This window comes from Pseudoxanthomonas sp. 68-E7 (genome assembly GCF_057773145.1).
Window position 1 is genome coordinate 757,415 of sequence record NZ_JBYMTI010000001.1, and the last position, 112,610, is coordinate 870,024.

At 65.7% G+C, this 112,610-nt stretch carries 103 protein-coding genes and 4 tRNA genes (1 of these 107 cut by a window edge); 66 read left to right on the forward strand and 41 right to left on the reverse strand.

Features of this window, described 5'->3' with window-relative positions:
• Together nadC and AC3DE2_RS03560 are read right to left on the reverse strand one after the other, a co-directional pair.
• Window positions 1-814: the 5' portion of a carboxylating nicotinate-nucleotide diphosphorylase gene (gene nadC, locus AC3DE2_RS03555; protein ID WP_488425085.1), read on the reverse strand. Its footprint begins 47 nt before the window's first position; the window shows 814 of its 861 coding nt (coding positions 1-814); the start codon lies at window positions 812-814; the stop codon falls past the left edge of the window.
• Window positions 811-1,080, reverse strand: coding sequence for a Trm112 family protein (locus AC3DE2_RS03560; protein WP_295378725.1), 270 nt, complete (start codon window positions 1,078-1,080; stop codon window positions 811-813). The genes nadC and AC3DE2_RS03560 overlap by 4 nt, the downstream gene beginning before the upstream one ends.
• 57 nt (window positions 1,081-1,137) lie before the next feature.
• Between AC3DE2_RS03560 and purE the strand changes: the two genes are divergently transcribed.
• Window positions 1,138-1,647 carry a 5-(carboxyamino)imidazole ribonucleotide mutase gene (gene purE, locus AC3DE2_RS03565; protein ID WP_295378727.1) on the forward strand — a complete coding sequence of 170 codons (510 nt, stop codon included), beginning with the start codon at window positions 1,138-1,140 and terminating at the stop codon, window positions 1,645-1,647.
• On the forward strand, window positions 1,644-2,786 hold the full coding sequence (locus AC3DE2_RS03570) for a 5-(carboxyamino)imidazole ribonucleotide synthase (protein WP_488425086.1): 1,143 nt from the start codon (window positions 1,644-1,646) through the stop codon (window positions 2,784-2,786). Before purE ends, AC3DE2_RS03570 begins: the two co-directional genes overlap by 4 nt.
• Before the next feature lie 77 nt (window positions 2,787-2,863).
• Here the strand turns inward: AC3DE2_RS03570 and AC3DE2_RS03575 are convergent, their stop codons facing one another.
• Entirely contained in the window at window positions 2,864-3,442 is a 579-nt protein-coding gene (locus AC3DE2_RS03575) for a superoxide dismutase (protein WP_295378732.1), read from the reverse strand.
• A 153-nt stretch (window positions 3,443-3,595) separates the two neighbouring features.
• Here AC3DE2_RS03575 and grxD point away from each other — a divergent pair, with 153 nt between their 5' ends.
• The 5 genes from grxD to ppnN all read left to right on the forward strand — a co-directional run bounded on the left by grxD (window position 3,596) and on the right by ppnN (window position 10,263).
• Window positions 3,596-3,916, forward strand: coding sequence for a Grx4 family monothiol glutaredoxin (gene grxD / locus AC3DE2_RS03580; RefSeq protein ID WP_295378735.1), 321 nt, complete (start codon window positions 3,596-3,598; stop codon window positions 3,914-3,916).
• Window positions 3,917-3,926: 10 nt separating this feature from the next.
• Window positions 3,927-4,673, forward strand: coding sequence for an SDR family NAD(P)-dependent oxidoreductase (locus AC3DE2_RS03585; protein WP_295378736.1), 747 nt, complete (start codon window positions 3,927-3,929; stop codon window positions 4,671-4,673).
• A complete protein-coding gene (locus AC3DE2_RS03590) occupies window positions 4,670-5,269 on the forward strand; it encodes a YhgN family NAAT transporter (protein ID WP_295378739.1) in 600 nt (199 codons plus the stop codon). Before AC3DE2_RS03585 ends, AC3DE2_RS03590 begins: the two co-directional genes overlap by 4 nt.
• 223 nt (window positions 5,270-5,492) lie before the next feature.
• On the forward strand, window positions 5,493-8,753 hold the full coding sequence (locus tag AC3DE2_RS03595) for a TonB-dependent receptor (protein WP_488425087.1): 3,261 nt from the start codon (window positions 5,493-5,495) through the stop codon (window positions 8,751-8,753).
• Window positions 8,754-8,880: 127 nt separating this feature from the next.
• Window positions 8,881-10,263 (forward strand): nucleotide 5'-monophosphate nucleosidase PpnN, encoded by a 1,383-nt coding sequence (gene ppnN / locus AC3DE2_RS03600; RefSeq protein ID WP_295382679.1) that lies wholly within the window; start codon window positions 8,881-8,883, stop codon window positions 10,261-10,263.
• Window positions 10,264-10,302: 39 nt separating this feature from the next.
• Here the strand turns inward: ppnN and AC3DE2_RS03605 are convergent, their stop codons facing one another.
• Window positions 10,303-11,334, reverse strand: a complete 1,032-nt coding sequence (locus AC3DE2_RS03605) for a sensor histidine kinase (protein WP_488425088.1) — start codon at window positions 11,332-11,334, stop codon at window positions 10,303-10,305.
• Between the two features lie 128 nt (window positions 11,335-11,462).
• On the opposite strand from AC3DE2_RS03605, the gene AC3DE2_RS03610 reads away from it, so the two are divergent.
• Genes AC3DE2_RS03610 through AC3DE2_RS03635 form a run of 6 tightly spaced genes read left to right on the forward strand, consistent with a single transcriptional unit; the run spans window position 11,463 to window position 18,344 of the window.
• Window positions 11,463-12,050: a GspH/FimT family pseudopilin gene (locus tag AC3DE2_RS03610; protein WP_488425089.1), complete on the forward strand. Its 588-nt coding sequence runs from the start codon at window positions 11,463-11,465 to the stop codon at window positions 12,048-12,050.
• Window positions 12,051-12,066: 16 nt separating this feature from the next.
• Window positions 12,067-12,516, forward strand: coding sequence for a type IV pilus modification protein PilV (pilV, locus tag AC3DE2_RS03615; RefSeq protein WP_295382676.1), 450 nt, complete (start codon window positions 12,067-12,069; stop codon window positions 12,514-12,516).
• A gap of 23 nt (window positions 12,517-12,539) precedes the next feature.
• The gene (locus tag AC3DE2_RS03620; protein ID WP_488425090.1) at window positions 12,540-13,634 is read left to right on the forward strand and encodes a prepilin-type N-terminal cleavage/methylation domain-containing protein; all 1,095 of its coding nucleotides are present in this window, start codon (window positions 12,540-12,542) and stop codon (window positions 13,632-13,634) included.
• The gene (locus tag AC3DE2_RS03625; RefSeq protein WP_488425091.1) at window positions 13,631-14,176 is read left to right on the forward strand and encodes a pilus assembly PilX family protein; all 546 of its coding nucleotides are present in this window, start codon (window positions 13,631-13,633) and stop codon (window positions 14,174-14,176) included. The genes AC3DE2_RS03620 and AC3DE2_RS03625 overlap by 4 nt, the downstream gene beginning before the upstream one ends.
• A 44-nt stretch (window positions 14,177-14,220) precedes the next feature.
• Window positions 14,221-17,922, forward strand: a complete 3,702-nt coding sequence (locus AC3DE2_RS03630) for a pilus assembly protein (RefSeq protein WP_488425092.1) — start codon at window positions 14,221-14,223, stop codon at window positions 17,920-17,922.
• A gap of 5 nt (window positions 17,923-17,927) precedes the next feature.
• On the forward strand, window positions 17,928-18,344 hold the full coding sequence (locus tag AC3DE2_RS03635; protein WP_488425093.1) for a type IV pilin protein: 417 nt from the start codon (window positions 17,928-17,930) through the stop codon (window positions 18,342-18,344).
• 69 nt (window positions 18,345-18,413) lie between these two features.
• Here the strand turns inward: AC3DE2_RS03635 and AC3DE2_RS03640 are convergent.
• Window positions 18,414-18,490 (reverse strand) — tRNA-Asn (locus tag AC3DE2_RS03640).
• Between the two features lie 52 nt (window positions 18,491-18,542).
• On the reverse strand, window positions 18,543-19,115 hold the full coding sequence (locus tag AC3DE2_RS03645; RefSeq protein ID WP_488425094.1) for a GspH/FimT family pseudopilin: 573 nt from the start codon (window positions 19,113-19,115) through the stop codon (window positions 18,543-18,545).
• Between the two features lie 153 nt (window positions 19,116-19,268).
• On the opposite strand from AC3DE2_RS03645, the gene uvrB reads away from it, so the two are divergent.
• From uvrB to infC, 6 genes are all read left to right on the forward strand, one after another.
• Window positions 19,269-21,284 carry an excinuclease ABC subunit UvrB gene (uvrB, locus tag AC3DE2_RS03650; RefSeq protein ID WP_488425095.1) on the forward strand — a complete coding sequence of 672 codons (2,016 nt, stop codon included), beginning with the start codon at window positions 19,269-19,271 and terminating at the stop codon, window positions 21,282-21,284.
• 187 nt (window positions 21,285-21,471) lie between these two features.
• Window positions 21,472-21,546: transfer RNA gene (locus tag AC3DE2_RS03655), tRNA-Val, on the forward strand.
• Window positions 21,547-22,175: 629 nt separating this feature from the next.
• Complete coding sequence (locus AC3DE2_RS03660) at window positions 22,176-22,361, forward strand: hypothetical protein (RefSeq protein WP_488425096.1); 186 nt, start codon at window positions 22,176-22,178, stop codon at window positions 22,359-22,361.
• Between the two features lie 62 nt (window positions 22,362-22,423).
• Window positions 22,424-22,912 carry a hypothetical protein gene (locus AC3DE2_RS03665; RefSeq protein WP_488425098.1) on the forward strand — a complete coding sequence of 163 codons (489 nt, stop codon included), beginning with the start codon at window positions 22,424-22,426 and terminating at the stop codon, window positions 22,910-22,912.
• Between the two features lie 740 nt (window positions 22,913-23,652).
• A complete protein-coding gene (gene thrS / locus AC3DE2_RS03670; protein ID WP_295382794.1) occupies window positions 23,653-25,551 on the forward strand; it encodes a threonine--tRNA ligase in 1,899 nt (632 codons plus the stop codon).
• A gap of 50 nt (window positions 25,552-25,601) precedes the next feature.
• Window positions 25,602-26,126, forward strand: a complete 525-nt coding sequence (gene infC, locus AC3DE2_RS03675) for a translation initiation factor IF-3 (protein ID WP_295382802.1) — start codon at window positions 25,602-25,604, stop codon at window positions 26,124-26,126.
• 132 nt (window positions 26,127-26,258) lie between these two features.
• Here the strand turns inward: infC and lepB are convergent, their stop codons facing one another.
• The gene (lepB, locus tag AC3DE2_RS03680; RefSeq protein WP_488425250.1) at window positions 26,259-26,879 is read right to left on the reverse strand and encodes a signal peptidase I; all 621 of its coding nucleotides are present in this window, start codon (window positions 26,877-26,879) and stop codon (window positions 26,259-26,261) included.
• Window positions 26,880-27,199: 320 nt separating this feature from the next.
• Between lepB and rpmI the strand changes: the two genes are divergently transcribed.
• From rpmI to AC3DE2_RS03725, 9 genes are all read left to right on the forward strand, one after another.
• Entirely contained in the window at window positions 27,200-27,397 is a 198-nt protein-coding gene (gene rpmI, locus AC3DE2_RS03685) for a 50S ribosomal protein L35 (RefSeq protein ID WP_141453658.1), read from the forward strand.
• A gap of 10 nt (window positions 27,398-27,407) precedes the next feature.
• Entirely contained in the window at window positions 27,408-27,767 is a 360-nt protein-coding gene (gene rplT, locus AC3DE2_RS03690; RefSeq protein ID WP_295382793.1) for a 50S ribosomal protein L20, read from the forward strand.
• A gap of 140 nt (window positions 27,768-27,907) precedes the next feature.
• A complete protein-coding gene (gene pheS / locus AC3DE2_RS03695; protein ID WP_295382792.1) occupies window positions 27,908-28,918 on the forward strand; it encodes a phenylalanine--tRNA ligase subunit alpha in 1,011 nt (336 codons plus the stop codon).
• A gap of 109 nt (window positions 28,919-29,027) precedes the next feature.
• Entirely contained in the window at window positions 29,028-31,424 is a 2,397-nt protein-coding gene (gene pheT, locus AC3DE2_RS03700; protein ID WP_488425099.1) for a phenylalanine--tRNA ligase subunit beta, read from the forward strand.
• 52 nt (window positions 31,425-31,476) lie between these two features.
• Entirely contained in the window at window positions 31,477-31,776 is a 300-nt protein-coding gene (locus AC3DE2_RS03705) for an integration host factor subunit alpha (protein ID WP_097121753.1), read from the forward strand.
• Complete coding sequence (locus AC3DE2_RS03710; protein ID WP_079723142.1) at window positions 31,757-32,113, forward strand: MerR family transcriptional regulator; 357 nt, start codon at window positions 31,757-31,759, stop codon at window positions 32,111-32,113. Before AC3DE2_RS03705 ends, AC3DE2_RS03710 begins: the two co-directional genes overlap by 20 nt.
• Window positions 32,114-32,197: 84 nt before the next feature.
• Window positions 32,198-32,274, forward strand: a tRNA-Pro gene (locus tag AC3DE2_RS03715).
• 102 nt (window positions 32,275-32,376) lie between these two features.
• Window positions 32,377-32,847 carry a cupin domain-containing protein gene (locus AC3DE2_RS03720; RefSeq protein ID WP_295382790.1) on the forward strand — a complete coding sequence of 157 codons (471 nt, stop codon included), beginning with the start codon at window positions 32,377-32,379 and terminating at the stop codon, window positions 32,845-32,847.
• A gap of 79 nt (window positions 32,848-32,926) precedes the next feature.
• Entirely contained in the window at window positions 32,927-33,952 is a 1,026-nt protein-coding gene (locus AC3DE2_RS03725) for a TraB/GumN family protein (protein WP_488425100.1), read from the forward strand.
• Between the two features lie 51 nt (window positions 33,953-34,003).
• Here the strand turns inward: AC3DE2_RS03725 and dxs are convergent, their stop codons facing one another.
• From dxs to AC3DE2_RS03745, 4 genes are all read right to left on the reverse strand, one after another.
• Window positions 34,004-35,908 carry a 1-deoxy-D-xylulose-5-phosphate synthase gene (gene dxs / locus AC3DE2_RS03730; protein ID WP_295382788.1) on the reverse strand — a complete coding sequence of 635 codons (1,905 nt, stop codon included), beginning with the start codon at window positions 35,906-35,908 and terminating at the stop codon, window positions 34,004-34,006.
• A gap of 171 nt (window positions 35,909-36,079) precedes the next feature.
• A complete protein-coding gene (locus AC3DE2_RS03735) occupies window positions 36,080-36,730 on the reverse strand; it encodes an HNH endonuclease (protein ID WP_295382787.1) in 651 nt (216 codons plus the stop codon).
• Window positions 36,731-36,868: 138 nt separating this feature from the next.
• Window positions 36,869-38,659 (reverse strand): acyl-CoA dehydrogenase C-terminal domain-containing protein, encoded by a 1,791-nt coding sequence (locus AC3DE2_RS03740; protein ID WP_488425101.1) that lies wholly within the window; start codon window positions 38,657-38,659, stop codon window positions 36,869-36,871.
• Between the two features lie 149 nt (window positions 38,660-38,808).
• Window positions 38,809-39,285 (reverse strand): LEA type 2 family protein, encoded by a 477-nt coding sequence (locus AC3DE2_RS03745; protein ID WP_488425102.1) that lies wholly within the window; start codon window positions 39,283-39,285, stop codon window positions 38,809-38,811.
• A 205-nt stretch (window positions 39,286-39,490) separates the two neighbouring features.
• Between AC3DE2_RS03745 and AC3DE2_RS03750 the strand changes: the two genes are divergently transcribed.
• From AC3DE2_RS03750 to AC3DE2_RS03775, 6 genes are all read left to right on the forward strand, one after another.
• Window positions 39,491-41,278 carry a diguanylate cyclase domain-containing protein gene (locus AC3DE2_RS03750; RefSeq protein ID WP_295382784.1) on the forward strand — a complete coding sequence of 596 codons (1,788 nt, stop codon included), beginning with the start codon at window positions 39,491-39,493 and terminating at the stop codon, window positions 41,276-41,278.
• A 299-nt stretch (window positions 41,279-41,577) separates the two neighbouring features.
• Window positions 41,578-44,532 (forward strand): bifunctional diguanylate cyclase/phosphodiesterase, encoded by a 2,955-nt coding sequence (locus AC3DE2_RS03755; RefSeq protein WP_488425104.1) that lies wholly within the window; start codon window positions 41,578-41,580, stop codon window positions 44,530-44,532.
• A gap of 604 nt (window positions 44,533-45,136) precedes the next feature.
• Window positions 45,137-45,676: a hypothetical protein gene (locus AC3DE2_RS03760; RefSeq protein ID WP_488425105.1), complete on the forward strand. Its 540-nt coding sequence runs from the start codon at window positions 45,137-45,139 to the stop codon at window positions 45,674-45,676.
• Between the two features lie 153 nt (window positions 45,677-45,829).
• A complete protein-coding gene (locus AC3DE2_RS03765; protein ID WP_488425106.1) occupies window positions 45,830-46,012 on the forward strand; it encodes a type II toxin-antitoxin system HicA family toxin in 183 nt (60 codons plus the stop codon).
• A gap of 8 nt (window positions 46,013-46,020) precedes the next feature.
• Window positions 46,021-46,407: a type II toxin-antitoxin system HicB family antitoxin gene (locus AC3DE2_RS03770; protein WP_488425108.1), complete on the forward strand. Its 387-nt coding sequence runs from the start codon at window positions 46,021-46,023 to the stop codon at window positions 46,405-46,407.
• Between the two features lie 167 nt (window positions 46,408-46,574).
• Window positions 46,575-47,039 carry a DUF4236 domain-containing protein gene (locus AC3DE2_RS03775; RefSeq protein WP_488425110.1) on the forward strand — a complete coding sequence of 155 codons (465 nt, stop codon included), beginning with the start codon at window positions 46,575-46,577 and terminating at the stop codon, window positions 47,037-47,039.
• Between the two features lie 893 nt (window positions 47,040-47,932).
• Here AC3DE2_RS03775 and AC3DE2_RS03780 read toward each other — a convergent pair.
• The 3 genes from AC3DE2_RS03780 to AC3DE2_RS03790 form a co-directional block, all read right to left on the reverse strand.
• Window positions 47,933-48,085 (reverse strand): hypothetical protein, encoded by a 153-nt coding sequence (locus AC3DE2_RS03780; RefSeq protein ID WP_318288766.1) that lies wholly within the window; start codon window positions 48,083-48,085, stop codon window positions 47,933-47,935.
• 73 nt (window positions 48,086-48,158) lie between these two features.
• A complete protein-coding gene (locus AC3DE2_RS03785; protein WP_295382775.1) occupies window positions 48,159-48,308 on the reverse strand; it encodes a hypothetical protein in 150 nt (49 codons plus the stop codon).
• A 341-nt stretch (window positions 48,309-48,649) separates the two neighbouring features.
• Entirely contained in the window at window positions 48,650-49,102 is a 453-nt protein-coding gene (locus AC3DE2_RS03790; RefSeq protein WP_488425111.1) for a fasciclin domain-containing protein, read from the reverse strand.
• Window positions 49,103-49,745: 643 nt separating this feature from the next.
• On the opposite strand from AC3DE2_RS03790, the gene AC3DE2_RS03795 reads away from it, so the two are divergent.
• Window positions 49,746-50,069, forward strand: coding sequence for a hypothetical protein (locus tag AC3DE2_RS03795; protein ID WP_295382772.1), 324 nt, complete (start codon window positions 49,746-49,748; stop codon window positions 50,067-50,069).
• A 786-nt stretch (window positions 50,070-50,855) separates the two neighbouring features.
• Window positions 50,856-51,323: a hypothetical protein gene (locus AC3DE2_RS03800; RefSeq protein ID WP_488425112.1), complete on the forward strand. Its 468-nt coding sequence runs from the start codon at window positions 50,856-50,858 to the stop codon at window positions 51,321-51,323.
• A 460-nt stretch (window positions 51,324-51,783) separates the two neighbouring features.
• On the opposite strand, the gene AC3DE2_RS03805 is transcribed toward AC3DE2_RS03800, so the two are convergent.
• The 6 genes from AC3DE2_RS03805 to AC3DE2_RS03830 form a co-directional block, all read right to left on the reverse strand.
• Complete coding sequence (locus AC3DE2_RS03805; protein WP_488425113.1) at window positions 51,784-51,990, reverse strand: hypothetical protein; 207 nt, start codon at window positions 51,988-51,990, stop codon at window positions 51,784-51,786.
• 51 nt (window positions 51,991-52,041) lie between these two features.
• Window positions 52,042-52,275: a hypothetical protein gene (locus AC3DE2_RS03810; RefSeq protein ID WP_488425114.1), complete on the reverse strand. Its 234-nt coding sequence runs from the start codon at window positions 52,273-52,275 to the stop codon at window positions 52,042-52,044.
• Window positions 52,276-52,284: 9 nt separating this feature from the next.
• Window positions 52,285-52,626: a YkgJ family cysteine cluster protein gene (locus AC3DE2_RS03815; protein WP_488425115.1), complete on the reverse strand. Its 342-nt coding sequence runs from the start codon at window positions 52,624-52,626 to the stop codon at window positions 52,285-52,287.
• 337 nt (window positions 52,627-52,963) lie between these two features.
• Window positions 52,964-53,167 carry a helix-turn-helix transcriptional regulator gene (locus tag AC3DE2_RS03820; protein ID WP_488425116.1) on the reverse strand — a complete coding sequence of 68 codons (204 nt, stop codon included), beginning with the start codon at window positions 53,165-53,167 and terminating at the stop codon, window positions 52,964-52,966.
• Window positions 53,168-53,360: 193 nt separating this feature from the next.
• On the reverse strand, window positions 53,361-54,548 hold the full coding sequence (locus tag AC3DE2_RS03825) for a serine hydrolase domain-containing protein (RefSeq protein WP_488425117.1): 1,188 nt from the start codon (window positions 54,546-54,548) through the stop codon (window positions 53,361-53,363).
• A gap of 501 nt (window positions 54,549-55,049) precedes the next feature.
• Window positions 55,050-55,125, reverse strand: a tRNA-Phe gene (locus AC3DE2_RS03830).
• A 183-nt stretch (window positions 55,126-55,308) separates the two neighbouring features.
• Here AC3DE2_RS03830 and AC3DE2_RS03835 point away from each other — a divergent pair.
• Complete coding sequence (locus AC3DE2_RS03835; protein WP_295382766.1) at window positions 55,309-55,758, forward strand: DUF6491 family protein; 450 nt, start codon at window positions 55,309-55,311, stop codon at window positions 55,756-55,758.
• Window positions 55,759-55,812: 54 nt separating this feature from the next.
• On the opposite strand, the gene AC3DE2_RS03840 is transcribed toward AC3DE2_RS03835, so the two are convergent.
• The 4 genes from AC3DE2_RS03840 to ftsY form a co-directional block, all read right to left on the reverse strand.
• A complete protein-coding gene (locus AC3DE2_RS03840) occupies window positions 55,813-56,082 on the reverse strand; it encodes an oxidative damage protection protein (RefSeq protein ID WP_295382765.1) in 270 nt (89 codons plus the stop codon).
• 72 nt (window positions 56,083-56,154) lie between these two features.
• Window positions 56,155-57,204 carry an A/G-specific adenine glycosylase gene (gene mutY, locus AC3DE2_RS03845; protein ID WP_488425119.1) on the reverse strand — a complete coding sequence of 350 codons (1,050 nt, stop codon included), beginning with the start codon at window positions 57,202-57,204 and terminating at the stop codon, window positions 56,155-56,157.
• The gene (locus tag AC3DE2_RS03850; protein ID WP_488425120.1) at window positions 57,201-58,454 is read right to left on the reverse strand and encodes a hypothetical protein; all 1,254 of its coding nucleotides are present in this window, start codon (window positions 58,452-58,454) and stop codon (window positions 57,201-57,203) included. The genes mutY and AC3DE2_RS03850 overlap by 4 nt, the downstream gene beginning before the upstream one ends.
• Entirely contained in the window at window positions 58,451-59,710 is a 1,260-nt protein-coding gene (ftsY, locus tag AC3DE2_RS03855; RefSeq protein WP_488425122.1) for a signal recognition particle-docking protein FtsY, read from the reverse strand. The genes AC3DE2_RS03850 and ftsY overlap by 4 nt, the downstream gene beginning before the upstream one ends.
• On the opposite strand from ftsY, the gene rsmD reads away from it, so the two are divergent.
• The 7 genes from rsmD to AC3DE2_RS03890 all read left to right on the forward strand — a co-directional run bounded on the left by rsmD (window position 59,640) and on the right by AC3DE2_RS03890 (window position 65,445).
• On the forward strand, window positions 59,640-60,290 hold the full coding sequence (gene rsmD, locus AC3DE2_RS03860) for a 16S rRNA (guanine(966)-N(2))-methyltransferase RsmD (protein WP_488425123.1): 651 nt from the start codon (window positions 59,640-59,642) through the stop codon (window positions 60,288-60,290). The genes ftsY and rsmD overlap by 71 nt on opposite strands.
• Window positions 60,287-60,784: a pantetheine-phosphate adenylyltransferase gene (gene coaD, locus AC3DE2_RS03865; RefSeq protein ID WP_295382762.1), complete on the forward strand. Its 498-nt coding sequence runs from the start codon at window positions 60,287-60,289 to the stop codon at window positions 60,782-60,784. Before rsmD ends, coaD begins: the two co-directional genes overlap by 4 nt.
• A gap of 57 nt (window positions 60,785-60,841) precedes the next feature.
• Complete coding sequence (locus AC3DE2_RS03870; protein ID WP_295382761.1) at window positions 60,842-61,336, forward strand: hypothetical protein; 495 nt, start codon at window positions 60,842-60,844, stop codon at window positions 61,334-61,336.
• A gap of 95 nt (window positions 61,337-61,431) precedes the next feature.
• On the forward strand, window positions 61,432-61,680 hold the full coding sequence (locus AC3DE2_RS03875) for a YfhL family 4Fe-4S dicluster ferredoxin (RefSeq protein WP_295382760.1): 249 nt from the start codon (window positions 61,432-61,434) through the stop codon (window positions 61,678-61,680).
• 40 nt (window positions 61,681-61,720) lie between these two features.
• Window positions 61,721-63,478, forward strand: a complete 1,758-nt coding sequence (ggt, locus tag AC3DE2_RS03880; RefSeq protein WP_488425124.1) for a gamma-glutamyltransferase — start codon at window positions 61,721-61,723, stop codon at window positions 63,476-63,478.
• A 135-nt stretch (window positions 63,479-63,613) separates the two neighbouring features.
• Complete coding sequence (locus AC3DE2_RS03885) at window positions 63,614-64,504, forward strand: MBL fold metallo-hydrolase (RefSeq protein WP_295382759.1); 891 nt, start codon at window positions 63,614-63,616, stop codon at window positions 64,502-64,504.
• A 95-nt stretch (window positions 64,505-64,599) separates the two neighbouring features.
• Window positions 64,600-65,445, forward strand: a complete 846-nt coding sequence (locus AC3DE2_RS03890; protein ID WP_295382758.1) for an alpha/beta hydrolase family protein — start codon at window positions 64,600-64,602, stop codon at window positions 65,443-65,445.
• Window positions 65,446-65,448: 3 nt separating this feature from the next.
• Here AC3DE2_RS03890 and upp read toward each other — a convergent pair whose 3' ends face one another.
• Window positions 65,449-66,081, reverse strand: coding sequence for a uracil phosphoribosyltransferase (upp, locus tag AC3DE2_RS03895; RefSeq protein WP_295382757.1), 633 nt, complete (start codon window positions 66,079-66,081; stop codon window positions 65,449-65,451).
• Window positions 66,082-66,191: 110 nt separating this feature from the next.
• Window positions 66,192-68,531, reverse strand: a complete 2,340-nt coding sequence (locus AC3DE2_RS03900; RefSeq protein WP_295382756.1) for a TonB-dependent receptor plug domain-containing protein — start codon at window positions 68,529-68,531, stop codon at window positions 66,192-66,194.
• Between the two features lie 172 nt (window positions 68,532-68,703).
• On the opposite strand from AC3DE2_RS03900, the gene AC3DE2_RS03905 reads away from it, so the two are divergent.
• Window positions 68,704-69,828 (forward strand): phytase, encoded by a 1,125-nt coding sequence (locus AC3DE2_RS03905; protein ID WP_488425125.1) that lies wholly within the window; start codon window positions 68,704-68,706, stop codon window positions 69,826-69,828.
• Window positions 69,825-70,448, forward strand: coding sequence for an inorganic diphosphatase (locus AC3DE2_RS03910; protein ID WP_488425126.1), 624 nt, complete (start codon window positions 69,825-69,827; stop codon window positions 70,446-70,448). Before AC3DE2_RS03905 ends, AC3DE2_RS03910 begins: the two co-directional genes overlap by 4 nt.
• 125 nt (window positions 70,449-70,573) lie before the next feature.
• Here AC3DE2_RS03910 and AC3DE2_RS03915 read toward each other — a convergent pair whose 3' ends face one another.
• Entirely contained in the window at window positions 70,574-72,070 is a 1,497-nt protein-coding gene (locus tag AC3DE2_RS03915) for an aminotransferase class III-fold pyridoxal phosphate-dependent enzyme (protein WP_488425127.1), read from the reverse strand.
• Between the two features lie 117 nt (window positions 72,071-72,187).
• On the opposite strand from AC3DE2_RS03915, the gene AC3DE2_RS03920 reads away from it, so the two are divergent.
• The 6 genes from AC3DE2_RS03920 to secF all read left to right on the forward strand — a co-directional run bounded on the left by AC3DE2_RS03920 (window position 72,188) and on the right by secF (window position 78,444).
• Window positions 72,188-72,619 (forward strand): Lrp/AsnC family transcriptional regulator, encoded by a 432-nt coding sequence (locus AC3DE2_RS03920; RefSeq protein ID WP_295382752.1) that lies wholly within the window; start codon window positions 72,188-72,190, stop codon window positions 72,617-72,619.
• 56 nt (window positions 72,620-72,675) lie between these two features.
• A complete protein-coding gene (gene queA, locus AC3DE2_RS03925) occupies window positions 72,676-73,734 on the forward strand; it encodes a tRNA preQ1(34) S-adenosylmethionine ribosyltransferase-isomerase QueA (protein ID WP_488425129.1) in 1,059 nt (352 codons plus the stop codon).
• A 121-nt stretch (window positions 73,735-73,855) separates the two neighbouring features.
• The gene (gene tgt, locus AC3DE2_RS03930) at window positions 73,856-74,980 is read left to right on the forward strand and encodes a tRNA guanosine(34) transglycosylase Tgt (RefSeq protein WP_295382750.1); all 1,125 of its coding nucleotides are present in this window, start codon (window positions 73,856-73,858) and stop codon (window positions 74,978-74,980) included.
• Window positions 74,981-75,156: 176 nt separating this feature from the next.
• Window positions 75,157-75,498 (forward strand): preprotein translocase subunit YajC, encoded by a 342-nt coding sequence (yajC, locus tag AC3DE2_RS03935; RefSeq protein WP_295382749.1) that lies wholly within the window; start codon window positions 75,157-75,159, stop codon window positions 75,496-75,498.
• A gap of 59 nt (window positions 75,499-75,557) precedes the next feature.
• A complete protein-coding gene (gene secD, locus AC3DE2_RS03940; RefSeq protein WP_488425130.1) occupies window positions 75,558-77,462 on the forward strand; it encodes a protein translocase subunit SecD in 1,905 nt (634 codons plus the stop codon).
• A gap of 16 nt (window positions 77,463-77,478) precedes the next feature.
• Window positions 77,479-78,444, forward strand: coding sequence for a protein translocase subunit SecF (secF, locus tag AC3DE2_RS03945; protein WP_295382747.1), 966 nt, complete (start codon window positions 77,479-77,481; stop codon window positions 78,442-78,444).
• 116 nt (window positions 78,445-78,560) lie between these two features.
• On the opposite strand, the gene AC3DE2_RS03950 is transcribed toward secF, so the two are convergent.
• Window positions 78,561-79,391 (reverse strand): inositol monophosphatase family protein, encoded by an 831-nt coding sequence (locus tag AC3DE2_RS03950; protein WP_488425131.1) that lies wholly within the window; start codon window positions 79,389-79,391, stop codon window positions 78,561-78,563.
• Window positions 79,392-79,487: 96 nt separating this feature from the next.
• Here AC3DE2_RS03950 and AC3DE2_RS03955 point away from each other — a divergent pair, with 96 nt between their 5' ends.
• From AC3DE2_RS03955 to AC3DE2_RS03965, 3 genes are all read left to right on the forward strand, one after another.
• Window positions 79,488-80,261 (forward strand): RNA methyltransferase, encoded by a 774-nt coding sequence (locus tag AC3DE2_RS03955; protein WP_488425132.1) that lies wholly within the window; start codon window positions 79,488-79,490, stop codon window positions 80,259-80,261.
• A gap of 89 nt (window positions 80,262-80,350) precedes the next feature.
• Window positions 80,351-81,256: a phosphate/phosphite/phosphonate ABC transporter substrate-binding protein gene (locus tag AC3DE2_RS03960; protein WP_488425251.1), complete on the forward strand. Its 906-nt coding sequence runs from the start codon at window positions 80,351-80,353 to the stop codon at window positions 81,254-81,256.
• A complete protein-coding gene (locus tag AC3DE2_RS03965; RefSeq protein WP_295382743.1) occupies window positions 81,253-83,373 on the forward strand; it encodes a putative bifunctional diguanylate cyclase/phosphodiesterase in 2,121 nt (706 codons plus the stop codon). Before AC3DE2_RS03960 ends, AC3DE2_RS03965 begins: the two co-directional genes overlap by 4 nt.
• A gap of 136 nt (window positions 83,374-83,509) precedes the next feature.
• On the opposite strand, the gene AC3DE2_RS03970 is transcribed toward AC3DE2_RS03965, so the two are convergent.
• Both AC3DE2_RS03970 and AC3DE2_RS03975 read right to left on the reverse strand, forming a co-directional pair.
• Window positions 83,510-84,139, reverse strand: coding sequence for an exopolysaccharide biosynthesis protein (locus AC3DE2_RS03970; RefSeq protein ID WP_295382742.1), 630 nt, complete (start codon window positions 84,137-84,139; stop codon window positions 83,510-83,512).
• A 5-nt stretch (window positions 84,140-84,144) separates the two neighbouring features.
• Window positions 84,145-85,452, reverse strand: coding sequence for a hemolysin family protein (locus AC3DE2_RS03975; protein ID WP_295382741.1), 1,308 nt, complete (start codon window positions 85,450-85,452; stop codon window positions 84,145-84,147).
• A gap of 254 nt (window positions 85,453-85,706) precedes the next feature.
• Between AC3DE2_RS03975 and AC3DE2_RS03980 the strand changes: the two genes are divergently transcribed.
• Window positions 85,707-86,333, forward strand: a complete 627-nt coding sequence (locus AC3DE2_RS03980) for a DUF47 domain-containing protein (protein WP_183643321.1) — start codon at window positions 85,707-85,709, stop codon at window positions 86,331-86,333.
• A 10-nt stretch (window positions 86,334-86,343) separates the two neighbouring features.
• Window positions 86,344-87,465, forward strand: coding sequence for an inorganic phosphate transporter (locus AC3DE2_RS03985; protein WP_488425133.1), 1,122 nt, complete (start codon window positions 86,344-86,346; stop codon window positions 87,463-87,465).
• Window positions 87,466-87,635: 170 nt separating this feature from the next.
• Here the strand turns inward: AC3DE2_RS03985 and AC3DE2_RS03990 are convergent, their stop codons facing one another.
• Window positions 87,636-88,046, reverse strand: coding sequence for a hypothetical protein (locus AC3DE2_RS03990; RefSeq protein WP_295382739.1), 411 nt, complete (start codon window positions 88,044-88,046; stop codon window positions 87,636-87,638).
• Between the two features lie 119 nt (window positions 88,047-88,165).
• Here AC3DE2_RS03990 and AC3DE2_RS03995 point away from each other — a divergent pair, with 119 nt between their 5' ends.
• Together AC3DE2_RS03995 and AC3DE2_RS04000 are read left to right on the forward strand one after the other, a co-directional pair.
• Window positions 88,166-88,504, forward strand: a complete 339-nt coding sequence (locus AC3DE2_RS03995; protein WP_488425134.1) for an MGMT family protein — start codon at window positions 88,166-88,168, stop codon at window positions 88,502-88,504.
• A 43-nt stretch (window positions 88,505-88,547) separates the two neighbouring features.
• Window positions 88,548-89,216: a rhomboid family intramembrane serine protease gene (locus tag AC3DE2_RS04000; protein WP_295382737.1), complete on the forward strand. Its 669-nt coding sequence runs from the start codon at window positions 88,548-88,550 to the stop codon at window positions 89,214-89,216.
• 86 nt (window positions 89,217-89,302) lie between these two features.
• Here AC3DE2_RS04000 and AC3DE2_RS04005 read toward each other — a convergent pair whose 3' ends face one another.
• Complete coding sequence (locus tag AC3DE2_RS04005) at window positions 89,303-91,309, reverse strand: M13 family metallopeptidase (protein ID WP_295382736.1); 2,007 nt, start codon at window positions 91,307-91,309, stop codon at window positions 89,303-89,305.
• 148 nt (window positions 91,310-91,457) lie between these two features.
• Window positions 91,458-93,545, reverse strand: coding sequence for a M13 family metallopeptidase (locus tag AC3DE2_RS04010; protein ID WP_488425135.1), 2,088 nt, complete (start codon window positions 93,543-93,545; stop codon window positions 91,458-91,460).
• A 205-nt stretch (window positions 93,546-93,750) separates the two neighbouring features.
• Here AC3DE2_RS04010 and AC3DE2_RS04015 point away from each other — a divergent pair, with 205 nt between their 5' ends.
• Complete coding sequence (locus AC3DE2_RS04015) at window positions 93,751-95,124, forward strand: MBL fold metallo-hydrolase RNA specificity domain-containing protein (protein WP_488425136.1); 1,374 nt, start codon at window positions 93,751-93,753, stop codon at window positions 95,122-95,124.
• A gap of 20 nt (window positions 95,125-95,144) precedes the next feature.
• Here AC3DE2_RS04015 and AC3DE2_RS04020 read toward each other — a convergent pair whose 3' ends face one another.
• Together AC3DE2_RS04020 and AC3DE2_RS04025 are read right to left on the reverse strand one after the other, a co-directional pair.
• Window positions 95,145-96,815 carry a CHASE2 domain-containing protein gene (locus tag AC3DE2_RS04020; RefSeq protein WP_488425137.1) on the reverse strand — a complete coding sequence of 557 codons (1,671 nt, stop codon included), beginning with the start codon at window positions 96,813-96,815 and terminating at the stop codon, window positions 95,145-95,147.
• A complete protein-coding gene (locus tag AC3DE2_RS04025; RefSeq protein ID WP_295382732.1) occupies window positions 96,812-98,458 on the reverse strand; it encodes a FecR domain-containing protein in 1,647 nt (548 codons plus the stop codon). The genes AC3DE2_RS04020 and AC3DE2_RS04025 overlap by 4 nt, the downstream gene beginning before the upstream one ends.
• Before the next feature lie 126 nt (window positions 98,459-98,584).
• Between AC3DE2_RS04025 and AC3DE2_RS04030 the strand changes: the two genes are divergently transcribed.
• Entirely contained in the window at window positions 98,585-100,180 is a 1,596-nt protein-coding gene (locus AC3DE2_RS04030) for a phytoene desaturase family protein (protein ID WP_295382731.1), read from the forward strand.
• 4 nt (window positions 100,181-100,184) lie between these two features.
• Here the strand turns inward: AC3DE2_RS04030 and AC3DE2_RS04035 are convergent, their stop codons facing one another.
• The 3 genes from AC3DE2_RS04035 to AC3DE2_RS04045 form a co-directional block, all read right to left on the reverse strand.
• The gene (locus tag AC3DE2_RS04035) at window positions 100,185-101,279 is read right to left on the reverse strand and encodes a serine hydrolase domain-containing protein (protein WP_295382730.1); all 1,095 of its coding nucleotides are present in this window, start codon (window positions 101,277-101,279) and stop codon (window positions 100,185-100,187) included.
• A 137-nt stretch (window positions 101,280-101,416) separates the two neighbouring features.
• Complete coding sequence (locus AC3DE2_RS04040) at window positions 101,417-102,199, reverse strand: queuosine precursor transporter (protein ID WP_488425139.1); 783 nt, start codon at window positions 102,197-102,199, stop codon at window positions 101,417-101,419.
• Between the two features lie 3 nt (window positions 102,200-102,202).
• Window positions 102,203-102,871 carry a DUF502 domain-containing protein gene (locus tag AC3DE2_RS04045; protein ID WP_295382728.1) on the reverse strand — a complete coding sequence of 223 codons (669 nt, stop codon included), beginning with the start codon at window positions 102,869-102,871 and terminating at the stop codon, window positions 102,203-102,205.
• 78 nt (window positions 102,872-102,949) lie between these two features.
• Between AC3DE2_RS04045 and AC3DE2_RS04050 the strand changes: the two genes are divergently transcribed.
• Window positions 102,950-104,305 carry a hypothetical protein gene (locus tag AC3DE2_RS04050; protein WP_295382727.1) on the forward strand — a complete coding sequence of 452 codons (1,356 nt, stop codon included), beginning with the start codon at window positions 102,950-102,952 and terminating at the stop codon, window positions 104,303-104,305.
• A 15-nt stretch (window positions 104,306-104,320) separates the two neighbouring features.
• On the opposite strand, the gene AC3DE2_RS04055 is transcribed toward AC3DE2_RS04050, so the two are convergent.
• Together AC3DE2_RS04055 and AC3DE2_RS04060 are read right to left on the reverse strand one after the other, a co-directional pair.
• Window positions 104,321-104,791 carry a DUF4442 domain-containing protein gene (locus AC3DE2_RS04055; protein WP_488425142.1) on the reverse strand — a complete coding sequence of 157 codons (471 nt, stop codon included), beginning with the start codon at window positions 104,789-104,791 and terminating at the stop codon, window positions 104,321-104,323.
• 76 nt (window positions 104,792-104,867) lie between these two features.
• Window positions 104,868-105,302: a hypothetical protein gene (locus AC3DE2_RS04060; RefSeq protein ID WP_295376000.1), complete on the reverse strand. Its 435-nt coding sequence runs from the start codon at window positions 105,300-105,302 to the stop codon at window positions 104,868-104,870.
• Window positions 105,303-105,520: 218 nt separating this feature from the next.
• On the opposite strand from AC3DE2_RS04060, the gene AC3DE2_RS04065 reads away from it, so the two are divergent.
• The 3 genes from AC3DE2_RS04065 to AC3DE2_RS04075 all read left to right on the forward strand — a co-directional run bounded on the left by AC3DE2_RS04065 (window position 105,521) and on the right by AC3DE2_RS04075 (window position 110,943).
• On the forward strand, window positions 105,521-106,339 hold the full coding sequence (locus AC3DE2_RS04065; RefSeq protein ID WP_488425144.1) for an AraC family transcriptional regulator: 819 nt from the start codon (window positions 105,521-105,523) through the stop codon (window positions 106,337-106,339).
• A gap of 385 nt (window positions 106,340-106,724) precedes the next feature.
• Window positions 106,725-109,814: a TonB-dependent receptor gene (locus AC3DE2_RS04070; RefSeq protein ID WP_295375996.1), complete on the forward strand. Its 3,090-nt coding sequence runs from the start codon at window positions 106,725-106,727 to the stop codon at window positions 109,812-109,814.
• 169 nt (window positions 109,815-109,983) lie between these two features.
• Entirely contained in the window at window positions 109,984-110,943 is a 960-nt protein-coding gene (locus AC3DE2_RS04075) for a helix-turn-helix transcriptional regulator (protein WP_488425145.1), read from the forward strand.
• Window positions 110,944-110,976: 33 nt separating this feature from the next.
• Here AC3DE2_RS04075 and trxA read toward each other — a convergent pair whose 3' ends face one another.
• Entirely contained in the window at window positions 110,977-111,837 is an 861-nt protein-coding gene (gene trxA, locus AC3DE2_RS04080; RefSeq protein WP_295382119.1) for a thioredoxin, read from the reverse strand.
• Between the two features lie 120 nt (window positions 111,838-111,957).
• Between trxA and AC3DE2_RS04085 the strand changes: the two genes are divergently transcribed.
• The gene (locus AC3DE2_RS04085; protein WP_295382120.1) at window positions 111,958-112,545 is read left to right on the forward strand and encodes a hypothetical protein; all 588 of its coding nucleotides are present in this window, start codon (window positions 111,958-111,960) and stop codon (window positions 112,543-112,545) included.
• The last annotated feature ends 65 nt before the right edge of the window (window positions 112,546-112,610 follow it).

A 112,610-nucleotide genomic window follows, 5' to 3' on the forward strand; every position in this document is an offset into this window, starting at 1 on the left:
TGGCATGCACGTGCTTGGTCAGGCCGCCAATGGAAATGCAGTCCACGCCGTCCTCGGCGATGCCGCGGAGCGTGGTCATGTCCACGCTGCCGGAGACTTCCAGCGGTATGCGGCCGGCGGCGATGCGCACCGCCTCGCGCCGTGCAGGGGCATCGAAATCGTCGATGAGGATGCGATCACAGCCTTCGCGCAGGGCTTCCTCCAACTGCGCCAGGGTCTCCACCTCCACGATCAGCGGCAGCGTCGGTTGCGCGTCGCGGGCCGCGCGGATGGCTCCGGCCAGCGAGCCGGCCGCGCGGATGTGGTTCTCCTTCAGCATCACCGCGTCGTACAGGCCAATCCGGTGGTTGTGCCCACCGCCGCAGCGCACCGCGTACTTCTGCGCCAGGCGCAGGCCGGGCAGGGTCTTGCGGGTATCGAGGATCTGCGCGCGGGTTCCGGCGACCGCCTCGACATGGCGCGCGGTCGCGGTGGCCGTACCGGACAGGGTCTGCAGGAAATTCAGCGAAGTGCGCTCGGCGGTGACCAGCGCGCGCGAATGGCCCTGCAAGGTGGCCAGCACCGTACCGGCGCGGACGCGATCGCCTTCGCCGACCCTCCAGTCGATCCGCACCTGCGGATCCAGCAGCCGGTGGGTGGCATCGAACCAGGGGCGCCCGGCGATGATGCCGTCCTCCTTGCACAGCAGATAGGCGCTGTCGGGGCTGTTGGGCAGCAGCGCGGCGGTGACGTCGCCGCTGCCGACATCCTCGGCGAGCGCGCGCCGGACATCGGCTTCGACGACTTCGGAAGGCGGCGGCTGGAGGTCGCTCATCGCGCGGGGAAGTCGGCCAACTGCGAGGTGGCGATGGCTTCCTCGGCCAGCAGCACCGGAATGCCGTCGTCGACCCGGTACAGCGTCCGGCGATCCTGGGTGACCAATGCTTCGCGCAGCGCCTCGGCCTGTGCCGAGCCGTCCGCGCGGGTCACGCCGCCGGTGGCAATCGCGCGGTTGGCAGCGTCCAGGCCGCGACCGTCGAGCAGCGACAGCGATTGGCGGGTGGTCGGGCAGCAGAGGATGTCCAGCAGTTTGCGGTCCATGGGTCCAACGTCGTTCGGCAAGGAGGGTAGAATACGTCTTTGCGACAGAGGACGGCCATGACCGCCACCGTTGACAGCCCCGTCGTGGGCATCGTGATGGGTTCCCGTTCGGATTGGGAAACCATGCAGCATGCCGCCCAGAAGCTCGATGCGCTGGGGGTTCCCTACGAAGTGAAGGTGGTGTCCGCGCACCGGACCCCGGATGTGCTGTTCTCCTATGCCGAGACCGCGGGTCCGCGCGGCCTGCGCGCGATCATCGCCGGTGCCGGTGGCGCCGCCCACCTGCCGGGCATGCTGGCGTCCAAGACCGCAGTGCCGGTGCTGGGCGTGCCGGTGCAGTCCAAGGCACTGAACGGCATGGATTCGCTGCTGTCGATCGTGCAGATGCCGGCCGGCATTCCGGTGGCGACCTTCGCGATCGGCAACGCCGGCGCCGCCAATGCGGCCCTGTTCGCCGCGGCGCTGCTGTCGCCCGAGTATTCCGAGATCGGCGCTGCGCTGGCTACTTTCCGCGCGCGCCAGACCGATGACGTGATGGCGCACGACGATCCGCGCCTGCCCGCATGACCACCGTCGGCATCCTCGGCGGCGGGCAGTTGGCCCGCATGCTCGCCCTTTCCGGCGCACCGCTAGGTTTGCGCTTCCTGGTGATGGACACCGAAGCCGATGCCTGCGCGGGCCAGTTCGCCCCGCTGCTGGTCGGCGATTACCGTGACGAGGCCGCGCTGGCGGAATTCGCCGGCAAGGTCGATGTCGCCACCTTCGATTTCGAGAACGTGCCGGCCGAAAGCGCCGAATGGCTGGCCGCGCGGGTGCCCGTGTTCCCCAATCCGCGCGCGCTTGCCACGGCCCAGGACCGCCTGGCCGAGAAGACCCTGTTCCGCGAACTGCAGATCCCGGTGCCGGATTTCGCGCCGGTGGCCACCCGCGAGGAACTGGACGCCGCACTGGCCCAGGTTGGGGCGCCCTGCATTCTCAAGACCCGCCGGCTGGGCTATGACGGCAAGGGCCAGTTCCGCATCCGCACGCTGGCCGACGCCGATGCGGCATGGGAAGCGCTCGGGGCACAGGCGGCCAAGGTCGGTCTGATCGTCGAGGCTTTCGTGCCGTTCGAGCGTGAACTGTCGGTGGTCGCGGTGCGCGGTCGTGACGGTGAATTCCGGACCTGGCCGCTGACCGAGAACTGGCACGTCGACGGCGTGCTGTCGGCCAGCCTTGCGCCGGCGCGGACCGATGACGGGATCCTGCGGACCGCGGTCGACTATGCCCGCCGCCTGGCCGAGCGCACCGACTACGTGGGCGTGTTCGCGCTGGAGCTGTTCTATCGCGACGGCCAACTGCTGGCCAACGAGATGGCCCCGCGCGTGCACAACTCCGGGCACTGGACCATCGAAGGGGCGGAAACGTCGCAGTTCCAGAACCACCTGCGCGCGGTGCTGGGACTGCCCTTGGGCGATACCCACATGCTCGGCCATGCCTGCATGCTCAACTGGATCGGGCAGATGCCGGACGCGCTGCCGCTGCTGCGGGAGCCCGGCGGCCATTGGCACGATTACGGCAAGCTGCCGCGTGCCGGCCGCAAGGTCGGACACGCCACCGTGCGTGCGGATGGCGCGGAGGAACTGGCGCAGGCGCTGGAGCGCGCCGGCCGCGCGCTGGGGCGCGAGGCGCAGGTGGCGCCGGTGGTCGCGCGCCTGCGCGGCTGAGCGCGGTCACGATGCCGCAAAAGCAGAAGGCCGGGGCATGCCCGGCCTTCCTTGTTTCCAGTGGTTGAATCCCGGGCTCAGCGCAGGTTGCCGGCCACGAAGTCCCAGTTCACCAGCGCCCAGAACGATTCCACGTACTTCGGACGCGCGTTGCGATAGTCGATGTAGTAGGCGTGTTCCCACACGTCGATGGTCAGCAGCGGCTTGTCCTCGCCGGTCAGCGGGGTGGCGGCGTTGGAGGTGCTGGCCAGCGCGAGCGAACCGTCCGGACGCTGCACCAGCCAGCCCCAGCCGGAACCGAAGGTGCCGATGGCGGTCTTGGTGAACTCTTCCTTGAACTTGGCGAAATCGCCGAAGGCCTTGTTGATCAGCTCGGCCAGCTTGCCGGTCGGCTCGCCGCCGCCATTGGGCTTCAGGCAGTTCCAGTAGAAGGTGTGGTTCCAGATCTGGGCCGCGTTGTTGAACATGCCGCCCTGGGACTTGCGCACGATCTCTTCCAGCGAAAGATCGGCGAATTCGGTGCCTTCGATCAGCTTGTTGAGGTTGTCCACGTAGGTCTTGTGATGCTTGCCGTAGTGGAAGTCGATGGTTTCGCCGGAAATATGCGGCTCGAGCGCGGTACGGTCGTAGGGCAGGGGGGGCAGTTCGATGGCCATGGCTGGGATCCTTGCGCTAGGCGGTGGAAGGGGGGCGTCGGCAGGGCGGCGCACGGGGGCTTACAATGGCGTTCCCGGTGGACAGGTCCGTCGGGACGAGGCGGAAGTGTACCCGACCGTGGTTGGGTTACCGTAAAAGCAGGAGAAAACAGCATGCCGGTGATGGAACGCATCCAGGCCGAAGTCGAAAGCCATCCGATCGTCCTCTTCATGAAGGGCACGCCGGAATTCCCCATGTGCGGCTTCTCCAGCCGCGCGGTGCAGGCGCTGCGCGATGCGGGCGCCGAACACCTGTACACCATCAACGTGCTGGAGGAGCCGGAAATCCGCGCCAACCTGCCGCGCTTCTCCAACTGGCCGACCTTCCCGCAACTGTTCATCCATGGCGAACTGATCGGCGGCTGCGACATCACCCTGGAACTGCACGAGTCCGGTGAACTCCGGCGCATCGTCGCCGAAGCCGTGTCGCAGTGAGCGTGCCTGCGTGAGTCTCATCGATCTTCCCACCCGTCAGGGACGCGCGCTCACCGATCGCGTGATCCTGATCAGTGGCGCGCATGGCGGCCTCGGCGCCGCCGCCGCGCTGGCCTGCGCCGAGGCGGGCGCGACCTTGGTGCTGCTCGGGCGCAAGGTGCCCAAGTTGAACCGCGTCTACGACGCGGTCGCCCAGGCTGGCAGCGAGCCCCTGTTGTACCCGCTGGATCTCGAAGGCGCGGCACCGGACGACTACGCCGAACTGGCGGATCGCCTCTATGCCGAACTCGGCCGGTTGGATGGGGTACTGCATTGCGCCGCCGAATTCCGCGGCCTGACGCCGCTGGAGCACACCGACCCGGCCGCGTTCGCACGTGCACTCCATGTCAATCTGACCGCGCCCTGGTGGCTCTCGCAGGCCTGTCTGCCGCTGCTCAAGCAGTCGGATGATGCCGCGCTGGTGTTTGCCATGGACGATCTGGCCAGGGTGGGGCAGCCTTACTGGGGCGGCTATGGCGTGGCCCAGCACGGACTGGCGGGACTGGTGGGCATGCTGGCGGCCGAACTGGCCGGCGGTCCGGTCCGGGTTTCCGGCCTGCAGCCGGGTCCCATGAGCACTGGCCTGCGCTCGCGCGCCTATGCCGACGACAGTGACGGACAGGCCTGCGATCCTGCCCGCTATGGGGCCGCCTGTGTCACATTGCTGTCATCCGCGGGCGCCGAACACCGGGGCCGCGTCTGGACCGTCCGGGCATGACCATCCTTTCGGCCGCGCTGCTGCTGTTCCTGATCCTGGATCCGCTGGGCAATATTCCGGTGTTCCTGAGCGTGCTCAAGCCGCTGCCGCCGAAGCGCCAGCGCGTCGTGCTGGCGCGCGAGCTGCTGATTGCCCTGGTCGTCCTGATGATGTTCCTCTGGGGCGGCAAGTACGCCCTGGAACTGATGCACCTGCGGCAGGAATCGGTGGCCATCGCCGGCGGCATCGTCCTGTTCCTGATCGGCATCCGCATGATCTTCCCCCGGCCGGAAGGCCTGATGGGGGAAATCCCCGGCGGCGAACCCTTCATCGTGCCCCTGGCCATCCCCCTGGTCGCCGGTCCCTCGGGCATGGCCGCGGTCATGCTGATGGGCAGCAACGAACCCGCCCGCCTGGCCGACTGGAGCCTGGCGCTGATCCTCGCCTGGGGCGCCACCGCGGCCATCCTGTTCTCCGCCACGCTGCTCTACAAATGGCTGGGCCGGAGCGTCCTGACCGCGGTCGAACGCCTGATGGGCATGCTGCTGGTGGCCATTTCCGTGCAGATGTTCCTGGACGGCATCGGGACCTATCTGAAGCTGCCGGTCAACATCTGAGCCGGGTCACGTAAAAAAGTGCTGCACCGCGGAAATTTTGTCACGCGGCGGTCACAAAATGGTCCTATCGTGTTAACCTGTTATTAACCAACGCGGTCGTTCCGCGTAGGCTCAGGGAACCCCAGAAATGCCCCCCACGACCCGCCGCGAGGCGGGCCGCCCGCGCGTCCGCACCAGCCAGCCAGTTTCCGCAACGCCAATTCCCGTACCGAGGCTCACACCCATGAACCAATCCCGTTGTCTCCGGATGTCCAAGCTCACCCTTGGCCTCGTCGCAGCGCTCGCCGCCGCGCCGGTCTTCGCCCAGAGCACCTCCGCCGGTGTCGGCGGCGTGGTGACCGGCGCTGACGGCCAGCCCGTCACCGGCGCCGAAGTGGTCATCACCCACGTCGAATCGGGCACGACCAGCCGCGTCACCACCGACGCCAGCGGCCGCTACAGCGCCCGCGGCCTGCGCGTGGGCGGCCCGTACCAGATCACCGTGACCAAGTCCGGTTCCGGTACCAAGACCGAAGACAACGTCTACCTGAACCTCAACCAGGTCAACACGGTCAATGCCGCGCTGACCGGCGACGCCACCACCACCCTCGAGACCGTGACCGCGGTCGGCGTGGCCGGCGGCTCGGAAGTGTTCAGCGCCACCAAGATGGGCACCGGTTCCAACATCAATCGCGACAGCATCGAAGCGCTGCCGTCGGCCAATCGCAACATCCAGGACTACATCCGCCTGGATCCGCGCATCTCGCAGGTCAGCAAGGCGGACGGCGCGATTTCCGCCGGCGGCCAGAACACCCGCTACAACGCCATCCGCATCGACGGCGTCAGCGTCGCCGACCCGTTCGGCCTGGAATCCAACAACCTGCCGACCGAGCGCCAGCCGGTCTCGATGGACGCCATCGAGGAAATCAACATCGATCTGGCCAACTACGACGTGACCATCGTCGGCGGCACCGGCGCGGTGATCAACGCGGTCACCAAGTCGGGCACCAACGAATTCCACGGCACCGTCTACGGCACCTACCGCGACAAGAGCTGGGTGCGCAAGGAACTGGAAGGCGTCAAGTTCAACGGCTTCGACGACGAAATGACCTACGGCGCCACCTTCGGCGGCCCGATCGTCAAGGACAAGCTGTTCTTCTTCGCCAACTACGAGAAGTACGAGCGCAGCGCGCCGGGCACCAGCCTGACCAACACCCCGTACGGCAGCGGCAACATCACCGACGCCGACATCGCTGATATCGTGTCAGCGGCCAATGGCCATGGCATCAATGCCGGGGGCTTCTCGCTGCCGGGCACCAACAAGACCGAGATTGAAGAGTACGCGCTGAAGCTGGACTGGAACATCAACGAAAGCCACCGCGCCGCCCTGCGTTACAGCAAGCTGGAGCAGAGCGTCCTGCGTTTCCCGGAAATCGACAACAACAGCGTCTCGCTGAGCAGCTTCTGGTACGCGCTGCCGAAGACCTTCGAAAGCTACGTCGGTGAACTGTTCAGCGACTGGAACGAGAACTTCTCCACCGAGTTCAAGGTCGGCTACAAGGACTACTCGGCGGTGCGCAGCACCTTCTCGAACCTGCCGCAGATCGAAGTCCGCGGCTTCGGTTCCAACGGCCAGTCGTCGGTGTTCCTGGGCACCGAAATCAACAGCCACGTCAACATCATCGAGACCAAGGAATGGACCGCTTTCGGTGCGGCCAACTGGTACATCGGTGATCACACCGTCAAGTTCGGCTTCGACTACTCGAAGAACGACATCCTGAACTTCTACGGCCGCGCGGTGAACGGCGTGTATTCGTTCGATGACGTCGACGCGTTCCGCGCCGGTACCCCGAGCAGCTACCAGATCCGCGCCCCGCGTCCGGGCGGCAGCATCAACGACATCCCGGCCGAGTACACCCTGAAGAACGTTGGCCTGTTCGCGCAGGACACCTGGGCGGTCAACTACAACCTGACCCTGACCTTCGGCCTGCGCGTCGACATCCCGGACTTCAGCGACCAGCGCCTGTACAACCCGCTGATCGAGCAGACCTACGGCTACGACAACACCCAGACCGTCGACGACAAACTGGTGCAGCCGCGTTTCGGCTTCAACTACACCTTCGACAGCGATCGTCCGACCCAGCTGCGTGGTGGCGTGGGCCTGTTCGGCGGCGCCGCCCCGAACGTGTGGCTGGCCGGCACCTACCAGAACACCGGCCTGAACTACGTCGAGTACAGCTGTTCCGGCGCCCAGGCCCCGGTGTTCTCGCCGAGCCCGGCGCCGAACATCCCGGCCAACTGCCAGGCCGGCAACGCGCGCGCCAACGTCGACATCGTCGAGCCCGGCCTGAAACTGCCGTCGGTGTGGAAGGCGAACATCGCCCTGGATCACGAACTGCCGTGGTACGGCATCGTCGCGTCGGCCGAGTTGCTGTTCACCAAGGTCAACGACGGCATCGTGGTGGACCGCCTGGACATGTACAACGCCGCCGGCCAGGGCCCGACCGCCTACGGCCAGGACGGTCGTCCGATCTTCTGGAATGCGGCTGGCCTCAACCCGGCCAATGCCAATCCGACCCGGGGCATTGTCTACACGCCCAATGGCCCGTCTCCCAAGGCCAATCGTCCGGCCGGCATCGGCGACGTGATGCTTCTGCGCAACACCGACGAGGGCAAGAGCCGTCAGTACACCTTCGGCCTGAACAAGCCGATGCTCAACGACTGGTCCTGGTCGCTGGCGTACACCTACACCAAGGCCACCGAAGTCAGCCCGCTGACCAGTTCGCAGAACACCTCGAACTGGGGCAGCACCCTGATCGGCGCGGTCAACGGCGATATCGCGTGGGATTCGCGCTATGCCATCCGCGACCGCATCACCGGCACGGTGGAGTGGAAGCACCAGTTCTTCGGTGACTACGACACCCGTATCGGCCTGTTCTACGAAGGTCGCACCGGTCGTCCGTACAGCTACATCTACTACAACGATCTGAACGGCGACAGCAACCCGACCACCAGCACCAGCAACGCAGGCCTGTTCAACGACCTGTTCTACGTGCCGGCGGCCCCGGGCGACGTGCTGTTCACCGGCGGCGCGCAGATGGAGCAGGCGTTCTTCGATTGGCTGGGCAAGAATCCGGAACTGCAGAAGTACCGTGGCCAGATCGCACCGGGCAACGCGTTCCGTGCCAAGTGGGTCAACAGCTTCGACGTGCGCTTCAGCCAGGAACTGCCGGGCTTCATGAAGGGCCACAAGACCGAGCTGTCGCTGGACATCATGAACATCGGCAACCTGCTGAACAAGAAGTGGGGCCTGATCGACGATTACGGCTTCAACTCGACCCGTCGCGTGGCCAGTTACGCCGGTATCGATCCGGCCACCGGCAAGTACGTCTATCACTTCAGCGGCAGCACCGATAGCTCGCAGATCCAGGAAAACAACAACGACAAGGGCAACACCGGTGTGTCGCGCTGGTCGGTCATGCTGGGCCTGAAGTACAAGTTCTAAGCCGCAAGGCCTGGAAACACCAGAAACGGCCGGGGCAACCCGGCCGTTTTTTTATGGGAATGCCTTGGGCGCGGGAACGCGCTAAAGTCATCGGTCATGGCACGAAAGAACGACAGGAAACAAGCATATGAGTGAAGCGCCAACCAGGGCGTTGCCGGTACAGAACGCGCAGATTCACCCCCGCGGGGCGCTGGATGTGCTGTCCCGGGCCGAGGTGGCCCGCCTGCGCGACGCCTCGGCCGGGGGCATGCACGACCTGCTGCGCCGCTGCGCGCTGGCGGTCCTGACCAGCGGCAGCGCCTCGGACGATCCGCGCGCCGCCCGCGATCTGTACCCGGATTTCGACATCCAGGTGCTGCAGCAGGACCGGGGCGTCCGTATCGACCTGGTCAATGCCCCGGCGATGGCCTTCGTCGATGGGGAGATCATCCGCGGCGTCGCCGAGTTGCTGTTCGCGGTGGTTCGCGACCTGGCCTATACCGCCATCGAACTGGGACCGGACTGCAAGGACGACCTGGACACCTCGTCGGGCGTCACCAACGCGGTGTTCGGCCTGCTGCGCAACGCGCGCATCCTGCGTCCGGCCGATCCCAACCTGGTGGTGTGCTGGGGTGGCCATTCGATCTCGCGCGACGAGTACCTGTACACCAAGCAGGTCGGCTACGAGCTGGGCCTGCGCGGCCTGGACATCTGCACCGGTTGCGGACCGGGCGCGATGAAGGGGCCGATGAAGGGCGCCACCATCGCCCATGCCAAGCAGCGCCGCCGCACCACGCGCTACATCGGCATCACCGAGCCGGGCATCATCGCTGCCGAGTCGCCGAACCCGATCGTCAACCACCTGGTGATCATGCCGGACATCGAAAAGCGCCTGGAGGCGTTCGTCCGCATCGGTCACGGCATCATCGTGTTCCCCGGTGGCGTGGGTACCGCCGAGGAAATCCTCTACCTGCTGGGCATCCTGCTGCGGGAGGAGAACGCCGAGCTGCCGTTCCCGCTGATCCTGACCGGTCCCACCATCGCCGCGCCGTATTTCGAGCAGATCGACCAGTTCATCCGGCTGACCCTGGGCGAGGAGGCGACCAAACGCTACGAGATCATCATCGGCGATCCGGTGGCGGTGGCGAAGCGGATGGGTGCCGGAATCCGCAAGGTGCGCGAGTACCGCATCCATCAGAAGGACTCGTTCTTCTTCAACTGGTCGGTCGACATCCCGGGCGATTTCCAGCAGCCGTTCGTCCCCAGCCACGAGGCCATGGCCGCGCTGGACCTGCACCACGGGCGACCGGCGCACGCGCTGGCGGCGGATCTGCGGCGCGCGTTCTCCGGCATCGTCGCCGGCAACGTCAAGGAAGACGGCATGCGCCGGATCGAGGAGTTCGGCCCGTTCGAGATCCACGGCGACGCCGACATGATGCAGGCACTGGACGGCCTGCTGCGGGCGTTCGTCGAACAGCGCCGGATGAAGATCGCAGGCGAATACAAGCCCTGCTATCGGGTGCTGACCTGACCGCGCCGGGCCGGCTTCGGAAGAAGCCGGTCCGGTCCTTCATTCCGCGGTGGCGGGTAGGCGGATGACCGCGCTGTACTGACCGTTCTCCACCTGGATATCCAGGCTGCCGCGGCCATGCGTGAATGCCTGGATGCGCGCCCTGACCGCGTTCTGGCCCACCTGATGGCCAGGCGTAAGGGCGGGACGCGTCGCCACGCTGTTGTGGACCCCGATGGACAGCCAGCGGTCGGATTCCTGCACCTGGATCCGGATAGTGCCGCCCTCGGGGTCTGGCTCCACGCCATGCCGGATCGCGTTCTCTACCAGCGGCTGGATCGAAAGCGTGGGTACCTTCATCACCGGCACCTTGTCCGGAACGTCCCAGGTCACCCGCAGCCTTTGTTCGAAGCGAAGGCTTTCGATATCCAGATAACGCCGAACGAGGGCAAGTTCGTCCACCAGCGGAATCTCCTGCGGTCCAGCCAGCGTCGCCCGGAACAGATCGGCCAGGTCCAGCAGGACGCGTTCGGCATCTTGCGGGCGCTGATGTACCAGCGCAGCGCCGGTATTGAGTGTGTTGAACAGGAAGTGGGGGCGGATGCGTGCCTGCAGCGCTTCCAGCTCGTATTGTTTGGCATGAAGGGCGTGTATCTGTCCTTGCCAGTGGTTGTGGAAGGCCGCCAGACCCAGCAGGCCCACCGTCAGGGTAACGCCCAGTGCTTTGAGGATCAGGGCGTTCCAGTCAAGGTACAGACGTGCGCCGCTGCTCTCGACAAGCGCCCTCGCGACCAGTGCGAGTAGGACGCAGTACAGCAGTGAGAACAGCAGGGCCAGGCTCGCCACCCCGGGTGGGGATACCCCGCGCAGGAAGCCACGGAGCAGGTAGAGGCTGCCCAGCGTCAGCAGGGCCACCCACTGGATCCAGAACGAGGCGAGCCCGAAGTAGATCAGCCAGCGATCGCGGTCGAGACCAGGTGCAAGCGAGAGGGCAATCGCCAGGCCTTCGCCACCCACCAGCACCCACAGGATGACCTCGGAGCGCCAGAGTGCATCAAGCGGCGACGTTTTGGCTGGGGGGGATGATGGCATGGCGTCATGGGGAACCGCTGCCGGGCCGCCCAGGGGATGGTTCCGGCCGTCCGTCGGTTCTTGATGGATTGAGTAGGGCAGGGACCGTTAATTTGAACTGGATGTCATCCGAGGGGAAGAGGACAGGCATGCGCGACGACAAGAATCGGACCGGTAATACCGGGGTCGGCGGGTTCACCCTGATCGAACTGTTGGTCACGCTGGCGATCCTGGCCCTGGCCCTGGTCCTGGCCGTGCCGAGTTTCCAGGGCATCATCGCCCGCAATCGTCTGACCGCTGCCGCCAACGAACTGGTGGCCACTCTCCAGATTGCCCGGACCGAGGCCATCCGGCGCAACAAGCGGGTCGTCATTTGCCCGAGTACGGATGGCAGTTCCTGCCAGGGAACGGATTGGAGGCGGGCTGTCGTGTTCGTGGATGCCAACGCCGACGGCAATCCGGGAGGAGCGGGCGACACGGTCGTGCGCGACGTCACCGCTTCGGCCGCCGGCGTGGTCATCCAGGGCAGCCCCAATGTCTCCAGCAACAACCGCATCTGGTTTGCTGCCGATGGACTCGTACGCGCCGGAAACCCCGCAGTCCGCACCGGCAGGCTCTCCGTTTGCTCGACCCGCTTGCCAGCAGCCGAGAACAGCCGCGAAGTCCAGTTCGCGGTCAGCCGCATCAGCGTGGCAACTGCCAGCGGGACCGCAGCCTGCAGTGCCCCCAGCGACTGAGCCGAGGAATAGAAGAATGCGCACCCTCCATCGTCCCGCGGGAACCACGTTGCTCGAGGTCCTGATTGCCGTATTCGTGCTTGCCATCGGCATGCTGGGGATTGCCGCGCTGCAGGCGGTCACGTTGAAGAATTCGGGTGGTGCCGCAGAACGTACCAATGCGGTCATCCAGAGTTACGCCATGCTGGACATCATGCGTGCCAACCGGAACGCCGCACGTGCCGGACAGTACGACCAGGGCTGGTTGTGCCAGGCAGCCGATATTCCCGATGGCGCCGCCAATGCGAACGCACGTGCCGACGTGAATCGATGGGTCGCCCAGATGCATCAGCAGGTGGGACCCTCGGCCTGTGGTCGCATCGACTGCGATGCAGATGAATGCGAAGTCGAAGTTCGTTGGGACCAGAGCCGCCTCACGGGGGGCGGCGAAGATCCCATCACCATGCTAACCACCAGCAGGCTGTGACGATGAGCCGGAGAGATCCCCGCATGATCCGAAACGCTTACGCGCAGCAAGGCTTGACGCTGATCGAACTGATGCTTGCGTTGCTGCTGGGCACGATCGTGGTGGTCGCCGCCAGTGCGGTATTCCTGTCCAACAAGCAGGTTTACGGAACGAGCGAAACGGTCGGACGTTTGCAGGAGAACGAGCGTGTCTCATTCGAGCTGATGTCGCGCGACCTGCGAGAGGCCGGCGGGAACCCCTGCTCGACCTCGGCCAATCTGGTCAGCCAGCTCAAGAGCGGGGACAACACCTGGTGGACCAATTGGGGGGGCGGACTGCACGGCTACGGTGGCAACGATACCCTGCCGGGCACGGTCAACGGTTCCGGTGCCGGGCAGCGCGTCGCCGGCACCGATGCGGTGGATATCCATCTGGCCAACGACGGCAACATCAATGTGGTCCAGCACGACAATCCCAGCGCCAATCTGGTGGTCAACAATGTTGATGGCATTGCCACAGGTGACATCCTGCTGGTCTGCAACATGGACTATGCATTCACCTTCGAGGTGACCCAGTTGAATTCGGCGGGTGGCATCACCGGCATCCAGCACAATGGCGGCAGCGGCAGTGGCACCACCGGCAATTGCGCTAACGAGTTCCAGCACATCCGCGATTGCGCGACCGGTGCGAGCGGTGCGAATGGTTACTGCTTCATGGTGCCCGATCTCACCAATGTCAATCCGAACTGCGACAAGTTCAGCAATTCGCCCGCGTCGATCTCCCGGGTGACCAGTTCGCGCTGGTACATCGGCAACAATGGACGCGGCGGGCGCTCGCTGTACCGCGCAACGGTGAGGAACACCTCCGGAACCAACGTCCCCAACCTGCTGGCGGTCGAAGAGATTGCCGAGGGTGTCACGGGAATGACGCTCCAGTACTTGAGCGCGGGCAACAACAATTATCAGGCTGCCTCGGCCGTCGCCGACTGGTCGCGGGTGATCGCAGCGCGCGTCAACCTGACCTTCGAGGGAACCGAGGGTGCGCTCTCTGGATCCTACATCCAGGGCACCGATGGAGCCGCGCTCAATCGGCAGGTGAGCAACGTGGTTGCGCTGCGCAACCGGGAGGGGTTGCAATGACGTCACCCAACTTCGCTTCGCGCACGGCACAAAACGGCGTCGCGCTGGTCGTGGTCCTGTTGCTGCTTTTGCTGGTCACCCTGCTGGGCCTGGCGGCAATGCGCGGCACCTGGTTGCAGGAGCGCATGAGCGGCAACCTGCGCGCGCGCAGCATGGCGTTCCAGTCGGCGGAAGCAATCCTGCGTGAGGCGGAAGCCTATGCCGCCAATCAGCGCCCGGTCATGCCGGCCGCGGGAGGCGGGTGCAGTGCCGGTCTGTGTGGCATGCCGGTCAATGGAGCGGCATCGGCGTGGGAGTCGGCCGGATTCTGGGACAGTGCTTCGAACTATCGCGTGTCCAACATACAGGAAGAAGGTCAGACCATGGGCTACGTGATCGAGGACATGGGCAAGGGCGAGGATGTTTCAGATGACTGCACGACATCCATCGACATGTCGGCATCCGCATGCTCCACCACGGTCCAACGCTACCGCATAACCGCGTTCGCCCGCTTGGCGAACGGATCGGAAGTAACCCTGCAATCGCGGTTCCAGGTGCAGTGATGGGGACTCCAGCCATGACATCCCGACTCGTTCCGAGCAAGCGCATGCGCGGCGTCCTGCCCGTGCTGGGCGCATTCCTGTCCACGCTCCTGGCCCTGCCATCGGCGGTGGCGGCGAGCTTTCCGCAGTATCCGCTGCAGACGGGCGCCAGCAATGTCGCGCCCAACATCCTGTTCATTCTGGACGATTCCGGATCCATGACGGACAGCGTCATGACCAATCCTGATCTCGGGACAGTGTGCCGGCGGCAAAGCAATGGCAATTGCGCCAGCGGCACGACTATCAGTGACGACACCTATACGAGCAATACGCTCAAGTACAACCCGGCCACCGCATACAAGAGCTGGATTACTCACAACGGTACCCGCATCAGTGGCGGCCAGACGTTTCCGGATGCCTTCAGCAGCAACAATCTCGCTTCCGGGAACACCACCAATCTTTCGAACAGTGTGCAGACGTTCTACGTGCCCAAGGACACGACCCGAACCGATGCCGCGTATCTCGGCAACAGCCTCAACTACTATCGCTACCAGATCCGCACGATGGGGGGAGTGAGCCGGGTCATCCGCAGCGAACTTGTGTTGGGCGGTGGTCTGGGAACCGCGACCAGTTCCACGACCCGCACATGGAACATCACGGTCAACGGCAGTACCGATTGGCGCGAGAACCTGACGCTGGAGACCAACCAGACCCTGGACGTCCAGATGACCGGTACGGGCAATGCCGCCCTTCGCCTCTATACGGTGGACTGGTGGGGAAACAACACGGTGGTTTGCGAGCCGTTGAGAAACAACAGCAACGAACAATGCACCGCCAACGCCGCAGGCAACTACCTGGTCCGGGTAACCAGGCAGGTAAACAACACCAGCAGCAACGGTGCGGTGACGGTCACGGCGACTCTGAGCGATGCCAACAATGGCTGCCAGACTGCGTCGTCCAATAGCTACGCCTGGGGCAACTGTTCTTTCACCCTGCCGGCTTCCGCGACCGCTGCCGGACGTGATGAGGCGGCCGAACTGAACAACTACACGACCTGGTATTCCTACCACCGCACCCGCATGAAGCTGGCCAAGGCGGGCGCGAGCGAGGCCTTCGCCTTGCTGGGAGACAATGTCCGCGTCGGCTACCGGACCATTTGGAACAACAGCAACTACGACATCCCGGTCGGCGTCTACGAGGACAACCGCGAAGGCGTTTTCAAGGGAACCGCACGGGAGACCTGGTTCAACAGCCTGTTCGGCGCCACGGGCAACAACGGCACTCCACTGCGTGGCGCGCTGGATTCGGCGGGGCAGTATTTCTCCGGCAGCGGTGCCAGCGGCCCGTACGGTCCGCAGTCGGGCAATTCCCAGCTGCAATGCCGGCAGAACTTCGCCATCCTGACCACCGATGGCTACTGGAACAGCAATTTCGGCAGTATCAGCGCTGGCGACCAGGAGGGTTCCAACGGCGAGCGGATCATTGATCACTCGCTCAGGGACACGGATCCGAACTACGACGTCGTCCGTTACGAGGCGGCCCATCCCTACCGGGATGGCAACAACCTCAACCGGGAAAACACCCTGGCCGACGTGGCGATGAAGTACTGGAAGAGCGATCTGCGCACGGACATGGACAATATCGTGCCGCGCAGCAGCACCAACCCGGCTTTCTGGCAGCATATGGTGACCTTCGGTATTTCGATCGGCCTGAAGGGGTCGCTGGACCAGTCCAGCGTGGCCCAGATACGCCGTGACGGCCGCCCTCGGTTGAATGGCGTGGAAGTCAGCTGGCCGGATCCGCAGATGACCAACCAGAGCGGCACGGCCGAAATTCCGGCGCGCGTGGACGACCTTCTGCACGCGGCGGTCAACGCCCATGGCGAGTTCATCGCGGCCACCAGCGCCAATGGATTCCGGGATGCACTGAACAGCGTGCTCGGCCAGATCCAGGCCCGCCTGGCGTCGGGCTCGAACGTGGCAACCAACAGTACGTCATTCCAGTCCAACACCAGCATGTACCAGGCGACCTACATGTCGGGGGTATGGACTGGCGACCTCATCGCTCGCGACGTGACCGAACTGGGGGGGATTTCATCTGAAATCGATTGGCAGGTATCCCAGCGGATCGCCGCATCGCTTACCGATGGCGACAATCGCAATGACTTCGACGACCGCACGGTGCTGACCTGGACCGGCACGGCGGGTGCCGCCTTCCCCACCGATGGCCAGAGCACGCTGCTCGCGCGTTCCACAGGCGCGGCGATCGTGACGGGACCGGACAATGCCAGCTACATCAAGGGAAGCCAGGCGCAGGAGCAATCCAACCGGGGTCTCCTGCGCAACCGTTCGATTCTGCTTGGCGACATCGTCAATTCGTCGCCGTTCTACGTGAAGGATACCGAGACCATCTATGTCGGTGCGAACGACGGCATGCTGCATGCGGTGAATGCATTGACCGGCGACGTGGTGTTCTCCTATGTACCTGCCGGTCTGGACTTCACCAAGCTCGCTTCGCTCAGTGATCCCGACTATGTGCACAACTTCTTTGTAGATGGTCCGGTTACGGTTAGCAGCCAGAACGTGGAGGCGGGGACGAACTATCTTGTCGGTACGCTGGGGCGCGGCGGCAAGGGCGCATTCGCCATTGACGTGAGCGATCCCAGCCGACTCGCCGCAAGGGACGTGCTGTGGGATCACACCGTGACCACGGATACGGACATGGGATATGTGCTGGGCGCCCCGGTCATCGCACGCGGCAACAACGATGAAGTCCTGGCGATTGTCCCGAATGGTATCGACAGCGCCAATGGGGACGCCGTGCTTTATGTCTACGATGTGGCCACGGGTACGCAGCGGGCAAAGATCGCGGTGGGTCAGACCGGTGACAACGGGCTGTCCGCCCCGCGCGCCGCGGACGTCAACGGCGACGGCAAGGTCGACTATGTCTACGCGGGCGATTTGCATGGCAACGTCTGGAAGTTCGATTTAACCGCCACGTCGGCGGGCAGTTGGAGCGTGGCGCTGGGCGGCGCGCCCTTGTTCACCGCCGTGGACGACGGCGGCAACGCGCAGCCCATCACCGGCGGCCTTGCGATCGCGCGCGAACCCGGCAGCCGGCGGATCTGGATCACTTTCGGTACGGGACGCCTGATCACGCTGCCTGATCTGGACGCGAGCCAGAGTGGCCAGCAGAGCATTTACGGGATCATCGACGATGGAACGGCGGTCGCTCAACGCAGTGATCTGACCACGCGGACGATCGCGGCGGTCAGCGCGGATCAAACCAGGCGCGCCTTCGAATCGTTCACCGTACTTCCGACCGATTCGCGAGGGTGGTACATCAACCTGGGCACGCCGCTAGCGGGCGAGCGGGTGGTCAGTGGTCCGCGTGTCGACGGACGGGCCGTCTGGGTTTCCAGTGTGGTCCCCGATGCGGGCGATGGTTGCGAGTCGGGAGGTACCGGGTACCTGAATGCGCTGGACCTGTTTACCGGCACCAGTCCCGGAAATGGCAGCGGCGGATCGACGTCCTATTTCGATCTTGATGGCAGCGGCAGTGGGGACAATGATTACATTACCGATTCGAATGGAAACAGGCATGCGGTGGGCTCGGTCAACCTGAATATCGGCATGCCCACCGAGTCCAGCCAGATCGACGAGCTGGTGCTGGTCTGCGGTTCCGATGGCACCTGCAAGGACGTCAAGGTGCCGCCGGGCATGGGCCAACCCAAACGCCTCGGCTGGCGTGAAATCTTCACAAGGTGACGAGCATGAACGACGGACGTACCCACTCCCAGGGATTCACCCTCATCGAGTTGATGATCGTGGTGGCGGTCATCGCCATCCTGGTGGCCATCGCCTATCCCAGCTATCAGAGCCACGTCATCAAGACGCGGCGCGCGACGGCAGCGGCATGCATGATTGAACTTGCTCAATTCATGGAGCGGGAATACACAACCAATCAGTCGTACGAGGACGGCACGCTCCCGCAGACGAATTGCCGGAACGATCTCGCCGGGTTCTACAGTTTCGCGTTTCCGTCACCGCCAACGGCGACGACCTTCAGCGTTACCGCAACCGCGGAAGGCTCCCAGGCAAACGATACGCAATGCGGCAACCTGACGATCAACCAGGCGGGAGCCAAGAGCGTCAGCGTATCCGGAACTGATCCTGCCATGTGCTTCTAGTCGATTGCAGATTCGCGAACCGGAAAAGCAAAGAGCCCGCATGCCAGCGGGCTCTTTGCTTTTGGTATCTGGCGCCCGAAGTTGGACTCGAACCAACGACCCCCTGATTAACAGTCAAGTGCTCTAACCGGCTGAGCTATTCGGGCGGGGTCCGATATTGTAATCAGGCCGGTGGGAGGGGGCAAGCCTCCACGGCTTTCAGCCACGGCAGGGCTCGCCGGAGGCGGCGCGACGGCTGCGCGCGCGGCCGGCGTTGTTCACCACCACTTCCGACATCAGGCGTTCCCGCAGGCAGATGCGCACGGTCAGGTTGCTGCCGGCGCTGCGGCCGTCGGGGAGGTAGCGCAGCTGCCGGCGTCCGGCGGTGGATCGGATCCGGAAATCGGGTGGCAAGGGGACCGTCTCGTAGCGCAGCACGTCCTCTGGCGTATCCGGCTGCCGATCGCCGTCAGGGTCGAAGAACATCAACCAGCCCGTTCCCCAGTCGCCATCGGCCCGGCATCCGGATTCGACGCCGTCGGAGGGGCAGACGGCGGTCGCCCTGCGATACGTCACGGCGGTCTGGCGGGCGCTGGCGAAATGGGAGGCCAGCAGGTAGCGGACCGTGTCGGCACGGTTCCGCTGGACGAGATGGTGATAGGACGGAAGGCCGATGCCGACACCGATGCAGGCGATGACCATGGCCACCGCCAGTTCCAGCAGGGTCAGGCCGCGCTGGGTGGGACGGTGGCCGGGAAAGGGCGGGGCGGGAATGGAGCGCATCCTGCGCATGGAATCTCCTGGCGGCCATGTATCGGGCATTCAGGTTCTGATACGGCCCACGTGGGGACCATAGGACGGGACCGCGAATCGGGGTAGGAAATCTCCCCGCGCGTCGGTCAGGCTTGGGTGGCTATACTCAGCGATCGCATTCGGGACACCCCCATGACCGACCGCTTCCAGCTCGTTTCTCCCTATTCCCCCGCCGGCGACCAGCCACAGGCCATCCAGAAACTGGTCGAGAACTTCGAGTCCGGACTCGCCAAGCAGACCCTGCTGGGCGTGACCGGCTCGGGCAAGACCTACACCGTCGCCAACGTGGTCCAGGCCGTGCAGAAGCCGACCCTGGTGATGGCGCCGAACAAGACCCTGGCCGCGCAGTTGTACGGCGAGTTCAAGTCGTTCTTCCCGCATAACGCGGTGGAATACTTCGTCAGCTATTACGACTATTACCAGCCCGAGGCCTACGTGCCGTCGTCGGACACCTTCATCGAGAAGGACAGTTCGATCAACGAACACATCGAGCAGATGCGGCTGTCGGCCACCAAGGCGCTGCTGTCGCGGCCCGATGCGCTGGTGGTGGCCACGGTCTCGGCGATCTACGGCCTGGGCGCGCCGGAGGACTACCTGTCGCTGCGCCTTATCCTGTCGCTGGGCGAACACATGGACCAGCGCCAGCTGATCAAGCATCTGACCGAACTCCAGTACACCCGCAACGAATACGAACTGCAGCGCGGCACCTTCCGCGTGCGGGGTGAAGTCATCGACGTGCATCCGGCCGAGAGCGACGCCGAGGCGCTGCGCATCGAGCTGTTCGACGGCGACGTGGAGAACCTGACCCTGTTCGATCCGCTGACCGGCGAAACCCTGCGCAAACTGCAGCGCTACACGGTCTACCCGAAGACCCACTACGCCACCACCCGCGATCGGGTGCTGACGGCCATCGACACCATCAAGATCGAGCTGAAGGAGCGCCTGGAACTGCTGTATGCGCAGAACAAGCTGGTCGAGGCCCAGCGGCTGGCCCAGCGCACCCAGTTCGATCTGGAGATGATGGCCGAGGTCGGTTACTGCTCGGGCATCGAAAACTATTCGCGCCACCTCACCGGCAAGGCACCGGGTGAGCCGCCGCCGACCCTGTTCGACTACCTGCCGGCGGACGCGTTGCTGGTCATCGACGAATCGCACGTGACCATTCCGCAGATCGGCGCCATGTACAAGGGCGACCGTTCGCGCAAGGAAACCCTGGTCGAGTTCGGTTTCCGCCTTCCGTCGGCGCTGGACAACCGGCCATTGCGCTTCGAGGAGTGGGAGGAACGCTCGCCGCGCAGCATCTACGTGTCGGCGACCCCGGGTCCCTACGAGTTGCGGGAATCCAACGGGGAAATCGTCGAACTGGTGGTCCGGCCGACCGGCCTGGTCGACCCGGAAGTGGAAATCCGCCCGGTCGGTACCCAGGTCGACGACCTGCTGTCGGAAATTAATCTGCGGGTGTCCTGGGGCGATCGCGTGCTGGTCACCACCCTGACCAAGCGCATGGCCGAGAACCTGACCGAGTACCTGGGCGAGCACGGGGTCAAGGTGCGCTACCTGCACTCGGACGTGGACACGGTGGAGCGGGTGGAGATCATCCGTGATCTGCGCCTGGGCAAGTTCGACGTGCTGGTCGGCATCAACCTCCTGCGCGAGGGCCTGGACATGCCGGAGGTGTCGCTGGTGGCGATCCTGGACGCCGACAAGGAAGGTTTCCTGCGTTCCACCGGTTCGCTCATCCAGACCATCGGCCGCGCGGCCCGAAACCTGCGCGGCAAGGCCATCCTGTACGCCGACAAGATGACGCGATCCATGCAGGCGGCGATCGACGAGACCAGCCGGCGCCGCGAGAAACAGCTGGAACACAACGCCGAGCACGGCATCACCCCGAAATCGGTGGCCAAGCCCATCGTCGATATCCTGGAAGGCGCGCGCGCCGATGCCGGCGAAGCCAAATCGGGACGCGGCAAGCGCAAGGTGGCGGAGGATCGCACCGAGTACGCCGTGCTGGACCCGGCCCAGGCGCTCGCCCGCATGAAGGTGCTGGAGCAGCAGATGTACCAGCACGCGCGGGATCTGGAGTTCGAGGACGCCGCGCGCCTGCGCGACGAGATCCGCAAGCTCAAGGAAGCCAGCCTGGCCGGCTGACGTGCCCGGCCTGGTACGGCATCGGGGTGGAACAGGGTGCCGCCGGGCCCGCGCAGATTTCCGCCGCGACGCCCGTGCCGCGGGGCGACGGGTGAAGCGGGACGGGCATTTTGGCGGCCGGTGCAGGGACATGTTGTCGCCGCGTAGCCTTCTGGGCTAGAATTCGCGCCCCTGCAAAGGGCAGACCGGGCGGTTAGCTCAGCGGTAGAGCACTACCTTGACATGGTAGGGGTCACAGGTTCGAACCCTGTACCGCCCACCACCGAGAATCCAGCAACAGCAAGGGTTTCGGTGGTTTCCCCAGCAATATCCCCCTCCGCAACTGTCATCGCACTGGCATCGCCAGCGATGACGGTCGCCAGATAGGGCGGATCTTCGCCATTTCCGCCGCCAAGGCCACCGTCCAAGCATCGATCGCCTCCCGGGCCATGATAGGGGAGGCGGGGTCGAATTTCGCATAGTCCTCCGTCGTTGGCGCCGACTCGCTCTTCTGCGACGCCAGGCGGCTTCAACGTTTGCCTGACAGCGATCCGGCAGGTGCCCTGCGATGCCAAGGGAGTGGCCCGTATCTCTACTGGCCCCATTGGGTCCCCAGCGTTGCGAGAAGCGGCTCCAGGACGTCAGTTGCTGGCACTACGGCCCGGAATTTTCTGGCCGACTACTGACGAGGCGCACATGGTGGGCCAAATTCGGCTTTTGCTTGCCTTTCAGCCCAGCAGCGAGATTTCGTTGTTTCGTAAAAAAGGGCGCTACGAAATCTAATGTGAGTGTGTTTTAAGAATTTTCCGATTGTCGATGATAGGGGCGGCCAATAGCGTCAAGGATGGCGATCATCTTCTGGGATTTTCCCGAAGCCACGGCGCGGGAATGCGCCAAACAAGGAGAATGTCGATGCGTGAGCTAACGGCAAGTGAAGTTGAATCCGTCAGTGGTGGTCTGCCCACCGTAGGCAGGGCGGTTGCGACTTGGGCTATTGGGAAGGCGCTCAATGCGGCGTCCAAATACATCAAGGAGGGGGCGCTCAAGGAAGATACCTTCACCAATCCCTCCAACGTTCAAAACGTATACGGGGCGTGACGGGCACCCGCCGGGCGGCGTCTGCCGCCCGGTTTAGTCCAGATTATCTTGCTGGAAAAACTATGGATATCACCGATAGTCGGCTGCGCGGCGCGAGTATTGGACGGGCCCTCAAGAGCGTCGTGCTTGCTTGTATCTGCACGTTGACTTCCTCGAGCATCGTTGCTTTTTCGTTTCGACGGGAGTTGAAGGGGTTTGATCCTGGCTTTTCTGATCTGGACTTGATCGGCGCAGTTGTCCAGGCGGGAATACTGGGGCCAGCTATTGAATCTCTTCTTGCGGGGGGAGTGATATCGATAATCCTGCTTCCATTGTTCAGGTACAGGACCGCTGTCATTGTCGTTTCCGCGGTTATTTTTTCTTCGCTCCACGCCATATTCAATGTTTATTGGGGGATCGTTGTTTTCTTTCCCTTCGTTGTGTATTCGTACTTGTTTTTAAGCTACATGAAATACGGTAGGCGCTGGGCCTATGGGATGTCGTTTCTAGCCCATGCGGTTCACAATAGTTGTGCGGTTCTTGCAGTATTTCTCGTTGACAGTGCTTCGTGAACGCTAGGGCGTAGGCTCTCTTCTCCTTTGAGGTTGGCGACGTTCACATGCTGAAGAACAAGCCGTCGCCAAGGGACGCAACGGCATGCCGTATGAGGTCCATATCGCAGCGATGTGGGGCGGTGAGGCGGCGACGGTTCCACGGTCCCGAAAAACGAAGGCCCTGCCTATCGGATTCCCGGCACGGGGCCCAACGAGTGGGTGGGCCATGGCGAAGCCTGGAGGGAGCAGGGCTGATCCACCTGCTGGCGGGTCCCGCCTCAGGTCTCGACGGTAGTGACGGCCCGAATTGGCGCTAGCTCGGCCCGTCTGGCATCAGCAACGCTTGCGTGTTGCAGCCCGTCGTTTACAATGCTCTTCAAGTAAGAGGGCGATGGTGCCTGTCGCGGTAACCACTTGATTGATTTCAGGTGGCTCTATCGTGGTCTGGTGGAGACGCAGGTTCGAATCTGTACCGCCAACCACGCTCATCCGCGTGGATTCCCGTCTTCCTTTGTTTGCCACTCCGATATCACGAGGTGGCCTGCGGAAACGCCGGCCGAGCGTGCGACATGAGCACTACCATCGCCTGAATCCGGTACTGCCCGAGGCACTGCATCCCGTAGGCGCCCTCGTGGCGCTTTTTTGTTGGCCGCGAAGCGGCCACGGGATTCGGAAGCCGAGATGGGGGATTCGCTGTTTGGCCCCGCTCGCTTCCGCGAATCCCGATTCCCCAATCCCGAATCCCGGCCTTCCCAACAATGATCACGATCACGCTTCCCGACGGCAGCAGCCGCCAGTTCGAACAGCCCGTTTCCGTCATGCAGGTGGCCCAGTCCATCGGCGCAGGCCTGGCCAAGGCGACCCTGGCCGGCGCGGTCGATGGCCGCCTGGTCGATGCCAGCGACGTCATCGATCATGACGCCAGCCTGCGCATCATCACTCCCAAGGATGAGGAAGGGCTGGAAATCATCCGCCACTCCTGCGCCCACCTGGTCGGCCACGCGGTCAAGCAGTTGTACCCGGACGTGAAGATGGTCATCGGTCCGGTCATCGCCGAAGGCTTTTACTACGACATCTACAGCGAGCGCCCGTTCACGCCGGAAGACATGGCCGCGATCGAGCAGCGCATGCAGGACCTGATTGCCCAGGACTACGACGTCATCAAGAAAGTGACGCCGCGCGCGGAAGTCATCCAGGTGTTCAAGGCCCGCGGCGAGGACTACAAGCTGCGCCTGATTGACGACATGCCGGAAGAGAAGGCGATGGGTCTGTACTACCACCAGGAGTACGTGGACATGTGCCGGGGCCCGCACGTGCCGAACACGCGTTTCCTGAAGGCGTTCAAGCTCACGCGCATTTCCGGCGCCTACTGGCGTGGCGATGCCAAGAACGAGCAACTGCAGCGCATCTACGGCACGGCCTGGGCGGACAAGAAGCAGCTCGACGCCTACATCACCCGGATGGAGGAAGCCGAGAAGCGCGACCACCGCCGCATCGGCAAGCAGCAGAACCTGTTCCACCTGCAGGAAGAGGCCCCCGGCCTGGTGTTCTGGCATCCGAAGGGCTGGGCCATCTGGCAGGTGGTCGAGCAGTACATGCGCAAGGTCTACCGCGACAGCGGCTATGGCGAAGTGCGCTGCCCGCAGATCCTGGACGTCTCCCTGTGGCAGAAGTCGGGCCACTGGGACAACTACCAGGAGAACATGTTCTTCACCGAATCGGAGAAGCGCACCTACGCGGTCAAGCCGATGAACTGCCCTGGCCACATCCAGGTGTTCAACCAGGGCCTGCACAGCTATCGCGATCTGCCGATCCGCTACGGTGAGTTCGGCTCCTGCCACCGCAACGAGCCTTCCGGCGCGCTGCACGGCATCCTGCGGGTGCGTGGCTTCACCCAGGACGACGGCCATGTCTTCTGCACGGAGGAGCAGGTCGAATCCGAGGTGACCGCGTTCCACCAGCAGGCGCTGGCGGTCTACGGGGCGTTCGGTTTCGACGACATCCAGATCAAGATCGCCCTGCGCCCGGAAAAGCGCCTGGGCGACGACGCCACCTGGGACAAGGCCGAGGACGCCCTGCGGGCGGCCCTGCGCAGCTGCGGGGTGGAGTGGAAGGAACTGCCGGGCGAGGGCGCCTTCTATGGCCCCAAGATCGAGTACCACCTGAAGGATGCCATTGGCCGGACCTGGCAGCTGGGCACGATGCAGGTCGATTTCATGATGCCGGGCCGGCTGGGCGCCGAGTACGTGGACGAACACAGCCAGCGCCGCCACCCGGTCATGCTGCACCGGGCCATCGTGGGGTCCATGGAGCGGTTCATCGGCATCCTGATCGAGCACCATGCCGGGGCCTTCCCGGCCTGGCTGGCCCCCCAGCAGGCGGTCGTAATGAACATTACGGACGCCCAGGCCGATTATGTGGACGAAGTCCGGAAAACCCTTGCAAATCAAGGCTTCCGGGTAGTGGCCGATTTGCGGAACGAAAAAATCGGCTTTAAGATCCGCGAGCACACCCTGCAGCGGGTCCCCTACCTCCTGGTGGTCGGAGACCGCGAGAAGGAAAATGGCGCCGTTGCCGTGCGTACGCGTTCGGGCGAGGATTTGGGCACAATGTCCGTGTCCGACTTCGCCGATCGCCTGCGTGGCGAGGGCGCGTAAAGGGTCCGGCCCCGGTTGGGGCCGGCACGATTCTCTCTGGAGACTGAAACATCAGCACCCCTGACAACAAGCAAAACCGCAAGAACCACGAAATCCGCGTGCCGCGCGTGCGCGTGATCGGTTCCGATGGCGAAATGATCGGCGTGCTCACGCGCGACGAGGCATTGTCGATGGCCGAGGAAGAGGGCCTGGATCTGGTCGAGATCCAGCCCAACGCCGAGCCGCCCGTCTGCAAGATCATGGACTTCGGCAAGTTCAAGTTCGAGCAGCAGAAGAAGGCGAACGAAGCCAAGAAGAAGCAGAAGCAGGTCGAGATCAAGGAACTCAAGTTCCGGCCGGTCACCGATGAAGGCGACTACCAGATCAAGATGCGCAACATCCGCCGCTTCCTGGAAGAAGGCGACAAGGTCAAGGTCAACATCCGCTTCCGTGGCCGCGAGATGAGCCACCAGGAACTGGGTCGTGAAATGGCCGCGCGCATCGAGGCCGAACTGGGCGACGAGATCGTCATCGAGTCGCGTCCGCGCCTGGAAGGCCGGCAGATGGTGATGATGATCGCCCCCAAGAAGAAGTGACCTCCCGCGCCGCGGGCGCGGAGGACATGTGGTGGTGGTTGCCTCTCCCGTCCAGGGCAGGGGAGTGAAAAGAGCGCCGTGAGGCGCTCTTCTCGTTTCCGCACGTGGAGGTTTCGTGTTCCGGTCCGGACCCTACAACTGCCGCCAGCCGAAACCATCGCCCCGGCGGTAATACACCGCCACCGCGCGACCATAGACCTTTTCGGCATCGACGAAGCCGAAGAAACGGCCATCGAAGCTGTTGCCGCGATGATCACCCAGCACCAGGAGCTTGCCGGCGGGGACCACCATGCCGTGGACGTCGGGACCGCCACCGAGATCGAGATCGAGCGCGGCGGTGCGGATTCCGAAATCCTCGCGTGGCGCATCGCCATCCAGCCGCAGTGGTCGGCCATTGATGCTCAGGTGGCCACCGCGAAGATCGACGTGGTCACCGGCCACGGCGACCACCCGCTTGATCAGGCGGGTGCCATCCGCCGGGGAGTCGAACACGGCGACCTCGCCGCGCTGCGGCCTCCGCACGGCCAGCAGCGCGTGGGAGGTGAATGGCAGGCGCAGGCCGTAGGCACGCATGTCCACCACCACCCGATCACCGGGCTGCAGGGTCGGCTGCATCGAACCACTGGGTACCCGGTAGTGGTTGGCCAGGGTGTCGCGCGCGGCGAGCAGCAGGCCGAGCATGGCCAGCACGGGCAGGGCTTCCTTGCGCAACCATCGCAGGGCGCGTTGGCCGGGCGGGGGCACGGTGTCCAGAATGGCCGCTCCAGAGGGACGAGGCTGGTTTGGACCCGGCAACGGGCATCGAGTTCCTGCGCGGCGAGATGGCGGGGACCCGGCGCCCGTGTCATGCGGGCCACGCCGACGGGCCGGCAGAACCCGCTGATTTGCAAGGGAAAGCAAGTCCCTGCATAATGTGCGGCCCGGTTCTCCGGGATCGGCTGCTCGCAGCCCAGGACCCACCATTGGTTTCTTTCGGAATCAATGGCTTACAAGCCGACTGGGGCATGGATGGAAAGCGTGGCGCCAAGGCGCTGCCGCCCAGGTCAGTGACATAAACCATCAAGGACATTGCAATGCCCAAGATCAAGACCCACCGGGCGGCGGCCAAGCGTTTCCGCAAGACCGCCTCCGGCAAGTACAAGGCTGGCCACGCCAACCGTAGCCACATCCTCACCAAGAAAGCGACCAAGCGTAAGCGCGGCCTGCGTGCGACGAACATCGTTCGCGCCGAGGACAGCAGCCGTCTGGACCGCATGCTTCCCTACCTCTGAGGACTGAACCATGGCACGAGTTAAGCGTGGCGTGATGGCGCGTCGCCGTCACAAGAAAGTCCTCCACCTGGCCAAGGGCTACTACAACGCCCGCCGCAAGGTGTTCCGCGTCGCCAAGCAGGCGGTCATCAAGGCGCAGCAGTACGCCTACATCGGCCGCAAGCAGAAGAAGCGCAATTTCCGTTCGCTGTGGATCACCCGCATCAATGCGGCTGCCCGCATCAACGGCCTGAGCTACAGCCGTTTCATGAACGGCCTGCTGAAGGCTGGCATCACCCTGGACCGCAAGGTGCTGGCGGACATCGCCGTGCACGATGCGACGGGTTTTGCGGCCCTGGCTGAAAAGGCGAAGGGCGCACTCGCAGCCTGAGCTGCGATCTCCACCGTAAACGCAGTAGCGGCAGTTCATCGCCGAACACGTGGGGAAGGGCGCGAGTCCTTCCCCATTGTTTTTTGTGGTTCCGGATCCGATCCGGAATCCGGACAAGCCGAACCTCATCTGGACGATCCATGAGCGACATCGAATCCCTGTCCACCCAGGCTCTCGCCGACATCGCCGCGGCGCAGACGCCCGATGCGCTGGAGCACCTGCGCGTGGCGCTGCTGGGCAAGAGCGGCAGCGTCACCGCGCAGCTGAAGCAACTGGGCACCCTGCCGGCGGACCAGCGCAAGAGCGCCGGTGAAGCCATCAACCGCGTACGCGATGCCATCGGCGACGCCCTGTCGGCGCGCAGGACGGTGCTGGAAGACGCGGTGCTGGATGCGCGCCTGTCCAGCGAAACCATCGACGTGACGCTGCCGGGCCGCAATGGTTTCCGCGGCGGACTGCATCCCATCAGCCGCACGCTGGAGCGCATCGCCGACATCTTCGGGCGTCTGGGCTACGAATTGGCCGACGGCCCGGAAATCGAGGATGACTGGCACAACTTCGAGGCGCTGAATTTCCCGCCGCACCATCCGGCGCGCGCCATGCACGACACCTTCTACTTCGGCGACGGACGCCTGCTGCGCACCCACACGTCGGGTGTGCAGGTGCGCTACATGGACAACCTGCTGAAGGCCGGACACCAGCCGCCGCTGCGCATGATTGCCGCCGGCAAGGTCTACCGCAGCGACAGCGACCAGACCCACTCGCCGATGTTCCACCAGGTGGAAGGCCTGCTGGTCGACGAACACTCCACGTTCGCCGATCTGAAGGGCACCCTGGCCGAATTCGTGCGCGCGTTCTTCGAGCGCGATTTCGAGATGCGCTTCCGGCCTAGTTATTTCCCGTTCGTCGAACCGGGCGCGGAAGTCGACATCGCCTGGCAACAGCCGGACGGCAGCACCCGCTGGCTGGAAGTGCTCGGCTGCGGCATGGTCCATCCGAACGTGCTGCGCAACTGCGGCATCGACCCGGAGCGCTATACCGGCTTCGCGTTCGGCATGGGCGTGGAGCGCTTCGCGATGCTGCGCTACGGGGTCAATGATCTGCGCGCGTTCTTCGAGAACGACGTGAGGTTCCTGCGGCAGTTCGCGTAAGGGCCCTGGCCCGACGGCGTGAAAGTGATGGCGTGGCGATGCTTCGGCGGACGCCAACGATAATGGACAGATGGCAACGGTGGGCTGCGGCCCACCCTACGGTGACACGATGAAATTCAGCGAAAACTGGCTGCGCAGCCACGTTCCCACCCAGGCCACCCGCGACGAGCTGTCGGCGGTTCTGACCGCGATTGGGCTGGAAGTCGAAGAGGTGACCGCGTTGGGTGATGGCCTGGCGGGCGTGGTGGTCGCGCGCATCGTCGAATGCGCGAAGCACCCGGAGGCCGATCGCCTGCAGGTCTGCCAGGTCGACGCCGGGCAGGGAGCATTCCTGCAGATCGTCTGCGGCGCGCCGAACGCGCGTCCGGGCCTGGTGGCCCCACTGGCCATGGTCGGCGCGAACGTGGGCGGCATCGCCATCAAGGCGGCGAAACTGCGCGGCGTGGAATCCAACGGCATGCTGTGCTCGGCCAAGGAACTCGGCATCGACGCCGATGCTTCCGGGCTGCTGGAGTTGCCGGACGACGCGCCCATCGGCGAGCCGATCGGCGAGTACCTGGGCCTGCCGGACGCGAGCATCGAAATCAAGTTGACGCCGAATCGCGCCGACTGCTTCAGCGTGCGCGGCATCGCCTACGACGTCGCCGCCGCGGTCGGCAGCCAGGTCAAGCCGCTCGACGCCATGCCTGTTCCCGCGCAAGGCGACGCCGCGCGGGTGGTCGAACTGGAAGCCGGCGAGCGGGTTCCGCGCTTCGCCGGCCGGGTGATCGAAAACGTCGATGCCAACGCGCCAACGCCGGTGTGGATGGCCGAGCGCCTGCGCCGCGCCGGAGTGCGTCCGATCAGCCTGCTGGTGGACGTCACCCAATACGTGATGTTGGAGCTTGGCCAGCCCATGCATGCGTTCGACCAGGATCTGCTGGAAGGCGCCGTGGTCGTGCGGCCGGCGCGCGCGGGCGAGACGGTCAAGCTGCTCGATGGCCGTACCGTGACGCTCGACGGGGAATTCCTGGTCGTTTCCGATGGCCAGGGCGGCAAGGCCGCGCGCGCGGTGGCGCTGGGCGGAATCATGGGCGGATACGACACCCGCGTGACCGACACCACCCGCAACGTGTTCCTGGAAGCGGCGCATTGGATTCCGTCGGCCATCATCGGCCGCAGCCGTCGTCTGGGCATGCATACCGATGCGGGCCATCGCTTCGAGCGCGGCGTCGATCCGGAACTGCCGCGCATCGCGGTGGAGTATGCGACCCGGCTGATCCTCGCCGTCGCTGGCGGCGTGCCCGGACCGGTGACCGAAACGGTGCTGCCGGAACATCTGGCGGAACCGCCGACCATCGGCCTGCGCCGCGCGCGCGTGGCACGCGTGCTCGGCGTCGGGATCGCCGACGCCGAAATCGAGCGCATCCTGCAGGCACTGGGAATGCAGGTATCGCGTGATGGCGAAAGCTGGCAGGTGGTTCCACCCAGCCGTCGCTTCGACATCGCCATCGAGGAAGACCTGATCGAGGAACTGGCGCGCATCCACGGCTACGAGCGCATCCCGACCACCTTGCCGGGCGGCGCCACGCGCGTCGCGGTGCAGAGCGAAACCCGTGTCGACCAGTCCACGGTGCGCCGCCAACTGGCCGCGCGCGAGTACCTGGAAACGGTCAACTACGCGTTCGTCGATGCCTCCTGGCTCGCGCACTGGCAGGTCGCCGAAGGCGCGGTGCCGCTGGCCAATCCGCTCAGCGCCGAGCTGGGCGTGATGCGCACGCAACTGCTGCCGGGCCTGGTGGCTGCGCTGGGCCGCAACATGGCCCGCCAGGCCGGGCGCGTGCGCCTGTTCGAGCTGGGCAACGTGTTCGAAGCGTCCACCACCGCGGGTGCCGCGCCCGTCGAGACCTTGCGCATCGCCGCGGCGGCCTGTGGTGACGCCCGTGCCGAGCAGTGGGGCGAAAAGCCGGCACGCAAGGTCGACTTCCATGACCTGAAGGGCGATCTGGAGAGCCTGGCCGCCGCCGCTGGCGCGGTACTGGAGTACCGGCCGTCCACGCGCGCGCACGGGCATCCGGGCCGCTCGGCCGACATTTACCGGGATGGCCGGCGCATCGGCTGGATTGGTCAGTTGCATCCGCGCCTGCAGCGCCAGATGGACCTGGATGCCGACGTGGTCGCGTTCGAGCTGGATTTGGCTCCGCTGACCGGACGCGCGGTCGCGCGCGCTTCGGAGCTGTCGCGGTTCCCGTCCGTCCGCCGGGATCTCGCGTTCGTCGTCGCGGAACGGGTGGCGTGGGAAGCCCTGCGGCAGACCGCCCGGGAGGCCGCGGGCCCGCTGCTGCGGGACGTCCAGCTGTTCGACCGCTATGTCGGACAGGGGGTCGAATCCGGTCAAAAGAGTCTCGCTATGGGCTTGATTTTGCAGGACAACTCACGCACTCTGACTGACCGCGACGTGGAATCCGTGGTCGCCGGCGTGGTGGCCGCCATCGAGGCGGCCCACGGGGCGAAGATCCGCGGATGAACGGCGTGAAGGCAATGGCAGGACTGGGAACAGAAACAGGGGACAGGCAGAAATGGCGCTGACCAAGGCCGAGATGGCCGAGCGGCTGTTCGACGAGGTGGGTCTCAACAAGCGTGAGGCCAAGGAGTTCGTGGACGCCTATTTCGACGTGCTGCGCGACGCGCTGGAACAGGGGCGGCAGGTGAAGCTGTCCGGCTTCGGCAATTTCGACCTGCGCCGCAAGAACCAGCGGCCTGGCCGCAATCCCAAGACCGGGGAGGAGATCCCCATTTCGGCGCGGACCGTGGTGACGTTCCGGCCGGGGCAGAAACTCAAGGAGCGTGTGGAAGCCTATGCTGGATCCGGGCAGTAATCGCGAGCTACCGCCGATTCCGGCGAAGCGCTACTTCACCATCGGTGAGGTCAGCGAACTGTGCGACGTGAAGCCGCACGTGCTGCGCTACTGGGAAACGGAGTTCCCCAGTCTCGAACCGGCCAAGCGCCGTGGCAACCGCCGCTACTACCAGCGCCATGACGTGCTGATGGTGCGCCAGATCCGCAGCCTGCTGTACGAACAGGGCTACACCATCGGCGGTGCGCGCCTGCGCCTGGAAGGCGAGGGTGCCAAGCAGGAGTCGGCGCTGAGCAACCAGATCGTCCGCCAGGTGCGGATGGAGCTGGAAGAAATCCTGCAGCTGCTTCGCCGCTGAGTCTTCCGCGGACGCGCCTAGGAAAGCCAGGCGCGTTCCCGCTATAATCAGCGACCGCCCGCAAGGCGGACGTTTTCCAGGATTCGGGGTATAGCGCAGCCTGGTAGCGCACCAGTCTGGGGGACTGGTGGTCGTCGGTTCGAATCCGGCTACCCCGACCAACTCGCAAGAGACGAAAAGGCCCGCCACGCGCGGGCCTTTTCGTGTCCGGCTGTTGCGGGCGACCTTGCGGGAACCCCCGCGCTCATGTTTAGTATCCCTTCATGCATCCGCGCGCAGAAGAGTTGATCCAGTCGCTGGACCTGGCTCCCCATCCGGAGGGCGGGTATTACCGTCGCATCTTCGAAGCGACCAAGCGCACCGAAGTGAATGGCATCGAGCGTCCCACGCTCACCGCCATCAAGTACCTGCTCACGGCCGGTGTCACCAGCCGCTGGCATCGGGTCGACGCGACCGAGATCTGGGACTGGTCCGAGGGCAGCCCGCTGGAACTGTCGATGTTCGATCCGGAAAACCGCACCCTCAGCCGCGCCCAACTCGACACCTCCGCGCGCGGAGGCCAGCAGGTCCAGGTGGTGAAGGCCGGCATCTGGCAAAGCGCGCGCAGCCTGGGCGACTACACGCTGATGGATTGCTCGGTCTCGCCGGGATTCGCCTGGAAGGGCTTCCAACTGCTGGAACACGACAGCGAGACCGCTCGGCACCTGCGCGAGGCGGGCGGCAAGGTCGCCTGAGTCGCGCGGGAACCGCGGTACGGCCGCGCGGTCTGAGCCAGCGCCTGGCGCATCTGGCGCCTATCCGGGAGTGCGGGGAATGCGATGGTTGGCCTGTGCCGGTGTCCTGCTGGCCTTCTGCGTGTCATGGACCGCGTCTGCACAGCAGGCGTCTTCTCCACCTGCGCCCGATGTCCGGGCCGCCGGACCGGTCATCGACATGGACGCGGTCGTGGTCAGTGGCGCGCAGCCGGGGCCCGGCCTGTGGCGGGTCAGCCGCGAGGGGCGCACGCTGTACATCCTCGGCACCCAGTCGCCCATGCCCAAGCGGATGACCTGGCTGTCGCAGGACGTGGAGCAGGTAATTGCCGCCTCGCAGGAGGCCATCAAGCCACCGCGGGTGAAGGTGGATGCGGACATCGGCATCATCCGCGGCGCGCTGCTCATTCCCTCCATGCTCAAGGCGAGGCGCAATCCGGACGATCGGACCCTGCGGGAGGTGCTGCCGCCTGACCTCTATGCGCGCTGGCAGGTGCTCAAGGCGCGCTATCTGGGACGGGACAGGGGCGTCGAAAAATGGCGTCCGATCTTCGCGGCACGGGAACTGTACGAGGCCGGCCTCAAGCAGGCGGGGCTGGTCGAGTCGGGAATTGTCAGCCCGGTCGTGGATCAGGCCATCAAGCGGCACAAACTGAAGGTCACCACGCCGCAACTGAGCTTCAAGGTCGAACAGCCCCGGCAGGCATTGAAGGAGTTCGCGGGCGCGCAACTCGACGACAGCGCCTGTTTCCGGGCGACCCTGGATCGGCTGGAGAATGATCTGCCGTTGATGACCGCGCGCGCCAATGCCTGGGCGATCGGCGACATTCCTGCACTCCGTGCCTTGCCCTATGGTGACCAGAACCGCACCTGCGCCCAGGTACTGACCGAAACCGAGTTCGCCCGCAAGCGCGGCATCGCCAACGTGGCGGTGGCGCTGCAAGGTGAATGGCTGAAGGCCGCGGAGGACGCCTTGCGGACCAACGCGTCCACCTTCGCGACCTTGCCGATCTCCGAGTTGCTCAGAAACGACGGGCTGCTGGCAAAGCTGCAGGCGAAGGGTTATGAAATCGAAGCGCCGGAATGAGCGGCGCGACGAGCAATGATGGCCGCGAAAGCGGAGGAATCGAGGAGAAACTCAGCCCGCCGCGCTGAGCGGCGCGTTGGCGGCCAGTTGCGGCCAGCGGCGCAGTATCGAGGCGCGGATGCCGGCGGCATCGATGCCGGCTTCGGTCAGGAGGTCCTCACGGCTGGCGTGATGCTGGAATTCGTCCGGCAGGCCCAGGTGCAGCACCGGCAAGGCGATGCCTTCGCTGTTGAGCAGTTCGGCCACGCCGGAACCGGCACCGCCCATCACCACATTGTCCTCGATGGTGACGAAGCCGTGATGGCTCGACGCCAGGTCCAGCACCATCGCACGATCCAGCGGTTTGATGAAACGCATGTTGACCACGGTCAGTCCGAGTTCGCGACCGACCTGTTCGGCGGCGGCGGCGGTTGAACCGAACGCCAGCAGCGCCACCTGGTTGCCGCGCGTGCGCAGCTCGGCCTTGCCGATGGGCAACGTATCCAGGTCCGCCTGCACGGCCGCGCCGGGGCCGGTGCCGCGCGGATAACGCACCGCGGCCGGGCCGGTGTGGTGGTAGCCGGTGCTGAGCATGCGCCGGCATTCGTTTTCGTCGGCGGGGGCCATCACCACCATGTTCGGCACGCAGCGCAGATAGCTCAGGTCCAGGTTGCCCGCGTGGGTGGCGCCATCCGGACCGACGACGCCGCCGCGATCGATCGCGAACAGGACATCGAGATCCTGGATGGCCACGTCGTGCACCAGCTGGTCGTAGCCGCGTTGCAGGAAAGTGGAATAGATCGCCACCACCGGCTTGCCACCCTCGCAGGCCATGCCGGCGGCCAGGGTGACCGCGTGCTGTTCGGCGATGGCGACGTCGAAGTAACGGTCCGGGTATTCCTTGCTGAAGCGCACCAGGCCGGAGCCTTCGCGCATGGCCGGGGTGATGCCCAGCAGCTTCGGCTCGGCCGCGGCCATGTCGCACAGCCAGTCGCCGAAGATGTCGGTGTAGGTCGGCTTCTTGGCGCCGGCCTTGCTGACCAGGCCCTTTTCCGGGTCGAACGGGCCGACCGCGTGGTAGCCGATCTGATCGCCCTCGGCCAGTTCGTAGCCTTTGCCCTTGGTGGTCAGGATGTGCAGCAGCTGCGGACCCTTCAGGGTCTTGAGCGTCTTCAGCGCGCCGACCAGCGCTTCCACGTCATGCCCATCGATCGGACCCGTGTAGTGGAAACCCATCTGCTCGAACAGCGTGGAGGGCACGAACATGCCCTTCCAGTGTTCCTCCCAGCGGCGCATGAAGCGTGCCGGCGGTTTCTTCTTGTCGCCCAGCAGCTTCTTGCCACCCTCGCGCAGCGCATTGAGCGTGCGACTGCTACTGAGCCGGCCGAGCATCTTCGTCAATCCACCGACGTTCTCGGAGATCGACATCTGGTTGTCGTTGAGGATCACCAGCAGGTTCGGTTCCGGCTCCATGCCGCCGGCATGGTTGAGCGCCTCGAACGCCATGCCCGCGGTCATCGCGCCATCGCCGATTACCGCGACCACCTTGCGGTCGTCACCCTGCTGGGCGAGCGCGACGGCCATGCCGAGGGCCGCGGAGATGGAGGTGGAGGAATGGCCGACGCCGAAGGTGTCGTACTCGCTCTCGTCGCGCTTGGGGAATGGCGCCACGCCATCCTTCTGCTTGACCGTGTGGATCTGGTCGCGGCGGCCGGTGAGGATCTTGTGCGGATAGCACTGATGGCCCACGTCCCAGACCAGTCGGTCGACCGGGGTCTCGTACAGATAATGCAGGGCGACGGTCAGCTCGATGACTCCGAGGCCGGCGCCGAAATGTCCGCCGCTCTTGCCGACCGACTCGATCAGGTAGCCACGCAATTCCTCGGCGATGGCCGGCAGTTCGGACTCCTCGAACCGGCGCAGGTCGGCGGGCGTCTCGATACGGGAAAGGCGGGGATAGCGGACGGGATCGATCATGGGCTTGATTTCATCTGGCCCGCTATTTTCCCCCCCTTATGTGAGGTGGGGCAAGCGAACAGGTGAAGCCTGGCGGAAGCGGTGGAAAAAAGGCGGGGACTCACGGCCTGTTCACCCCTGCCGAGAACTGGATCGCCTGGCCGGAGCCGGCGGGAAGGCCGTTTCCGGGGGTCAGGCGGACAGCTTGGACTTCTTGGGCAGATGCGCCTTCAGGAATGCCATCTGGTCGGCCAGGATGTTGCGGTTGGACAAGATCAGGTGCTCGATCCAGCTCGGCCGGTAAGGTACCGCGAGCAGCGGCATGTTGGCCTGCTGGGGGGTGCGGTTGCTCTTGCGCGAATTGCAATGGAAACACGCCGAGACCACGTTCTCCCAGATGTCGCGTCCACCCTTGGACAGCGGCAGGACGTGGTCGCGGGTCAGGTGCTGGCGGCTGAAGTCCTGGCCGCAGTACAGGCACAGATAGGCATCGCGGGCGAACAGCGCCGTGTTGGTCAGCGTCGGCGTGGGGGACAGCGCGTGCGCACGGGCGTGTCCGCGCGAGGCCACGATCGGATGCAGTTCGATGACGCTTTGCTCGCCGGTCATCCGGCTGGTGCCGCCGTGCACCCGCAGGCAGGGATCTCCCAGCGTCCAGGCAACCGCCCCGCGTGCGTACAGGCAGGTCGCATCCTGCCAGTTGATCCAGTCGAGCACGCGACCATGCGCGTCGAGCGACAGCAGGCGCGGAGTGAAGCGGGAAGGGGATTGCGGGGCAATGACCGCCGGGCCGGATGCGCTGCCGGTGTCGACCAGGTGAAGCTGAGCTCTGTCTGCTTCCATGGGGTATCAGGTTATACCTGATTGATGACAATTTGGATAGCGCCGCGCCCGCGATGTCGGCGGCTATCAACGCCAGGCAAGCCAGGAAAGGGCAATCCCGCCACGCATCCGGGCGGGATTGCCGTTCGCCGGAGCGCCTTATTCGCCGAACCGCTCCGAGGCCATCCTCATCAGCGGCGCGGCGCCGGATGCGATCGCGGCGGCGTGGCCGAGGGTGCGCGGCAGGATGCGGGCGAAGTAGAACTGCGCGGTTTCGCGCTTTGACTGCTTGAATGCCTCGGATTGCGACGACGCTTCGGCGGTTGCCACGCTGCGCGCCCACCAGTAGGCGAGGGTGATGTAACCCGAATAGAACAGGTAGTCGTAACTGGCCGCGCCGATTTCCTCGGGATCCTGGCTGGCCCGCTGCAGGATCTCGCGGGTCAGGCCTGCCCACTCGGCGGCCTTCTCGCGCAGCGGGGCGATGAATTCGGCGACGGCCGCATTGCCTTCGTGTTCGCGCAGGAAGGATTCGATTTCGGCGAGGAAGATCTTCAGCCCGGCCGCCTGGGTGGAAGCGGTCTTGCGTCCCATCAGGTCCAAAGCCTGGATGCCGGTGGTGCCTTCATAGAGCGTGGTGATGCGCGCGTCGCGTGCCAGTTGCTCCATGCCGTGTTCGTGGATGTAGCCATGGCCACCGAAGCACTGCAACGCGTGGTAGGTGTTCTCGATGCCCCATTCGGTCTGGCAGGCCTTGGAGATCGGGGTCAGGAAACTCACCAGCGTATCGGCGCGTTCGCGCTCCGCGGAATCCGGCGAGTGGCTGGCGACGTCGATCAGCGTACCGGCGTGCAGCGCCAGCAGGCGGCTACCTTCCACCAGCGATTTGACGGTCAGCAGCATGCGTCGCACATCCGGATGGACGATGATCGGGTCGGCCGGTTTGTCGGGGAATTTCGGACCGCCCAGCGCGCGCGTCTGCAGGCGTTCGCGCGCGTAGCGCAATGCGTTCTGGTAAGCGCGCTCGCCCAGGGCGATGCCCTGCAGGCCCACACCCAGGCGCGCGGTGTTCATCATGGTGAACATGGCTTGCAAGCCCTTGTGCGGCTGTCCGACCAGGTAACCCTGGGCGCCGTCGAAGTTCATCACGCAGGTGACCGAACCCTTGATGCCCATCTTGTGCTCGATGGAACCGCAATGCAGCGCATTGCGATCGCCGACCTTGCCGTCGCGATCGACCTTGAACTTCGGGGTCACGAACAGCGAGATGCCCTTGGCGCCGGCCGGCGCGTCCGGCAGCTTGGCCAGCACCAGGTGGACGATGTTGTCGGTCAGGTCGTGTTCGCCGGCGGTGATGAAGATCTTGGTGCCGGTGATCGCGTAGCTGCCATCGGCATTGGGCTCGGCGCGGGTTTTCAGCAGGCCCAGATCGGTGCCGCAATGGGGTTCGGTCAGGCACATGGTGCCGGTCCAGCGACCGTCGACCAGGGGCTTGAGGAACACTTCCTGCTGCCACGGTTCGCCATGCTGTTTCAGTGCCTCGACCGCGCCGTGCGACAGCAGCGGGAAGTTGCCCCAGGCCAGATTGGCCGCGTTGACCATTTCATTGAGCGGTACGCCCATCACATGCGGCAGGCCCTGCCCGCCGAAGTCCGGCGACGCGGTCAGGCCGGTCCAGCCACCCTCGATGAACTGTTCATAGGCAGCCTTGAAGCCGGGGGGAGTGGTGACCGTCTGACTCGCCTTGTCGTAGGTCGAGCCGACTTCATCGCCGACACTGTTGAGCGGGGCCAGGACGACCTCGGAAAAGCGGGCGGCTTCATCCAGCACCGCGTCCAGGATGTCGCGGGTGGCGTCGGTGTAACCGAGACGCGCGAACAGGGCTTCGGCGCCCAGCACGTCGTAGAGGGCGAAGCGGATGTCGGTCAGGGGCGCGCGGTAAGCACTCATGGGGGAAGTTCAGGCGGCGGCCCGGAGGGCCGGAAGCGCTCAGCATACTACGGCGTATGGAGTGCGGGATGCCGCGGCGCAACATCCCCGCCCGGAAACGGGAACGGCCCCTTGCGGGGCCGTTCCGGGGAGACAAACGGGCGGATGGCTCAGCGCAGCACGCCGTCCAGGCCCGGGACCGGGTTCAGGGTGCTGTGCCCATCGATGTCGAAATCCCTCGGCTTGGCTTCCTCGGGGGTGGCGTTGGCGGTGCCCTTCAGGCTGTAGGGCAGCGAACGCCGGCCGGCCAGGGTATCGGCCAGCACCATCTTGGCCTCGGCGCTGGGGGTGAACGGCAAGGTCACCACGTCCGCCGACTCCGGCCCCACCGACACGGCGGGAGCCGCCTCCAGCTTGCCGGCGTCGTGGCCATCCACTTGCAGCGAGAGGCTGACCCGATCGAAACGCATCGGGATGCTGCTGTAGTTCTGCAGGCGCAGATCCACCGACCAACTGCCATTGGCATGCACGGTCAACTGCTGGATGCTGGCGGCCGGCTCCGACACGCGCCGCACCGGACCACCGCTGCATGCGGCCAGCAGGGCCGTCGCCAGGAAAACCATCGCTGTCAGACCGCGCCGAATCATGCTGTTGCTCCATTCCTGTGGATGCCAAGGATAGTACGGTTGCGGCGATCGGCACGAGTCGCCGGGCGCGCGATTGGCGCAGGCGGAACGGATACACTGCGACGGGGCATCGACATGTCGATGACGGGAGGGAGGCCAGCCTTGTGCCTGGCCGGCCGCGTGGATGGGTGGCGCTATGGGCGCTGGAAAGCAAATCGGCGGATGGATGGACCGGATCGCGCTCGCGGTCCTGGTGGGCGGCACCGCCTGGCTTTCGCTGAAACTTGGCAAGGGCGCGGCGGACGAACTGGCCGCCGTCTGGATTTCGAGCGGCATTCTCACCGGTTGGCTTTTGGCGCGGGAAACGCGCATCTGGCCCGTGTACCTCGGCGTGGGCATCGTGGCGGATCTGGCCGGACAACGGTTGGCGGGCGTGCCCCTGGGGCAGGCGGGATTCCTCGTGACCTGCCACCTGATCGAAGTGCTGGCGGTGGCCTGGCCGGTGCGCCGGGTGGTGCCCAACATCGGCGATCCGCAGCGCTGGCTCACCCTCGGTGGTGTCGCCACCGCCAGCACCCTGGCGGGATGCGCGCTGTCGGGCGTGCTGGCGGCATGGATGTCCGGGCTTGCCGGCGGCATCGATTTTCCCCGGGCATTCCTGGGCTGGTACGCCGCACACGTGGTGGGCATGGTGATCTTCGCCACCGCGACGCTGGTGATCCACGTCGAAGGCTGGAGCGCGGTGGCGCCACGCGGCAAGGGGCGCAGCTTCACCATCAGCATGGCCCTGATCGTGGCGGTGGGACTGCTGGTCTTCAGTGTTCCCTATCCCGTCCTGTTCCTCACCTATCCACCGCTGCTGCTGGGGGCGTTCAGGCATCGCTTCCCTGGCGTCGCGGTCGGCGTGGTCCTGCTTGCGGTGATTGGCGGTGTCTTCACCGCCGCCGGCAAGGGGCCGCTGTGGGTGCTGGGGGATCTCGGGAACGCCGGCCGCATCGCCCTGCTGCAGCTGTATCTGGCGGGCGGTTGCCTGATCACCATTCCGGTCGTGCTGGGCATGGCCGAGCGCGACAAGCTGACCTCGAAGGTCCGCGAGAACGAGCATCGCTATCGGCTGCTGGCCGATCATTCCGGCGATCTGGTGGTAAGGCTGCGGCCGGATGGCGAACGTGTCTACGTATCGCCGGCGGCGGAGGAAATCCTCGGCTGGAAGCCCGCTGAAATGCTCGGCCAACGCTGGAGCCTGGTCCACCAGGAGGACCAGCCGCGACAGCGCGCGGCAATGGCGGAAGTGCTGGCGTCGGGAACGCGGCAGACACTCCGCTACCGGGTCCGCCACCGCGAGGGACATTACCTGTGGATGGAAGTGGTGATGCGGCCCATCCCGAAGGAAGACGATCCGACCGAGAACGATCTGATTCTTTCCGGCCGCGATATCAGCAAGCGGGTGGCGGCCGAGGAGGCGCTGGAAGCCAGCCAGCGCGAACTGGAACGATTGAGCCGGGTCGACGCGCTCACCGGCGTGCCCAACCGCCGGCAACTGGAGGAACGACTTTCGCTGGCGCTCCTGCGTATCGCGCGCAGCGGCGAAGCGATCGCGTTGATGTACCTGGACATCGACCACTTCAAGCAGATCAACGACACCCACGGACACGCGGTGGGGGACCGTGTCATCCGCGAATTCGCGCGGCGCCTGCTCGCCAGCGTCCGGGCCACCGATCTGGTGGTGCGGCTGGGCGGCGATGAATTCGTGATCCTGCTTGACCAGATCGACGATCCCGAGATGGCCAGGATCGTCGCCAGGAAGATTCTGGCCGGCATGCGCGAGCCCATGGAGCTGGATGGCCTGACCTTGCAGATCACCACCAGCATCGGCGTCGCGTTCGCGCATGAGGTGAAGGCGCAGGACGATCTGCTCGTCGCCGCCGACGACGCATTGTACGAAGCCAAGGAAAGCGGCCGGAACCAGTATCGCCTGGGAATCCTCGGCGAAACAACGCTCCGGCCCCGATGAGGGGCATGCCCGTATCGGGCATGTCGACGCGGGCAAAAGCGGGCGGGATCCGGAACGTCCTCTTCTTGCGCGCACGCATCGCCTGCAGGCATGCCGCGGGTTCCCGCAGCGGGTTCCGCATGCACGGGTTCGCCTCACGGTGGTGGAAATACCGTGCCGGTCGTGTGCGGCGAATAGGGTGAAGAATTTCACAAAAAATTGGCGAACGGGTCGGGTAACTTGCCATCATCGGGAGCCAACGCGGCGCTTCCCGCCCTTGCTGCATCGCCAGGCCGCGTCCCCCCACGCTTTCAATGGACATGAATTCCGCAGGGCTTGCGACTCCCGGTTCCACCACCACGCTGCGCCACATCGGCATCGCCCTGGGGCTGGCGCTGACTTTCGGCCTGCTCGCGGCCGTCCTGCATGATCGAAGTACCCGCATCGAAGCCGCGGAGCGGCACAGCCTGGCGGTCGCGGAGGGCGTGGACCGGCTCCTGCACTACGAGATCCGCCATCTGGAGCGTGCCCTGCGGGGGATGGCCAGTGATGCGGATGGCTATGCCAGGGAGTACCCGGCTCAGGGAACCTGGGATATCAGTGCGGTGATCCGCAGCGTCATTTCCAGGAACGCGGAACTCCAGGACGTGGATCTTTACGGCCCCGGCGGCGAGCCGATCCGCGAAGGCGTCACCGAAAATGGAGCCGCGCCTTTCCAGGTTCCGGGCGATACCGCCGGCCTGCACGTGGGCGGATTGCAGGTGCACGGCCATGCCCAGCCGGTGGTTCCGCTGGCACTGCGGACCACCGATGGGAACTGGCTGGTCGCACGCCTGCGGACCGACGAACTGCAGCGGATTCTCGAGGGCCTGGACATCGGCCGCTGGGGCAGCGCGGCCATCCTGGATGCGAGCGGCATCGTGCTTGCGCGGCGCGGGACGGGGGGCGGGCATGTCGGCCGGCGTATCCGGATTCCCGAAGGGCTGGCGACGGATACCACCGTGCAGGTCCCACTGGCCAGCCAACTCGACGGCATAAAGCGCTTCGCCAGTTTCACTTCGACCAGTGGCTATCGTTTCGTGGTGGCGGTGGGCATTGCCGAAAGGGAGGTGCTTGCTCCCTGGTGGAACTATGTCTTCACCGCCGTTGCGGTGCTGTTTCTCTACTGGATCGGCATGGTGCTGTTGATGCGGCGACTGGTCTCGTCCGAGGCATCGCGCGAGCGGGCGCAGGCGGAACTCATGCGCCAGGCGGACTGGCTGGTCAAGGCCCAGGATGCATCGCGCGCTGGCGTCTGGGCACTGGAACTGGACCAGGAGAAGGTGCGCGCGTCGGCGCAGGCCGCGGCACTGTTCGGCTTCCGCGACGATGAGGCGCTGATCCCGCTCGAGGACTTCTTCGAGCGCATGCACGAGGAGGACCGGCTGCGGGTGCAGGGCGAGTTCTCCGACTCCTTGGCCAGTGGCGGGGCGTTTCATTCCGAATACCGGATCGTGCTTGCGGAGGGACGGCACCGGTGGATCAGCGCTCGCGGTGCGCGGGTGGACGACGGGGCCGGCAAGCCGTTGATGACGGGCACCATCATCGACATCACCGAGCGGCGCGAAAACCTGGCCAGGCTGGAGCGCGCGGAACAGGAGTTCCGCGAACTGTTCGATCTCAATCCACTGCCGTTCTGGGTCTTCGACGTGCGATCGCTGCGGTTCCTGGCGGTGAACGAAGCTGCAATCCGGAAATACGGGTACTCGCGGGACGAGTTCCTGGCCATGACCATCCTGCAGATCCGTGCGCCCGAGGACCACGCCGCGGTGCGGGTGTCCGTGGGCGACGCGATTGAGCCGCGCGAATCCGAGCGGATATGGCTCCACTACGCGCGCGATGGGCGCCCCATGTATGTCCGCGTCCACAGCAGCAGCATCCAGTTCGATGGACAGGCGGCGCGCCTGGTCCTGGCCGAGGACGTGAGCGAACGGGTTGCCTATGAGGAGGAGCTGGCCTGGCGGGCGACCCACGATGAAAGTACGGGAATGCTCAAACTGCGTGCGCTGATGGCGCAGGTGGACGAGCGTTCGCCCGCGTGGGAAACAGACTATGGCGTGGCCTACGTGCAACTGCGCGACCTGGAGATTGTTTCTCCCACCCTCGGGCGGCGCATGGGCGAGGCGATTCTGGCCGAGGTGTCGCGGCGGCTGGAGCGGCTTGCGCGCGGGTATGGCCCGGTGGCCTACCTGCCGTCCGATTCATTCGTGCTGGTGGCTACGAAAGGCGCGAGTACCGATGCCATGGCGTCGGCCGTGCTCGACACGCTCGCGGATCCGGTCGAGTTCGAGGGCGGCAGTCATCGGGTGGATGCCTGGATAGGCCTGGCACGTTCGTCCGGCGTGGAGCACGCCGGAGCGGAACAGGTGATCGATGACGCGGCGCTCGCCGCCTTGCATGCGCGCAATGAAAACCAGCCGGCGGCCCCGTTCCGGAAAGAGATGGCCGAACAGGCGACCGAACGCCTGGCCATGCTGTCGCGCCTGCGGAGCGCGCTGGAACGGGATGAATTCGAACTCTTCTTCCAGCCCATCGCCAGCCTGGCCACCGGCTGGATAGTGGCGGTGGAGTCGCTGTTGCGCTGGCGCCAGGCCGACGGAACCCATGTGCCTCCCTCCAGCTTCATTCCCCTCAGCGAGGAATCCGGCCTGATCATCCCGATAGGCGAGTGGGTGCTGGACCGCGCGGCTGCCGCACGGGCACGCCTGCAGGCCGCCGGATTCGATGAGGTCGCGGTCGCGGTCAATGTTTCCGCGGTGCAGTTCCTGGGAGGACGGTTGCCTTCGAGCCTGCGACGGGCGATTGACAGATATCACCTGCGGGCGGGCGCGTTGCACGTGGAGCTGACCGAAACGGCGATGCTCAAGGGGCGGGAGACCGTGCGGGCGTCCCTGGAAGAACTCCAGCGCGAGGGCGTCTGCGTTTCGATCGACGATTTCGGTACCGGCTTCTCGAGCATGGCCTACCTGCGCGACCTGCCACTGGACTACCTGAAGATCGATCGGAGCTTCGTCGTCGGCGTACACCGGGACGAAAGGAACGCCTCGATCTGCCGCGCGCTCATCGCATTGGCGCAGGGATTGAATTTGCGCACGATCGCCGAAGGCGTCGAGGAGCGGGAAGAACTCGAATGGTTGCGGACCAATGGCTGTGATCAGGTGCAGGGTTACTACGTTGCCAGGCCGATGGCGCTGGATGATTTATTCGAGCGGTTGCGGGATTTTCGCCTGGCATGACCCTTTGGTGGGCGTCGCATGCCGCAGATGGCGACACGGGATGCGGCGCCTCGCGGTTCTCGCGCGAATTCGCCTGTTGGCCTGGTCGTGCAGGGAGTATTCGGCACGGAGGCCAGGCGTGGTGCTCCGCGATTGAGCCGGCTGCTCACCTGCATGGAATGGGGTCTTTCGCCTCGTTCGTCCCAACAACCGCGCGAGGGAACATCAATGGCCACACTTCCTCTGTTGGTCGGCAGGATGTGAATTCAAATAGCCGACATGCCATTGGCAGGCCTGAACGCCCAACTGGCGGCTTGATACAGCTAACGGACCAGGATTGGCTGAAGGGTGCCGAACGCATCCAAGAAGCCGGTAGACCATGGGACATTGAGTAACGCAGATCCGCTCCCAACGTGATGGGCTGATCAATCTAGCAATTTGCTAGGCCACTCCTAACTGGATGGCGCATATGCTCCGCGCTCCTTCTTTCCGAAAAGCGAGCAGTGGATGCATCAGTTCGAGGCTTTCGTAGAAGCAAGGCGCGAAGGCTTGCGAAGAATCGCAAAGCGCAACGCGTGGAGAGATGGAGCTAGGGGACATCATCAATGATGCTTGGCTAATCGCCATGGAGATTGGCGAGGGGGTGGATGAGCCATTCGACTTCTCTGACGTCGAACACCAGAACAAGCTATTGGCATGGCTGGGAGCGAGGCATGGGAAGTACGCGGACAAGACGGTCCGGTACGCGGTGAAGCTGGACCGGGGTTGGGACCAGCCTGAAGAAAAGACCGCGGGGGCCGCCCTCTCCAGGGTCCTTTCCGGACCGGAATCCGACGACCCTTTGGTCCGTGGCCTCATTGAGGACCAAGCGGATGAGTTGATGGCCATGGTCCGAGCCGGCTATTCCCAAGCTGCCGCCTACGTCATCTTGCTGGCCAGGATGGAATGGGACCTAGGGAACCTAGCCGAGCTGGTCTGGGTGGGGCGGGACACCATACGACGTCGCTTGGGGAGGGCCGCCGGCTGGGTGGCCGTCCAGCCGTCTTGTTTCGACGAAGTGGAGGTCATTCCCGAGGACTTCACCCCCTGGCGCCGGAGATGGCTGGCCGGCTTCCGGTACGAGACCCCAGAGGGGCAAGGGATGTTCTGGCCGATGGCGGCTTAGGGTTGGGGGGTGGGGCTGAACGGTATTCAGAACTTCTACTTAGTGCCCGCTAACGTTAGCGAACCTGGAGAAAGTGAGTGGATTTGTGGGGTTTCTTGGGTTTTGTTGTGTATTTCAGTTGAAATGCGGGTCCGAGTGTGTACAATACACATCATGAAGAGCGGAGACCTCATCAAAGAGCTGGAAGCCAATGGATGGCAACTGGACCGCGTTCGTGGCTCCCACCACGTTTATAAGCACCCAACCAACCCAAACATCATCACTGTTCCGCATCCCAAGAAGGACTTAGGTCGCGGACTGATAAATAACCTGCGAAAGCTCGCAGGATTGAAGTAGGAGGCACCATGAGATATCCCGTCATGATTGAAGCTGGTAACGACGAAACCGCGTGGAGCGTGGTCGTTCCTGATCTTCCGGGCTGCTTCTCGGCTGGCGATACCTTGGATGAAGCAATGGCCGAAGTCGAAGAAGCCGCCGCCGCCTGGATTGATGCTGCTCTGGACGAGGGCAGGGCGATTCCGGCTCCCTCATCCGTTCAGAGAGCGCTCGACAAGGGCGATTTTTCTGGCTGGATGGTCGCGTTCGTTGACGTTGACCCGGCCCTTCTGGATGACACCATAGAGCGCGTCAACATTACACTTCCAAGGCGCGTATTGATGCGTCTTGATGCAAAGGCCAAAGAAGCCGGCGAAAGTCGCTCTAGCTATATTGCCCACATGGCAGTTGGCTAACTACCGTTCCACAATGGAACAAAAGAAACCCCGGTCTAGCCGGGGTTTTTCTTTTGCGGAATGGGCTAAGGAGTCGGCTAAGGTGCCAGACATCAATCTCCCCTTGAATTCGACTTCCCCGTCCAGTGAGTGAGACTATCCGCCCTAGGGGAGTGGAGGGGACACAAATGGGCTTCCGGTTCTATCGTCGAATCAACCTTGGCAGTGGGCTTGGACTGAACCTGAGCAAGTCAGGCATTGGCACCAGCGTGAGGGGCAAGCACGGGTCTATTGGCTCAAGCGGATTCAGTATCCGCACGGGCATCCCAGGCCTTAGCTACCGGCAGGGCTGGGGGAAGGGGGGCCAAGGCGCGCTAGTGTTTATTGCGGTGGCTGCATTTTTCACGGTGGCCGCTGTGCTGGCGGTAGTGGCCTTCAAGGTGCTTGTCGTCCTACTGACTTTGGCCTGGCAATGCGCCCAATGGTGCTTCCTTACGGCACGCGACTACATCGAATACCGAAAGACCGGTAAACAGCCGATAGCGGCGCTCCGTGCTGAGCCGGTGAGCTCAGTTCCCGCGATAGAGCAGCAATCAGAGAAGACACTCGCTCAAATCATGGAAGAGGCTAAGACTCAGCACCTGGACCGTTGATGGCTCAACGTCTTGCTGAATAGGCACGCAGGTCACGTCGATACGTAATGGCAACCTTTTCAGGACCCTACGGTAACGGCAGGGTGCTACGGTCGGGGCATGAAGCTCAGGACCCAACGCCGGATTGCCCTCGGTGCCCTCATCGCGGTGGCGTTTCTCGCCATTGCATACGGCGTTTACTGGTGCATGGAGCCAGGCAAGATCCATGATGCCACAACAGATTTTTCGCCTATAGCTGGGGCTCACTAGCTCTTCCGCTACTTTCGATGCCATCATTCGCCTTTCACTGACTTGCACGCATTCTCAGCCTTCATGCAGAGGGCGCCTCGGTGAAAACGACAACAGGCGAGGTTTTGATGGCTCTGGCAATCGTTGTTTCAGTAGCGATTGTTCTTACTGTTCTCTGGCTACTGGTTGGACCCGTACTACAACTGGACGGGATGCGATGGATTCCTTAGCGGGGTAGGACAGCGCGGCACATGGAGCTCTAGGCCCAGCATGAGTGGCGCCCTTGCCGGGTCTGGCAGGCGTAGGGCGTTCGAGTAGATCTATCTGCTTCTCGCCTCGTCCATCTTCTGCGCATATGAAATGACAGTTCGCTCGTCCTGAGCGGCCTGCTTCACCGAGTTTAGCCAGCGTACGGCGGCACCTCTGTTCTTAATCAGACCACCCAAGTCATCGTCCAAACACGCGGCGCAGACCTGTCCTCCGGGGCTCGGGCTGCTGCAACGAAGGCATGGAGCCATCGTCGTAGTGGCCGGTGGCCTAAGCTGGTAGACAATCTTGACCATCAATGCTGTGGCTTGGTCGGACACACTCATTTCAGTTCTCTGGTGTGGGACAGTGAGAAGGGCTGTGCAGATGCGCAGCCCTTGGTGAAGTTTATTCGGAAACTACTTCTTGCTATGTTGCGGGCCGCCTTCATTGGCTTGACGTTCCTTCGCCTGTTGGTCTCCCTGCTTGGCCTCCTTTTTGTCCGGTTGGGACTGAGGCGCTGACGGCGCGGATTTCTTCTGGTCTTTGTCTTGTGTCTGATGGTTCTGCATTACGTTCTCCTGCTTGGCTCGTATCAATCGTCATATTTACGATGTCGCGCCTGGTTTGTAGGGATAGAAAAAGCTATTGGTACTTGCCGGGATTTCGCAACTGCCCCTTGCCCGGCGGTTTGATGGGGAGACGAACTTCCGTTCGGGGCAGGGCGGCGTTGACCAAGGGGCGAGACACGCGAGGGGCGTGCTTGGCTTTGCCGCGTTTATTGGACTTGTCCATTTCTATTTCCTCACTTTGATTTCCAGCTCTTGCGCCATTTGTCAGGTGGTCCATGCGGATGCCAGCGAGGCGACCCTTCCTCTTTGTCTTGGATGCCCTGTTGAGGCATCGGCGGCCATCCCGTTCGCTTCGGGTCGGATGCGACATGCGCCAGGAAGGCGGGGGCGATGAGGCCAAGTTTTCGCCGGAGATAGTCCCGGACAGACTTCAGTGCAGCTTTCATAGGAGCCTCATCTTCCGCGTGCGCGGTCGGTATTCGTGTGACACGTCATTCCAGTGATTCGACCCAACAACGCGGCAGGAGTCCTTTCCTGCCGTCCACAGTCCCTTGTGGATTCTCGTCAGTGCTTGACTGGAGCCGGGATGTTGACCTTGTCGATGCCATGGAGAACGCCATTGGTCGACGCGATATCCGCCTGGGTAACCTCGGCGCCATCGATGCTGAGCCTGTCGCCTGCCAGTTGAATGGGGGCCGGCTGGCCGTTCACTGTCCGCGCAGCCTCCCACTTGCCGATGTCCGCCTTGCTGCGGCGACCATTGACAAGGTGATAGTTCAGAACCGAAGTGAGCTCCGCCTTGTTCTCGGGCTTGAACCATTCTTCCAGCTTGCCCGGAGGCAGTTTGGCGAACGCTTCATCGGTAGGAGCGAAGATCGTGAAGGGGCCTGGTCCAGCCAGGGTGTCTTTCAACCCTGATTGGTTCACGGCGCGGGCGAAGGTCTTGAAGGAACCGTTGGCAGCGGCGGTATCCAGGAGGTTCTTCTCCTGGGACTTGTTTTCTTGGGTAGTGTTCATGGGTGAGCCTTGGTGTGATTTGCGGATTGCAAATCGAAGATGGCCGAAGCCAAGGCCCCGATTGCCGGGGCGAGAACTCAATGCGGAGAGTGTGTGGAAGTGCGGCGCGGCTTGAGGAGCCGTTGCGGCATTGCGCGGCAACCCAATGACCATAGCCCCATGGTTGTTACTGTGCCGTGAGCACTGCCGTCGGTCTGAGCAGGAGGATGAATATCGGCACTCACCTTGCATAGATGCTAAGGTGACGCACCGCTGGAATGCGAGCCTCGCCTATCTCCAACGTCCGTTTCGTGCCGGCCTGTACGAAAACGAGAACGTTATGAAGAGAAATAAAGGCCATCGTGTCGTAAATGCGAATTTCGGGGAATGCGTTGCAGCCATGCAGACGTCGGTGGCCGTGGAGAGGGCCGAGAACGAAGGCTGGCCGATTATTCCCCTCGCCATGGAAGAGCCGCCTTCCATCGCCCGCACAGGGGCTGTGCGGCGCACTGCCAAGCATATGGCGAACCATTTCCACAACGAACACAGGTTCTGGTCCGGGCATCCTGCTGGGTCCGCGCGCCGGGTGACGCACTAGGGCAACTTTTCCGGCCGTAAGGACGGGGCACGTAGTGGCGCTCCCATGATGGGTCCCGGCTGGGCCATGGACCCGTCGAAGGCAGCAGAGAGAACCGTCATCAATATTGAAACCGAACTGCTGCATTGGGAGCAGGTGGTCCTGAGAGGAGAACTGCCCGGTCTGGACCATAGCTTCAGCCAGTTGCGTCCCACGCTGAAGTTCTCATATGACGCCTATCTCGCCTGGAGAGGGGAGCGGTTGGAGGCACTGATGGACATTCTCAAATGCGCGTATGACCGCCAGATAGAGCCAGGAAAGCGACTCGATTGGTTTCATGCCGAACAGGTGGTACAAGCCGTCTGGCTTCGGCTGGGTATAGTCGGCGGCGCCTGGAAGTCGAACAGGTAGTTTTTCATGCGCTTACCGGGCCGCAGCGAGCGAATGAGCGGGGCCGCTTTGCTCCTTGTGCAACGGTAGACAACAGCGTATACGTGTATACCTTGCTGGGCGGCTGCTCATTCTCGCCATCTTTTCAAGGCGACCATCTCCTTTCGGCACTCACGTATAGCCCATGGCTAAGGATGTGTTGTGCCCAAAGTCGCCGCCAAGTATTTGCCCTGCATGTGGGGGCTGTGCAATCCGCCGGTCCCGATGAACTGGGGGTCATGTGGGCGACGGCCTGTGACTCACTGGATACCAATGTGAGACGACAGATGCATGGAAACGCTGCTGGTCGCCCCGGCTATGAGCTATGGGCGGGCGAGACGTTTGACCGGCGCCTGGTCGAAGCCAGGATGAGGCAACGCCTCATGACACGCGGCTATCTATTCACACTCAGGCATACCGCCCTGTAGGAGGGCACATGGCGTTTGATATCGGAATCGGGAAATGCCGGTCGATGACGGGAGGAATGGTAGATGTCTGGGTGGATAGCTCAGTGGTCCGTAGACTCCTTCCGGATGTAGCCTGGAAGCAGGCTGGCGTCAGTGTATTGCGGGTCTCACAGGCCGTTTGCAGTACGGTCCGACCCGTGGCGGTCGGCAGGGAGGTGTTTCTTGGAAGCGATGTTCTAAATTCGAAGAGCAGCGGACAGCTTGATTTCCACGGAACCGGAGACTTCACCCGTGTAGGTTTGGGGAAATTGGTGCCCGTTGTCAGTGAGAGCCATATACCTTCACCTACTCGAAGAAATTCATGGCGCTAGTGGACACTGATGTATTCGTCATCGTTTCGGTCGCCGCGCTGGTGCTCGTGGCGCTCCTCCTCTACCAAGCCAAGTCTGATCGCCCAAAAATGGAGGGTGCGACCTTCCGGATTCCACCTGGGGATTGGAGTTATCCAGTCCCTCTCGCAGGGAGCGCGGTCTTCCGAAGAGAACTTCGTGAGATCGTCGGTAGCGGATACGTGTACCACGAGTGCATGGCCACGTTGCGAAGAGAGAACGGCAGCCCGTATGGCAAGGGAGCGGTCACTGCCTACATCGACGGACGCAAAGTCGGCTTCCTGAAGATGGGCGGCGTACGCCAGCTCCATCAGGAGCTTAGGTTTCATCACGGACTGGATGCGACTTGCAATGCACTCATCATTGGAGGCGACGGAGACTCTTCGGAACTAAGCGTCTGGCTGGACCTTCCCCGTGCGCAGAACTCAATCCACCCTTAGACATTAAGGTCCACATGCGACATCGACATGAACTCACATTTACCCTGCACGTGGGACATCGCCAGTCGATTGGCCCGGCTGAGCTACAAGCGATGTGGCAGGAAGCTGCCCAATCTTCCGATGTGAGCGTCAGCAGGCGAACGTCTGTTTATGACCACGCGAAGCAGCCCTATTACGAGTTATGGTCGTGGCGACTCCGTAATAAGGACGACGCAGAGAAGCGCCTTCGCGGTCTCCTGGAGGCCAAGGGCTACCTATTTGGTCTAGCGGATATGACCACCTAGATCGTTTCCGCCGTGCGGAGACGTGGCGCGACCTTTGGGCGGGCTTTGGTCTGCTTCGTGCCCAAAATGACTGAACAGAGGTCCGCTCAGGATTTCTAGCGCCTTTTGCTCGAGCCACCTCGTCACCACTAGAGGCGTCGGTGCCAAGTGACGTAACCGCGCTCGCTATATTTTGGTTAAAGAGGGCGCTTTCGGTGGACGCGCGGCGCTGTGTTGGACGGATCGGCGGCGACCTTGTGCTCCGGGGCTGCCGAACCTTCAGACGCCGACGTATCCGGCGCAGGTACAGCCATATCGCGTTTGCGGCTCTTTTTCTCTTCCAGCTTCTTTTTCTTTGCTAGTTCACGCTGCCGCTTCTCGAATGCGTAATTGGGGGTGACCAAAATATTTCTCCTGGTTTACTCAGTGCCGGCGCTTGGCGACGGTTGTAACGGTTATTCCTGTTGACGAATGGGCTCGCCGTCATCGTCATATTTTTGGTGCATATGCGCTGTGTCTAGTACCTCGATGGTTCCGCCGTCTTGAAGGAAAGCGGCAAGGTCTGTGGCAACGGTTTCATGCGTGAGCGTGCGGTATTCGCCCCTTTGGCGGCCAAATACTCGACTGATACGGCGATTGACTTTGGACGTTTCCATATTGCTCACAAAATCCTTGCGGAGGCGGGACATGCCGTACTCCTACCGATAAAGTGTCAGAGGGATGCCTCGCGAGGTGCTGTCCAGGTAGTCGGTACGAACGGCTTGGCAGTAAGGGCCTGACATGGCAAAACGCCTGCACACGTTCGGGCGTGTTTCATATATGGAGCAACACATGTGTGCCGAATCGATGGCGACGCACCAACCTTCCTCATCGCGTGCCATTATCGTCAGGCCTGCTGGGTGCTGTGCAGTCAAGTGCGCCGGGACATTGTCTTCCGGCTGAAGCACAACCGTGAGTCGGCAACACACGGCATCGCATTGCATGCACAGCGGTAGCCCTGTGGGGGAGTCGGCGATCACGCCGTTGTACTTCCAATGCATGCATCACAGCCGCAGGAGCCGGCGAGCTGCTGTTCGTGGCACAGCACGTGTCGGCGATACGCATCCACGATGTAGTGGATCTCTCGAACTTGATAGCCCGTCATGGGCGCTCCGAAGGTGTACCTGCCGAGTGGACGGCGGTACGTGAAGGAAAGCGTGGCGAGCGACGTTGACGGCGGTCGAGCGGGAACGCAGGGTTGTGACAGCCATCGTACGTCATAAGGCGCCAGCGAACCTGAAGCGATGGCTCGACAAGCCTTCGAGAACCGAGTCTCAGGAGGTCGAAGGCTCTAAGTAGTACTCGTTAACATTGGCTCATATGCCCCTGAAGTCTAGTTCATGGAGATTTTCTGGTTCGCGCTTGGTGGCTGAGCCAATCATCGAGCTCTGACGTCAGCCAACTGCTGCTCCGGCCGATTTTGATCGGAGCTGGGAATGAGCCCTTTTTGACCCGGGCGTAGAGGGTTGACCTACCAATTCCTAGACGCTTGGCAATCGAGACGACATTTTCCAGGGTGAGCAGAGAGGGGGGCTTGTCCATCGGATCTGACAGGTGACAGCACGATCGTTGTGCTGTGGCCAGTCTGCAACCCAGCTTTGGCGCCCGTAAGTGGGGTTGAGGGGTGTTTCGTTTCTTCCCCAGATTTTTGTTGAGCTTCACTCCCCAAACGAGCCGCTGACGCCGATTGGAGGCGTGGAGGTATCCCCATGAAAGAGACCAAGGTCTGCTGATGCTACCGGGATGGGCTCTGACCGGCGAGCTTCTCTCGCGCGGCAATTCTCTCGACCAGCGTATTGATCGCCATCTCCATGGCGCGCGCAGTGTGGTCGCCGCTCTGGTTGGTGATGACGAATATACCGAGGTCGTACTTCGGGATAATGTAGATGTAGCACTGCGAGCGGGGCACGCCACCATGATGAGCGTAATAAACGCCCTTCAAGCGGTCGCCGCTGACAATGTTCCAGAAGTAGCCGATGCTGAACTCGGAATCGAATTTGACGAGGGTTCGGTGCGATTCCGCCACGATGGGCCCACCGGCCAACTGGAACTTGAGGTACTTCATCATTTCCGGGACCGTCGCCTTTACGTTTCCGGATGCGCCCCAAGGCAATTGCGGCATTGGCGTGGTCGGTGCCGGGTTGTCGCTGTGGTAGCCAACCGCAAGCCGGGTCGCCTCGGTATCGCCCAACCTGATTCTGAGGCCGGTCATCGCCGCGGAATCGCGAAAGAATCCGCGTAGCAGCGACTCGTAGTCGCTCTTGTAAACCGTCTCCAGAATATACGCCGTCAGTTCGGTTCCTGTACTGGAGTAGGCATAGTCCTTCCCGGGCGCCTGGCGAATCTCGACAGCGTGCAGGTCCCTGAAGAAATCGGCTTGGCCGTAGCGCGCGTAGATGGCATTGAGCTCGCCGGGCGTGCGCTGGTCGGTGAAATCCGCGAGCACCGTGTTCGCGCGCTCCGGCAACATGTTCGGCAGGCCACTCGTATGCGACAGCAGGTGACGGATGCGAATGGGAGCGCCTCGGTACTCCAGGTTCGCATAGTCCCCCTGCAGATACATCCGGACGTCATCGTCCAGGCTCACCTTGCGCTCCAGGACGGCACTCGCCATCAGGGTTCCCGCCATAGTCTTGCTCAGCGAACCGATTTCGTAGAGGGTCTCATTGGTCGGAGGGTTTGACTTCCCGGTTTCCATGTCGCCGCGATGACGGATGAATTCCGTGCCCCGATACACGACGCCAATCGAGGTCGAGTGGAGCAGTGGCTGTTCGACCAGCGTTGCGGCGACCTCATCGATGTCGGCTCCCAGATCCTTCGCCGGTACATGCGGGTCCGTGCAGCCCGTGGTCAAGAGCGCGGCGGACAATAAGACAAGATTAAGCCACCACCGGTTTCGAAACATCGTCGAAATCGCTTGCATGCGTCAGGGTTTGGAGGGGGAATGTGAATGGGTTCCCAAGATAGCCGATTGCCAAGGCACATACCTGCCTCTGGTCTCGCGGTTGCGCTCGTTCGAAGGCAGCCCTCAAGAGTGCGGGAGTGGGACGGGGGTCCATCGCACTAATAGGGTGGGACCGGGGCGTACGCCACACGAGGAGTGGGACCGGTCTTGAAGCGGAGCCTGTCGGGACATTCCTCGGAGTCTTCCTTTAGTGGGATTGGGTCCAGTCCCACGTAAAGTAGATAGATGGGGCAAGGCACGAAGGTTGCGCCCTCTAGAAATCAGCTCCCGCTAACCCCTCGGGCGACATGCCTTGATGACGACCTGACGCCTCATAGCACTAGCTCATGCCCCTGCGGGGACTCGAGACGATTTCTCTTGAGCGCAGCCTAACTATTCTTTTGTAGGCGCCCAGTAGGCACCAGAATCCAAAGGGGCCAAAGAAAAAGGGCCTGCATTTCTGCAAGCCCTTGAAAAATATGGTGGCCGGGGAGGGAATCGAACCCCCGACACAGGGATTTTCAATCCCTTGCTCTACCAACTGAGCTACCCGGCCAAGGTTTTATCGCGTTGCGGCTGCGTGGCCGGTGCGAGCCGCGCATGATACGGGAAGGGCCGGCGGGCTGGCAAGCCGGACGATGGCTGAACGTGCCGGGAGAGCGCCTGCGCCGGTGCCTTGTGGCGGGTGCATGATGGCGCCGGGACGAGAAAAAACGTCGACCAGACCGGGAGTTACGCCATGAAACGTCTGTTCCTGCTATGTGCCCTGGCCGCACTGGGTGCGTGCGCCACCACCAAGATGAGTTCCACCGAGCGGCTTGCCATGTATCGCGAGCACGCGGCCGCGCCGGTCAAGGATTTCAGCTACTTCGGCAGCCTCAATGGCTGGCAGCCGCTGGGAGATTCCGCACTGGCGGTCTGGACCAGGCCCAATGAAGCCTACCTGCTGGATCTGGCGGGTCCTTGCCAGGATCTGGAGTTCGCGCCCGCCATCACCATCAGCAGCATGATGGGGCGGGTGACCAACTTCGATCGCGTGCGCCCGCTGGGCGGTGGTAGCGGGGTGATGCGGATGTCCTGCCGGATCAAGACCATCAGTCCGCTGGATCTGAAATCGCTCAAGGCGGCCGAGAAGGAAATGCGCAAGGCTGAAGTCGAAGCGCGCCAGGAAGGCGAGCCCGCCAACTAGGCAACCAGGCCGGCTGCCGATGTAACGGAAAAGGCGGGGATTTCCCCGCCTTTTTCATGCCTCCGGGACGTAGCCGGCGGGTTTGTCGGCGCCACCGCCGAACAGGAATTTCTCCAGTTCCGTTTCCAGGAAGGCGCGGTGCTTCGGATCCCGCGGGGACAGGCGGTTCTCGTTGATCAGCATGGTCTGGTGGGCCAGCCAGGCCGCCCATGCCGACTTGCCGATGTGTGCGAACACGCGCTTGCCGAGTTCGCCCGGGTAGGGCACGAAATCCAGGCCTTCGGTTTCGCGTTTTTCGTATTCGCAGTAGACGGTGCGTGGCATGTGCTTGGAAATGCGGGAAAGCGACAGGAGGACAGGATAGCGGCTTCCGCAACCGGATAGTCCCGGTGCGGGTCAGGCCGTCAGCAATTTGCGGATCGGCGCCGGCAGGCCCAGTTGCGCCAGATCCTGGCGCGCGACCCAGCGCAGGTCCGCGTCGTCGCCGACGGCGGTGCGCGGCGCCAGCCCACGCCAGCGCAGCGGATGCATGCGCAGGCGATAGTGGCTGAACACGTGTGGCAGTTCCGGCAGCGCCTCGGCGTGGTCGTAGTCGCCCTGCAGGTGAGCTTCGAACCAGCGCCGCGCGGCATCGTGATCCTCGGCTTCCGGCAGCGACCACAGCGAGGCCCAGATACCGGTTGGCGGGCGCCGCAGCAGCAATACCTGGCCGGCGTCGTCCTCGGCGAGCAACATGATGGCGCTTCGTTCCGGGAGCGGCTTGCCGGGCTTGGACGTGGGCAATTCTTCGACCAGTCCCTCGCGCAGCGCCACGCAATCCTCGTGCACGGGGCAGAGCATGCAGGCCGGATCGTGGCGGGTGCACAGGGTGGCGCCCAGATCCATCTGCGCCTGGGTGTAGTCGGCCATGCGACCGGCGGGCAGGTGATCGGTCGCGAACCGCCACAACTGCTTCTCCACCGCGGGCGTGCCGGGCCAGCCGACGGTGCCGTGGTAACGCGACAGCACCCGCTTGACGTTGCCGTCCAGGATCGGGAACCGATCGCCCCAGGCCTGTGACAGGATCGCGCCGGCGGTGCTGCGGCCGATACCCGGCAAGGCGAGCAGCGCGTCGAAATCGCGCGGCAGGTCTCCGCCGTGCAGGTCCACGCAGGCGCGGGCCGCCGCGTGCAGGTTGCGCGCGCGGGCGTAGTAGCCCAGCCCGGACCACTGCGCGAGCACCTCGTCGAGCGAGGCGGTGCCCAGATCCCTGAGCGTGGGGAACGCCTCGAGGAAGCGGGCGAAGTACGGAATCACCGTCTTGACCTGGGTCTGCTGCAGCATGATCTCCGACAGCCACACGCGATAGGGCGTGCGCGGGTGCAACCAGGGCAGGTCGTGGCGGCCGGACTGGTCGAACCATCCCAGCAGGCGGGAGGCGAAATGATCTTCGGTCGGGCGGGTCATGGGGAGGTGTCGGTCGCGGGCAGGGCGGGATCATCCATGCGCAGATCCACGCCTTCCAGGATGGCGCCGGAGACTTCCACGCGCGGTGTGGTGAGGCGGCCGCTCAGGGGCGGCAGTGGCGATCCCCTGCCGGCCTGAAGCGCATCCAGCCAATCCATGATCTCGAACAGGCGGAAGCGGGCGTCGAAGCGGGTGGTGTCGCGCTGCAGCCGCAAGTGCGCGATGTCGGCCAGATCGGCGGTGCCGCGATAGGCGAGCGCGAACGGGAGCGCCGATGCGGAGCGTCCCAGCGGTGGTGGCAGGGACGGCCATGCGGTGGGCCAACCGGCCATCTGACCGCGCCAATCGAGCAGGAGGCCGTCACCGCCCAGACCAAGGTCGCCCGTCGCGTCCAGGGTGGGCATCGCATCACGGCCGCGCAGGGCAAAGGCGCCCGCACGCAGCCGCAGGCCCTCGGCGAACTCCAATGGGCCCGCGACACCCAGTGCGAACGAGTGCCGCGCCGTGTTCGCGAGGTAGTCCGCGCGGGCTCCCAGGACGACGCGCTCCAGCCGCGATTCGGCCTGGAGCAGGTAGGCGGACAGCCGCAGTCGGACCGGCAGTCGCCAATCCTTGCCGGCGGGCGTCGCCTGGCCGGCGATTCCGACGCCTCCATCCTGGCCGAGACGGGCCAGGTGGAAGGCCAGATCCATCGGCGCCTGCAATCCCGAGCCCGTGTACCGGGCCTGCAATTGCCCGCGCAGCGGCCGATCCGGGGCCAGGTGCGGGATGCGCAGATGGATCCGTTCCAGCGTCCAGCCATCCCCCTGGATCCGGCCGCCATCGACGCGGATGCCATCGGTCAGGGTGGGAATGCGGGTTTCGCCCGGCGGACGCGCGGCCAGCCAGTGTTGGAACGCGGCCAGATCGAAAACCGGCGCATCCAGTTCCAGCCGGACCGCGGTCAGATCGCGGCCGCGTGCGCGCAGGGTCGACCATGGCACGGAGATGAGGATGCGTTCGGCGCTCAACAGGGGTTTGGCGGCGCCCGGTTCGCGCGCCACCACGCCGCGCACGATCAATTGCGGCGTTCCACGCAAACGGTATTCGCCGATGCCCGAAGCGGAGATTTCCAGGCCCAGCGCGTCACCGGCCATGCCCAGCAGCGCCGGCGCCAGCCGTTGTGGTTGCAGCAGCCAATGCACGAGTCCGGCGCCTGCCAGCAACAGGACCGCGAGGGATAGCAGCGCCAGCCGGCGGCGCCGGCTCACGCGCCCAGCGTTTCCGGCAACAGCGCGTCGACGAAGGCTTCCGCGTCGAACACCCGCAGGTCCTCGGAACGTTCACCGATGCCGGCGAAACGGATCGGGATGCCGAACTCGCGCGCCAGCGCGAACACCACGCCGCCCTTGGCGGTGCCGTCGAGCTTGGTCACGACCAGGCCGGTGATGTTCACCGCGGCATGGAACTGGCGCAGCTGCGACAGCGCGTTCTGGCCGGTGGTGCCGTCGATGACCAGCAGCACTTCGTGTGGCGCCGCCGGATCCAGTTTCTGCAGGACGCGCTTGATCTTGCCCAGTTCCGCCATCAGGCCCTGCTGGGTATGCAGGCGACCGGCGGTATCGGCGATCAAGACCTCGGTGCCGCGCGCCTGCGCGGCCTGCAGCGCGTCGAACGCCACCGAAGCGGCGTCGGCATTCTGGCCCTGCGCGACCACGGGCACGCCGTTGCGCTCGCCCCAGGCCTGCAATTGCGCCACGGCGGCGGCGCGGAAGGTGTCGCCGGCGGCCAGCATCAGGTTGCGGCCTTCATCCTTGAAGCGGCGCGCCAGCTTGCCGATGGTGGTGGTCTTGCCCACGCCGTTGACGCCGACGGTGAGCAGCACGAAGGGATGGACGTCGCGCGGGATCTCCAGCGGCCTGGCCACCGGCGCGAGCATCGCGATCAATTCGGCGCGCAGCGCCGCCAGCAATGCGCGCGCATCGGTGAACTCGCGCGCCTTCATGCGCTTGCGCAGGCCTTCGATCAGCGCGGTGGTGGCGGGGACGCCGACGTCGGCGGTCAGCAACGCGGTCTCGATTTCGTCGAGCAGGTCGTCGTCCAGGCGCGGATTGCGCGAGAACAGGCCGCCCAGTCCGCGGGCGAAACTCGTGTTGCGCAGGCGCTCGCGCCAACCCGGCTTGCCGGCCGGAGCAGGCGCGGGAGCGTTGTCCGGCGCGGCCGGAACCGGCGCCGGCGCTTCCACCACGACCGACGCGGGCACCGGATCGGCGGTGTCCGGCGCGACGGCGGGAACGGGCGGGGCGTTGTCGGGAACGGGATCCTGGGGCGCCGGGCGCTGCGTCTCGGGCAGGCTCGCGGGCGCGTCAGGCTTCTTGCGTCGGAACCAGCTGACCATGACACGGACAATCGCGGAGAATGGGCGCCATGGTAGCACCCGCCTCCTGTCCGCCCCGATGAAACCCGGCCGTACTCCCGCCGGGCGTGGTCCGCGCGCCACCGAGCCCACCGGCAGCGTCCGCATCATCGGCGGACGCTGGCGCAATACCCGCCTGCCGGTGCCGGATCGGCCCGGTTTGCGCCCTTCCTCGGATCGGGTGCGCGAAACCCTGTTCAACTGGCTGATGCCGAAACTGGCCGGTGCGCGTGTGCTGGATGCGTTCGCCGGCAGCGGCGCGCTCGGTCTGGAAGCGGTTTCGCGTGGCGCCGCGCAGGCCGTGCTGATCGAGCGCGATGTCGGCCTGGCCGGTGCGTTGAGGCAGGCAGTCGGCCGGCTGGGCGCCGAATCGCAGGTGCGGGTGGAGGGCGCGGATGCCCTGGCGTGGCTCGCGGGTGCGCCCGCGGAGCCGTTCGACCTGGTGTTCCTGGACCCACCGTTCGCCGATGGCCTGTGGGACGCCGCGTTGCGGGCGTTGCCGCGCCATCTCGCGGACGATGCCTGGGTGTATGTGGAATCCCCGCGGGAACAGGTGCCGGCGGTGCCACCGGACTGGCTGCCGCACCGCGAGGGCCAGACCCGCGACGTCCATTACGCGCTCTACCGGGTCCCCGCCGGGCGGGGCGCTGCTACACTGCGCGGCGACTCCCATCGACCCGATTCCGCATGAGCGTGTCCCGTACCCGTACCGCGGTCTATCCCGGCACGTTCGACCCGATCACCAACGGGCATATCGACCTGATCGATCGCGCCGCGCCGCTGTTCGAGCGCCTGATCATCGGCGTGGCGGAGAGCCCGGGCAAGGGCCCCGCGCTGCCGCTGGAGCTGAGGGTCGAACTGACCCGCAAGGCGGTGGCGCACCACCCGCACGTGGAAGTGCGCGGTTTCGATGGATTGCTTGCCCATTTCGTCAAGGACATCGGCGGCGGCGTGCTGCTGCGCGGCCTGCGCGCGGTCTCGGATTTCGAGTACGAATTCCAGCTGGCCAGCATGAACCGGCACCTGATTCCCGAAGTGGAAACCCTGTTCCTCACCCCCGCAGAGCAGTACGGCTTCATCTCGTCCTCGCTGGTGCGCGAAATCTCGCGCCTGGGCGGGGATGTGTCCGGCTTCGTCACCGCCGACGTGGCTGCCGCCATGAAGGCACAGTGGCGGCGCACCTGAACCGCGTGCTTTTGTGGCACGATCCTTCCTACATCGACTCATTGAGGGGACAGAACCATGACCAACATCGCCACACGACTGCTGCTGATCGCCTGCCTGGTCGTGCCGTTTGCCGCGTGCAAGAAGGAAGAGGCCAAGCCGGTCGAAGCCGCCGAGGCGGCGCTGGTCGTGCCGGCCAAGGACGATGATGCCGGCTGGCGCACGTATCTGTCCGAGGTGGTGACCCGCAACATGGGCACCATCACCAACACCCCGTTCCTGTACTACCTCCCGCCGGAATCGGATCCGGAATTCCAGGCCAAGTACGATCGCTCGCTGGAGCAGGCCAAGAACGCAATTGCGCGCGGCATCGTCGGCGGCAACCTGCTGGCTTTCGGTTCCTCGGCATCCGCACGCATGGCCGATCTGGTGGTCGCCTCGTTCCAGGGCGTCGAGCCGGACACCATGAAGGGCGTGCGCGTGGTCTTCATCGGTGATGCCGCCGACGGCGAACGCGTCAAGGCGGCCGTGGCCCCGGCCGGCGTGGACTACGTCTTCGTCGAAGCCAAGTAATACGCTCCGCGCGTGGCCGCCATCGCGGCCACGCCTTCGCGGGGGCATCGCGCCCCCGTGAAAGCGGGGCTCCCGGAATCGAGAAGTCCCCCGCAATGTCACTCAAGATCAACGAACTCTGCGTCAACTGCGATGTCTGCGAGCCGGCCTGTCCCAACCAGGCCATCTCGATGGGCGAAACGATTTACGTGATCGATCCGGCGCGCTGCACCGAATGCGTCGGCCATCATGACGAACCGCAATGTGTCGTCGTTTGCCCGGTGGAGTGCATCGACCCCGATCCGGCGTATCCTGAGACCCAGGAGCAACTGCTGGCCAAGTTGCGCCAGCTGCAGGGCGGCTGACGCGGGAGGGCCGCCCATTGCGTACCCTTCAGGAGATGTCGTGAAAGCACGCCGAGCCACCGCGCTGTTGTTGGCGCTCTGTCTTTTCATCCCGGCGCTGCACGCCGCCGACGCCGGCCAGCGTTCCGCCAGTCCGCCGAGCCATCCGCCCGGCGCCGCCATCGCCAGCGCGCATGCGCTCGCGACGGAAGCCGGATTCGAGATCCTGCACGCGGGCGGCAATGCCTTCGATGCGGCGGTCGCGGTGTCGTCGGTGCTGTCGGTGGTCGAACCGATCAGTTCGGGCATTGGCGGCGGTGGCTTCTTCCTGCTGCATGACGCGCGCACCGGCAAGGACGTGTTCGTCGACGCGCGCGAGACCGCGCCCGCGGCGGCCACGCCCGAGGCCTATCTGCTGGCCAATGGCGAATTCAACCGCGATCGCGCCGAGAACGGACCGTGGGCCGCCGGCATTCCCGGCCTGCCTGCCGCGCTGGTCCACTTGGCGCGGAACTACGGCAAGCTGCCGCTGGAAACCTCGCTCGGCCCGGCCATTCGCATCGCCCGCGACGGTTTTCCGGTGTATGGCCGGCTGGCGCGTGGCTATGCGTCGCGCCGCGAAGTGATGGAACGCTATCCCGGCACCCGCGGAGTGTTCCTGGCCGATGGCGATCCGCCCAAGGAGGGCGAGACCCTCAAGCAGCCGGATCTGGCGCGCACGCTGCAACTGCTGGCCGAGCGTGGCCACGACGGTTTCTACAAGGGCGAGGTCGCCAGCAAGCTGATCAAGGGCGTGAAGGCCGAGGGCGGCCGCTGGACCGCCGGGGAACTCGCCGCCTACCAGGTGCGCGAACGCGAGCCGCTGAAGTTCAAGTACCGCGACTGGCAGATCACCACCGCGCCGCCACCGTCTTCCGGCGGCGTGGCGATCGCGCAGATGCTGCAGATCCTGGAAGGCTGGGATCTGGCCAAGCTCGACGATGTCCATCGCACCCACCTGACCGTGGAAGCCATGCGCCGCGCATTCCGGGATCGCACCTTCTACCTCGGCGATCCCGATTTCGTCGACATCCCGCTCAAGACCCTGGCCAGCCGTGACTACGCGGCCGGCCTTCGTGCGACCATCAACCCGGACAAGGCTACGCCCAGCGATCTGCTGTCCGGCAAGCCGACGCCGCTGGAGGACGAGGAGACCACCCACTTCTCGATCATCGACGCCGACGGCAATCGGGTGGCGGCGACCCAGACGGTCAACCTGCTGTTCGGCTCCGGCCTGATTCCGCCGGGCACTGGCGTGCTGCTCAACAATGAGATGGACGACTTCGCGCTCAAGCCCGGCACGCCGAATGCGTTCGGGGTGATGGGGTTCGAGGCCAACGCGCCGAAGCCCGGCAAGCGCATGCTCAGCTCGATGACGCCCAGCTTCATGGAGTCGCCCGACCGCGTCGCCGTGCTCGGCACGCCCGGCGGCAGCCGCATCATCACCATGGTGCTGCTGGGCATGCTCGGCTACGACCAGGGACTGGGCGCGCAGCAGGTCGCGGCGCTGCCGCGCTTCCATCACCAGTGGCTGCCGGACGTGATTTCCGCCGAGAGCGGCGCGTTCACGCCGCAGGTCGCCGAGGCGTTGCGGGCGATGGGCCACCAGGTCGACCTGCCCGGTGATACCGCCGCCGGTGGCCGTGGTTCCAGCCATGTCTGGGGCAACCTGCAGACCGTGCTCTGGGATCGCGCGACCAACACGCTTACCGGCGGCGCCGATCCGCGCAATCCGGTGGGCAAGGCGGAAGTCGAACTGATCGGGTCCGCCGAGCGCTGATCCGGATTCCCGTGGCGGAGCGGAGCCTGCTCCGCTCCGCTGGGCGAATGGTTCGTCCATGCGGGGGCAGCGATTCCGGCGTGACCGAGCCCCTCTTCAGGCTTGCCCTGCCTGCCGGGGCGTACAATCAGCGCCATGAAACTCTGGTCCATCCTCGGCAATTCCCAGAAGCTCGACGGCGGTGCGATGTTCGGCAACGCGCCGCGCGCGATGTGGTCCAAATGGCTGGCGCCGGACGAGCAGAACCGCGTGCCGCTGGCTTGCCGCGCGCTGCTGGCCAGTCCGCTCAACGGCAAGACGGTGCTGTTCGAGACCGGCATCGGTGCGTTCTTCGACCCGAAGATGCGCGAGCGTTTCGGCGTGCAGGAGGAGCGGCACGTCCTGCTGGATTCGCTGCGGGAAGCCGGTTTCGGCCACGAGGACATTGACGTGGTGGTGCTGAGCCACCTGCATTTCGATCACGCCGGTGGCCTGCTGGCGCCGTGGGCGGAGGGCAAGGCGCCGGAACTGCTGTTCCCCAACGCGACCTTCGTGGTCGGCCGGGCGCACTGGCAGCGGGCGTTGAAGCCGCATCCGCGCGATCGCGCCAGCTTCATCCCGGAGTTGCAGGGCCTGCTGGAGGCCAGCGGCCGGCTGGAGCGGGTGGATGGCGAACATTCGCAGGCGCTGGGCGACAGCGTGCGCTTCAGTTTCAGCGACGGCCACACGCCGGGCCTGATGCTGGCCGAAATCGTCGGCCCGGAGCGCGTGGACGGACAGGCGCATGGCGGCGTGGTGTTCTGCGCCGATCTCATTCCCGGACGTTCGTGGGTGCACGTGCCGATCACGATGGGCTATGACCGCAACGCGGAACTGCTGATCGACGAGAAGCGCGTGTTCCTGGAAGACAAGCTGACGCGTAACGTGCGTCTGTTCTTCACCCATGATCCGGAGTGCGCGCTTGCCCAGGTCACCCGCGACGATCGAGGCAAGTTCGGCGTGGCCCACGAAGTGGCGGAACTGCACGCCCGCGCGCTGGCCGCATGAAGTGACTTCCGGCACTGCGGAGTGATGACAACAGGCACCTGTCCGGAGCGGCGGGTGCCGACAGACTGATCCCACTTTCCAGCGGGATCTTCCAGATGAGCCAGCGTTTCCTGTTCCGCCGCGTGATGGCGGCCGTGCTGTTGTCCTTTGCAGGCGCCCAGGTGGCCTTCGCCGCACCGACCGCCACGGTGCCATTGCAGGTCTCGCCGCAGCGCGCCACCTCGATGGCGGTATGGGAACCGCAAACCGTTCGCGGCGTGGTGCTGTTCTCCAGCGGGCACGGTTCGTGGCCGGAACGCTACGACGATCTGCTGCAGACCTGGCGCGACGCCGGTTTCGTGGTGGTCGCGCCGCTGCACGTGGACTCGGTCAAGTATCCGGATCGCGAGAAGTTCTCCATGCAGCAGGGTTTCGGCGAACGGCTGGCTGACATGAAGGCGGCCAGTGCCTACGTCGCCGCGCATTGGCCCGGTGTGCCGGTCGCGGCGGCCGGGCACAGCTACGGCACGCTGGTGTCGCTGGTCCTGGGCGGCGCGCTGGCCGAACTCGGACCGCTGCGCGATCCCGGCGTGGTGGCGGTGGTGGGCTACTCCTCGCCGGGCAGGATTCCGGGACTGGTCACGCCATCGGCCTATGCGTCGGTCGCGGTGCCGGTGATGCTGGTGACCGGCGACAAGGACCTGGTGCCGGGTTTCGTCAACGATGCGCGCGACCATCTGTATCCGGTCGAAAGCGCGCCCGCGGGCGACAAGTACGCGGTGGTGCTGGCGGGGGGCGATCACAACCTGATCGGCGGCCAGCCGGAAGCGCAGTACCGGCGCGCGCGCGACATCGGCACCGCTTTCCTCAAGGCGGAAGTGCTGGATGACGCCGAAGCGGCCCGGATGTTGTCGGTCGACGCCGCCGGACCGGCCGATGCCGAGCGCTGGATCCGCCGCTGAGGCTCAGCCGACCCGGGTGCCGAAGATCCGATCGCCGGCGTCGCCCAGGCCCGGCAGGATGTAGCCCTTGTCGTTGAGGCGGTCGTCGATGGCGGCGGTATAGACCTCGACATCGGGATGGGCCGCTTGCAGGGCGGCCAGCCCCTCGGGCGCGGCGACCAGGAAGATGCCCTTGATGCGCTTGGCGCCGGCGCGCTTGAGCATGTCGATGGTGGCGATCAGGGTGCCGCCGGTGGCCAGCATCGGATCCAGGATGAGCGCGTCGCGTTCGTCCAGGCGGCCGGTCAGGCGTTCGAAGTACGGTACCGGTTGCAGGGTTTCCTCGTCGCGCTGCAGGCCCACCACGCTGACCTTGGCGGCCGGAATCAGCGCCAGCACGCCCGGCAGCATGCCCAGGCCGGCGCGCAGGATCGGCACCAGGGTGATCTTGGCGCCGGCGATCTTGCGCACCTGGACCGGTCCGGCCCAGCCCGGCATGGTCGCCTGCTCGGTTTCCAGGTCCGCGGTGGCCTCGTAGGCCAGCAGGGTGCCGAGCTCGGTCACCAGTTCGCGGAAACCCTTGGTGCTGAGGGAGGCGTCGCGCAGCAGGCCGATCTTGTGCTGGACGAGGGGATGGCGGACTTCGACGGTCTTCATGGCGGCCTGGGGCGATGACGGATGGCGAAAGTCTGCATCAATCCCGCCCGTCCCACAAAAAAAGAAGCCGGCTTGCGCCGGCTTCCACCCAGGCACAGGGAGGGCCGTGCTCAGAACGCCCAGCGCATGACCAGCTGATAGCTCGGTCCGGCCTCTTCGGTTTCCAGTTCGTACTCGTCGTAGTCGCGGGCGATCTGGTCGGCCTGGTTGTCGAACTTGTGGAAGAACTCGTCCTTGGACGCGTCCAGCAGGTTGGCGGCGGTCAAGCGCACCGACAGGGTCTTGCCGAAGCGCTTCTCGACGAACACTTCCAGGTCATCGCCATACTTGACCGTCACTTCCTCGGCCAGGATGCGACTGAATGCATCGCCCTGCTTGCGGTAGGTCGCGCCGAAGCTGGCGCCGATCGAGGGCAGGTCCTGGATGAAGCCGACGTTGTAGACGCTCCTGGCCTGGTCGTTGAAGCGGCGCTCGCCGAGGAAATCGGTGACCTTGCTGTTGAGGTAGGAGTAGTTCAGGAACACGCCGGTATTGGGCATGCCCAGCGCGGTCAGCGGCGTCGACAGATCGAATTCGACGCCATAGACCTTGCCGTCGCCGATGTTGGCTGAGGTGAACAGCCAGCTTTCCGGATCGAACTGGAAGTCGTCCTCGGTCGCGCCGGGATTCTCGGCCAGGAATTCCTCCAGGTCGTCGGCGTAGTTGTCCTGCGCGTCCTCGCTCATCTCGCCGGTATTGACCAGCTCGATCAGGTTCTTGACGTCGCGGTAGAAGAAGTTCAACCCGACCACGCCATGCTTGCCCAGGCGACGTTCGAAACCCAGATCGATGCCGTTGGCGGTTTCCGGATCCAGCTTCGGGTTGCCGATGTAGTCGTTGTCGCCGAACTCGCCGTCCAGCAGGGCCGGGATCAGTTCGTTGAAGTTCGGACGCTTCACGCTTTTGGCCAGCGACAGGCTGATGCGGGTGGCCTCGTCCAGATCCCATTTCAGGTGCAGCGAAGGCAGCAGTTCGTTGTAGTCCTTGCTGGCCGACCCGGCGACGTCGCCGTCTTCCTGGTAGCGGATGTCCGAGCGCGTGGTTTCGTAGCGCAGGCCGGCTTCCCAAGAGAACGCCTCGCCCTTGCCCGACAGCATCAGGTAGGGATCGACGCGGGTTTCCTTGATCTGCGAGCCGATCACGCCGTCCGGTTCGTAGGCCACCAGGTCGCCTTCTTCCTCGGCTTCCCAGGCGTAGTTGGTATAGGTGACGTCGCGCTTCTTGCGGCGGTAGTCCACGCCGAATTCGAGTTCGCTCGCGCCCACCGCGCGCTGGTGCGCGATCTTGAAGCTGGTTTCGGCGTCCTGCGCGTCCACGGCCTGGGATTCGGCCTCGGAGGCATCCCATTCGCCGTTCACATACTCGTGCTTCTCCTCGCTCTCGGCGCTGTCGTCCTCGAACCGCGCGTAATCGAGATCGAGTTCGGTGGTGCCGCCGGCCATGTCGAACTTGTATTCGGCGCCGATGCCCCAGTTGCGCTGGTCGATCGGGTTGAGGCCGGGCACCCGCGAATCGATGATGTCGCCGTCGTCGTATTCGACCTCATGCGAGACCTCGGTGACGTCGCGGTCGGTCTTGACGTAGAAACCGTCGATGCTGATGCGGCCGGTCTCGCCGACATCGGCGGTGTAGGAGAGATTGGCCGAATAGTCACGGCCATCCTTCACTTCGGTCTGGTCTTCCCAGCTGACCAGTTCCTGGCGGGTCGGGTCGGCGAAACGGTCCGAGCGCTTGACCTTGGAGCGGTAGCGGTCCTGGACGTTGATGCCGGCCAACAGGCGCCCACCCAGGGCGTCGAAGCTGGTCACCGCGCCGAAGGTCGGATTCACTTCGCCGTCGTACCAGCGGTTGACGCCGATGCGCAGGTAGCTGCCGTCGAACACGTAGGCATCGCGCAGCACGATGTTGATGCTGCCGGCGATCGCATCGCCGCTGCGGTTGGCACTGTTGCTGCGCAGGATCTCGATGTGGTCGACCATTTCCGCCGGGATGCGATCGACCCAGAACGAGCGGTCGTCGCCGGCGCCCGGGACCTTCTTGCCGTTGATCAGTACCTGGGTATAGCCGGCCGCCATGCCCCGCATCATCGCGCCGTCGAATTCCATGATGTCGGAGCCGACGAAGGTCACGCCGGGCACGCGCTTGAGCATGTCGCCCACGGTGTTGGGCTCGAAGCGCTGGAAGTACTCCAGGTCGTAGGACAGGGTGGGGGCGATGTCGTCGGTGCGGTCGCGATAGGTGATTTCGCCCTGGACCACGATGGTGTCCAGCTGCTTGGGGTCCTCGGCCGGCGCGGCGGCCGCGGCGCTGCCGTCGGGCATGGCCTGCGCGCTTGCCAGCGGGCTGGCGGCAATCATGCCCACGCAGAGCAGTGCCTGTGACAGGCCGATGGCCAGGGCGGTGCGTTTCATCGTCGTGTTTTCCCCAGGTGAAGATAAACGGCGATTTCTACGGGGCTTAGATGGCGGGAATGTGACCGGTGGATGGCAGGATGGCGAATGCGTTCCGGCGCAACCAAAGCGTCACAATCGGCGCGTAGAACATTGCGGTTTGTTGACCGTCCATCGCTCCAGGGGGAATCGCATGTCGCATCGCTCGAACACACTCGCCAGCCTGCTGGTGGTCCTGTCACTGGCCGGCTGCGCCACCACCGCGCCGGTGGATCGCGAGCCGGACGAGAACGTGGAGAAGGATCCGCTGCTGAGCGAGGCCAAGATTCCGCACGTGGTCGTTCCCGAGGCCTTCCTGACCGCGGACACGCCAGCCGACAATGTCGATTCACCGGCCAGCTGGCGCAGCCCGGACGGCAAGCGCTGGCTGATCGCCACCGCCAAGGCGACCGACCAGTTGATCGTCTACGACGGCGCCAGCGGCGAGCGCCTGCGCACGGTCGGGGGACCGGGCACCGGCGCGGGCCAGCTCCAGCGTCCCAACGGCATCGCCGTCATCGATGATCTGGTGCTGGTGGTCGAACGTGACAACCATCGTGTGCAGGTGTTCCAGCTGCCGGGATTCCAGCCGTTGCTGAGCTTCGGCGCGGAAGACCTGAAACAGCCCTATGGCCTGTGGGTGCGTCCGCAGAAGGACAGCTACGAGGTCATCGTCAGCGACAACTACATGTCGCCGCAGAACGAGGACCTTCCGCCGCCGCTGGTGGAACTGGATCGCCGGTTCAAGCGCTACCAGCTGCGGCGCGCGCCGCAGGGCTGGCAGGCGAGCCTGGCCGGCACCTTTGGCGATACGACCGAGGCCGGCGCCATCCGCATCGCCGAGTCGGTATTCGGTGATGTCGCCAACGATCGCCTGCTGCTGGCGGAAGAGGATGTCGCCACCGGCACCCGCCTGCGCGAATACGGCCTGGACGGCCGCTACCGCGGCCGCGACATCGGCGCGGATCTGTTCAAGGCGCAGGCCGAGGGGATGGCGCTGGCGCAATGCGCGGGTGGAACCGGGTACTGGATCGCCACCGACCAGTTCAAGGACCGCAGCGTGTTCCATGTGTTCGACCGCCTCAGTCTGGAACACCTGGGCGCGTTCACCGGCGAACGTACCGCCAATACCGACGGTGTGTGGCTCGACCAGACGGTCGACAAGCGTTTCCCCGAGGGCGTGTTCTATGCGGTGGACGATGACAAGGCCGTGGCCGCGTTCGATTGGCAGGCGATCGCCCGGGCGCTGAAGCTGCCTGCCTGCAAACCCGCGCAATGAGCCGCGTTCCGGTGACCCTGCTGGGATGGCTGATGGCGGTGTCGCTGGCGCATGCCGGCGACACGGTGGTCCACCCGTTCCTCGCCGCGCAGTCGCCGAAGGCGCCGGAGGAAGCCGTGCTGGCGGTGGAGATTCCCGCCGGCAGTTTCACCAAGTACGAAATCAACGAGGAGGGGCTGCTGTTCGTGGACCGCTTCCAGTCGATGCCGGTCGCCTATCCGGCCAACTACGGGTCGATGCCGCGCACGCGGGCGGGGGATGGGGATCCCCTGGATGCGCTGGTGCTGACCCGCGAGCCGCTGCATCCAGGTGTGTTGATCCGGTTCCGGCCCATCGGCGTGCTGCGGATGGTCGATGACGGAGAGGCCGACGAGAAAGTCATCGGCGTGCCGACGGACAAGGTCGATCCCACCTATGCCGGGATCCGCGATCTGTCCGATCTGCCAGCCATCGAGCGCGACCGCATCGAAGCCTTCTTCCGCATCTACAAGGATCTGCCGAAGGGGCGCAATCCGGTGCGGTTGAACGGCTACGGCGACGCCGCGGAAGCCAGGGGGCTGATCCGGGCGGCGATGGCACGGTTTGACGAGGCGGCCGGCGCGGGAAAGCGCGCGCCGTAGCGCCGATCGCCTGGCGGGCGGGCGCTGCCCGCGGCGGAGCAGGCCGGTCCTGCGCGATGGCGTGCAAGAAAAAAGGCGGGCACCGCCAGGGGGCCCGCCCACGAGGAAAAACGCTTGCGGCCGGATCAGGCCGCGACGGCCTGCGCGTTGCGCGGACCTTCTTGCAGCGCGCGCCCGACCAGGCTGACCAGCAGTTCCAGTTCGTCCGCGCCCATCGCGAAGTGCGGGGTGAAGCGCAGTGAATTGGCGCCGCCATGGATGACGTTGATGCCGTGCTGGCGCAGCCATTCCTCGGTGGAGTTGGTGCCGTAGCACTTGAACTGCGGGGCCAGTTCGCAGGAGAACAGCAGGCCGGTGCCCTGGACCTTGGTGATCAGGCCACCCAGTTCGGCCTTCAGCTTTTCCAGGCTGGCCACCGCGTCGACGCCGCGCGCGCGGATGTTCTCGCGGACCTGCGGGGTGAGTTGTTCCAAGGTGGCGCAGGCCACGTCGAGCGCGCGCGGATTGGTGGTCATGGTGTTGCCGTACACGCCCTTGCGGTACAGGCCGGCGGCGCGTTCGTTGACCGCCAGCACCGACAACGGGTACTGCGCGGCGTTGAGTGCCTTGGAATAGGTTTCCATGTCCGGCGCGTCCAGGCCTTCGAAGCCGGGGTAGTCGACGATCGACAGCACGCCGTGGGCGCGCAGGCCGGCCTGGATGGAGTCGACCAGGAACAGGCTGCCATGATGACGGGTAAGCTCGCGCGCGGCGGCGTAGAACGCCGGCGGTACCGATCGGCCCGGGTCGCCTTCGCCCATCACCGGCTCCAGGAACACCGCCTCGATGAACCAGCCCTTGGTCTCGGCGTCGGCGAACGCGCGCTTCAGCGCCTCGACGTCGTAAGGCTCGATGGCGATCAGCGAATCCTCGCCGCGGTAGCTGGCCAGGTGCTGCTGGTAGGTCTTGCGCGAGGAATCCGAGTACAGCGCCGGGCGCTCGGTGCGGCCATGGAAGCTGCCCTTCACGACCACGCGCTTGACCGCGCGCCCCTCGTGCCGGGCGCCCGGATCGGTCTGCAGCTTGGTGTTGATGTCGGCGATGCGGGCGGCCAGGCCGACCGACTCGGAACCCGAATTCAGGCACAGGAACTTCGCGTAGGGACAGCCGCCGCGGGTCTGGCCGATTTCCTTGCGCAGGGCGCGTTCGAAGCGCAGCTGCGAGAGGCTGGGGGTCATGATGTTGGCCATCACCTGCGGGCGGGCCATCGCCGCCAGGATCGGCTCCGGGGTATGGCCGAAGCCGAGCATGCCGTAGCCGCCGGCGTCGTACAGCACCGCGCCGTTGAGGGTGACCACCCACGGGCCACGCGCGGCCAGGGCGATGTAGGGATTGACCGCGTCATCCGGGTAGAAGTTGACGTAGCCGGCCTGGACGGCGCGCAGCTGCGCTTCCTCGTCCAGATCCAGCAGGTCGGCGAACTCGCCCTTCAGGCGGGCGTGCTCGGCCGCGGCGGCCTCGATGGCGGCCACCAGGTCCGGATGGCCGGCGGCGAAACGTTCGAGGGTGGCGTCGTCCAGTCCGGTGGTCAGGCGCTTGCCCGCATGGGCGCGGAGGGGGGCGAGCAGGTCGAGGAGGGCCATGGTGTTCTCCGAATGGACGGCAAACCTCTATTATGTGGATAAATTCGTCGTTTGACAGTTATGATTTGCACGAATTTTCTGTAGATTTCGTCGAATCGACGAGACGGATGCCCTGAAATGAAGATCTCCGCGACCGACCAGTTGCTGCTCAGCCTGTTGCGCGATAACGCCCGCGCCTCGACCGCTCAGATCGCGCGCCGGCTCAATCTGTCGCGGACCACGGTGCAGAGCCGGATCGAGCGGCTGGAACGCGAGGGCGTCATCAGCGGTTACACCGTGCGGGTACACGACGACTACGAGCGCGGGCACATCCGCGCGCACATCATGATCACGGTGCACCCGAAGCAGATGACCTCGGTGGTCGCGGCCCTGCGCGCCATGCCCGAACTGCGCCTGCTGCAGTCGGTAAGCGGCGCCTACGACCTGATCGCGGTGGGCGTGGTGCCGTCGGTGGATGGAATGGACCTGCTGACCGACCGCATCGGCGCCATTGACGGCGTCGAACGCACCACCTCCTCGATCGTGTTGTCGACCAAGTTCGAGCGCTGAACGCGACGGGGCTCCGGCCACCGGCGAAAACGCCCGTACTGGCCAGGTCCCTTACAATGGCGGGCTTCCCCGAGCCGCTCCCCGTGAAGAAATCCGATTTCCATTTCGAATTGCCCGAGGCCCTGATCGCCCAGGCGCCGCTGCCGGAACGTTCGGCCAGCCGCCTGCTGGTGGTGCCGCCGGGCGATGCCGCCTTCGCCGACCGCCAGGTCAGGGATCTGCCGGAATGGCTGGCGCCGGGCGATCTGCTGGTGTTCAACGACACGCGGGTGATTCCGGCGCGCCTGTTCGGCCAGAAGGAAACCGGCGGACGGGTGGAAATCCTGATCGAGCGATTGCTGCCGGACAACGAGGCGCGCGCCCAGGTGGGCGCCAGCAAGTCACCCAAGCCGGGCAGCCGGATTGCCCTGGACGCCGGCGGCGAAGCCGAGGTGCTGGGCCGCGACGGCGAGTTCTACCGGCTGCGCTTCCACCTGCCGACGACGCTGGAAAGCTGGCTGCTGCGGGCCGGCCGCCTGCCGCTGCCGCCCTACATCCAGCGCCAGGCCGGCGCGGACGACGACGAGCGCTACCAGACCGTGTTCGCGCGCGAACCGGGCGCGGTCGCCGCGCCCACCGCCGGCCTGCATTTCGACGAACCGCTGCTGGCGGCGCTGCGCGAGCGCGGCGTGGAGTTCGGCCACGTCACCCTGCACGTGGGCGCGGGCACGTTCCAGCCGGTGCGGGTGGACGACGTCCGCCAGCACCAGATGCACAGCGAATGGCTGAATGTCGGCGCGGCGCTGATCGAACGCATCCATGCGACCCGCGCCCGTGGCGGCCGCGTGATCGCGGTGGGCACGACGGTGGTGCGCGCGCTGGAATCGGCGATGCGCGATGGCGGGTTGCAGCCGTTCGCCGGCGAGACCCGCATCTTCATCTTCCCCGGTTACCGCATCCGCAGCGTGGACGCGATGATCACCAACTTCCACCTGCCGGAAAGCACGCTGTTGATGCTGGTGTCCGCCTTCGCCGGCAAGGAGCGTGTGTTCGCCGCCTACGCGCACGCGGTGCGCGAGCGCTACCGTTTCTTCTCCTACGGCGATGCGATGCTGCTGTTTCCGCAGGCACCGTGATGGCGGGAGCGACGTCAGTCGCGACGATGACGTGTCCGGTGTGCTGGAACCATCGCGACTGACGTCGCCCCCACAACCAAGGCTGCAATCCGCTACTCCCTCTTCCAGTTCCCGTCCTCCCATGTCCCGACTCCAGTTCCAGCTCCAGACCACCGATGGACGCGCCCGCCGCGGCCGGCTGACCTTTCCGCGCGGTACGGTGGAAACGCCGGCGTTCATGCCGGTCGGCACCTATGGTTCGGTGAAGGGCATCCTGCCCGATCAGATCGAGGCGCTGGGCGCGGAAATCATCCTGGGCAACACCTTCCACCTGTACCTGCGCCCGGGCCTGGAGGTCATCGCCCAGCACGGCGGCCTGCATGGATTCGCCCGCTGGGAGCGGCCGATCCTCACCGACTCCGGCGGCTTCCAGGTGTTCTCGCTGGCGCATCGCCGCAAGATCACCGAGCAGGGCGTGACCTTCGCCTCGCCGGTGGATGGCAGCAAGGTGTTCCTCGGCCCCGAGGAGAGCATGCGCATCCAGAAGGTGCTGGATTCGGACATCGTGATGATCTTCGACGAATGCACGCCGTATCCGGCCACCGAGGCGGTCGCGCGCAAGTCGATGGAACTGAGCCTGCGCTGGGCCGAGCGCAGCAGGCGCGCGCACGAGGGCAATGACGCGGCGCTGTTCGGCATCGTCCAGGGCGGCGTGCACGAACCGCTGCGCGAGCAGTCGGCGGCCGGACTGCAGGCGATCGGCTTCGACGGCTACGCGATCGGCGGGCTGGCGGTGGGCGAGCCGGAGGAGGAACGCAACCGCATCCTCGATCACATGCATCCGATCCTGCCGCAGGACCGGCCCCGCTACCTGATGGGGGTGGGGCGCCCGGAGGATCTGGTCGAGGGTGTCGCGCGCGGCGTGGACATGTTCGATTGCGTGATGCCGACCCGCAATGCCCGCAATGGCCACTACTTCACCTCGTTCGGCACCGTGCGCATCCGCAACGCCAAATACGAGAAGGACATGCAGCCGATCGAACCGGGCTGCGGCTGCTACGCCTGCCGCAACGGCTTCACCCGGTCGTACCTGCGCCACCTGGACCGTTGCAACGAGATGCTGGCTCCCATGCTCGGCACGCTGCACAACCTCTGGTATTACGAGCAGCTGATGGCGGATATCCGCGCGGCCATCGAGCAGGGTCGCTTCGACGATTTCCGCCAGGCGTTCTACGCCGCCCGCGGGGCGGCCACGCCGCCGGCCTGAGCCCCGGATCCGCCGGTCCCGGATGAAATGCCGGGGCGGCATGCGGAACCTTTCGGACGGGCGGCGGTCTCCACACGTCCACGCTGGCGCCCGTCGGGGCCGGCACCGCGCCGGGACGGGGATGCCCAGCGCGTGGCATAATTCCCGGCTGCTTTCGCACAGGAACGGATAACTCCATGAATCTGCTCGACTTTCTGATCGCCCCGGCCCACGCCCAGGCCGCCGGCGCTCCCCAGGGTGGCCTGGGTGGTTTCGGCCTGCTGATGCCGATCATCCTGATCGCCATCATGTACTTCCTGATGATCCGCCCGCAGATGAAGCGTGCGAAGGAACACCGCGCCATGCTGGACAAGCTGTCGCGTGGCGACGAGGTCATCACCACCGGCGGCATCGCCGGCACCGTCACCGACATCGGTGACAACTTCGTCACCATCGAAGTGGCCGACAACGTGCGGGTGCGCGTGCAGAAGGCCGCCGTGGGCAACGTCCTGCCCAAGGGCACCCTGAAGTCCGCCTGACATTCCTTTCCAACCACCGTTGAGCGCGCGCCCGGCCAGGGCGTGCGCGGGTTGCCGCAATGCTTGAATTCCCTCGCTGGAAATACGTCGTCATCCTGCTGGTCGTTGCGCTGAGCGTGTTCTACGCGCTGCCCAACATCTACCCGCAGGATCCCTCGGTACAGATCACGCCGAATCGCGGCTACGCGATCGACGCGGCATTGCGCCAGAAGGTCGAAGCCAGCCTCAAGGAGGCCGGCGTCACCACCAAGGCGCTGGATGACCAGGACGGAAAGAGCCTGATGGTCCGCCTGCCGGGCCTGGATGCGCAGACCAAGGCCAATGACGTCCTGCGCGGCGCGCTCGGCGAGAACTACGTGGTGGCGCTGAACCTGGCCTCGACCGTTCCGGACTGGCTCAGCCGGTTCGGCGCGCGCCCGATGGTGCAGGGCCTGGATCTGCAGGGCGGCGTGCACTTCGAATTGCAGGTGGACCAGAAGGCGGCCCTGGACAAGCGCGTGGATGCGTACGTCGAGGACGCCCGGCTGACCCTGCGCGACAACCGCATCAAGTACCAGTCGGTCGAACGCCGTCCGGACAACAGCATCGCCATCACCCTGGCGCCGGGCGAGAACGCCAACAAGGCGCGTGATCTGCTGGCCAAGACGCTGGTCGCCTCGTCCAACGCCGGCGGCGCCGCGCTGGTCGGCGGCGGCGCCCTGACCTACGACGTCGAAGGCGAACGCATCACCATCGGCCTGCCCGAGAGCGAACTGAACCAGATCGCCGGCAGCGCCATCGAGCAGAACATCACCACCCTGCGCAACCGCGTCAACGAACTGGGCGTGGCCGAGCCGATCATCCAGCGCCAGGGCAACGACCGCGTGGTCGTGCAGTTGCCGGGCGTGCAGGACACCGCCGAGGCCAAGCGCATGATTGGCGCTACCGCCACCCTGGAATACCGCGCGGTGGTCGATGGCAATGCCTATGACGCGGTCGCCAGCGGCAACGTGCCGCCGGAAGCGCGCGTGTACTACCGCCGCGAAACGGGCCCGGACGGCAAACCCGTCCCGATCCTGTTGAACAAGCGCGTGATCGTTTCGGGCGACCAGATGGTCGGCGCCCAGTCCTCGACCGACCAGAATGGCCTGCCGGCGGTCAACGTGACGCTGAACAACATCGGTGGCCAGCGCATGTTCGACTTCACCGGCGCCAACGTGAACAAGCCGATGGCGGTGGTCTACATCGAGCGCATCCCGCAGGTGGACATCGTCAACGGCGAGGAAGTGCGCAGCACCCGGATCAAGGAGGAAGTGATCTCGGTGGCGAACATCAACGGCGTGTTCGGCAAGAACTTCATCACCACCGGTCTGGAAAAGACCGAGGCCGATGGCCTGGCCAAGCTGCTGCGCGCCGGTTCGCTGGCCGCGCCGATGGATTTCATCAACGAACGCGTGGTCGGCCCCAGCCTGGGTGCGGAGAACGTGGCACGCGGCACCAAGGCGGTGATGTTCTCGTTCCTGTTCGCGCTGGCCTTCTTCCTGGTCTATTACCGGATGTTCGGCCTGCTCACCTGCATCGCATTGCTGCTGAACCTGGTGATGGTGGTGGCGGTGATGTCGTTGTTCGGCGCCACCATGACCCTGCCGGGCTTCGCCGGCCTGGCGCTGTCGATCGGCATGTCGGTGGACGCCAACGTGCTGATCAACGAACGCATACGCGAGGAATTGAGAGCCGGGGTGCCGCCGCTGGCGTCCATCGCCACCGGCTATGACAAGGCGTCCGGCACCATTTTCGACTCTAACATGACCGCGCTGCTGGCCGGCGTGGCGCTGTTCGCCTTCGGCACCGGTCCGCTCAAGGGCTTCGCCATCACCATGATCGTCGGCATTCTGACCTCCGTGTTCACCGCCGTCACCGTTTCGCGCGCGCTGGCCACGCTGATCTACGGCCGCCGCCGCAAGCTGAAGTCGCTGGCCATCTGACGAGAGCAACCGAACCATGAAACTCTTCCCGCTGCATCTCGTCCCCAACGACACCAACATCGACTTCATGCGCCTGCGCTGGGTGTCGCTGGCGGTGGCCCTGATCCTCGCGGTGGTCGCCGTCGGCGCCATGGCGTTCAAGGGCTTCAACTACGCGCTCGACTTCACCGGCGGCATCATGGTGGAACTGCGCTTCGACAACCCGCCTGACGTGGACAGCGTGCGCGAGCGCCTGGAGGCGTCGGGTTACCAGGGCGCACAGGTCCAGACCTTCGGCACCGGCCGCGATCTGCTGGTCCGCCTGCAGCCCCGCGAAGGCCAGACCGATTCGGAAGCCGCCAACCGCACCGCCACCGAGGTGGTGAAACTGGCTTCCTCGGCAGACAATCCCGCGACCAAGCTGCGCAGCGAGATCGTCAGCCCGCAGGTTGGCAAGGAACTGGCCATGAACGGCCTGTACGCGCTGATCTTCGTGGTGGTGGGCTTCCTGATTTACATCGCGTTCCGGTTCGAATGGAAGTTCGCGCTGGCGGCCATCTTCACCACCCTGCATGACGTGCTGATCTGCGCCGGCTTCTTCGCCCTCACCGGGCGCGAGTTCGACCTGACCGTGCTGGCCGGCCTGCTGTCGGTGATGGGCTTCTCGATCAACGACACCATCGTGGTGTTCGACCGCGTGCGCGAGAACTTCCGCTCGCTGCGGGTGGATCCGGTGGAAGTCCTGAACCGTTCGGTCAACCAGACCCTGTCGCGCACCATCATCACTTCGTTCGTGGCGTTCCTGACCGTGCTGGCGCTGTACATCTACGGCGGCGGTTCGCTGGAAGGCATGGCGATCTCGCAGATGATCGGCATCGTGATCGGCACCATCTCCTCGATCTTCATCGCCTGCCCGCTGCTGACCATGGGCTTCATGAAGGTTACCAAGCAGGACCTGATGCCCAAGGCCAAGGACGAGGCGGCGCTGGCGCGCAGGCCTTGAGAGCCGGGATTCGGGATTGGGGATTCGAGAAGTCTCCATTCCCGGAAGAAAAAAAGGCCGCGCATCGCGCGGCCTTTTTCTTTCGACGTTCCGGTCGCTGGCGGCGGGCGCCGGGTTCAGCCCTTCGGCGGGTCGAAGCTGGCGGCGTAGCCGGAGGACACGATGGCCTTCTGCAGCGTCTCGGCGACCTTGATGTTGCCGGCGACGATCTGACGGGAGGCCGGACCGCGGCCGTCCAGGCGGGGAGTGGGGGCGCCGCGGAAATCGCAGATGCGGCCGCCGGCCTCGCGCACCAGCAGCACGCCGGCGGCGATGTCCCAGTCCTTCACGCCGGCCTCGAAGTAGGCGTCCAGGCGGCCACAGGCCACGTAGGCCAGGTCCAGCGCGGCCGAGCCGGTGCGGCGCACGTCCTCGGCCTGGACCAGCAGTTCGCGCACGCATTCGAGCTGGGCGCCGGCGCGGGCGCGCTCACGCGGCGGGAAGCCGGTGCAGATCACGGTACCGGCCAGGTCCTTGCGATCGGCCACCCGGATCTTGCGCTCGTTGAGCTGGGCGCCGGCGCCGCGGCTGGCGGTGAACAGGTCGTTGCGGAGCGGGTCGAAGATCACCGCGTCGGTCGGCTCGCCGTTCTCGACCAGGGCGATCGAGACGCAATAGTGCGGGAAGCCGCGCAGGTAGTTGCTGGTGCCGTCGAGCGGGTCGATGACCCAGGTGTAGCGGCCCTGGCCCTGGATGCCGCCTTCCTCGCCGACCACGGCGTAGTCCGGGTAGGCGCGCCGGAGTTCCTTGACGATGACCTTCTCGGCATCGGCGTCCACTTCGCTGGCGTAGTCCATCCGGTCCTTCTGCACCACGTTCAGCGCGTCCAGCTTGTTGATGTTGCGCAACAGGACATTGCCTGCCAGGCGGGCGGCTTTGACCATGACGGTGACGGCGGGTTTCTGCATGGCTTCGGACCTCGGAACAGGCAGGGGGGCGGTATGGACGGTGGAAAAGAGCGGCTCGGCGCAGAGGCCGGCGCGCACAGTTTAACATCTGCGCCCATGAACACTCCCGCATTTCCGCTTCCCGCCGCCACCCGGCTGCGCATCGTGCTGGTCGGCACCCAGCATCCCGGCAACATCGGCGCCGCCGCGCGCGCCCTGAAGACCATGGGGCTGGCCCGGCTGGTCCTGGTCGCGCCCGAACAGTTCCCGGCGGATGAAGCCTTCCGGCGCGCCGCGGGGGCCGACGACCTGCTGGCCGATGCCGGGGTGGTGGCGACCCTGGCCGATGCCGTGGCCGATTGTCGCTACGTACTGGGCTGCACCGCCCGCAGCCGACGGGTCCAACTGGAGGAATTCGAACCCCGCCAGGCCGCCGCCCAGGCGGTGGCGATGGCCGCGGAAGGCGAGGTCGCGCTGGTGTTCGGGCGCGAGCGGACCGGGCTGACCAACGAGGAACTACAGTTATGCCATGCCGCCGTGCACATCCCGGCGAACCCGGAATACAGCTCGCTGAACCTGGCCGCCGCGGTGCAGGTGCTGGCCTACGAACTGCGCCTGGCGCTGCGCGAGCACGTCCCGCCCGCCACGCCGGAGACCCGCCACCCGGACGAGGCGCCGGCCAGCCACGCGCAACTGGAAGGCTTCTTCGCCCAGTTGGGGCAGACCCTGGACGAGATCGATTTCCATAAAGGCCGCACGCCCGATTCGGCAATGCGCAAACTGCGCCGCCTGTTCCTGCGCGCGCAGCCGAGCGAGCAGGAGGTCAGGCTGCTGCGCGGCATCCTGGCCGATGCCCAGCGGATGGCGCGGCTGGCGGAGGGGCGTGGGTAATCTACTGTTGCTACGTCACATTTTCGGCTAGGCTCCCACCACCTTTTCGAAGGACTTCCTCGTTGCCCAGGTCCCGGTTCGCACTCGTCCTGACACTGCTCGGGGCGTTCCTTTCACCGGGCACCGTCGCGCCGGCCAACGCCGCCGGTGGCGATGATCACGTGCTGGTCCTGGGGCGTATCAGCGACGATCCCAAGGCCCATTACGAGCAGCTCAAGCCGTTGCTGGACTACGTGATCCCGCGCATGCGCGACGTCGGCATCACCGAGGGCCGGATCCTGATGGCGCGCGACACCCAGCAGATGATCAGCTACCTGCGCCGCGGCCGGGTCGACTGGGTGACCGAGACCGCCGGCACCGCGATGCGCCTGCAGGATCGTGCCGGCGCCCGTCCGCTGCTGCTGACCGAGCGCGGCGGGGTGGGGCGCTACCGCGGCGTGTTCTTCGTCCGCCGCGACAGCGGACTGGAGACGTTGCAGGACCTGAAGGGGCGCGCGGTGGCGTTCCAGAACACCGCGTCCACCAGCGCCTATTTCGCGCCGGCGGTGGAACTGCTCGATGCCGGCCAGCGGCTGGAAATCCTGCTTTCGCCGATGGACCGCCCGGCGCCGGATTCGGTCGGTTACGTGTTCGCCAGGACCGAACTGAACATCTCCGCCTGGGTGCACAAGCGCCTGGTCGACGCCGGCGTGGTGAGCAGCCTGGACTGGAACGACGTGCGCCGCATCCCGCCCTCGTTCCGCAACGATTTCCGGATCATCCACGAAACCCCGGAGTATCCGCGCGCACTGGAGATGGTGCGCGGGGATCTGGCGACGGAGGTGGAGGCTCGCCTGCGCGAGGTGCTGCTGCAGGCAGCCAATGACCCGCAGGCACGCGAGGCGATGCGGCTGTTCTTCCGCACCACCGCCTTCCTGCCGGTGGATCCCGATTCCCGGCGCGCCCTGGAGCATCTGCGCCAGGGCGTGGGCCGGGTACGCGAGCAGGTCGAATGAAGAAGATCCGTTTCGGCCTGGAGGCGCGTTTCCTCACCGCCATGGCGGTCATGCTGGCGGTGGTGATCGGCCTGCTGGCGACCCTGCTGCACCGGCAGAAGGCGATGCAGCAGGAAGTGGCCGGCGTGGCCCGAGAGGCGATGCATGGCATGGCCGAGGACAGCCTGCGCCGGCACGGCGGAGCCACCGTCGACCAGCTCGCCGACGCGCTGGCCAACCCGCTCTACTACTTCGACATGGACACCATCGGCACGCTGGTCCGCTCCGCGCAGAAGGAGCCGGATGTCAGCTACGTGCTGGTCTACGACCCGCAGGGCCGGATCATCCACGACGGCTCCGAGGAGATCGCGGTCTACGGGCAGCAGATGAGCGATCCGCTGGCCTACGAGGCGATCAGTTCGCCGGAGCTGCATACCCAGTGGTCGCCGCAGATCGTCGACATCTCCGAGCCGATCATGATCGGCAACCAGCGCATCGGCGGGGTGCGGGTGGGCTACTCGCTGGATTCGGTGCGTGGCCACGAGGATCGCGCGGTCGCCGCCGCGCGGGGACGCCTGGAGGCCCTGGGCCAGCGCCACCTGATCTGGGTGTGGGCGCTGCTGGCGGCGCTGGTCGCCGCATGCGTGGCGATCATGGTGTATGCCCAGCGCACCCTGGTCCGCCCGATCCGGCAGCTGGCCGAAGCCGCGCACGCGATCGAAGTGGGCAACTACAACAGCGAGCGCCCAGTCAGCCATCGCAACGACGAGGTCGGCGAACTGGTCCGCGCGTTCAGCAGCATGAGCGACAGCATCGCCCGCCACGATCGCGACGTGCGGCGCATGGCCTATACCGACTCGTTGACCGGCCTGACCAACCGGCTGGCCTTCCGCGAGAGCCTGGATCACCGCCTGATGATGCTGCGCGGCGCCGGCCGCCAGCTGGCGCTGCTGTTCGCCGACATCGACGACTTCAAGCGGGTCAACGACACCCTTGGCCACGAGGCCGGCGACGAAGTGCTGCAGCAGTTCGCCAACCGCATCCGCGAGGCGGTCGAGCAACTGGGGGGCGACGATGCCCTGCTCGCCCGCTTCGGCGGCGATGAGTTCGTCATCCTGATCCAGGACGGCGACGTGCGCGCGGTCGCCACGCGCCTGGCCGAGCAACTGGTCACTGAACTGGGCCGGCCGCTGGTCATCCAGGATCGCCAGGTGTTCCTCGGCACCTCGATCGGCATTACCTTGTTCCCGGAAGACGCGTCCGGCGCCACCGCGCTGATGAAGAATGGCGATATCGCCATGTACCAGGCCAAGGTGGCGGGCAAGAACTGCTATCGCTTCTACAGCCGCGCGATGGACCAGGCGGTGGAGCGACGGGTGCGGATGGAACAGGAACTGCGCGGCGCGTGGGAGCGTGGCGAGCTGAGCCTGCTGTACCAGCCGGTGTTCCGCCTGTCCGACAGCCGCATCGTCGGCGCCGAGGCGCTGCTGCGCTGGCAGCATCCCGAGCTGGGGATGGTGGCGCCCTCGGTCTTCATCGACGTGGCCGAGCAGAGCGGCCTGATCGAGAGCATCGGCCCGCGCGTGCTGCGCGCCGCCTGCACCGCGGCCGCGCGCTGGAGCGCGGATCGCGACCCGATGGACCAGCTGTTCGTCTCGGTCAACGTGTCGCCGCGCCAGTTGCGCAGCGGCGACCTGCCGGAAGTGGTGGCCGAATGCCTGCGCGAGACCGGGCTGGCGTCCTCGCGCCTGCACCTGGAACTGACCGAAACCGCGGTCATCGCCGACGAGGCGCATGCCAGCGCACTGCTGGCGACCCTGCACCGCACCGGCGTGAAGGTCTGGCTGGATGACTTCGGCACCGGTTTCTCCGGCTTGAGCCACCTGCGCCGGGTGCCGGTCGACGGTGTGAAAATCGATCGCAGCTTCATCGCCGACATGCTGCGGGATCCGGACGATCTGGCCCTGACCAGCGCGATCATCGCCATGGCCCATTCGCTGGGCATCACCGTAGTCGCCGAGGGCGTGGAGAAGGAAGGCCAGTTCAACATCCTGCGCGAGCGTGGCTGCGATCTGGCCCAGGGTTACTGGCTGGGTTATCCGGTCACCGCCGCCGAGTTCGCCCAGCTGATTGCCTGAGCCGCGCCGGGTGCTGGAGCGACGTGGGTCGCGACCGCGCGCCTGGACCTGCTCGTCTGGAACGGTGTCCGGTTTTCCTGGCCCCTTTGGGGTGACGGTCGCGACTCACGTCGCTCCTACAAGAGGCTTTTGCGGGTCAGGAGAACCAGCGGCCGAGGAATTCGGTGGTGGCGGCCACCAGGTGTCCGGACAGGAAGCCGAACACGATCACCGCGGCGCCGCCGGCGACCCAGGCCACCAGCATCAGCGCGCCATCGCGCTCCAGCAGCGCCAGCGCGAACAACAGCAGCAGCACGCCGAACACGTAGTTGGTGAAGGGAATCGGCAGGGCCAGCAGCAGTCCCAGCAGCACCAGCAGCAGGCCGGTAAAGGAGAGCGCCAGCTTGTGGTCCAGGATGGCGTGCAGGCGCGGTCGGATCAGCTTTTCCAACCGTGCCAGCCAGGGCGAGAGCAGGGTGCGGAAGGTGATCAGCGCGCTGCGGTGCGGACCGCGCCGGGCGATGAAGCCCGGCAGCCACAACTTCGACAGTCCGACCAGCAGCTGCGCGCCGACCAGGATCACCAGCGGTCCGCCGATCGCGCCGCCGACGCCGGGAATGGGAATGAAGGCGGGCAGCACCGCGATGAACAGCAGCAGCCCGAACGCGCTCTGGCCGAAGCCGGACAGCAGGTCGCCCAGGCGCAGGACCTGGTTGGGATCGCCCAGCGCGAAGTCATCCAGCAGGGCTCGGATGCCCGCGTGGGGCGGGCGTTGGGAGGCATCCATGGTGCTCAGGCCGCCGCGTCCTCGCCGGTTTCTTCCGGCAGCCGCTGCAGCAGCAGCTTGTCGACGCGGGCGCCGTCCAGGTCGACCACCTCGAAGCGCCAGCCGTCCAGTTCGAAGGCCTCGCCCACGTGCGGAATGCGGCCGAAGTGCTCGATGACCAGGCCGGCGATGGTGTTGTATTCGTCGTCGTCCGGCAGGTTCACACCGCCCAGCAGTTCGCGCAGGTCATCGTTGGGCAGCGAGCCGTCGACCAGCAGCGAGCCGTCGTCGCGCATCACCACCAGCGCGTCGTCCTCGGTGTTCTCGGCGGCCTGCAGGCGCCCGACCACCGCGCCCATCAGGTCGCTGATGGTCACCAGGCCCTGGATCTCGCCGTATTCGTCCACCACCAGCGCCAGCGACTGCTGCTCCTCGCGGAAGATTTCCAGCAGTTTCATCGCGTGGGTGGATTCGGAAACGAACAGCGGCTCACGCAGGTTGCGGAAGATTTCCGGCGAGCGATCGGCGAACCGGTCCAGCAGCGATTTGACTTCCAGCACGCCGACCACGTCCTGGTCGCCGGCGCGGTAGACGGGGAAGCGCGAGAACTGCGATTCGCGCATGACCTGGAGGTTGGTTTCGTAGCCGGCGGCGGTATCCAGCCAGACGATCTTCTTGCGCGGGGTCATCAGGCTGTCGGCGGTGCGATCCCCCAGGCGCAGCACCCGGTTCATCATGTTGCGCTCGTCGACGTCGATCACGCCCTGCTCGTGGCTCTCGGTCACCAGCAGGCGGATTTCCTCTTCGGTCACCGCCCCGCGGTTGTCGTCGCGGATGCCGAGCAGGCGCAGCACCGCGCGGTTGATCGCGCCCAGCACGAACACGACCGGACGGGCGATGCGCGACAGCCAGTCCAGCGGGATCGCCACCGCCGAGGCGATGGTCTCGGCATTGGTCAGCGCCAGGCGCTTGGGAATGAGTTCGCCGAAGATGACCGAGCCCGCGGTGATCAGGGTGACCGCGGTACCGATGCCGATGGGGCGGGCGTACTGCTGGACGCCCGGCACCAGTTCGGCCAGCCAGCCGGCGATGATCGCGCCGATGGCGTCGCCGCCGAACACGCCGGCCAGGATGCCGATCAGGGTGATGCCGATCTGGACCGTGGACAGGAGGTTGTCCGGATGCTCGGCCAGGTGCAGGGCGACGCGGGCGCCGCGGCTGTCCTGGGCCATCTGCTTGAGCTTGAGCTTGCGCGAGGTCATCAGGGCCATCTCCGACAGGGCGAAGAAGGCGTTCAGGATGATCAGGGCGATGACGATCAGCAGTTCAAGCACGGCGGCCCTCCGTCATGGCCGGAGAGGGCGCCGCCGGGAACGCGTATCGCGGGCGACTATGCGAGGGGGAGGTAGGGTCGTCTTCCATAGGGTGCACCCTGGGGTGCCGGCGGAGTGTAGCAAACCCCGGCCCGGGGGCCGTGGAATGGGCCCCGGGCGGGCCCGGCGAGGCCGGGGGCGTCGCCAGGATGGTCACTAAACAGTCATAATTCCGCCCCTAAAGCCGTCCGCCCCGCGACGGCGGGATTCCCCCGATGTTCTCGCTGCAGACCATTTTCGGCTCCGGCCAGCAGTTCTACACCCTGCTCGAGGAGGCTTCCCAGGCCGCCCTGGACAGCGCCAAGGCCCTCCACGCGATGATGAAGGAAAGCGACCGCCAGCCGGCGCTGGACGCCTTCAAGCTGGCCCGCCTGCGCGAGCGCGCGACCTCGGACAAGATCAGCCAGGCGCTGGTCGACAGCTTCATCACCCCGATCGAGCGCGAGGACATCGAGGCGCTGGGTTCGGCCCTGTACAAGATTCCCAAGCAGATCGAGAAGTTCGCCGATCGCTACTCGCTGGCGCTGCAGCACCTGGAAGGCATCGACTTCGCGCCCCGCGCGGCGATGCTGGAGCAGGCCGCCGCGGTGGTCGTGGAGATGGTCCACGAGCTGAAGAAGATGAACATCGATCGCATGACCGCGCTCAACGAGAAGCTGCGCGCGATCGAGAACGAGGCCGACCGGCTGATGCTGGAGCTGTACCGCGACATCTATTCGGGACGCCTGGACCACCTGCAGATGTTCCTGCTGAAGGAGTTCTTCGAGATCCTGGAAAAAGCCATCGACCGCTGCCGCGAAGCCGGCGTGGTGGCCTACCAGATCGTGCTGAAGAACAGCTGAGGACCGCACCATGCTGACCCTGGTCCTGGTGGTGATCCTGGCCGCGCTCGTGTTCGAGTTCATCAACGGCTTCCACGATACCGCCAATTCCATCGCCACCGTGGTCGCCACCAAGGTGTTGACCCCCGGGCAGGCGGTGATGCTGGCGGCGCTGACCAACCTGATCGGCGCGCTGACCGGCACGGCGGTGGCCAAGACCATCGCTTCCGGCCTGATCGATACCGGCGTGGTCGAGGTGACCTCGCAGGTGATCCTGTGCGCGCTGCTCGGCGGCATCGTCTGGAACCTGATCACCTGGTGGAAAGGCCTGCCATCCTCGTCCTCGCACGCGCTGATTGGTGGCCTGTGCGGCGCCGCCCTGGCCGCCGCGCACAACAACTGGGGCGCGCTGATCTGGTCCGAAAGCGTCGGCAGCTGGGCCAAGAACAAGGGCATCCTGTGGAAGGTGGTGCTGCCGATGATCAGCTCGCCGATCGCCGGCTTCCTGCTGGGCATCGCGGTGATGCTGCTGCTGTGGGGGCTGATCGTGCTGTTCGCGCGCGCCGGTGGCTGGCTGGGGCGACTGGCGCGGCCGAACTTCGTCAACAAGTTCTTCGGCAAGGCGCAGATCCTGTCGGCGGCCTACATGGGTTATGCGCACGGCCACAACGACGCGCAGAAGACCATGGGCATCATCGCGCTGACCCTGTTCGGCGCCGAGGCGTCCGGCGCGCTCGACGAACTGCCGGGCTGGCTGGCCTTCCTGCATCCGGGCAGTGCCGGGGAACAGGACATCGCGACCTGGATCGTGCTGACCTGCGCGGTGGTGATGGCGCTGGGCACCGCCTCGGGCGGCTGGAAGATCATCAAGACCCTCGGCCACAAGATGGTCAAGCTGCATCCGATCAACGGCTTTGCCGCGGAAACCAGCTCGGCGACGATCCTCACCGTGGCCGCGCATTTCGGCATGCCCGTCTCCACCACCCACAGCATCTCGACCGCGATCATGGGCGTGGGCTTCGCCAAGAACCCGCGCGCGCTGAAGTTCAGCGTGGTCGAGCGGATCATCTGGGCGTGGATCCTGACGATTCCCGCCGCCGGCGGTATCGCGTATGGCCTGCTGAGGTTGCTTCAGGCGATGGGCTGGGCCTGAGGGGCCGGGATTCGGGATTGGGGATTCGGGATTGGCAGGAGCGAAGGCGTACTGCTTGCGGCCTGAGCGCGTCCCGATCCTGAATTCCACTTGGTGAATTTCGGTCTTGATGCTCCAACACCAGGATCCGCTTCAACGAATCCCCAATCCCGAATCCCCAATCCCCGCCTTCAGAGCAAATCACCCTCGGCGGAAAGCGCGCGCTCCATGCGGTCGCCCAGGCCGCCGATCTCCAGCACCAGGCGGTCCACTTCGGCCGGGGTCAGGCCGTCGTAGGGACGGTTCTCGCACAACTGCAGGTAGGGCACGCCGTCGAGGTCGCCGATGGCGAGGTAGCCGACGCTGCTGTGCCAGTTGAAACCCAGCGCGCGGCGGGCGTCGACGCCGGTGATCGGCGCGATCACGGTGCTCACCCGCAGGTAGCTGCGCTCGTCGTCGTTGCTCAGCTCGGACAGGAAGATGGCCTGGTGCCGGCTTCCGCTGTCCAGCGACAGTTCCACGCAGGCCACATAGGGTTCCTGCACCGACACCCGGTAGCCGGAGGTGGTCAGGTGGCTGCGGATCTGTTCGAAGTTCTTCATGGCGTGGCGGACTCGGGAAATTCCAGATCCGTATGGTAGGCCGGTTTGCAGTGGTCGGGGTAGCCAACGGACGGGGCAGGCGCCACACTTCCGGCATCCCCCGACCGGAAACACCCGCCATGGCGGAAGCCACGCCGGAAGCGAAGATCCTCGCCGCCATCCGCGCGATTCCGCGCGGACAGGTGGCCGGCTACGGCGAGGTCGCGCGTCGCGCGGGCCTGCCTGGGCGCGCCCGCCTGGTCGCGCGCATCCTCAGCAACAACGACGACGCGCGCCTGCCCTGGCACCGGGTACTGCGCTCGGATGGCCGCATCGCGTTTCCCGAAGGCTCAAAGGGCTATCGCGAGCAGAGCCAGCGCCTGCGCGCCGAAGGCGTGCGGGTGGAAAAGGGGCGGGTGCGCGGGGTGAAAGCTGCACGGACGCTGGACGAGGCGCTTTGGGGACCTCCGGGCGGCTGAAGCTCCGCGGTTATCATGGCGGCGTTCCCGAAGGATGCGAGCCATGTTTCCTCCCGTGCTGCCGGTGACCCGCGCGCTGCTGATCGCCAACGTGGTGGTGTTCCTGCTCCAGAGCTTCCTGGGCGAGGCCATCACGCTTCCGTTCCTGCAATGGCCGATCGACTTCACCGGCAATGCCGGCGATTTCGGACGCTATGCCTTCATGCCGTGGCAGCTGCTGACCAGCGGCTTCATGCATGCCAGCCTGACCCATCTGCTGTTCAACATGCTGGCCTTGTGGATGTTCGGTTCGCCGTTGGAAGCCACCTGGGGCGAGAAGCGTTTCACCACCTACTACTTCGTCTGCCTGGTTGGCGCCAACCTGTGCCAGCTGCTGGTGAGCTCGTGGGTACTGTCCGGCGGTGGTCCGGCGGTTCCTTCACTTGGCGCCTCGGGTGCGGTCTTCGGCCTGCTGCTGGGCTACGGCATGCTGTTCCCGAACCAGCGCATGATCGTGTTTCCGATTCCGATGGAGATCCGCGCGCGCACGCTGGTGATCATTTACGGCGCCTTGACGCTGCTGTTCGGCATCACCGGCATGCAGTCGGGCGTGGCCCATTTCGCCCACCTCGGCGGCATGATCTTCGGCTGGCTGATGATCCGCTACTGGCGCGGGCAGCCGCCATTCGGCAAGCGCCGGCCACCGGGCCCGCGGATGCGGATCGTCAAATAGGCGGACACCGCTCCGGCCAGGGGCATCCGCGAAAAGAAAACGGCGCGTTTCCGCGCCGTTTTTTTATGGGTTTCCGTCGTGGCGATTCAGCGCCACTGGCCGAGCAGGTCGGTGTCCTTGCGCTGCATCGGCTGACCCGGTTTGCAGCTGAAGGCCTGGCCGAACGCGGCCTGGTTGGACAGCGGGGCATTGGTGCGCCACAGGCCCGGCGCGCGCACGTCGGTGGCGGCGCGCTCGGCGGCTTCGGTGGCGTCCATTCGCTGTGCCCACAGCTGCGCCCAGGCGTTGAAGAATGACTGCCTGGCCGGCGTGGCCGCCTGCGGCTCGCGGGTGATGTAGGCATCCCAAGCCAGTTCGACGCCGGCCAGATCGGCCAGCGCCTCGTCCTGGACCCGCTTGCCGTTGACCTTGACGTTCTTCAGTTCCGGATAGGCGAACGCGTCGTACTGCGCGGCGATCTTCGCGCCGATATCGTTCCAGGCGGTCAGGTCCGAGGCGGTCCACCAGTCGCGCAACTCGCCCTTGGCGTCGACCATGCGGCCCTTGCTGTCGAAGCCGCGGCTGAGCTCGTGTCCCACCAGCGCGCCGTAGGCGCCGAACTGGCCGGCGATGTCGCGCTGCGGATCGAACACCGGCGGCTGCAGCACCGCGGCGGTGACGATCAGGCGGTTCTGGGCCAGGTCATAGGCCAGCGCGGGCTGCTGCGGCAGCACGTCCCAGCGGCGATCGGCGTTGCCCTTGCCGATCCGCTTCATCTCCTCGCGGTGGCGCCAGGTCGAGGCGATCAGCATGTTGCCGCCGAAGCTGCCGCGGCCCATCGGCTGCACGCTGTAGTCGACGTCGCGGTGCGGCGTGCCGACTTCGATCTTCAGCTTGCCGAGCTTGGCCTTGGCCTCGGCCTTGGCGCCCTCGCTCAGCCACGCCGCGCGTTCGACCGCACGGCCCAGCGCGTCGCGCACCTGGCCGGCAATCGCCTCGGCCTGCTGATCGCTGGTCTTGGGCAGGTAGCGTTCGGCGTATTCCTTGCCCAGCATCGGACCGGCCGCGAGATTGATCGCGCCCAGCACCTGCTGCCAGCGCGCCGGCGGCGTGCTCTCGCCGCGCAGGAGCTTGCCGCGGAATTCGAACTCGGCATCGCGGAACGACTTGGCCAGGTACGGCGCCATCGCATCGCCCACGCGCCAGCGCAGGTAGGCCTTCCACTGATCCGGCTTGAGGCTGGCGACCAGCGCGTCGATCTGCTTGAACAAGGCCGGATCGGCGATCGACACGGTGTCGTCGTTGACGCCCTGGGCCTTGAGGAAGGCGTCGATCTGCAGGTTGCGGTACTGCTTGCCCAGGTCCTTGGTGGCGACCGGGGCGAAATTGGACAGCGGGTTGCGCAGGTCCAGCAGCGGCTTGGAGACCTGCGCCAGGCGGGTTTCCAGATCCAGCACCGCCTGCGCGTCGGCATCGAGGCGGTTCTGGGCGGTCCCGGTGAGGGCAAGGACCTGCTTCACGTAGGCGCGATAGCGATCCATCACCTGTTTGGTGTCGGCGTCGGTACGGGTGTAGTAGGCCGGGTCCGGCAGGCCGAGGCCACCCTGCATGAAATAACCGATGTGGCGATCCAGCGCGCGCAGGTCCACGTCCGGGCTGAAGTTGAACGCGACCGGGATGCCGACCTGGTGCAGCGCGGCGATCGCCGGGGCGACGTCCTTGGCCTTCTTGATCGCGTTGATGCGATCCAGCAGCGGCGCGATCGGCTTGGCACCGTCGGCTTCGACCGCGGCTTCATCCAGGCCGCTGGCCCAGAAATCGCCCAGCAGTTTCTGCACGTGGCCCTGCGGCGACTGCATCGCCGCCTGCAACAGATCGCGCTGCTGCTGTTCGGTGCGCTCGCGCAGCTGGCCCAGCGCGCTGGCGCCCGGGGCGGTGTTGGCCTTCAGCCAGTCGGCGTTGGCGTGGCTGTAGAAGTCGCTGCAGGCAGCACTGACGGCGGGAGCGCGCGGCGCCTTCTTCTTGGCGGCTTCGGCCTGCGGAATGCCCAGCGCGGTGATCAGGGCGAAGGCGAGCAGGGAGGGGTGGCCAAGGGCGGCGCGGGTCTTCGACATCAGGAAATCCGGGGTGTTGGAGTTGGCGGATTCTAGCAAGCAGGGCGGGGCCTCCCTGAACGCGGCGCACACTTCCCGGGTGGGTCCGGAAACGAGGAAGGCCCGGGAATTCCCGGGCCTTCGTGGGTACCGCCGGATGTAGTCCGGATTACCAGATCACCACCTGCTTGTCGCCGTCGCGGACCATCGCATCGCCGGCCTTGCACTGGAAGGCGGCGGCGAACGCCGGCAGGTTGGACGGCGCGCCGATGGCACGGAAGTTGGCCGGCGCGTGCGGGTCGGTCTTCAGGCGCACGGTCAGTTCTTCCGGAGTGAAGTTGCGGCGCCATACCGTCGCCCAGTTCAGGAAGAAGCGCTGGTCGCGGGTCAGCCCGTCGGTCTTCGGATCCGGCGTGGCCTCGGTAGCCTTCTTCATCGCCTCGTACGCGGTCGCCAGGCCGCCCAGGTCGGCGATGTTCTCGCCCAGGGTCAGGCTGCCGTTGACCTTGCCGCCGCCTTCGGTGGTGTAGCCGTTGAACTGGTTCACCAGCTTGCCGGTGAGGCCGGAGAACGCCTTGGCGTCGCCGTCGGTCCACCACACTTCCATGTTGCCGGTCGGTCCGAAGCGCGAACCCTGGTCGTCGTAGCCGTGGATCATCTCGTGGCCGATCACCGCGCCGATGCCGCCGTAGTTCATTTCATCCGAAGCGTTGGGATCGAAGAACGGCGGCTGCAGGATGGCGGCCGGGAACACGATCTCGTTCTGCAGCGGGTTGTAGTAGGCGTTGACCATCTGCGGCGGCATGCCCCATTCGGTCTTGTCCACCGGCTTGCCGATCTTGCCCAGGTTCCACTTGTAGTTGAACTCCTGCGCGGCCAGCACGTTGCCGATGTAGCTGTCGCGGCTGGTGCTCAGGCCGGTCCACTCGCGCCACTTGTCCGGGTAGCCGATTTTCGGGGTGAAGGTCTCCCACTTGGCGATGGCCTTCTGCTTGGTTTCCGCGCTCATCCACGGCAGGTTCTCCAGGCGGCTCTTCAGCGCGGTGCGCAGGTTGCCGACCAGGGTTTCCATCTTGGCCTTGGATTCGGCCGGGAAGGCCACCTTCACGTACATCTGGCCCAGCGCTTCGCCGGCCTCGCCTTCCACGGTGTCGAGCACGCGCTTCCAGCGCGGCTTGATTTCCTTCTGCCCGCGCAGGGTCTTGGCGTAGAAGTTGAAGTTCTCGTTGACGAAGGCGTCGCTCAGGTACGGCGACGCGCCATCGACGGTGTGGAAGCGCAGGTAGGCGCGCCAGGTCGCCGGATCGGTATCGCCCAGCATCTTGCTCACTTCCTGGTGGAAGCCGGGCATGGCCAGCGAGAACTTGTCCGCCTTCACGCCCTGCGATTCGAAGAACCGGGTCCAGGAGAAGTTCGGGGTCAGCTTGTCGGCGTCGGCCAGGGTGACCGGGTTGTAGTACAGCGACACGTCGCGCGAGAGTTCCTCGCTGGTCTTGGAGGCCTTGGCCAGCCGGGTCTCGAACGCGACCACGTCCTTGGCCTGCTTGGCGGCATCGGCCACGGCCACGCCCGACAGCTCCAGCACCTTGGCGATGTGCGCCTCGTAGGCCTGCAGCTTTTCCTTGTTCTCGGCCTTGGTGTAGTACTCCGGATCCGGCAGGCCCAGGCCGCCCTGCGAGGCATAGGCCAGCACCATCGAGGAATCCTTGAAGTCGGCCTCGCCACCGAAGCCGAACAGGAAGTTGCGGCCCTTGGCGGCATTGGCGCTCAGGTAGTCCACGATCGCTTCCTTGCTGGCCAGGCCGTCGATCGCGGTCAGGTCGGCCTTGATCGGCTCGATGCCCTGGGCATTGACCTTGGCTTCGTCCATGCCGGTGGCCCACAGGTCGCCGACGATCTTCTCCACGCCGGTGGCGTTGGCGTGCGCGGCGGCCTGTTCGGCCAACTGGCGCTGCACGGCGGTGGAGCGCTCATCCAGCATTTCGAACGCGCCCCAGCTGGTGCGGTCGCCGGGGATGGTGTTGGCGGCCAGCCACTTACCGTTGGCGTAGCCGGTGAAGTCGGCGCAGGCGTTCTTGCTGGTGTCCAGATCCGCCACCAGGAAGCGGTTCACCGGCGGCAGCTTGCTCTCGTCCAGCTTCAGTTGCAGTTCGCCGCTGTCGGCGCTGGCCTTGGCGGCGGCGTCGGGGGAAGCGGCTTCGTTGGGCTTGGAACAGCCGGCGAGGGCCGCGGTGACGGCCAGGGACAAGAGAAGCATCTGCGGTTTACGGAAGGTCACTTTCAACTCCGGCCCGGGAGGGCATTGGGATAGGTCTGTCCAGACGGACGTGCGCGGACTCTACTCCCCCGCCCGGAAGGGCGGGGGGTGTCGAAGGTCATGGTACGGGGCAGGCCATTGGCGGAGCGTCATGGCCGCGGCGTCGGGCCATGCTAGGGTGGGGCGGACACTGCGGGAGCCGAGAATGCGGATCGAACTCCATGGCGCGGCCGGCGAGGTGACCGGCTCGATGCACCTGTTGCACGCGGCGGGCCAGCGGATCCTGCTGGATTGCGGAATGATCCAGGGCAGCCGCGAGACCGAGGCCCGCAACGCCGATCCCTTCCCGTTCGATCCGGCCGCGCTGGACGCACTGGTGGTCAGCCATGCCCACATCGATCACATCGGCCGCATCCCGTTGCTGGTGCGGCGCGGATTCCGCGGCCCGATATACGCGCAGGCCGCCACCGCCGAACTGATGCCGGTGATGCTGATGGATTCGGCCTCGCTGGCCGAAGCCGATGCCGATCGCGCCAACCGGCACCGGCGCCGCGGCGAACCGGAAGCACAGCCGCTGTACGACCGCGACGACGTGCAGGCGGCGATGGCGCAGGTCCGCCCGCTGCCATACGAACAGCGCCAGTCAATCCTGCCGGGCGTGGACATCGCGTTCCGGGATGCCGGCCATATCCTCGGGTCCAGCATCGTCGAAGCATGGGCGGACGGACGCAAGCTGGTGTTCTCCGGCGATCTGGGCCAGAAGGGCACGCCGATCCTGCGCGATCCCTCGCCGGTAGGCGAGGCGGACCTGCTGCTGATGGAATCCACCTACGGCGATCGCAACCACCGGGAGCGTCCGGCCACCGTGCGCGAGCTGGGCGAGATCCTCGAACAAGCCTGGGCCGATCGCGGCAACGTGCTGATTCCCGCGTTCGCGGTGGGCCGCAGCCAGGAACTGCTGTACTGGTTCGCGCGCTTCTGGGACGAATGGAACATGTCGCGCTGGCGCGTGTTCCTGGACAGCCCGATGGCCGGCAAGGTGGTGGGGATCTACGGCCGCCACCACGAACTGTTCGATGCGGAGGCGCAGGAAGTCTGGCGCGGTTCGCCCAATCCGTTCCGCCTGCCCAACCTGCACGTCACCGAGAGCACTGCCGAGTCGATGGCGATCAACCAGATCGCCAATGGCGCGATCATCATCGCCGGCTCGGGCATGGCCAATGGCGGCCGCATCCAGCATCACCTGGCCCACAACCTGGACCGCCAGCGCACCCACGTGGTGTTCGTCGGTTACCAGGCCGAGGGTACGCTGGGACGGCGGCTGGTCGATGGCGCGCGCTGGGTGCGCATCCATGGCCGCGATCATCGGGTCAATGCACGCTGCCACACCATCGGTGGACTGTCCGCGCACGCGGATCAGGCCGGCCTGCTGGCGTGGTACGGCGGCTTCGAACCTTCGCCGCCGGTGGTGCTGGTGCATGGCGAGGATCGCGCGCGCGAGGCGCTGGCCGGCGAACTGGGCGAACGCTTCGGCGTGGACGTCGAGCTGGCGCGCCCGGGCATGCGGCTGGAGGTCTGAGACCCGCCGCGAGGCCGGGATCAGGGCGTCGCGATGGCGTGGCTGACGCTGCGGTTGCGGCCGGCCTGCTTGGCCTGGTACAGCGCGGCGTCGGCGCGTTCGAACACTTCGGCCGCATCCAGGTTGTCGCCGGCCTGGGTGGTGTGGATGCCGATGCTGGCGGTGAACGGCGGCGCATCCAGCGCGCGTTCGGTGCGGGCGGCCAGGTTGGCCAGGTCGACATGGATGGTGGTGGCGATGGTCGCCGCCGCCTGCGCGGAGGTTTCCGGCAGCAGCACCGCGAATTCGTCGCCGCCCAGGCGTGCGATCACGTCGCGCGGACGGCGCGCGCGCCCGCGCAGCACCCGCGCCAGCAGCCGCAGCACGGCGTCGCCACTGGCGTGGCCCTGGCTGTCGTTGAGCTGCTTGAAGTGATCGATGTCCAGCAGCAGCAGCGACATCGGCAGGTGGGTGCGCTGGATCGCGCGCAGCTCCTGTTCCAGGGCGTGGTTGAACTTGTTGCGGTTGGCCAGGCCGGTCAGCGGATCGGTCTGCGCGGCGCGCTGGGTACGACGAATCAGGCGGTACACCCAGACCGAGGCGCCGATCGCCAGCACCAGCAGGGTGGCCGAGGCGGGGAACCACAGTCGCGCGAACTGCAGCAGCAGCAATGACAGCAGCAGGGTGAGCGCGATCGTCGCCAGCGCCGGGCGCCAGATCTGGCGGAACACCGGGAACCCGCAGACCAGCATCGGCAGCGACACCAGCAGGATCGACAGCAGCAATTGCCCGCCCAGCGACATCGGGGTGATCGCGTTGCCCTGGATCAGCATGTTGAGCACGTTGGCTTCGTACTCCACGCCGGTCAGCCCGCGACCGCCGTCCTGGCCCGGCGCCTTGACCGTATCGCCCATGCCCATCGCGGTGGTGCCGACCAGGATCCAGCGTCCGCGCAGCAACGAGGCCGGTACCCGCTGGTGGATGACGTCGGTGTAGGAAACCTGCGGGAATCCGTTGGGCGGACGCGCGTAGGGAATCAGCACGCGGTGGTCGCGCACCCAGCGCTGCGGCGATGCCTGCTCCGGATCCGACAGGCGCTCGCCGGGAAGATCGTCGTTCTGCGGCAGCGACTGGTCCAGTTGGCTCAGGGCCAGGGCCAGCGCCGGCCAGCGCGGCGAACCCTGGCCGGCGCGCAGATAGGCGCTGCGCACCACGCCATCCTCGTCCGCGGCCAGGTCGACATGGCCCAGCGAAGCCACCGAGGCGGAGAATTCCGGAATCGGCAGCAGCTCCACCAGCGGCCCGTTGACCTGGGTGGCCTCGGCCAGCACCGGCAGCACCACCTTGCCGTGGCGACTCATCGCCCGTGCCAGCAGCGCGTCGCCTTCCGGATCGAACAGCGCCGGTTCGGACAGCAACAGGTCCAGGCCGATGCCGCGCACGCCGATCCGACCGAGCTCGTCGACCAGCCGGGCGTGCTGGCGCCGCGACCACGGCCAGCGTCCGAGCTCGCTCAGGCTCTTCTCGTCGATGGCGACGATGGCGATGCGGTTGTCCGCTTCCTCCGCCACCAGGGGACTGAGCCGGTCGTAGAGCCATTGGTCCATGCGCGCGGCCAGTCCGGTCAGGATCAGGCAGGCGACGATCGCCGACGCGCCCAGCGCGATCAGCAGGCGGCTCCTCGGCTTGGGCGTGGAGGGCGAGGTGATCATAGGCTCAGCAGGATCAGCAGCGCGCCCGCGCCGGCACCCACGCGGCACAGGCGGCAGGGCAGCTTGATCTTCTGGGCGGGGGCGAATTCGCCGACCTCGCCATCGGTATCGATGGCCTGCGCGCGCAGGTACCAGGTGCCGCCCGCGAGCTTGGGCAGGGTGATTTCGGGTTGTTCGACCACCTCGTCCACGCCGAGCCGCTCGAACGAGGGCGAGCGCGACATCTGGAAGCGGTAGCGCTGGCCGGGCTGTCCGGCGCGCCAGTGGAAGGTGATGCCGTCGGCGCGTGCGCCATCCTTGCCCAGATCGATGTCGTCGATCGGATCCAGCGGCCTGACCGTGAATTCGATGGCGTCTCCAAACGGCCCCTTCTTCCCCTGAGCATCGATGCTGCCCACGCGCCAATAGTACGCGCCGGGAGCGAGCGGCTTTGCGACGGTGATCGCTTCTCCGCGTAGATCGTCGCCCTGCGCGATCGGATCGCGGAACCCCGGGTTGTCCGCCACTTCATAGCGGTAGCGATGGGCTTCCGGGGCCTGTGTCCAGCGCAGCGCCGGGCGGTCCTGGCGGACCAGGCTGCCCGCCGAGGGAGCGACCGCGTAGGGCGGCACCGGGCGTCCCTCGATCCGGAACGCGGCGTCGGCGTCGCGTCCCTCCAGGCCCTGGGCATCGATCGCGCTGATCCGCAGGTGGTATTGCCCGGGCTCCAGCGCCGGCGCGGTGGCCGAAGCGTCGGGTGCGACGAGATCCGCGATGAGCGCGGCGAAATCAGGATGGCGGCTGATCAGGACCCGGTAGCCGTTGGCGCCGGCAACGGCAGGCCAGGCGAACTGCGGGCGGACGCTGTCCTGTTCGGCGGCAATCGCCGACAGATCCGGCGCCGGCAGCAGCGCGATCGGTTCAAGTCGATCGCCGCCGCCGGCCTGCGCGCGGGTGCCGAATCCCGGCTTGAGCAGCGTCGCCTGCTGGCCGGCGGTGACCGCGACGCGTCCGTCCAGCACCTCGGCCTGCATGCCCTGTTCGCCAGTGTGGATACGGAAGCGTGTGCCGCGCACGGCCGAGGAAGCGGTGGGCGTGTCGACGATGAACTGGTCGCCGGCGCCGCGCAGGCGACGCACCTCGTTGTTGATGCGGCCACGCTGCAGGCGCACGCGGGTGTCGACCATGCCGGTGCGGCCGTAGCGGGTCAGTCGATCCAGCACCAGCTCGCTGCTTTCGCGCAGGCGCAGGCGGGAGCCGTCGGCGAACTGCAGGCTCAGGGAGGCGCCCAGCGCGGTCAGCAGGCGGCTGCCGGTGCCCAGTTCCATGCCTTCGCTGACCGGGCGCTCCGCGCCGGCGGAGGTGATTGCGGTCGCCTGGCCGACCAGGGCGATCACGCGTGCCTGCGCCGGCTGTTGGCGCAACCAGGTCAAGGGAATGCGCAAACGGCTACCCGGCGCGAGCCGGTAGGGGTCGACGATGCGGTTATGCTGCTGAAGCCGATGCCAGTCGACTCCGGGTTTGAGATAGACGCCGCCGAGATCCCACAGGGTGTCGCCGGGCCGGACCCGATAGACCCAGTCCTCGGCGAAGGCGGGGACGCAGGCCGACGCCAGGGCCAGCAACAGCCCCGCGCGGATTCCCATCCCCCGGACGAACGTCATGATCGCCAAGCCTGTCCCCTGCCATCCCGTTTGCGTGCTGAATCACAATTATAGGCGAGCCTGCCGCCAGGCAGTGGCCGGTACCGGTCCCGGCTTCCGTTTGGGCAGGCTGGCCGGAGAGCGTCCGTGAGCCAGGCCGTCCGGGACGTCCTGCTGATTGGCGGGGGCCACAACGGTTTGACCTGCGCCGCCTACCTGGCGCGGGCCGGCCTGAAGGTGACCGTGCTGGAACGGCGCGGGGTGCTGGGCGGGGCGGCGGTCACCGAGGAGTTCCATCCCGGCTTCCGCAACTCGGTCGCTTCCTACACCGTCTCGCTGCTGCAGCCGCGGGTCATCGCCGATCTGGATCTCGCCGGCCATGGGCTGCGCGTGGTCGAGCGCCGGCGCAACAACTTCCTGCCGCTGCCCGAGGGCGGCTACCTGCTGACCGGTGGCGGCCAGACCCGCGCCGAATTCGCCAGGTTCTCCGCCCGCGACGCCGAGCGCCTGCCGGCCTACGAGGCCCGGCTGGACGCCATCGCCGACGTGCTGCGCGCACTGGCGCTGGAACCGCCGCCCAACCTGACCGACGGCGGCTGGTGGAAGGCGTTGCCGGAGCTGCTGCGCACGGCGCGGCTGGGACGCAAGCTGCATGCACTGGACGAGACCCTGCGCCAGGAACTGCTGGACCTGTTCACCATCTCGGCCGGCGAGTATCTGGATCGCTGGTTCGAAAGCGAGCCGGTGAAGGCGCTGTTCGGCTTCGACGGCGTGGTCGGCAACTACGCCAGTCCGTACACGCCCGGCTCGGCCTACGTGCTGCTGCACCACGTGTTCGGCGAGGTGAACGGCGTCAAGGGCGCCTGGGGCCATGCGATTGGCGGCATGGGTGCGATCACCCAGGCAATGGCCGGCGCCGCGCGCGCGGCCGGCGCGGAACTGCGCACCGGGGCCGGCGTGCGCGAAGTGCTGGTCGAGCAGGGCCGTGCGGTCGGCGTGGTGACCACCGGGGGCGAAACCCTGCGCGCGCGCGCGGTGGTCGCCAACGTCAATCCCAAGCTGCTGTACGAACAATTGATGCGCACGGACGACGTGCCCGCGCCGACCCGCGAGCGCATGGCGCATTGGCGCTGTGGTTCCGGCACCTTCCGCATGAACGTCGCGCTGTCGCGGCTGCCGGATTTCACCGCGCTGCCGGGCGAGGGCGATCACCTGACCGCCGGCATCATCCTCGCGCCGAGCCTGGACTACATGGACCGCGCCTACCGCGATGCGCAGGCGCAGGGCTGGTCGAACGAACCGATCGTGGAAATGCTGATTCCCTCCACCCTGGACGATTCACTCGCGCCGCCGGGGCAACACGTCGCCAGCCTGTTCTGCCAGCATGTCGCGCCGGTACTGCCGGGCGGACGCGGCTGGGACGATCACCGCGACGAGGTTGCCGATCTCATGATCGCCACCGTGGACCGCTTCGCGCCCGGTTTCGCCGCTTCGGTACTGGGCCGGCAAGTCCTGAGCCCGCTGGATCTGGAACGCACCTTCGGCCTGATCGGCGGCGACATCTTCCACGGCGCGCTCTCGCTCAACCAGTTGTTCAGCGCCCGCCCGATGCTGGGCCAGGCCGGTTACCGCGGCGCCATTCCCGGCCTGTACCTGTGCGGCGCCGGCACCCATCCGGGCGGCGGCGTGACCGGTGCACCGGGCCACAACGCGGCGCGCGTGGTCCTGGCGGATCTGAAGTGATCGCTCAGCGCGCGCGGAACAAGGCGGCGATCTGCAGGGCGGTGCGATAGGGCTCCGGATCGTTGCGGTTGCTGAGCAGGATGACGGTGAGCTTCTCCTTCGGATAGCGCACGATCACGTTGCGAAAGCCGATGCTCTCGCCGGAATGCCAGACCGCGTCGCCGTTGATGCGCCAGCCGAAGCCGTAGTACGGCACGTCCGGTTCGTCGGTGGGCGTGGCATGGCTGAACGCAAGATCCAGGGATGACTGCTTGAGCAGGCGCTCGTCATAGAGTGCGGCGTCCCAGCGCGCCAGATCCTTGATCGACGAATAGATGCCGCCATCGCCCAGCACCGCGCTGGTCGGGCTCTGGTCGGTGCGTTGCCAGCGGCCATCGGTTTCGCTGTAGCCGTAGGCGCGGTTGACCACGGTGGAGATGCCCTCCTCCAGCGCCACCGTGTCGGCCATGCCCAGCGGCAGGAAGATGTGCTGGCGCAGGAAGCCGGCGAAATCCTGTCCCGAGGCCTTGCCGACGATCAGCGCCAGCAGCGCGTAGCCGCTGTTGCTGTAGCGGTACGAGCTGCCGGGGGCGAAGTAGGTGCGATCCTGTCCTTCCAGGATGCGCAGGACGTCGATGTCGTGCAGTTGCCCCTTCGGGTCGGCGGGCATGACCTCCTCGTAATCGATCAGGCCCGAGGTATGGCTGAGCAGATGGCGAATCGTGATCGCGTCGGCGGCGGCCGGCAGCGAGGGCAGCCAGCGCTTGATCGGATCCTCCAGCCGCAGCTTGCCGTCCTCGGCCAGCAGCAGGATGCTGGCGGCGGTGAACTGCTTGCTCACCGAGGCCAGGCGGTAGTTCGTTTCCGGCGACGCCGGTATCCGGTCTTCCAGGTTGGCCAGGCCAAAGCCGCGCTCGACCACCGGCTGGCCGTCCTTCAGCACCAGCAGGGACGCGCCGGGTACCTGGCCGTCGTAGCGCTGCATCAGGGCGGCGATCGCGGCGTCGCGCCCTGCGTCCGCGCCGACGGGCTTGCCGGCCTGCGCATGGCCGGGCGTCGGCAGGGACAGCGCCGCCATCAGCAGCAACGGCAGCACGCGCACGGTCCGCGACAGGTTCATCCAGGCTCTCCCCGCATTGAATGGAAGGCGGAGCATAGCCGCTGCGGGCGGGACGCGCAGCGGGCACGGCGGCAAGGGCGCCGCGGAAGGGCGGGGGAAGCGAAGCCCGCTTCGCCGTGGCCTTCTACCCGGTAGGCTCAGTCCGCCGCCGCTTCCTGCCGCAACTGGCGCTCGCGGTCCTCGCCAAGGTAACGGCGGATGGCGTGCCGCATCAGGTACAGCAGCGGGATAAGCGCGATCGCCGCGAGCATCTTGTAGACGTAGTTGACCGAGCTGACCGCCAGGAACAGCGAGGTCGGCCACTTCTGCGGCCCCAGCACGAAGGCGATCCAGATGACCACGAAGCTGTCGACCAGTTGCGAGATCGCGGTCGAGCCGGTCGCGCGCAGCCAGACCATGCGCTCGCCGGTGGCGACGCGGATGCGGTGGAACACCGCCACGTCGATCAACTGCCCGATCAGGAACGCGATGATCGAGCCCACAATCGACCACATGCCCTGGCCGAAGATCGCGGCGAACGCGGCCTGGTAGTCCGGCACGCCCTGGTGCTCGGCGGCTTTCACCCACCAGCCGGCCGGTGCGGTGGCGATGGCGAGGAAGGCGAACACGAAGCCATAGACGATCAGCGCCACCGCCATCCACGAGATGAAGCGCACGCCGCGACGGCCGAAGAACTCATTGATGGTATCGGTGAGGATGAACACGAACGGCCACAGCAGCGTGCCGACCGTGAAGTTCAGCGAGCCGCTCTGGCCGAACAGGTTCCATTCCAGCGGGGCGATGCCGAGGGTGTCCTCCAGGGCGAAGATCTTGACCCCGATGAATTCGGCCAGCACCGCGTTGACGCAGAAGAACGCCGCCAATGCGATGAACAGCCGTACCGCGCGATCGTCGAGGGTACGGCCATTCGTCACTGCCATCGGTCAGCGCTCTCCCGCGCGGGTGAAGGGCATGGATTCCGGCGATACCGCGCCGCCGGAAATGATGAAGCTCATCGCCTGGTCGACCGTCCAGTCGGTCGGGGTCAGCAGTTCCACCGGCACGATTTCCAGGTAGCCGGAGGTCGGGTTGGGCGTGGTCGGCACATACACCGCGGCCAGTTCGCGGCCGGTGCCTTCCTCGCGGATGACCCGGGTCACCAGGCCCACCGACTTCATGTCGCGATGCGGGAAGTCGATCAGCACCACGCGCTGGGTGCTGCCGGGCTTGGTCTGCAGGATGTCGAGCAGCTGGCGCGCGCTGGTGTAGATGGTGCTGGCCAGCGGGATGCGCAGCACCAGCAGTTCGAACCAGCGCAGCAACTGCTGGCCGATCACGCGGCGGGCGAGGATGCCGACCGCCAGGATCGCCAGCAGGGTGGCGGCCAGGGCGATGGTGTTCTGCACCCACTGTGCGTTGAACCAGCCGAGCGCCTGCGGGAACGAGGCGGCGATCTGGTGCGAGATCGGGCCGACGAAGGGTTTGCTGATATCGGACAGCAGCACGAACACGAACTTGACCACCACCCAGGTCAGCCAGATCGGCAGCAGGGTGAGCAGACCGGTCAGGAACAGGCGCTGCAGGGAAGGGCGGGAGGCGGGGTCGGGGGGCATGGCGGCTATTGTAGGACCTAGTCCGGGCCGGATGCGGCGCTTTGCTACGCTGGTTGCGGGAACGCTGTGGGGAGCGATATGAAACGGATGTTGCGGGTGGTGTGGGGCGGGGGGCTGGCACTGCTGATGCTTGCGGGAACGCTGTTCGCGATCTCGCGGTTGCATTGGCCCACCCGCGCCCAGCAACAGGCGCTGGCCGACATGACCGCACCCGTGCCGATGCCCGCGGGAAGAAACGCATTCGCGGACGTCTGGTTGCTGCGGTATGACCTGGCGGATGGCGAGCGGGCGCGTATCGCCGCCGGGGATGTCGAACGCTTCAACCGCCGTGGCGCGCCCGGCTTCGCCGCTGACGGCAGGATTATTGAAGACGCACCGGCCTTCGTGTCCCTGGCGGAAGGTCGCTATCCGCAGGAGAAACTCGAGGATCCCGGGCGCCTGCTCTGCAACATCATCGACGATGATTGCCTGGGCAAAGTGCGCGCTGCGCCGGCAAGGGTCGATGCGATCCTCGCCGCGCACGCCGGCCTGCTACAACGCACCCGCGATGCACTCGAACGCAACGACTACCTGAGGACACCGTTTCGGCTGTCCTATGACACGCCCTTCGCGATCGCGGGCCTGAGCGATGGCGCGCGCCTCATGCGCACCGCCGCGGCCCGGGCCTACGCACGGGGCGAGCATGTCCCCGCGCTGGCCGAGACCTGCCGGGCGACGGTGGCCTGGCGGCGCTGGATGCGACATCCGGACCTGCTGCTCGACCTGATGATGGGTGACGCGGCGTTGCGTGGCTGGCTGGCGTTGCAGGGGCAGATGCTGGCTTCGCTTCCGGCCGACGTTGCCTTGCCGGCGGAGTGCGCGTCGTTGCGCGAACCGCCTCCGTTGGCGGGGAGTTCGCTGTGCAAGGTCGCCCGGCGCGAGTTCGAATTCACGCGGTCGCTGTTCGAACTTGCCGGCGACGGGATGGTGATACAGCCGGGCAAGCCGGATTGGCTGGTTTCACTGGGCTATCGGCCCGAAGCGACGTTGGCGATGGTAGCCGAGGCCAGGGCATGGCATTGCGGTGCAACGGTACGACGTCAGGTGCTGGCCGATCAGCCAGTCACCCCACGCCCGCCGTCGTCCGCGTGGCGACTGGAATGCGCTGCCAACGCGTTCGGCTGCATGGTGGCCGACATGGAGTACCCCGGCATGAGCGGCTACCAGCATCGCTTGCAGGACCAGCGCGCACGCCTGAACCTGATCGCGACGCTGCTGTGGCTGCGCGAGCAGCCTGTGGACGGCCTCGGGCTTTCCCGGCGCGTGGCGATGCGTCCCGTGGAGCTGCGGCAAGGACGGGACATCCAGGTCGTGGACGGTCGCCTGCGCATCCCGGTGTTCGATCAGCGGGATGGCCCTTATTGGGAGCTACCCGTGCATAAGGCATTGCAGTGACGACAGCGCCGCGTGTCACTCCGCGGCGTCGCCGTTGCGCGCCCTTGGCTTCAACCGCACATAGATCTGCTTGCGGATCCGCGCGACCACCTCGCCCTGCGCGTCGATCACCTCCACCGGCAGCCAGCGCAGGTGCTTCTCGCCGTTGGCGGCTTCCGCGCGGATGTCATCGAGCATCGCCTCGTCCACGCGGAACTCGGCGTGCACGGTGCCCTTGCCGGGTTTGACGAATTCGATCTCGCCGGCCTTGTCCCAGACGAAGTAGTCGCCGCCCAGGCATTCCTTCACCAGGATCATCCAGAACGGATCGGTCATCGAGAACAGGCTGCCGCCGAAATGGGTGCCGACGTAGTTGCGGTTCCAGGGGCGCATGCGCATCTCCACCCGCGCGCCGCGCCAGTCGTCGGCCAGGCGGGTGACGTGGATGCCGCTGAACAGGAAGGGCGGCCAGAGATTGAAGATGTGGCGCAGGGTCGATGCTTTCATGGCCGGGCGTGGGGGCGGACGGGTTTCCAGCCTACCATACGTATAAGTATGGTTTGTCCGCTCCCCCACGGCGCGCCTAGCGCTGTCCGAGCAAGGCGTCCGCCAGCTCATCGGCCATGCCCCCGGAGTCGGCTACCCGCAGCGGCACTCCGAAGGCCTTCTCCAGTTGGGTGGCCCGGGCCCTTTCCGCGCTGCGCCGGGCCCCGTCCAATTCGATCGTGATCATTCCCCGACAGGATCCGGCGAGGACTTCGCGGTTGCGCTTGAGCCACAGCGCCCTTTGCTTGCGTTCTTCCTGGGCCTGCCGCATCGCGTTGCCATCGAGTTGTTCCAGATCGGCGTGATGATCGGGCGGGAAGATGATCACGAAGGGCTGCGCGCGCGCGATCAGCGCTTCCATTTCCCGTTGCCACTGGGGGGCGGTGCCGGCCTGTTTCTCCTTGGGGGTCGCGCGTACGAAGGGAAAACGGGAATCGTCGTGAAGCTCGAAGCGGAATCCATCGTCGGTCATGCGGGTGTCTCCTGTATCCAGGTCTGGAAAGGACGCGGAGGCTGGCGGCCGGCGGGTGGCGGGCGATCGCGCGGGTCATGCATGTGGCCGGGCGGCGCGGAAAACCCGCGACAGTAGCGACGAACACATCTCCGGGAAGCCCGGAGCGATTGGCCGGGCCAATATCGCCGCATGGGGTACTGGAGCGATAGCGGCATCTGGTCTATAAATAGTGAAATATGGCCAAGCGTGATGATGCCCGCGGGACGGATGGCAGGGACTACAGCGAATGGAGCGAAGGTCCCTGGCTTATCGCGGTCCGAGGGGACATCGCACCGGGCGGCGAGTACAGGCTGGGTGTCCGTGAATACGAATGGCATCACCATCTCCGGGGCCAGGTGTTCTGCGTCGAGGCCGGCCTGATCCACGTGCAGACATCGCATGGCTCCTGGTTGCTTCCTCCGCATCGGGCCGGATGGATGCCCGCTGGCGTGCAGCACAAGGTGGGCATCAGCGGCAGGCTGATCGGGTGGACGCTCTTTGTCGCGCCGGATGCCTGCGATGGATTGCCGGCGCATCCTTGCGTGATCGGAATCAGCGAGGTGCTGCAGGCGCTGGCGAGACGGGCGGCGGAGTGGGACAAACGGGAGGCGCTGGCGCCGGAGCAAGAGCGCATCGCCACGATCATTCGCGACGAGATCGCGCGCGCGCCGCGCGAACCGTTGCACCTGCCGATGCCGCGGGATGCGCGCATGCTGCGCGTGACGCGCGCGCTGCTGGCCGAACCGGGCAGTCCGCGCACCCTGGATGAATGGGCTGCGTTCGGCGCGATGTCGCCGCGGACGATGCGCCGGTTGATTCTCGCGGAGACGGGTTTGACCTTCGCCCAGTGGCGCCAGCAGGCGCAGTTGACCCATGCGCTGGAAATGCTGGCGCGTGGCGCCGGCGTGACCGACGTCGCCGACGCCCTCGGCTACGCCTCGCCCAGCAACTTCATCGCCATGTTCCGGCGCGCCTTCGGCGACTCGCCGGCGCGCTATTTCTCGAACCGGCGTTGAAAAAAAAGCCCGGCTGGGGGCCGGGCAGGTGGCAGGCTGGTGTCCATCATGGGAACGCCGAGCCTGGCTCGACCGAGAGAGTGTGGCCGGGGTGTGGCCACTGTGCCGCCGCGATGGTCGCCGGGGTTATCCCGGAAAAGCGGAATGACTGTGCCGCGATAGCGCGTTCGTGCATGCCGGTCCTGCATCCAGGACGGGATGCGCGCGTGCGCGGGGGACGCCTCTGTTCCTGATGGAATCTGCGGTGCCAATTCGTCTTTCTTGCACAACGTCATTGTGAAGTTCCCGTTAGTTTCCTTCGGCAGGACGCCGCCACTCGCATGCCCGTATGCCGCATGGCCGGCGCCGTCCACCTTCATCCATCGATTCACTGCCGGGAGCGCCAATGATCAACCATCGGAACCAGAAACACCTTTCCAGGGGACTGCGCCGTACCGCCCTGTGTGCCGCGCTTGGCCTGTGCTTCGCGGGCGGGGTGCACGCACAGTCCAATTCCTCGGGTGCGATCGTGGGCCGCGCCGCCGCGGGCGAGACCATCACCATCACCAATCCGGCCACCGGCTTCAGCCGTGCCATCACCGCCGGCAGCGACGGCAGTTACCGGTTCTCCGCGCTGCCGACGGGCCAGTACACCATCACGTCCAGCAGCGGCGGCAACCGCACCGTGAACGTCAGCGTCGGCACGGCGTCGACCGTCGACTTCGCCGCGCGCGATGCCTCGACCCTGGACACCATCACGGTGGTCGGTGGATCGTCCATCAACCCCATCGACGTCTCCTCGGTCGAATCCACCACCATCCTGACCGCCGAACAGATCGCCAAGGTGCCGGTGGCGCGTGACGCCACCAGCGTGGCGCTGCTGGCGCCGGGCACGGTGCGCGGCGACGTGGCGTTCGGCAACCTGGCGTCGTTCGGTGGCTCGTCGGTGGCCGAGAACCAATACTTCATCAACGGCTTCAACATCACCAATTCGTTCCGCAGCCTCAATTTCTCGCAGGTGCCGTTCGAGGCGATTGCCGAGCAGCAGGTCAAGACCGGTGGCTATGGTGCGGAGTTCGGTCGTTCGCTGGGTGGCGTGATCAACCAGGTGACCAAGCGCGGCAGCAACGATTTCCATGCCGGCGCGAGCGTCTACTACACCCCGGATTCGCTGCGCGAGAAGACCCGCAACACCTACCTGGCCAATCCGCTGGCCTGCGGCCCCGCGCCGTACACCGCCTGCACCAAGGGACAGCTGCGCCAGGACAGCAGTCGCGACAGCACCTGGGACGTGGAAGGTTCGGTCTGGGCCAGCGGCGCGCTGATCCAGGATCGCCTGTTCGCCTATGGCCTGATCGGCTACAAGCGGCAGGAGCAGAAGCTCTGGGGCAACGTGTTGTCCAGCACCAACGTCGACAACTCGGTCAAGACGCCGACCTGGCTGCTGAAGATGGACTGGCAGATCAGCGACAACCACCTGCTCGAGTTCACCGGCTTCTCCGACAAGGCCGATACCGAGACCGCGGTCTATGGAAATACCATCGGCGTGCTGGATCGGCAGGCCCTGATCGGCACCTCGTACGGCGAGCAGGGCGGCGAGAACTATGTGCTGAAGTACACCGGCTACCTGACCGACACGTTCACCCTGTCGGCGCTGTACGGGCATGGCGAGTTCTCGCGCGGCCAATACCTGCGCACCGCCTCCGGGGTCGATGTCCGCTACAACGGCGATCTGCACCAGCCCGCCACCGGCTGTCCGATCATCGTCGACGCGCGTCCGTCCTCGCGCCAGCAGGCCACCGGCGTCTACGCCAGCCAGTGCAACCTGACCGGTGGCGCGATTCCGCGCTCGGATTCGGGCGATACCCGCGACCAGTTCCGCATCGACGCGGAATGGCTGCTGGGTGACCATCGCCTGCAGTTCGGCCTGGACATCGACAACTTCGAGTCGGTGGCGGGCACCTCGACCGAGGGCGGCCGCGTGTGGCGCTACTCGACCCTGGCCGACGGCACCGACATCGTGCGCGAGCAGATCGTCAACCAGGGTTCGGTGAACGAGGTCAAGCAGCGTGCGCTCTACGTCCAGGACAGCTGGAACGTCACCGAGAACTTCGTCGCCTACCTGGGCGGGCGCTGGGACACCTTCGACAACCGCGACGGCTTCGGCAACACCTTCGTCAAGGTGAGCAACCAGTTCGGCCCGCGCCTGGGTTTCGCCTGGGACGTCAACGGCGACTCGACCTTCAAGCTGTTCGGCAACGCCGGCCGCTATGCGCTGCCACTGACCTCGGACGTGGCCACCCGCGGCGCCTCGGCCTCGTTGTTCACCCGCCAGCAGTTCACCTTCTCCGGCGTGGATCCGGAAACCGGCGCGCCGCTGGGCCTGGTGCCGCGCGTGGGACCGGCCGGCCAGTTGCAGTACATCAACGGCGAATTCGGCCAGCCCAAGAACCCGTTGACCGTGGCGGCCAAGGATCTCGACCCGATGTACCAGGACGAGTTCATCCTCGGCTTCCAGGCCGCGCTCAGCGATCACCTGTCACTGGGCGTGCGCGGCATCTACCGCAAGCTGAAGGCGGCGATCGACGACAACTGCGACTACACCGCGATCCTGGAGGCGGCGGGCTTCCACCTGGACGAGGATGACGGCTGGCTCGATGGACAGGGCCGCAGCCCGGCGCTGCCGAGCGCGGGCTTCCCGTACTGCCGCATGTTCAACCCGGGCAAGGACGCGGTGTTCCTGACCGATCTGTACGGCGACGGCAATCTGACCGAGGTGCGCGTCAAGGGCGATCGCCTGGCACCCAAGGCCAAGCGTTCGTACCAGGCCGTGGAGATCTTCCTGGACGGCAACTGGGACAAGGTGTTCCTGCAGGGCTCGTACACCTACGCCAAAAGCAAGGGCAACACCGAGGGCGGCGTGAAGTCGGACATCGGCCAGGTGAACACCAATGCCACCCAGGATTTCGACTATCTCGAGCTGACCACCGATACCTTCGGCTATCTCCCCAATGATCGCCGCCACAGCCTGAAGCTGTTCGGCAACTACGAGTTCAACGACGAGTGGTCGGTGGGCGGCAACCTGCTGGTCCAGTCGGGCCGGCCGATCAACTGCCTGGGCGTGCTCTATCCGTACCACGGCGATTTCCACCCCTACGGATCCTCGTTCATGCGTTGCGGCACCACCTCGGCGGGACAGTCGGTCGATTCCGAGACCGGCGAACTGAACGGGCCGGTGGCGGCGGTGCCGCGTGGCACCAAGGGGCGGTTGCCCTGGAGCTATTCGCTGGATCTGAACCTGCGCTACGCGCCCGCCTGGGCCAAGGGGCTGTCGTTCAAGGTCGACGTGTTCAACGTGCTGAACAAGCAGCGGGTCGTATCGGTGGTTGAACAGGCGGAAGATCCGGACACGGGCTTGCCGTCGGATGTCTATCTGCTGCCGACCGCCTACCAGCCGCCGCGCTCGGTGCGTTTCATGGTGCAGTACGACTTCTGAGCCGAACCTGCCGTTGCAGGGCAATCGCGATGGCCGCCCCTGGGCGGCCATCGTCTTTGGCGCGATCGTCGTGACGTCCGTCATCGCGATTTCGCATTTCGTCACTGCGCCATTGAGGCCCATCCCCGCCATCACCAGCATGCGGGCGTGGCGATGGGAGGAAGGCACGATGCGCGAGGAGACGATCCGGACCGAAGTGGTGGAGACGGAAGCGGGTGGGTACCTGCCCGGCGAGGGAGTCCGGGATGCGTGGACACGGCCCGACCCGGCAATGCGTTTGCTGGAACCCGCCGCCGCCGATGCCGTGCTGTTGCCCCCCGGTCGGCAAACGCCGCTGTGCCTGGTGCACGCCGCCAACAGCGGGACGTTCATGGAGCTGCCGGCTGGATGGCTTGTCCTGCTCGTGCCGGTGTCGGGAACCATCAGCGCCTGTGGCGACCACCTGCGCTGGGAGCTGGAACCCGGCCAGTGCCTGGTCTGGGATCGCCCGTTGCGTGTGCTGGGCCATCGCCAGCGCAGCCGCTGGTTCTGCCTGGGGGGACCGGCCGAGAGCTGGATCCGGGCGGGCTGCGATCCGGCGGTGATCGCCGAAATCCTCGCGGATGAAATGGATTGCCCCGAACGGCAGGTCTCGAGCCTGGAATCGCTGCGAAGGGCGCTCTCCCGTGATGGCGATGGGGAGGGCGAGGCATCCGTCCGCGTGCGCGAGGTCATGGGAACGCTGCACGATAGACAGCAGGATCTGCGCGCGCTGATCACCCGCTGTCCCGGGCGCAGCCAGCGCCGCAAGCGCTGGTCGATGCAGCGGCTGCTGCGCATCCGCCACGCGATCCTGGCCGGAGGCCAGGGCGGGCGGACGAGCATGGGGCTGTTGTCCAGCCAGGTCAGCTATTCACGCGGCCATCTGGCGCGCGTCTACCACGCGGTCTTCAACGAGACGCCGATCGAATGCGCGATCCGGATCCGCCTGCACCGCGCGCGCCGGCTGGTGGAGGAAACCGGCCTGGCGTTCTGCGACATCGCCGAGTCCACCGGCTTCGACAGCCAGAGTTCCTTCAGCCGCGCGTTCAAGAACCGCTATGGCCTCACGCCGACCGACGCACGCTCCCGCGCTCCGCGAGCACCGTAGCGGGGCGCGGCCGCGAACGGACGCAAGCCCGGCTCAGAACAGCAGCGAGGACATCCGGCGGCGATAGCGGCCGACGAGATCTTCGTCCTCGACGACGCGGAAGGCGTCGATCAGCACCTTCTTCGGCAGGCCGTCCTGGTAGCCGCGATCGCGGCCGAGCATTTCGATGAACTGGGCCAGCGCGGCTTCGTCGTCGCCGGCGATGAGGCGGTGCACGCCGAGCAGGTGGCGCGCGCGTAGATCGTCCGGATTGGCGGCGATCGCCGATTCCAGCACCTCCGCCGGCGGCGCGTCCTTCAGCGCAGAGACGAATCCAAGCCGGGCGCGGGCACGTACCGCGCGATCATCGGTGGCGAGGTTGGCGGGCAGGGCGTCGAGCAGTTGTTCGGCCTCCTGCGCCGCGCCGGTCTTCAGCAGGGCCAGGGCCAGATCCAGCTTCAGTTCGTCCTTGTCCGGCTCTGCTTCCACGGCATGGCGCAGGGCCACGACCGCGGCATGCGGATCCTGCGCGACTTCGGTGGCCTCCTCCGGCTCGGCGCCGGCGGCGGCGGGCTCGATGCCGTGTTGCTTGAGGAACTCGCGCAATTGCCCTTCCGGCAAGGCGCCCGGGAAGCCATCGACGAGTTGGCCGTCCTTGACCAGGAACACGGTCGGCACCGAGCGGATCTGGAACGCGGCGGCAATCTGCTGTTCCTTGTCCACGTCGACCTTGGCCAGTTCGAATGCGCCGTTGTACTCGCCGGCCAGCTTTTCGAGGATCGGGCCAAGGGTCTTGCAGGGGCCGCACCAGGTCGCCCAGAAGTCGACCAGCACCGGGACTTCCAGCGACTTGCGCAGGACTTCGGCTTCGAAGGTTTCGGCGGTGGCGTCGAATACGTGGGGCAGGTCGGTCATGGGAGGAAGGTGGTCGAGTGGACGGATGCGGCCTGAGATGGCGGCGATTGTCGTTGGTTTCAAGCATGGCGGGGGCATCGTCCCGGCCAGGACCTTCCACCTCCTTCGGGATCGCATCGCATGAACCTGCTGTTTCGCCTGGCCGCAATCGGCCTGCTCCTGTGCGCCGTCCGCCCGTCATGGGCCGGCGAGGAAATCCGTCCCTCCGTCGAGCGCAACGCCGCTCCGTCCGTGCAACTGGATCACTACGCCCGGTTCGAATTGAAACCGGTGCAACTGGTGCCGCCCTACGCGGGACAGGAAACCAACGAGAAAGCACGCGATTCGGTGCAGGGCAATCTCCAGCAGGGCCTGGGCCAATGGGTAGCCCAGCGCAACGCCGAACCGGTACAGGCCGAGCCCGCGCGGACGCTGGTGATCGAACCGGTCATCGAGAAAGTGCGCTTCATCAGCGGCGGCAAGCGCTTCTTCGCCGGCGCCTTCGCCGGCAGTTCACGCATCCTGCTGCGGCTGCGGCTGACCGACGCGGCCAGCGGCGACGTCATCGCCCAGCCCGAGTTCTACCAGCACGCGCGCGGCATGGCCGGGGCCTGGACGGTCGGCGGCGCCGACAACGCCATGCTGGCGCGGGTCGCCAGCCTGGCCCGGGACTACGTGGCGGCCAACTACACGACCCTGGCCGGTGGGCCCACCGGCTGGGAAGAGTAGCCCCGACCGGGATGTAAAAAAGACTTGACATATCTCGGGGCGAATGTAAGGTTTACATTACATCC

Bases quoted from the DNA above. Each gene is read 5' to 3' on its own strand.
- AC3DE2_RS03915 (WP_488425127.1), bottom strand. From the start codon at position 72,070: ATGGCCCTCCTCGACCTGCTCGCCCCCCTCCGCGCCCATGCGGGCAAG.
- coaD (WP_295382762.1), top strand. From the start codon at position 60,287: ATGAGCGTGTCCCGTACCCGTACCGCGGTCTATCCCGGCACGTTCGAC.
- AC3DE2_RS03740 (WP_488425101.1), bottom strand. From the start codon at position 38,659: ATGAGTGCTTACCGCGCGCCCCTGACCGACATCCGCTTCGCCCTCTAC.
- AC3DE2_RS03665 (WP_488425098.1), top strand. From the start codon at position 22,424: ATGGATATCACCGATAGTCGGCTGCGCGGCGCGAGTATTGGACGGGCC.
- pheS (WP_295382792.1), top strand. From the start codon at position 27,908: ATGAGCGACATCGAATCCCTGTCCACCCAGGCTCTCGCCGACATCGCC.
- AC3DE2_RS03775 (WP_488425110.1), top strand. From the start codon at position 46,575: ATGGGCTTCCGGTTCTATCGTCGAATCAACCTTGGCAGTGGGCTTGGA.
- AC3DE2_RS03910 (WP_488425126.1), top strand. From the start codon at position 69,825: ATGAGCCGCGTTCCGGTGACCCTGCTGGGATGGCTGATGGCGGTGTCG.
- AC3DE2_RS03560 (WP_295378725.1), bottom strand. From the start codon at position 1,080: ATGGACCGCAAACTGCTGGACATCCTCTGCTGCCCGACCACCCGCCAA.
- AC3DE2_RS04065 (WP_488425144.1), top strand. From the start codon at position 105,521: ATGGCCAAGCGTGATGATGCCCGCGGGACGGATGGCAGGGACTACAGC.
- AC3DE2_RS03660 (WP_488425096.1), top strand. From the start codon at position 22,176: ATGCGTGAGCTAACGGCAAGTGAAGTTGAATCCGTCAGTGGTGGTCTG.
- AC3DE2_RS03800 (WP_488425112.1), top strand. From the start codon at position 50,856: ATGGCGCTAGTGGACACTGATGTATTCGTCATCGTTTCGGTCGCCGCG.
- AC3DE2_RS04045 (WP_295382728.1), bottom strand. From the start codon at position 102,871: ATGCCCCCCGACCCCGCCTCCCGCCCTTCCCTGCAGCGCCTGTTCCTG.
- secD (WP_488425130.1), top strand. From the start codon at position 75,558: ATGCTTGAATTCCCTCGCTGGAAATACGTCGTCATCCTGCTGGTCGTT.
- AC3DE2_RS04010 (WP_488425135.1), bottom strand. From the start codon at position 93,545: ATGCTTCTCTTGTCCCTGGCCGTCACCGCGGCCCTCGCCGGCTGTTCC.
- AC3DE2_RS03720 (WP_295382790.1), top strand. From the start codon at position 32,377: ATGCATCCGCGCGCAGAAGAGTTGATCCAGTCGCTGGACCTGGCTCCC.
- AC3DE2_RS04075 (WP_488425145.1), top strand. From the start codon at position 109,984: ATGCGCGAGGAGACGATCCGGACCGAAGTGGTGGAGACGGAAGCGGGT.
- AC3DE2_RS03780 (WP_318288766.1), bottom strand. From the start codon at position 48,085: ATGCAGAACCATCAGACACAAGACAAAGACCAGAAGAAATCCGCGCCG.
- pilV (WP_295382676.1), top strand. From the start codon at position 12,067: ATGCGCACCCTCCATCGTCCCGCGGGAACCACGTTGCTCGAGGTCCTG.
- AC3DE2_RS03725 (WP_488425100.1), top strand. From the start codon at position 32,927: ATGCGATGGTTGGCCTGTGCCGGTGTCCTGCTGGCCTTCTGCGTGTCA.
- AC3DE2_RS03990 (WP_295382739.1), bottom strand. From the start codon at position 88,046: ATGAAGAACTTCGAACAGATCCGCAGCCACCTGACCACCTCCGGCTAC.
- AC3DE2_RS04025 (WP_295382732.1), bottom strand. From the start codon at position 98,458: ATGACGTTCGTCCGGGGGATGGGAATCCGCGCGGGGCTGTTGCTGGCC.
- AC3DE2_RS03625 (WP_488425091.1), top strand. From the start codon at position 13,631: ATGACGTCACCCAACTTCGCTTCGCGCACGGCACAAAACGGCGTCGCG.
- AC3DE2_RS03610 (WP_488425089.1), top strand. From the start codon at position 11,463: ATGCGCGACGACAAGAATCGGACCGGTAATACCGGGGTCGGCGGGTTC.
- uvrB (WP_488425095.1), top strand. From the start codon at position 19,269: ATGACCGACCGCTTCCAGCTCGTTTCTCCCTATTCCCCCGCCGGCGAC.
- AC3DE2_RS04070 (WP_295375996.1), top strand. From the start codon at position 106,725: ATGATCAACCATCGGAACCAGAAACACCTTTCCAGGGGACTGCGCCGT.
- AC3DE2_RS03955 (WP_488425132.1), top strand. From the start codon at position 79,488: ATGAACACTCCCGCATTTCCGCTTCCCGCCGCCACCCGGCTGCGCATC.
- AC3DE2_RS03890 (WP_295382758.1), top strand. From the start codon at position 64,600: ATGAGCCAGCGTTTCCTGTTCCGCCGCGTGATGGCGGCCGTGCTGTTG.
- AC3DE2_RS03605 (WP_488425088.1), bottom strand. From the start codon at position 11,334: ATGCCATCATCCCCCCCAGCCAAAACGTCGCCGCTTGATGCACTCTGG.
- AC3DE2_RS03815 (WP_488425115.1), bottom strand. From the start codon at position 52,626: ATGCATTGGAAGTACAACGGCGTGATCGCCGACTCCCCCACAGGGCTA.
- ppnN (WP_295382679.1), top strand. From the start codon at position 8,881: ATGAGTGAAGCGCCAACCAGGGCGTTGCCGGTACAGAACGCGCAGATT.
- AC3DE2_RS04000 (WP_295382737.1), top strand. From the start codon at position 88,548: ATGTTTCCTCCCGTGCTGCCGGTGACCCGCGCGCTGCTGATCGCCAAC.
- AC3DE2_RS03595 (WP_488425087.1), top strand. From the start codon at position 5,493: ATGAACCAATCCCGTTGTCTCCGGATGTCCAAGCTCACCCTTGGCCTC.
- AC3DE2_RS03965 (WP_295382743.1), top strand. From the start codon at position 81,253: ATGAAGAAGATCCGTTTCGGCCTGGAGGCGCGTTTCCTCACCGCCATG.
- AC3DE2_RS04020 (WP_488425137.1), bottom strand. From the start codon at position 96,815: ATGATCACCTCGCCCTCCACGCCCAAGCCGAGGAGCCGCCTGCTGATC.
- AC3DE2_RS03840 (WP_295382765.1), bottom strand. From the start codon at position 56,082: ATGCCACGCACCGTCTACTGCGAATACGAAAAACGCGAAACCGAAGGC.
- AC3DE2_RS03825 (WP_488425117.1), bottom strand. From the start codon at position 54,548: ATGCAAGCGATTTCGACGATGTTTCGAAACCGGTGGTGGCTTAATCTT.
- AC3DE2_RS03970 (WP_295382742.1), bottom strand. From the start codon at position 84,139: ATGGATGCCTCCCAACGCCCGCCCCACGCGGGCATCCGAGCCCTGCTG.
- AC3DE2_RS03735 (WP_295382787.1), bottom strand. From the start codon at position 36,730: ATGGAAGCAGACAGAGCTCAGCTTCACCTGGTCGACACCGGCAGCGCA.
- ftsY (WP_488425122.1), bottom strand. From the start codon at position 59,710: ATGATGCGGACGCTGCCGGTGGGCTCGGTGGCGCGCGGACCACGCCCG.
- queA (WP_488425129.1), top strand. From the start codon at position 72,676: ATGGCGGGCTTCCCCGAGCCGCTCCCCGTGAAGAAATCCGATTTCCAT.
- AC3DE2_RS03885 (WP_295382759.1), top strand. From the start codon at position 63,614: ATGAAACTCTGGTCCATCCTCGGCAATTCCCAGAAGCTCGACGGCGGT.
- rpmI (WP_141453658.1), top strand. From the start codon at position 27,200: ATGCCCAAGATCAAGACCCACCGGGCGGCGGCCAAGCGTTTCCGCAAG.
- AC3DE2_RS03875 (WP_295382760.1), top strand. From the start codon at position 61,432: ATGTCACTCAAGATCAACGAACTCTGCGTCAACTGCGATGTCTGCGAG.
- AC3DE2_RS03770 (WP_488425108.1), top strand. From the start codon at position 46,021: ATGAGATATCCCGTCATGATTGAAGCTGGTAACGACGAAACCGCGTGG.
- AC3DE2_RS03810 (WP_488425114.1), bottom strand. From the start codon at position 52,275: ATGTCCCGCCTCCGCAAGGATTTTGTGAGCAATATGGAAACGTCCAAA.
- AC3DE2_RS03870 (WP_295382761.1), top strand. From the start codon at position 60,842: ATGACCAACATCGCCACACGACTGCTGCTGATCGCCTGCCTGGTCGTG.
- AC3DE2_RS03760 (WP_488425105.1), top strand. From the start codon at position 45,137: ATGGAGATTGGCGAGGGGGTGGATGAGCCATTCGACTTCTCTGACGTC.
- AC3DE2_RS03985 (WP_488425133.1), top strand. From the start codon at position 86,344: ATGCTGACCCTGGTCCTGGTGGTGATCCTGGCCGCGCTCGTGTTCGAG.
- dxs (WP_295382788.1), bottom strand. From the start codon at position 35,908: ATGATCGATCCCGTCCGCTATCCCCGCCTTTCCCGTATCGAGACGCCC.
- thrS (WP_295382794.1), top strand. From the start codon at position 23,653: ATGATCACGATCACGCTTCCCGACGGCAGCAGCCGCCAGTTCGAACAG.
- AC3DE2_RS04035 (WP_295382730.1), bottom strand. From the start codon at position 101,279: ATGAACCTGTCGCGGACCGTGCGCGTGCTGCCGTTGCTGCTGATGGCG.
- tgt (WP_295382750.1), top strand. From the start codon at position 73,856: ATGTCCCGACTCCAGTTCCAGCTCCAGACCACCGATGGACGCGCCCGC.
- mutY (WP_488425119.1), bottom strand. From the start codon at position 57,204: ATGACCCGCCCGACCGAAGATCATTTCGCCTCCCGCCTGCTGGGATGG.
- AC3DE2_RS03765 (WP_488425106.1), top strand. From the start codon at position 45,830: ATGAAGAGCGGAGACCTCATCAAAGAGCTGGAAGCCAATGGATGGCAA.
- AC3DE2_RS04015 (WP_488425136.1), top strand. From the start codon at position 93,751: ATGCGGATCGAACTCCATGGCGCGGCCGGCGAGGTGACCGGCTCGATG.
- AC3DE2_RS04085 (WP_295382120.1), top strand. From the start codon at position 111,958: ATGAACCTGCTGTTTCGCCTGGCCGCAATCGGCCTGCTCCTGTGCGCC.
- AC3DE2_RS03635 (WP_488425093.1), top strand. From the start codon at position 17,928: ATGAACGACGGACGTACCCACTCCCAGGGATTCACCCTCATCGAGTTG.
- AC3DE2_RS03645 (WP_488425094.1), bottom strand. From the start codon at position 19,115: ATGCGCAGGATGCGCTCCATTCCCGCCCCGCCCTTTCCCGGCCACCGT.
- rplT (WP_295382793.1), top strand. From the start codon at position 27,408: ATGGCACGAGTTAAGCGTGGCGTGATGGCGCGTCGCCGTCACAAGAAA.
- AC3DE2_RS03745 (WP_488425102.1), bottom strand. From the start codon at position 39,285: ATGATTCGGCGCGGTCTGACAGCGATGGTTTTCCTGGCGACGGCCCTG.
- AC3DE2_RS03905 (WP_488425125.1), top strand. From the start codon at position 68,704: ATGTCGCATCGCTCGAACACACTCGCCAGCCTGCTGGTGGTCCTGTCA.
- pheT (WP_488425099.1), top strand. From the start codon at position 29,028: ATGAAATTCAGCGAAAACTGGCTGCGCAGCCACGTTCCCACCCAGGCC.
- yajC (WP_295382749.1), top strand. From the start codon at position 75,157: ATGAATCTGCTCGACTTTCTGATCGCCCCGGCCCACGCCCAGGCCGCC.
- AC3DE2_RS03790 (WP_488425111.1), bottom strand. From the start codon at position 49,102: ATGAACACTACCCAAGAAAACAAGTCCCAGGAGAAGAACCTCCTGGAT.
- rsmD (WP_488425123.1), top strand. From the start codon at position 59,640: ATGAAACCCGGCCGTACTCCCGCCGGGCGTGGTCCGCGCGCCACCGAG.
- secF (WP_295382747.1), top strand. From the start codon at position 77,479: ATGAAACTCTTCCCGCTGCATCTCGTCCCCAACGACACCAACATCGAC.
- AC3DE2_RS03575 (WP_295378732.1), bottom strand. From the start codon at position 3,442: ATGGCCATCGAACTGCCCCCCCTGCCCTACGACCGTACCGCGCTCGAG.
- AC3DE2_RS04050 (WP_295382727.1), top strand. From the start codon at position 102,950: ATGAAACGGATGTTGCGGGTGGTGTGGGGCGGGGGGCTGGCACTGCTG.
- AC3DE2_RS03995 (WP_488425134.1), top strand. From the start codon at position 88,166: ATGGCGGAAGCCACGCCGGAAGCGAAGATCCTCGCCGCCATCCGCGCG.
- trxA (WP_295382119.1), bottom strand. From the start codon at position 111,837: ATGACCGACCTGCCCCACGTATTCGACGCCACCGCCGAAACCTTCGAA.
- AC3DE2_RS03920 (WP_295382752.1), top strand. From the start codon at position 72,188: ATGAAGATCTCCGCGACCGACCAGTTGCTGCTCAGCCTGTTGCGCGAT.
- AC3DE2_RS03950 (WP_488425131.1), bottom strand. From the start codon at position 79,391: ATGCAGAAACCCGCCGTCACCGTCATGGTCAAAGCCGCCCGCCTGGCA.
- AC3DE2_RS03820 (WP_488425116.1), bottom strand. From the start codon at position 53,167: ATGGACAAGCCCCCCTCTCTGCTCACCCTGGAAAATGTCGTCTCGATT.
- purE (WP_295378727.1), top strand. From the start codon at position 1,138: ATGACCGCCACCGTTGACAGCCCCGTCGTGGGCATCGTGATGGGTTCC.
- AC3DE2_RS03590 (WP_295378739.1), top strand. From the start codon at position 4,670: ATGACCATCCTTTCGGCCGCGCTGCTGCTGTTCCTGATCCTGGATCCG.
- AC3DE2_RS03570 (WP_488425086.1), top strand. From the start codon at position 1,644: ATGACCACCGTCGGCATCCTCGGCGGCGGGCAGTTGGCCCGCATGCTC.
- AC3DE2_RS04040 (WP_488425139.1), bottom strand. From the start codon at position 102,199: ATGGCAGTGACGAATGGCCGTACCCTCGACGATCGCGCGGTACGGCTG.
- AC3DE2_RS03630 (WP_488425092.1), top strand. From the start codon at position 14,221: ATGCGCGGCGTCCTGCCCGTGCTGGGCGCATTCCTGTCCACGCTCCTG.
- grxD (WP_295378735.1), top strand. From the start codon at position 3,596: ATGCCGGTGATGGAACGCATCCAGGCCGAAGTCGAAAGCCATCCGATC.
- AC3DE2_RS03980 (WP_183643321.1), top strand. From the start codon at position 85,707: ATGTTCTCGCTGCAGACCATTTTCGGCTCCGGCCAGCAGTTCTACACC.
- upp (WP_295382757.1), bottom strand. From the start codon at position 66,081: ATGAAGACCGTCGAAGTCCGCCATCCCCTCGTCCAGCACAAGATCGGC.
- AC3DE2_RS04055 (WP_488425142.1), bottom strand. From the start codon at position 104,791: ATGAAAGCATCGACCCTGCGCCACATCTTCAATCTCTGGCCGCCCTTC.
- AC3DE2_RS03795 (WP_295382772.1), top strand. From the start codon at position 49,746: ATGGACCCGTCGAAGGCAGCAGAGAGAACCGTCATCAATATTGAAACC.
- AC3DE2_RS03785 (WP_295382775.1), bottom strand. From the start codon at position 48,308: ATGGACAAGTCCAATAAACGCGGCAAAGCCAAGCACGCCCCTCGCGTG.
- AC3DE2_RS03900 (WP_295382756.1), bottom strand. From the start codon at position 68,531: ATGAAACGCACCGCCCTGGCCATCGGCCTGTCACAGGCACTGCTCTGC.
- AC3DE2_RS03755 (WP_488425104.1), top strand. From the start codon at position 41,578: ATGAATTCCGCAGGGCTTGCGACTCCCGGTTCCACCACCACGCTGCGC.
- AC3DE2_RS03835 (WP_295382766.1), top strand. From the start codon at position 55,309: ATGAAACGTCTGTTCCTGCTATGTGCCCTGGCCGCACTGGGTGCGTGC.
- AC3DE2_RS03710 (WP_079723142.1), top strand. From the start codon at position 31,757: ATGCTGGATCCGGGCAGTAATCGCGAGCTACCGCCGATTCCGGCGAAG.
- AC3DE2_RS03705 (WP_097121753.1), top strand. From the start codon at position 31,477: ATGGCGCTGACCAAGGCCGAGATGGCCGAGCGGCTGTTCGACGAGGTG.
- AC3DE2_RS03620 (WP_488425090.1), top strand. From the start codon at position 12,540: ATGATCCGAAACGCTTACGCGCAGCAAGGCTTGACGCTGATCGAACTG.
- AC3DE2_RS04060 (WP_295376000.1), bottom strand. From the start codon at position 105,302: ATGACCGACGATGGATTCCGCTTCGAGCTTCACGACGATTCCCGTTTT.
- AC3DE2_RS03750 (WP_295382784.1), top strand. From the start codon at position 39,491: ATGGACCGGATCGCGCTCGCGGTCCTGGTGGGCGGCACCGCCTGGCTT.
- AC3DE2_RS04005 (WP_295382736.1), bottom strand. From the start codon at position 91,309: ATGTCGAAGACCCGCGCCGCCCTTGGCCACCCCTCCCTGCTCGCCTTC.